This is a genomic window from Neobacillus sp. K501, assembly GCF_053749995.1.
The window spans coordinates 57,076-172,418 of sequence record NZ_JBSLYA010000004.1 but is presented as its reverse complement, the minus strand read 5'-3'; the positions used below and the strand labels follow the sequence as shown (position 1 = coordinate 172,418).

Genomic DNA, 115,343 nt, shown 5'->3' with positions numbered 1-115,343 from the left:
TACATATGGTTTTAAAAAAGGGGATGATCTCCTTCAGGCTACGGCAGAGCTGCTGAAAGAAGCATTTCTTCAAAAAGGTTACTTCTTGGGGCATATTGGCGGCGATGATTTTATTGCGGTTTTAAGTCATTACGACTTTACTTCCATTTGTGAAAAAATGATTGCTGATTTCGATAGGGAAATGAAGGAGTTTTACACCTCCAGCCACTTATCCCAACAATTTGTAATTGCAGAAAATCGGCATGGGGTGAAGGAGAAGATCCCCCTAGTGTCATTGTCGATTGCTATTGTTACCAATCAACAAAAATCCTTTAAAACGGTTGAACAATTGGTTGAATTTGCAGCTGTCGTGAAAAAAAGCTGCAAAATGGTCAGCGGCAGCTGTTGCTTAATCAATACATAGAAAAAATAGATGCTAGTGTATAAACTAGCATCTATTTTTATGCCATTCTTACTTAACAGAGATATAAATATCAACCTGACCGCACGTAGGGTCGATTGCCCGTTCATCATAAAGCTCGAAATCTGTTCGAAAAGCCCGTTCATTCGTTTTTGACCATTCCCATATCTCCTGCCAAGCTTCAACGACAACCTCCTGCACAGGACCTTTTCGGGTTGTAAAAACAATATAATCGGACTCAGGTACTTCAAACTCCTCTAGTTTATCTGGGATTGTTTGCTTTTCCGTTACCTCAGTTCCAATCGCAAATGTATAAGGTCCAGTCTCATCCGATTCATATTCAGTATATAAGGCTAGGATTGTTGCATTCTTCTTGTTGGGTATTAAATCCAAGATCTGATCTTGATAAAAATTCGCCCACAATCCAGGGATACACCCTTCTCCAGTCATTTCAGCATGATTACTGGTTATAGCTGAAGTCCCCAAAAACTGAAATCCATGATGGCGAACTTTCCCTTTGCTTATTAAAGTAGACATATTTACCTCCTAAATAATGATTAATAGGTAAATTCTACTTTCATTTGGAAAAACCTTTAATTTATTTAACAAAAATTAACAATTTATGCTTGGTAACTTTTACCCTACGGGAGGATGTTGCCTGCCGCACGATAAATACTGTACCATTCTTCACGAGTTAGTTGAATTTCACTCGCTTTGATGCAGTCCTTCAAACGAGCGATATTCATTGTCCCGATGACTGGCTGCATTTGGGCTGGATGGCGTAAGATCCAGGCAATCGCGATCGTCGTGTTACTCACCTCATATTTTGCTGCGATTTCATCAATCCTCTGATTTAATTCAGGGAACTTGTCGTTTCCGAGAAATACTCCTTCAAAGAATCCGTACTGGAATGGAGACCATGGCTGAATCGTAATATCGTTCAGTCTGCAAAAATCAAGGACGCTTCCGTCGCGATTAACAGCCGAATCATTTTCCATATTTACATTGATTCCATTCGAGATCATCGTCGCATTCGTGATACTTAATTGCAGCTGGTTGGCCACTAGCGGCTGTTTGACATATTTTTGTAAAAGTTGAATCTGCATTGGATTTTGGTTCGATACACCAAAGTGTCGCACTTTTCCTGATGTTTCAAGAAGATCAAAGGCCTCGGCAACCTCTTCGGGCTCAACTAGTGCATCTGGCCGGTGCAGTAGAAGTACATCTAGATAGTCTGTTTTCAACCGCTGTAGAATTTCATCAACGGAGTTTAAAATATGTTCTTTTGAAAAATCGAACATCCCTTTACGAATGCCGCATTTTGACTGGAGGATGATCTTCTCGCGTATATCATCGTTCATGTGAATGGCGTCGGCAAAAATTTCCTCACAAGTCCCGCCGCCATAAATATCCGCATGGTCGAAGAAGTTTGCCCCTTCATCTAAGGCGGTTTGGACAAAGTGCTCCGCCTCGGCTTTTTCTAAGGAGTTAATTCGCATGCAGCCAACGGCTACAACGGGCACCTCTAACGTGCTGCTTCCAAGTTTCATTGTTCTCACGATCAATAACCTCCTGTTTTTGAAATAGAACCTTACATGGATTATTTTGACATAAGCTTAGGGGACTTGTCACTTAGCAGTGATTAATTAGTCTTTTTTGTGATTTGGAAACATTTTTTATTATGAAAGACTGCAAAAATAGTTGAATTATAGGGAGTCAACCACTATTATTTTTATTATGTCACTCTTTTTTTACTATTGTGATATAAGAGATTTATATTGAAAGGGAAGTGATGACTTGAAAAAATTTGGTCTTGCATGGCAAATTTTAGCGGGATTAATCCTTGGGATTATAGTTGGTGCTGTTTTCTACGGTAATCCTGCTATTGAGACATATTTACAACCAATTGGGACGATTTTTATCCGGTTAATAAAAATGATTGTTATCCCAATTGTTATCTCCAGCTTAATTGTCGGTGTCGCTGGAGTTGGTGATATTAAGAAACTTGGTAAATTAGGCGGTAAAACGATTCTTTATTTTGAAATTATTACGACGATCGCGATTATTATTGGTCTAGCGGCTGCCAATCTATTTCAGCCAGGGACCGGAATCGATATGAACGAACTAAGCAAAAAGGATATTGGCGGCTATGTTGAAACGACGGAACAAGTCGAGAGCCATAGCTTTATGGATACGTTTGTGAACATTGTTCCTGCCAATCTATTTGAATCGCTGATGAAAGGCGATATGCTGGCGATTATTTTCTTCTCTGTCTTCTTTGGTCTTGGCGTCGCAGCGATTGGGGAAAAAGGGAAGCCCGTCCTGGCGTTTTTCCAAGGTACGGCGGAAGCAATGTTCTATGTAACCAACCAAATTATGAAATTTGCTCCATTCGGCGTTTTTGCGCTGATTGGTGTAACCGTTTCTACTTTTGGTGTTTCCTCCTTAATCCCGCTAAGTAAATTGGTAATAACGGTTTATGGAGCGATGGTATTTTTTATTTTAGTAGTTTTAGGACTTACAGCAAAAGCATTCGGAATTAATATTTTCCATATCATTCGAATTCTAAAGGATGAATTAATCCTTGCTTATTCAACAGCCAGCTCTGAAACGGTATTGCCAAAGATTATCGAAAAGATGGAAAAGTTCGGCTGTCCAAAAGCGGTTACGTCTTTCGTAGTCCCTACTGGATATTCATTTAATCTTGATGGTTCTACGCTTTACCAGGCCTTAGCGGCGATCTTTATCGCGCAAATGTATGGAATTGACCTATCAATTGGGGAACAAATATCCTTAATGTTAGTGTTGATGGTGACATCAAAGGGAATCGCCGGTGTACCGGGTGTATCCTTCGTTGTTTTACTTGCGACATTAGGATCAGTAGGAATCCCATTAGAAGGATTAGCATTCATCGCCGGTATTGACCGTATTCTCGATATGGCCCGCACCGTTGTCAACGTTGTCGGAAATTCACTTGCAGCCGTGGTCATGTCAAAATGGGAAAAGCAATATGACGAAAAGAAAGCACAAGCCTATCTCAATGAAGTGATGGGGGCAGAAAAAACCATCCAACAAAAAGCAAGCTAACCCAGGCGAAATGGTGCATATCAATAACAAGAAAAAGCTAGGCTCCGGCCTAGCTTTTTCTATACATACATTCAACTGTCCGCCTGAGGTGGACAGTGTCCACGAGCGGTGACAGGCACCGCAGCAGCACCGCTATAACTTTACAGGTATTGGCTTTCTTTTATCGAAGTGATAGATATATTCAAATCCGCATTGTTTGGCGAGTTCAATGGCATCGTGAAAGCCTGCTCCTACGGTTTCGGCTTTGTGGGAGTCGGAGCCAATGGTGAGGATTTGTCCGCCCAGCTCACGATAGAGTTTTAGGATTTCGCGGGATGGCATGGTTTGGTTAAGACCGGCGTTTCTTAGGCCGGAGGTGTTGATTTCGATGCCGATGTTTCGATCGATGGCTTTTTCAATAATGGACCGGATGATTTCTTGGTGCTCCTCAAATACATAAAAGCCGTATTCTTTATAGGCGTAACGTTTCATTAAGTCGAAATGAGCAAGACAATCGATATCCGCAGCCGACACCATTTTGTAAAGCTCTTCAAAGTATAGTCGATACGCATCTAATTGATGTTCTTTCAAAGAGAGTCTTAATTTTTGGTTGTTCAAATTGTGGATAGAGCCTAAAATAAAATCAAAGTCAATCGGCTTTAGTGCTTTCTCGTATTGATCGATTAAAAGATGGGGTTCACAAAGCTCAATCCCCATTTTAATTGTAAGTTGACCGCTAAATTTCTCCTGACAAGCTTGGATATCCTTCTGATAGTTTGTCAAGTTCATATGCCCATAGGTTGGGGCAAGTGGATTGACAGAAAAATGCTCAGTGAAACAAATCTCCTCCAGACCATTGGCGATCGCCTGGTGACAAACCTCCTCCATAATCGCCATCGAGTCAAAGGAATGATTGGTGTGGTGATGAAAATCCATTAAATACATCGTATAATCCCCCTATCGCCATTTTTTACCTTTTACTATAGTGAATATTCTCCCTTATGTCCAATAGCTTGCTGAGCGCAATTTTGTCAGTATAACCTAACATCATTTGTTCCCAATCACTAACCTAAATGAAAGCGCTTTATAATATGATGATTATAGGAGGTAAAGCAAGGATGATTGAAAAACGGCCTGCCTTTTTGCTGAATTACCTTATAAAAGTAAGAAATACGACGATGAATCAGCTGATGGAAACGACGCAATTAACGAAACGGCAAGTTTCTTACGATCTTGAGAAAATCAATGATTGGTTGAGGGAAAGAGCGCTGCCAGCGATTCCGTATCGAGGCATTCAATATCTTGAAATTCCCGAAGAGGTTGTCGACTATTTTCGAAAACAGCATGCGGTCAGCCCGGAGCGCAATTTTGTGTTAACGGAAGAGGAACGCTTGATATTTATCAATCTTTACCTGTTTATCCGCCAAGAGCCGATCTCCTCCGTCCATTTGACCCAGCTGCTGCAGGTAAGTAAAAATACGGCGATATCTGATGTGAAAAAGGCAAATATGAGAAATCAGCCGTTCTTGGTGGAAATTCGTTATTCGAGGCAAAAAGGCTATCATCTTAGGGGAACGGAGTTTGATAAACGAGCTCTAATTATGCATTACGTAGCACAGCTTGTCCTGTTACCCTACTCTCGAAAACTAACTCAATATTTGTTAAAGGATCGAACGGGCCATCAGGACTTTCAAGTAATCTATCAGACACTTTTACAAATCGAAATCGAGTTTGAGCTGCATTTTGTTGAGGAACGAATCAATCAGTTTGCGTATTTTCTCCTATTCTATTATTACCGCCAGAAGGAAAGGAAGTTTGTCCAGTTTCATTCCGATGAAATGAAGGTGTTAAAAGAAGACCCAATTTGGGAGGTTTCTCAAACCTTAGCGAAACGACTTTTATTTGAAGAAGAAGAAACGGAGCTCTGTTATTTTACGATTCAATTATTAGGGTTGTCATTAGGGAGAAGTACTGTCCACGACACCGGCCGGGACTTACTGTTTAAGCTATGTGAGCAGCTTGTTTTTGATTTTGAATCGAAGGCCTGCATTGCTTTTGAAAAAAAAGACGAAGTCATCCACACCTTGTATCAACATTTTAAACCGGCTTATTTTCGCATGAAATACCGGATTCCCATCAACAATCCTCTTCTTACGCAAATTCAAACAGAACATAATGAGCTCTATACGATTGTCAAAGAACTGCTCCTTCCGATTGGAACGTTATTAAGTATCACGATTCCAGAGGAGGAAATTGGATTCATCACGATTCATTTCGGAGCTTTATCGCAAAAACCAAAACAAGAATTGCCGAAAAAGAAACGTGCCATCGTCGTTTGTCCGAGTGGGATTAGTTCGTCGCTGATGGTGAAACACCAACTGGAGTCGCTGTTCTCAGAAATTACCGTTGAGAAAACCTTATCGCTGCAGGAGTTTCAAAGAGTGAATGTCGGTGAATATGACCTCCTCTTTTCCACAGTTGAGCTGGAGACAACCTTGCCATGCTTTTATGTCAAACCCATCATGTCGCCAATTGAAAAAAATAACCTGGTCACGGAAGTGTATCAGTGCCTGTTTGGGATTCAATATCATGACATCTCAGTAAAAGAGCTGATGCACACGATTGAGCAATTCGCCAATGTCTATGATGATAATGGATTAAAGAAGGCGCTAAGCCAATTCACGTTTCATAAAAAAGCAGATGTCCAGAGGGGGAAACAACCAGTGTTACACGAGCTTTTAAAACAAGAAACTGTTCAAATGGTTGAACAGTTGACCGATTGGGAGGAGGCGATCAAAGTTGCTGCGGGTCCATTGCTGGCAACAGGAGCGATTCAATCCTCCTACATTGAAGCAATGATTGAAAATATTAAAACAATTGGCCCTTATGTAGTGATCGGACCGGAAGTAGCCATTCCTCATGCACGGCCGGAATCCGGAGTCCATCAAGTGGGGATGAGCTTTTTAAAGCTAAGTCAGCCCGTCTATTTTCTCAATGACGAAAAATACCCGGTTCGCTTGTTATTTTGCATTGCTGCGATTGATAACACGACCCATCTGAAGGCGCTGTCGCAATTAACCAAGCTGCTTAGTGATAAAAACAATATCGAGTTACTAAAGAATGCCAATTCAACCGATACCATTGTGAAATTATTTAGAGACTATTCTACAGCCGTTTAAAAATTCTAGGGGGAATGGGAATGAAAATTTTAGCTGTCTGTGGTTCAGGATTAGGAAGCAGCTTCATGTTAGAAATGAATGTTCAGCAAATCCTCTCAGAATTAGGGGTAACTGGAATTGAAGTCGAACACTCTGACCTTAGCTCCGCAACGCCCGATGCTGCCGATCTGTTTATTGCTGCCAAGGACATTGCCGAAGGAATGGGGCATTTGGGTGAGGTCATCGTGATCGACAGCATTATTGATATGGATGGAATCCGTTCAAAACTGAAGGAAGTTCTCGAAAGGAAAGGATTGCTTTAAAAAAGTAAAAGGGGGCAATACCATGGGCGAAAGAATTCTTGAATTGGTAATGGACATTTTAAGTACGCCGGCTGTTTTAGTCTCATTAATCTCCCTCGTGGGTCTACTTGTTTTGAAAAAGCCAGCGAGTGAGGTCATCAAGGGGACAATCAAAACCTTCTTAGGCTTTCTTGTCCTTTCTGCCGGGGCCAATGTCATCGTCGGATCACTCGATCCATTCGGGAAAATGTTTCAGGAGGCGTTTAATGTATCTGGTGTCGTACCGAATAACGAGGCCATTGTAGCGATGGCATTAACAGAGTATGGAAGCGCGACCGCGCTCATCATGTTCTTCGGGATGCTTGCGAATATCTTGATTGCACGGTTTACTCCTTTAAAATATATCTTTTTAACTGGTCATCATACTTTATATATGGCGTGTTTGCTTGCTGTTATCTTACTCGTTTCAGGTTTAGAAGGAGCACCGCTGATTATTGTTGGATCGCTTGCCTTAGGGTTAACCATGGCGTTTTTCCCAGCGATATGTCAGCCGTTTATGAGAAAAATTATCGGGAATGACAATGTTGGCTTTGGTCACTTTTCGAGCTTAGGTTATGTGTTGTCTGGTCTTGTCGGAAAGGCGGTCGGCAAAGGGTCTCGTTCTACGGAAGACATTAAATTTCCTAAAGGGTTAGGTTTCTTACGTGATAGCTCTGTGACCATTGCCTTAACGATGACAGTTCTATATCTCATTGTTGCACTGTTTGCTGGATCCGGTTTCGTTGAAAAAGAGCTTAGTGGTGGCATTCATTATCTTGTATTCTCTCTTATTCAAGCTGTTACCTTTGCAGCCGGTGTATTCATTATCCTTTCCGGTGTTCGTTTAGTCTTAGCAGAAATTGTCCCTGCTTTCAAAGGGATTTCCACAAAAATTGTTCCAGACTCCAAGCCAGCGCTTGACTGTCCAATTGTTTTCCCATATGCGCCAAATGCCGTGTTAATTGGTTTCTTCTGCAGCTTCCTTGGCGGGATTGTTGGGATGGTTATCCTCGGATTTACGGGAGCAGTGATAATTTTGCCGGGAGTCGTTCCACACTTCTTCACCGGGGCAACGGCTGGGGTTTTCGGAAATGCAACCGGTGGTGTCCGCGGTGCGACGCTAGGGTCGTTTGCCAATGGCTTGTTAATTACCTTCCTTCCTGTATTCCTGTTACCGGTTCTTGGCGACTTAGGATTTGCCAGCACGACCTTCTCCGATGCTGACTTTGGTGCGACAGGCATTCTCTTCGGAAATATTGCAAATACGCTAGGATCAACGGGTGTAACGATTACGGTTGTTGGCTTAATTGTGATTGCCATTTTGTGGGGAGCATTCAGAAAAGGCCGCAACAGCTCACATAATGTAGGAGCTTAAATTTCAAAGAAGGATAAAGAGCTCTTGGGAGGTATCAGCCCAAGAGTTCCTTTTTGAAAAAATAAAGGCCTATTGCGTTAAATGAACAGAGGTCTGATGAGGAGGTTTTTTTTCATGAGCATCAATCTGCAAAAATTAGAGACCTTTCGCGATGAGATTCGCTTGAAGACGTTGAAAGAGCTGTACCATCTTGGTTTTGGGCATTATGGCGGCAGTTTATCAATTATTGAAACGCTCGCGGTATTGTATGGGGAAGTGATGAAGGTCGATCCGCAGAACCCAAAATGGAAAGAGAGGGATTACTTTATTTTATCAAAAGGTCATGGCGGACCAGGGCTGTACGCCACCTTGGCGTTAAAAGGCTACTTTCCGGAGGACATTCTTTATACGCTAAATCAAAATGGCACCATCTTGCCATCCCATCCTGATCGGAATTTAACCCCAGGTGTAGATATGACAACCGGTTCTTTAGGCCAGGGAATATCTGCAGCAGTCGGAGTCGCCCTCTCTCATAAATTATCCCATCGAGATAATTACACGTACTGCATGGTTGGTGACGGGGAATTGAATGAAGGCCAGTGCTGGGAAGCAATCCAATTTGCCGCACATCATAAATTACACCGTCTGTTTGTGTTTGTTGACGATAATAAAAAGCAGCTAGACGGTTTGACGAAGGAGATTATCGACCCACTCGATTTTGAAGAGAAATTTCGGGCGTTTGGGTTTTATGCGATGAAGGTGGATGGTCGTTCCTTAACGGAAATTTATGAATCGATTGAAAAAGGGAAATCGCAGACCGTGCAACCAGTGGCAATTATCCTCGACACGGTAAAGGGACAGGGTGTTCCTTATTTAGAAGAAAAGGCAGATAACCATCATATTCGTCCAAGTCAGGCGGATAAGGGAGCGATTCATGCGGCGATTGCCGAATTGGAAATCAAGCTTGGAAAGGCGGTGAGTTCATGATGCAAGCACCCTCTAGAACGTATGAGTTAGACAAAATCGAGATGAGACAGACATATGCCAACACGCTATTAGAGCTCGCGAAGGGAAATCCGCAGGTAATCGGCTTGGAGGCCGATTTAATGAGTGCAATCACTACCAATAAAATCATGAAAGAAATCCCTAACCAATTGATTAACTGCGGAATTATGGAAGCGAATATGATTGGCGTGGCAGCTGGTTTGTCGCTGACAGGCAAAATCCCTTATGTCCATTCCTTTGGTCAATTCGCGACCCGCCGTCCATTTGACCAGCTATTTGTCTCAGGAGCCTACGCCAAAACAAATATAAAAATCATCGGGTCAGATGCAGGTGTAACAGCAGAGTTTAACGGAGGCACCCATATGGTCTTTGAGGATCTTGGTCTTGTCCGGTTAATTCCACAAGTAACGGTTTATGAAGTCAGCGATGCGACGATGTTTCGGTACTTGCTGCGAAAAGTTGAAAACGAGTATGGCATTCATTACTTCCGAACGATCCGGAAAAATGCCGTAAAGCTATACAACGAAGGGGAGGTTTTCGAAACCGGAAAAGGCAAAGTGCTGCGCGAAGGCAGTGATGTAACGATTATCGCAACTGGAATTATGGTTGCGGAGTCTTTAAAAGCGGCAGACATGCTTCAGGAACAAGGTATCGATGCCGCTGTTATCGATATGTTCACGATCAAGCCAATCGATCGCGAGTTAATCGTAAAATATGCGAAAAAAACGAGAGCGGTGGTAACGGCGGAAAACCACAATGTCATTGGCGGGTTAGGCAGTGCGGTAGCCGAGGTACTAAGCGAATATTGCCCAACACCACTTAGAAGAATTGGCGTGAAAGAGCAATTCGGCCAGGTTGGAAAAGTAGACTACTTAAAAGAATTTTACCAGCTTACTCCAAAGGACATCGTCAATAAGGTAATAGAACTGGTGTAATCCTATCAGTACCCAGAGCAAGGGACACTTTCATTACCAGTGAAGGTGTCTTTTTTAAATTCGACTTCCGTTTCATATTTCTCTTGCATCTGGAGATTCTTATAATGAATGATAATCCGAAAACATAAGGTGATGGGATGAATCGATTTACGAAACGGTATTCCGATATAATCTTTAATTTACTTAGTGATAATAAATGGTGGAGTTTAGCGGAGCTATCCGAGAGGACGGGGTACTCCAAGAGTACGATTTGGCGCGATATCGTATTTTTGGAGAGTATCCTCCCTGAGGATTGGAGTGTGGAGAAAAATGAAACCCAAGGTATCCGTCTCCACAAACCAGAGAATGGAACATTGGAAGAGTTATTGGCCCAAATCCGTGAAAAAAATACTTATTTACATACATTACGATTAATTCTTTTAAATGACGGCGTGGATATTTCGCAGATTTCAGCAGAAGTTCATATTAGTCGCTCTGGGGCGTACCGCCACCTCGAAAAATTAGAGGATGTTGTTAACGAAGCTGGTGTTACACTAACATCGAGTCCTTTTAAACTCATTGGAGATGAAAGAAAGATTCGACGATTTATCATGCAATATTTGGATTTTATGTCATTTGAATCGCAGCCTATAAATGAAGAATATGAGGGACCGAAAGTGGAATCCACCTTGGCCGAACTGTCCAAGAAATATTCAATTTCTTTTCGAATTGGTGCATTGCACCGACTTTCGATGGTATTAATGATTTCTAATCTTCGTATTTCAATGGGATATTACGCTGCTTTCCCCAAGGACCTCTTACAAACCTATGAAGGTAGTAAGTTTTTTGAGTTATCTAAAGAAATGGTCCGATTTATGGCCAAGTGCCCTACTAGAGAGATTCAACTACAAGAAATACTCTTCTTTTCAATATATTTGATGAGTGAAGAACGGCCGCTTAATAAATCCGATTCTCTCCAATATATTAAAAAAAGAATGAAAACAAATCGAGGATTTCCGTTCACAACCTTTTTAAATCATCTTTCTGAATATATTGGCTTTAATTTATCAGAAGATGATGTTTTTTTATATTATGTATTTCAAACCTTCAAGAGAATTAATTTCGAAACCGAGTTTGAGACGGAAACAGTAAGGACCTCGATGCTGCAGTATCTTCCTTATTTCCAATCGAATTCGATTTTTCAAACAATCGAAGAGTTGGCAACAGAAGACTTTGCTTCTATCCCTTTAAAAATTAAGAAACTGGATGTTCTAGAAATCTTCTCACTGCTTCAGGCTTCCATCTTGCGTAAGTGGAATCAGTTTAAAATTCAGATTGCTTTAGTGAGCCGAACATATGACGAAAAGGATTATATTCGGGAAGTATTAAAATTCCATTTTGGTAATCAACTGGCTATCTCCACTGTGGACCCATCGGCCTTAGAGTTAATTTACAATTACGAGGAATTTGATTTGATGATTTCCACAGACGTCGGCCATACTGCTGTTATGATCGAGCACATTCCGACGATTAAAGTATCAGCCTTTCCGACTCCTCTAGAGTTAATGGAAATCAAACAATTTATTGAGAATCAATTTTTCCGTCATCTGGGTATTAAGCGGAGTGACATGGCAACCTGGTAAAAAAGGCATCCGAGTCAACGGATGCCTTAAGGTTAGAGATCAACAACAATTTATTAATACAGGGCATTTTTCAGTTGGGTGTCCCATGAGTGAGGGGGGACGAAAGGTTTTCAATTCAAGGTATTCAATAAAGGAATGCATTAAGTCCTCATCAAAGTATTTTCCACTGAACGAATACATTTGCCGGAGTACTTGAATATGTTCCATTGGTGATTGACCCATATAACCATGACGAAGCGAATCATACGTATCGACAATCCGAATCATCCTAGCTAGAAAAGGGATGTCTTCTCCTTTAATACCGTAGAAACCAGTGCCATCCATATTCTCGTGGTGGAAAAGAATGACATCTGAGAACTTAGAAGAAAGAGAAGGGACTTTGGATATCAATAATTCTCCAAATAGAGTATGCTGCTTGTACTCGTTAAACTCTGGTTCCGTTAGTTTGTCTTCTTTATTTAATATTGAAGGATCAATCTTAATTTTTCCGATGTCATGCAGCGCGCCAAGGAGAAATAATTGGTCCGTGTCTTTAAGATTTAAATAATGGCCAAATCCATACAAATCACTTGCTACTTGAAGTGAGTGTAAGAATGTCCGATTACAATGATTGCTCAATTTTGTGAGTAAGCTTAATGTATGCTCATCCATCTCTGACACTCCTTTAATGAGGTGTTTGCTATATTAGAATAGCATTTATGGTTTCAGCCGGAATCTCAGAATTGAAACTCTCAAATCTATTTTTGATGTTTTTGTAGCAACGGAAATTTTGAAATCGTATTTTTGAAATCGTCTATTTCAAAAAAGAAACACCAATTAATGTTTTTTCTATTAGACTAAATTTTGTTTAACTCCCTGATTTCAGGCAAGTTCTTTACAATGAAGTGAAGAACTTGCCTTTTTTTTTACTAGAAGATTTTTGTCGGAATTATTTTTCTAATTTTGATTGCATGCAGAACTTATGTTCGATTATAATAATATTGAGTGCTGGTAATAATGGCGCTAACGTTAAAAGATAGCGAAGGAGACGGGAAAATGATTAAACCTTATTTAATGTTTAACCGAAATTGTGCAGAGGCTTTTAGTATGTATCAAAAGGCTTTTAATGGAGAAATGATTGCCATTCAAAAATATGGTGATATGCCGCCAAGTCCTGAATTTCCTATTGCTGAAGAGGATAAAGACCTTGTTTTACATGCAGAATTGAAATTAACAGCATCTGGACATATTATGGGTTCTGATAGTCAACGGGAATTACAAGAAGGAGAAAAAGTTGTTATCAGTGTCGAGCTTAATGATGAGGAACGTGCCATCAGCGCTTGGAACATCCTGAAAGATGGCGGAAGCGTCTTTATGGACCTTGCCCCAACCTTTTTTGCGAAGCTTCATGGTTCGGTGAAGGACAAATATGGTGTGACCTGGATGTTTACTGTGAACTAGAAACGGTTTTACATTCTCACCTTGAATTTTTTTCAAAAAGCAGGAATATCCTGAGTTTGAAAAGAATAGAAATGTGGACTAGGAACAGGGGGAGAATGAATGGTAACAAAAGACCAATTGGCTGAGATCAAAGCCCTTCAAGAGGTTTGTGAGAAACAAGGCGGATTTCAGTTAAAGTTGAATTTCGATATGCTGGAAAATCGTGCAGAAAATAAGGAAGAAGACTTCTTCCATTATGAGGATGGCAGGCTTGTAGGTTTTCTTGGAAGCTATGGATTTGGGAATAAAGTCGAGCTTTGCGGGATGGTGCACCCAGATTACCGCAAAAGAGGCATTTTTTCTAGCTTGCTGAGAATGGGACTAGAGGAAGCCAGGAAACAAGGAATCAGAACGATCTTGTTAAATGCGCCTACCGGTTCTCAATCAGCAAAGGAGTTTTTGAAAACGATTCCTTGTGCCTTTGAAGTGGCTGAATACCAAATGAAATGGCAGAAAACAGATTTGATCATTGATCCGACGATAACGCTTAGGCCTTCTGTATCAAAAGCAGATTGGGAGGCGGAAATCCAACTCGAAGTCTTGTGCTTTGGTTTTACCGCAAAGGAAGCCGAGGAGTTTAACGAGATGATCCGGGAAACAAGCAATGATCAAAACCTAATCATTGAACTTGATGGGAAAACCGTTGGAAAAATGCGTGTCGCCGAATCAGATGGTGAAGCATGGATTTTTGGATTTGCCGTTTTCCCAGAGCATCAAGGAAAAGGAATTGGTCGAAAAGCATTATCCAAAGTGGTGAAAATGGAAGACCAAAAAGGCTTATCTATCTTCCTCGAGGTAGAAGCACGAAATGCCCATGCACTGGGACTTTATGAATCATGCGGATTTAGAAGCTACCATTCACAGGATTACTATTTATATCAATACTAGAAGAAAATGACGTGGTCTTACACGTTATTTTTTTTACCTATTACCTTAAGAAAATCGACAATATTTTTGCCAGAAATAGCAAGTATATATGTTTATGAAGGCGTTTTTTGCAGGTTTAATCAAACGATTAATTAGTTGAGGTTTGTATTCATCAATCGTTTGATTAAGAACGTAGATGTCCCCATTATGCCAAGCTTTCATGTCTTTAAATGGGAAAAAGTTTGTCGAGCCATGGATTCATTGTACAATGGAGAAAAAGGGAATATTTGAAAGGATCGTTATGGCAAAAAATATCTTAATTGTAGATGATGATTCAAAAATTGTGGAATTGATTGAAATATATTTATCGAATGAAGGATATAATGTGTTCAAGGCATATGATGGGGAAGAAGCTTTAGATTCTGTAGAAAAGCACGAGATCGATTTGATGATTCTTGATGTGATGATGCCCAAGCTTGATGGCCTCGAGGTTTGTAAACAGGTACGGAGAACAAGTCAAATTCCGATTCTCATGCTAAGTGCGAAGGCAGAGGACATGGATAAAATTATTGGGATTATGACGGGTGCCGATGATTATTTGGTTAAGCCGTTTAATCCACTTGAATTGACCGTTAGGGTGAAGGCGTTATTACGGCGTTCAGCCTTTGTTCAAAATGTGGGGCAGCGGGAAAATGGAATTCAAATTGGCCCACTTGTAATTAATAAAGATACGCATTCTGTTAAAATCGAGAATCAAACGATTAAACTCACGATGTTAGAATTTGAAATTCTCTATTTGCTGGCGAGTCAGCGCGGTCGAGTTTTTAGTTCAGAAGAGATTTTTGAGGCAGTATGGAAGGAAGACGGCTACGGTGCCAGCAAAACTGTGATGGTTCATATCAGCAATCTCCGCGACAAGTTAGAAAAGGCCTCGGGTGGAGAGAAGTTCATCCATACGGTTTGGGGAGTGGGGTATAAACTTGAATTATAGTATTCGAAATATCCTTCAGGTTGTTCCGAGATGGAAGCTTGTCCTCTATTTGTTTGCGAGTGTTTTTCTCACGATTGTTTCTACGTATATGGTAACCCAGTCTGTGAGGAATTTTGTTTTTAATTCGGTTACCCTAAGTGGATTGTGGGAAGAGCTGACCAGACTCATTGGAGTATATAAATTTAATCTGTTTATGGTCGATTATGGAGGCCTCCTCTATCTGCTATTAAATGGTGTTATTTTTTTATTCTATTTACTGTTATTCTACTATCACATTCAAAACATGGTTTATCGCCATCAATCTAGTGAAATTGTTGATCAAGTAGGATTCATAGCGGAAGGGAATTTTGACCATCAACTGGAATCCTCCAACATTCCTGAATTTAAGGAACTTGCCAATCATGTGAATGGGATTGTCGCAAAGTTACAGCAGTCACTGGAAGAGGAGCGTTTAGCTGAACAGGCGAAAAAGGACTTAATCACCAATGTCTCACATGACTTGCGGACACCACTAACAAGCATTACTGGCTTTTTAGGGTTGATCGAACAGGATCGTTATAAGGATGAAACCGAGCTTCGCTACTATGTTACATCGGCTGCAGAAAAGGCCAATCGACTCCAGCAATTATTGGATGACTTATTTGAATATACACGTGTTCAAAATCGAGGACTAAAGGTGAAAAAAGCCCCGATTGATCTTGGGGAAATGCTCGCCCAGCTTGCCGTTCAATTTCGACTTGAAATGATCGAAGCGGGAATGGAGTGCCGCGTTTTTATCCCAAAAGAGAAATTGATGGTTGAAGCAGATGGAACGAAGCTGGCAAGAGTGTTTGAAAACCTGATTAGCAACGCCCTAAAATACGGAAGCGAGGGCAAATTTATTGATCTCTATGCGAAAGTGGATGCAGAGAAAATAAAAATTGAGATCATCAATTATGGAAATCCTATCTCCAGCTTAGATTTACCGTTTATTTTTGAACGTTTCTATCGGGTGGAAAAATCAAGAAGTGATAGTGATAAGAGCTCCGGACTGGGGCTAGCGATTGCAAAAGGGATGGTCGAGCTCCACGGCGGAACGATCGGAGTCGAGAGTGACCAGGAGCGGACCGTTTTCACGGTTACATTGCCAAAATTGTAGATCGTTTCTCCTTTTTTGTTTTTAACGTTTAACGAAAGCTGCCTCGGCAAGAGTGCAGTTTTTTTATTTTTTTGTAAAAATTTGAAGGATTTTGTTATTTGATAATAGGAAAATATACCTAAAAAAACAAAAGACAATGGAAAATAGAATTCTAAAGCATTTTTGTCTAATTTTGTTTATTGTATGAAACGACTATTTTGATAAGATTGACCTATTTATCAGGTGGGATTAAATTCATCTATTGGAAAAATATGATAAAAGTGATAAAAAAGGCCTATGGAATATCCATATTTCTTTTCTTATAATGAAAAAGGCTTAAGTAACTGGAAATGATTAGATATTATTCTAGTATTTAGGTAATTTATATTATTAGCTTAAAAGTATGAATAAGGAGAGGATTCTCTTTTATAGACTAGAAAGAAGGCAGAATCGTAATGGCTCTTAAAGAAATCGTTTCTTTTCATGTAGTGTTCGCTATATTTTTTGGGATATTAGGGTATATTTCATTCTCGTTGTTAGCAGACAATAATGTTTTAGAAATAAAAGCTTTAATAAACGATTATGATCATGTAGTCGCTGAGCAGGAAAAGGCAGGGATCATCATGATTTTCCTAAATAATATTTCCTTTTTCTCTATAGTCTGTCTATTACCATTAATTAACATTATATATTTAATCGTTCAATTTTTTAATATAGGTACATATATCTATCAAATACAAGAGTTAGATTTATTACAGCAATTCAATTTGCTCTACAGACACTCCATATTTGAAATAGTAGCGTTAATTATATCAATCTACATAAGTTATTCATTATTACAAATAGCCAATACCTATTTGAAAAGTACGGTTGATGATTTTCCTTATCGGAGAAAGTTTAAAAAAGTAGCAATCGCTTATGTTTTGATTCTGATCTTAACTCTGGTTGGTGCATTATTGGAGGGAAATGTTCGTGTACTCGTTTAATCATGTGGATTTTAAATACTCAGACTATATACTGAAGGATTTCAGTATAGACATCTACGATAAAAAGATAGGGATTATAGGAGAGAATGGAATTGGTAAAACCACATTATTGAAGTTAATGAGTGGACAACTAACACCAGATATTGGCGGTATTTCTATTTTTGGGGAATCCTATTTTGTGAATTTTGATTTAAGCAAATATAAGCAATTCACACCTCAGGATATGTTGGACATGTGTAGGAAATTAAAGTCCTTTCATTGTACTAGAGATGTAGAGTATGTTGCTGCGTTAAATATCCCTTCCTATATGAATGTTCCGATTGGCAAACTATCAAAAGGAACATCAAAGAAAGTAGCACTTTTGTTGGGTTTGTTATCTGTTCATCCTGTTTTATTAATCGATGAGCCATTCGAATCTTTAGATGAAGCTTCGAATGAAAATATTATTCGGTTATTTAAAGAAGAAGAAAAAGGGTTGGTAATCGTTAGTCATGATATCCGTATGCTGGATCAATCCGTGGATACCATATATGAGTTGAAGAATAAGGGATTGAGTATGAGTGATGTTAGATTACTGCTATAGTTTCTGTACCATACTATTAAAACGAAATAGTAGAAATATTGTTAAAGAGATTTTCCTAGGTATCATTGCTTCACTAATACTTATGGTGGCTTATCAAACAGCTGGAATGATTTGGGGAAATTTAATAGTATTGTTCTATTGTTTTATGATTCACATAACTTGCATGGTAGAAAACGAGACCTTCTTTAGTTATCAAGACTTTGAAATATTAAATTTTAAAGGAAATAACGTTCATTTTAAGGTCATCTATTTACTACAAAGAATTCTATTAGATATGTTTGTTGCCAATTTTACTGTGATTGTAAGTGTCTTTACCTATTTACTCATTGCCGCTGATGTTACGAACTCACTTTTTTTTCTAACCATTATTATCATGAGCCATTGTTTAATGCCAAGTTATAATTATTGGGCATATAAAGTGGGTGACCAAGGAGTAATTGCATCTGTACTATTCCTCCTTCTATTTTTAGTTTTAGTGGTTGTTGGAGCTGTTCACAGCATAGACCCGATACGCTGGTTGTTTAGTGGTAGTAGTTATCTATGTTCTTTATTATTTGTTTTGTTCACTACCGTTTATATTCTTGTTCTGGATTTTATTAGTCACCATTATAAAAAAAGGCCAGGATCCATCTTCCATACTAGATTTTTCTTTTCATGGATCAAACCAATGAATGTATTTGTCTTTAAAGACTATGTCCTATTTTATAAACATGTATTGTTTAACCTCGTCATGATCATTACATTATATAGCCTTTTGATCATGGGTACAGAGGAGAGATTACTCCCATTTATGACTGCCTTTATTATCGGTAGTAATAGTATTTTTGCTGTAAAAAAGAAAAAACAATACACTTTGATTTCGGAAGATTCACTTTTTGATGAGTCCATCATAAAAATGGATATCAAAACAATCAGAATCACAAAACTGCAGACCATTCTAAGTGGTTCGATTATCAAAATAATCCTATGCTATGGGATTCTGTTCTACCATGGTTTTCATGAGTGGATGATCTTTTCTTCATTGGCAGTCATCATGATTCTAGGTTCAGTCATCGAGTTTATCTTCGTTTATCGAAATAGACTTTCATCGACCATTATGAATAAAATTTTGGTCTATACAGCAATTGTTTTATTTGGAATATCCTCTTATTTTGATACCCATTATATGCTTCTTTGGACTTATATAATGGTCCTTAGCTTATATTGCTTGGTATTCACCGTTGAGTTATTAAGTAAGGGTTTAGTTCAATCGACTACCAAAAAAGATTATTATTTTGCCAAATCATAAAAAAGGAAAGGAGTGGAGTATATGAAGTCAGTCAAATCCAATCAAAAATTACTCCTTTTTATATTATTAGTAGGACAAGTGATTTTAGGTGTCCTAACAGCAGATAAGGATTTTGTAGCTGTTTTTGAAGGAAATCAAAAATATTTGTGGTTCTTGTTATTAGCAATCTATTATGGCGTTTTATTATTCCTGACCATTTTGTTTGTCTCATTTTTAACCAAATTAAGTTACAAGATTGCTAACAAAGAAAACTATAACCAAACAAAAGTGACGATTACATCTGTGTGGATCTTAATCATAACCTCGTATACACATATACTCGTACTTTACATCAATCATTTCATGTATAGAGGGGCTGAGCTTTTACTATTATTTATTATCCCTGTTATCGGTCTTCTTTTTACCATAATAAAGGATACGAATATTTTAGGGTTTAAAAAAATAATTGCTATTATTCCGCTCATTATTTATTTGGGATTCGATGTTATGACCATTTACGCCGTCATGTAATAAATGACTTTTCCGCTTGTGGTTGAGCAATATTTCATAGTTTGAGAAGGGGAGAAATGACAGAATGGATAGAAAAACAAGAGAGGCATTAGATGCTATTGAGAAAATAAAAGCACCAGGTGATACCATTTATGAGATTTCCCGAAAGGAGAAGAAATCTGCAGGGTTTGTCTTATGGGATATGTTATTCGATAATATCCTATCTACCTCCAATTCACTAATGAAAGACAAGGTCATGTATTTACTTGCTTCTGAAAAAAGTGGAAAAATACTAGAAATTGAACATGGGAAAATAACGAATACGGTAGAGATCCCTAGTTGGACGAGTGAGCAAAAGGATCATTTTAAAAAGGTCATTATTAATAATTACGTATATAAGAAGTTTAGAAAGTTAACGTAAAACATACAGACGAAGGAAGTATGAATATGAAAAGGAAATTCATCAACACAATAGTATTTGCGGTATTATCTGTACTTTGCATTACAGGGTGTTCATCTAATCAGCAAACGGCTGAATCCGAAAATAAATCGAAAAAGGCAAGTGAATTTCCGATTGAATCGATCGAAAAAAATCTTGATCAGAATGAATTTAAAAAAAAATATCCAGACTACCAAATTGAATTTGATAAAGAATCAGGGATGGAATCCATTTCCATCATGAATCACGACCCTAAGGATATTGTCAACCTGCCAAATTACCAAGAACTCATTCAATATGGATATATTAGCTTAGAATCGGATGATATGGTCTATGCCATTGATATATTTATCGATGATACGGGAAGCTTTTACTCAGCTGAATATGATGCGAAAACAAAAGAGTTATTAACGGAAGAAGGAGATTGGACTCCAGAGGGGGATCTAGCGGAGTTTGTAGCGGAAAGATTAGAAATGATGGACTTCGTTTTGCAATAATAAACAAGGGTGGATAAATCTGTGTCGAATTGTAAGAGAAAAGTATATTTACCATTTTTCATCATTATTCTAACTATTGGCATTTTGTCCGCTTGCATAAACAAAGAAGAAGCATCTGTTGTTGAGAAATATCAGCTGAAGGAAGAGGAAATTAAATTTAAAGGTTATTTGTCACCGATACAGACCAAAACGCTTGATCTTGAAGAATCAAAGTTGCTTGTAAAGAACGGCGATCAAGTGGTTGCAGGTGATATGTTAACGAAAATCGATGATAAAACAAAAGCTGAGCTGGATGGATTAGAAAAAAAACAGCAACAAATGGAAGTTGAATTAGGATCCTTCGATAAAAATATATCAGAAATTAAGAAAGGCCATTATTCCATTAGTTCAGATCTATCTACAGAAGTTGAAACTTTAAAGGAATCCATACATTCTCAGGATTACGTGATACAGGAATTAGAGCTAAATCTTCAAGAAATTAAATTCAGCTATGAAACGGAAAAAAGTAATTTTAATAGGAAACTAACTCAAAATAAAACAGATATCAATAGTTTAAATAGCAGGCTTGAAAAACTCAAAGCTTCCTCTCAAGATGCGAATTTGATAGCTGAAGAAGTGACAGGGATCAACAATGAAATCAAGCTCCTTGATCGTGAATGTAAGGAATTAGAGGCCAGTCTTGCAGCATTGGAACAAACCTATAAATACAATGAGAGTAGAACAAGGCAAACCTTGCAAAACACGATTTCAACCAAGGGGTCTTATGAAGAAAAGTATCAAAATATTATCAAAGGGAATAGTAAAGACCCGTCTGTAATGGCAGCCCTTCAACAGTTTGAAGAGGAAAGAAAAGTGATACAAGAAAATCTGGATGAAATCAAAAAAGAAATGGACACCCTTCGGGAAGAATCACAAATCGCGGCACCTTTTGATGGTCAAATAATCGTCACAAATGGAAATGTAGTGATTCAAGGATCAAAATATCACTTCTTATTTGATGCCACCGAAAAACAGCTTGATGAAGTGAAACAACTTGATAGCTTGCAGTTGGAATATAAATCTAAAATCATTGGGAAACTGACATATCATTCCTCCAAATATAATGAGGAAATCTCTGTTAATGGTCAGGTACCTTACTATAGTATGGTTTTTGAGATAGACTCAACATCGGATTATAAACCGATGCGCAACGCAACAGCCTTTATGGTCTATAAGAAAGGAATTACCATACCTGATGAGTATTTAGGAAAAAACAAAGATAACTATTATGTCCTAATCAAAGGGAAGAAAAGGAACGTAAAAGTTGAAAAACTTGATACGCAGTATATTCTCATTGAGGGTGCCAAAAAAGGAGACATACTGGAAAAGGTTGTGAATAGGTAAGTGATTCAATTAAGGGACATATATAAAACCTATATAGGCCGTAATTATGAGGTGAAGGCACTGAATGGCATTGATATCACGATACCAGATTCTCAATATGTTAGTTTAGTTGGAAAAAGTGGTTCTGGAAAATCTTCGTTAATTAAGGTCATCGGCATGTTAGATTTTGATTATGAGGGTGAGTATATCTTTAAACAAAAAAAAGTCGAAAATGACAGCGATCAAATCATTTCGAACTATCGAAAGAAAATCGGCTATGTTTTCCAAGACTTTCAATTAATTAATCGCTATACCGTTCAGAAAAATGTAGAGATTGCCAGTGTCATTAAACTAGGTAAACTGGATTTAGAAGCGGTTGATGACGCTCTTAGAAGAGTTGGAATGGAAGACAAGAAAGACAGTTATCCTGACGAACTAAGCGGTGGGCAAAAACAACGAGTTGCAATAGCAAGAGCGATGGTCTCAAATCCTGATATCATGATTGCAGACGAACCAACTGGGGCAATAGATGAGGAAAATACGAAGGGGATCCTCAGACTCCTTCAAAATATCCACGAAGCATCTAATACGACAATTATAGTAGTTACACATGATAAAGATGTTGCTTTAACAGCTCAACGTATCATTGAGTTAAGAGATGGCAGGGTAGAAAGTGATTTATTTTGTTAAAAATCTAAAAGAAACCTTTCAATATAATAAATTCAGGTCGATCTTAACGGGCCTAGGCGTATTTATCGGAATTGCAGCCGTCATAATTATTCTCACCATTTCTACTAGTTTTTCCAAGAATTTAGTAAATAAATATGCTACTAAAACCACAATCGGTTTGGTCAATAGTGTGGATAGCATTGTGGATTTAGATAAGGTAATGAGTGGTAGTGAGGTAAAGGATAATATTGATCAAGTACGAGATTTGCCTGGAGTTAAGAAGTTTTCTGAGGCGTTCGTTGAAGAAACGGTCGATGTCTATGTGGAGCAGTCTAATGTTTTTAAAGAGAATGTTGTGGTTGAATTTAAAGATATTGAGGTAACGGAGGGAGTCTCTTTTAAGGAGAGGACTGGAAATATCGTCATTGTTCGAAACAATGAAGAATTTGATACAGACTATTCCATTGGTGATTTGATTTACGTTAATAATGAGAGTTATGAAATAATCGGGATCACCGATGAAGTCAGTGAAACAAGTCCAAGCCTATATTTTCCATCGGAGTTAAGGTCGATTATTGAGGTTAACTCCAATTCGATAAGTAGTACATTTGATCTTGTGCTTCAGGAAGGGTTCAAACTGGATCCTATAAGAGACCAGGTATTAACCATCATGAATAGTAATTTGGATGATAATATGAAATTTATTGACTATTCAGAGGAAACAAGCAAGGCAATAAAAGAGACAATAGGGAGTATTTCTATCTTCCTAGTACTGATTGGCACGATTTCATTGGTGGTAGCTGGAATAAATGTGATAAATATTATGTACATATCCGCATTAGAAAAAATGAATGAGGTAGCCATTTATCGAGCGATGGGAATGAGGAAAAAAACAGTTATTAGTTTATTTTTAATGGAAGCGTTAGTAATAGTCGTTGTATTTGCTATACTAGGTTATTTGTTTGGCCTATTAGTAGCGGCTATTATCTTAGCCATTCTGGATATACCTTTCGTGTTCTCTGTATGGCATATGTTCCTTGTGTTATTTATAAGCATGATACTAGGGATTGGAGCAGGAATAAAACCAGCCATTAATGCTGCTAATTCAAGTCCAGCATCCTTATTAAGATAAGCAAGTTTTGTAGATTACTTGAAAGGAGGTGAAAAATATGAAAGCAGGTTATCTTGTAGGTAAATGGGTAAGTAATAAGCTTAAGTCTTGGTCTCAACAAAGTATCATCAACTATCTTGCTGCATCAGTTGGTAAGGCTGCAGCTAAGAAAATTGTAAGTAAAGTAGTACAAGTTGGTGCAACAGCAGCAGCAGCATACATTGCTACATTACTTGGAGCAAGTGGAACGGTAGCTGGTCCAGTTGGAGCAATTATCGGTTTTGCAACGGGTTGGCTCTAAAACTAACGGTTTTGAAAACAGTATAATTAGATGGGACGCTTTGTAGCCGCAAAGCGTCTTATTTTTTTATTTAGAGCCAACCTTATTTTTATCATATCCACTTTGTTGATTTTATTCAACTTTTGAGTGAAAAATACATATAAATTACTAGCTTTTCATTTTATATTTGGGAATTTATTACTCACTACAAATTAATAGAAAAGTAATATTATGCTCCATTAAGTGGAAAGGTCTGTGAGAGTGACCAGGAGCAAACTGTTTTTTTCAAGGTCACCTTGCCAAAATTAAAAAATCTTTAGAAATTCTTTACCTTTTCTTTCACTTACCTAGAGGTCTATTTTGTAAGCTTTAATAGAAGTTCAAGATGGAGGGATATACGGTGAAGAAACGAAAAATCACGATACTATTTTTTATTGCCATTATTTTGATGTTTGCTGTGGTTGAGTTTGATCCTTATTTTTCAATTAAGGAACCAGACGTCAAGGCAAAATCTTATATATTAATTGATGCAGAATCTGAAGAAAGCTTGATTGGAAAAAATGAGGACGTGCCCTATGCTGCAGCCAGTATGACGAAGCTAATGACGGAATACTTGGTGTTGGAAAGGATTAATAATGGAAACTTAGACTGGGATGATGAAGTTGAGGTTTCAGCGCATGCTTACAGTGTGGAGGGGGTCCGAATCAATGTACCCATTGGTGCGAGGTTAACAGTTCGTGATTTGTTCAACGCGATGGTAGTTGCCTCAGCGAATAATGCCGCTGTTAGTCTTGCGGAAGCGGTGGCAGGGAGCGAAGAAGCCTTTACGAACCAAATGAATCAGAAAGCGAAAGAACTGGGATTATCGGATTTAACTCATTTCGTGAATGCTACTGGACTTTCAAATTCAAAAAATGAAGAATCACAAATGACTGCGCGTGATGTTTCAAAATTAGCAGTGAAGCTACTAGAACGATATCCCGAGATTCTCGAAATCACGAAGCTTACTTCCTATCAACTTCAGTATGATGGAATAGTAGTGCAAAGTACGAATCAAATGCTGGATGAAAATAACCCCGCGCTTTGGTTAGAAGGGGTGGATGGCCTAAAGACAGGATTCACCGACCAGGCAGGCTATTGTTTCACGGGGACGGTCGAACAAGATGGAGAAAGGTTTATCTCAGTCGTGATGGGGACAGATGAAACCGATGCAAGATTCATCGAAACAAAGAAATTGTTTTCTTACGGATTGGACAGGCCCTATATCCCTTCTGTTAAATCCGTTGTGAAAGAAGTGGTGGACTGGTATTAGTACCAGTCCTTCTAGCTGTAGTGCGGAAACCTCCAAATTATGTAACCTTTATCAAGTGCCTTATTTGCCGGGATAGGCGGCAATTTGGTTGCACTTGCCAAAAGCGGGGATTTTGAACTGATTACAGACTATGCGATACAATATATGGAGAAGGTACGTGCCGCAAGAAAGTCATTTCAGCACGTAAACTAAAAGGAGGTTAGCTAGATGCCAACAAGTTTAAAGGACACAGTTACGTTACATAACGGAGTGAAAATGCCATGGATGGGTTTAGGAGTTTTTAAAGTTTCCGAAGGGGAAGAAGTGGTTGAATCGGTAAAAGCTGCGATTCGAAATGGTTACATCAGTATTGATACCGCTGCTATTTATCAAAATGAAGAAGGTGTCGGTCAAGGAATTCGAGAATCTGGTGTACCTCGTGAAGAATTGTTTGTGACGAGCAAGGTTTGGAATTCAGATCAAGGATATGAAACCACCTTACAAGCTTTTGAAACGAGTTTAAATAAGCTAGGGCTAGATTATTTGGATCTTTATTTGATTCACTGGCCTGGTGTGGATAAATATAAAGACACTTGGAAGGCGCTTGAAAAATTATACAAAGACGGTCGTGTCCGTGCGATTGGCGTTAGTAACTTCCAAATTCATCATTTAGAAGATTTAATGAGTGACTGCGAGATTAAACCAATGGTTAACCAGGTGGAGTTCCATCCTCATTTAACACAAAAAGTACTTCTTGCGTTTTGTCAAAAAGAAGGTATTCAAATGGAAGCATGGTCACCATTAAAGCAAGGCCAGCTTTTAAACGAACCTGTTCTTGTCGACATTGCGCATAAATATAACAAGTCCGTTGCTCAAGTCATCTTACGCTGGGATCTGCAGCATGAAGTGGTTACGATTCCAAAATCAATCAAAGAACACCGCATCATCGAAAACTCGGATATCTTTGACTTCGAACTAACGCAGGGAGATATGGAAGAAATCGACGCACTTAACCAAGACAGCCGTGCGGGATCACATCCGGATACGATGAGAGTAGGGTTTTAGCGCACACTCTTCCAAATAAAATGTTTTGGCCTGAATTTGGTAACCAGCTCTAGTGTAGTAAAATAAGCGGAGAATTTCCGGTTAAATGCAGAATGGAGCCCGTTTCGGGACAAATAAGGGGAAATTTTCCGGTTAAGCAAAGCAAAATCTTCTATTTTCGAATTTTTTGAGTAAATAGGCGGAATCTCTCCGCCTATTTAAGCCTTTTTTAATAAGTATTAAGAAATAAGCGGAATTCTTCCGTTTATCTATTAGCTCGGGTGCTTATCCTAATCCCCCAACCGATAAGCTTAGATGAGGGAATCCGCAGTTAGCTTATAAAGATCCTTCATGGTGCATTTTTTTTATGACGATCCGCACCCACCACCACAACTTGAGCAGCTGGATCCGCCGCCCGACGAGCAGCTAGAACAATGGGACCCACCGTGGCCCCCGTCTCCATGACCGCCTTTATCGCTGTTATCGTTCGATGCATACCCGCAAAAAACAGCAGTTGAGCAGCCGCTTGTGTATTTGGAGGCATTGGCCGCCGCATATACTTTTGCGTGTGTCCAATAGTCATCAAAATAGTAGTAGGAGCAAAAGACCATGACGAATGACAACTGAGTCATTTCCCCAAAGGTTTCCTGCTTCTTAAACGATCCCTTTTTGTCCATTTTTTCAGCTTCGTGTAATTGCTGCTTCATTTGGATGACCAAATATTCCACAATTTCCTTGTTTTCCTCGGTGACTTTGAAGTATTTTTCCATCAGCCATTCTTTTGTATGGACGTTGAAATCCTTCAATATAGCAGTATCGAGTGGATATCTGAAAAAACTCCCCCATGTTCTCCAGCTGAATTCCGTAACCGTGAACAGTTGGGAAAATACCCAGTCAAAAAAGGCTCGTTCCTGCGGTACCGGTTTTGGATTGGTATTTGGCGTATGGTGGAGCATTTTTCCTAAAAACTGCTCGGAAAAGACCTGGTATTTTTGCGTGAAGAGAATCATCTGATGCCAAATTTCATCTACTTCCTCACTAAACATTGGAGCTTGCTTTAATAAATTGGTTAACAAGAAATACCGCTTCAGCTCAAATAAGCGCCACTCAAATTCATCCGCCGTTACCTTTGGATTTTCTTGGAGAAAACGCTCCTTCACTTGGCTTACAAACTCATCATCTAGGGCTCCATCCAATCTATTAAGCAATGAATCTATTGGTACACCTGGAAGAATCCCGAGACGCGACGGGATATTTTCCTTTGATAACTTCATTTGCTCGTTCTTTTTTGAAAAATAAACAGCACCAACCGTGATTCCACCTAAAATAATTCCGGCTGCTACAATTCCAGTAATCATTCCATCACCCCTTAAATCCTATTGTATAATATTGGATAATTTTTCTAAATAGCTCTTTTAAAAAAAGCTGTGTAATAGCGACATGATAATCCTCTGGTGTTTGTGCTAAAGTAAAAGTAGAGACCATTTAAACAATAATGAGGGATATTAATGTATAGAATCATGATGATTGAGGACGATGAAAAAATTAGACGGATTGTCGCGGATACCTTGAAAAAGTGGCAGTATGATGTCGTGGAAGTGGCTGAGTTTGACCAAGTGCAGACACAGTTTGAAGCGGCTGAGCCCCACCTAGTTTTATTAGACATAAACCTTCCCGTTTTTGATGGCTATTATTGGTGCCAGCAAATCCGCTCCGTTTCCAAGGTACCAATTATTTTCTTATCATCGAGAAATCAGAACATGGATATCATTATGGCCATCAATATGGGCGGGGATGATTTTATCCAGAAGCCGTTTGATTTGGATATTCTTATCGCAAAAATCAGTGCGCTCATCCGCCGGAAATACACCTATCAGGCAGGTGAGACCTTAACGTTCAGCCATCGGGGCCTGAAATTAAATGTGACCAATTCAACGATTGAATATGATGGAAAAAGTACGGAGTTAAGCAGAAATGAATTCATCCTCTTACAATTGATGATGCGGAATATCGGAAAAATTGTTTCGCGCGAGGACTTGATGCAAGCACTATGGAATGAGGATCAGTTCGTTGATGATAATACCTTGACGGTGAATGTGAACCGAATGCGACGGAAAATCACTGGGCTTGGGCTGGATGATTTCATTGTGACCCGAAAAGGAATGGGGTATTTGATCGAATGAGCTTCCTGCGCTTCTTACAATTTGAAAAGTCCTATATTTATTTGTATTTGACTAGTTTCCTTATTTCCGCCGCGGTGTTTTTTATCGATAGCGGCGGGAAGTTTGAATGGGGGACTTTTAGCTATGCTTTTATTCTGTCTTTCCTTGTATTACTCGGATTTATGATCTATCGCTACCAGCAGAATACACGAGTGATCCGACAAATGAAAATGAAGGAGAATTACGATAGCGTATCACTGGAAGGAGATTTTGCCCAACAGTACATCGAGGATCTCCATAACCAGCATATCCGTGAGATGAACATCATTCAAGAACGAAAGAATGAACACTATGATTTTATTGTTTCTTGGTTCCATGAGATCAAAACGCCGATTGCGGTTCTTCGTTTACTGCAGCAAACCGATATGGACTCGGATAGTTTAAGAGAAGAAATTTCGAAGATTGAAAATTACGTTGATCAGGCGCTCTACTACGCCAAACTCGACAGTTTTAATCAGGATTACGATATTCGAAAATGTGACACTATCAAGGTTACAAAGGAGATTGTGAAGTCACATTCGAAAACCTTTTTTTCCAAAAAAATCCGTGTTAACATCGAGGTAGATTCACTAGAGGTTCAAAGTGATCCGAAGTGGCTGCAGTTCATTGTCAATCAGTTGGTGACCAATAGTTTAAAATATACCGAAATTGGTGGAGAGATTACGATTTCAGCTTTAGAAACACCAAAAGAAAAACAGCTGATTGTTCGGGATAGTGGGATCGGCATTAGTCCACAGGACCTGCCGCGGATTTTTAATCGTGGGTTTACAGGGGAGACGGGACGTACGCATGCGAAGTCTACGGGAATGGGGTTATATTTAGCCCAGCAGTTAAGTAATAAATTAGGACATTATATTAGTTGTACGTCGGAAGTGGGGGAGTACACTAAATTTATCATCCACTTCCCAGTAGATATGGATCCATATTTAAAAATACACGATGAGTAGAAGCACTCACCGTGTATTTTTTTCACTGATAATTTTGTAGTAAATGGATGTTGATGATAGGTAAAAGATTAAATACGTTAGTACATACAATCCCATGACGGAAAAAATGATCGTCGTTAGCGAAGGTAAATCTTTTATGATTAGAATGACGGTGTAATATAAAAGAAACCAACTGTGTACCAATCCAAGGATGAGTGGCGGTAAAAAGACGAACAACAATTGCTTGCGAATAATCCTTTTAATTTCTTTATCGTCCACTCCCATTTTTCGCAGAATAGCGAAGTGTTCTCGCACTTCTGTTGCTTCGCGCAGCTGTTTGAAATAAATGACACTTCCTAAAGCAAACAAGGCAATGACGGCAAAAAACGCCACGGAGAACAAAACTAAAGACGACGACTCGGTATCAATGGAATACATATCGATAAAGGCTGAATAATAGGCGCCTTCTGTCTTGCTAACTAGATCGTATATTTTTCTTGAAACGTCATTCGCTGTTTTCGGATCTTCAATCTGGTAAATTTCATACGAAGAAAGGGGATGATTCGCTTTTAAGTCCGCAAAGGCTTCGTCTGAAATCACAAGTACAGAAGGTTGTGGAGCGGTATCTCCACCAGGATTTGTTGGGATACTTAACAACGGATAGCGGATTTTTTCGACAATCCGAAATGTCTGATCTTCTAATACCGTCATCTCAGGCTGTGGGCTTTTATATTTAGTCGGTTCATCAATTCCTCTTGTTAAAACAATGGCTTCTTCCCCATCTACCTCTACTTTTTCACCGACTCCACGTAAATCCACGATTGCATTTAATTGTGACTCAGGGAAAAGGTAAAACTCTTCGGTATAATATTCTGGATAGCTTAATACTATTTTTCGATTTTGAATTTTTTCAGTTTCAATTCCGGTGATGGTTTCATGAGCGATAATCGGATGAGAGTCATTCATAATTTGTTCGATTAGGTTTAGTGTTCGATCATCCTGTGTCGAAAAGGCAAAATGGTTCGGAAATTCCTTTTTAACAACATCTGCTTTTACGGCATAATCAACGGCAATAAATCCAACCGCAAAGATAATAACTGCACTAATCAAGGAATTAAACGTAAAGTTAATCGTATTTCCTCGAATCGAAAAGCGAAGGGAGGAAATCCATAACATTTTGTTCCCTTGAAAGTAATTTTTACTTTGACTCATTCTTTGTAATACCCAACCAGAAAACTGGCGGAAAAATAAATACGTTCCGAGAATCAATGCCACGGTTGTTGCGATTAAGGTTACCTTTTGATGATCTTTCCATAGGTCTGTATTTCCCGAAAGTGTGATCGTGTAATAGGATCCGACAATCAGGATAATCGACAATAGTGCTAAGCCAAAAGAAAATCTAAACGGTTTATCCATTTTTTCTTTTGCATGAAATAATTCAACTAGCTGCACACGACGGACGCTAAGATAGCTTTGAATCGTAATAATCCCAATTAATAGAGCGAATAACAAAATCGTTGAAACAATCGCCTCAAGTGGAAAGGCAAAAGAAATGTCCTCATTGTAGTGCATAAGATTCATTAGTACGGCACCGAAGAATTTCGATAATAACCCGCCGATTAAGATCCCGCTGGATACAGAAATGGCACTTAAGAATAATGTTTCAAAAAAGACCATTGCCGCCACTTGTCTTTCTTTCATCCCGTAAAGTAAATACATACCAAATTCTTTTTTTCGCTGTTTCATGAAAAAGGAGTTCGCGTACAAAATAAAGAACACAATAAACATAAAGACAATCACCGAGGCAATGGAGATAACCATTTTGTAGTTTTCTTTATTTTGAATCGCTTCGACTACGTCCTTGTTAAACGTTAACCCCGAAAAGGTAAAGTAAATGACAACCCCGACAAGCATGGAAATGAAATAGATGGTATACAAGCGGAAGTTCCGCTTCACATTCCTCCAAGATAAATCCAATAAACTCATCGCTTGTCACTTCCTATTGCACTTTGAATCGTTAGGATCCGGTCAAAAAATTCTTTTTCTGATTGTTCTCCTTTAAACATTTCGTTGACGATTTTTCCATCACGCAGGAATACCACGCGCTCACAATAGCTTGCTGCATATGGATCGTGGGTAATCATTAGTACAGTAGTGTTAAATGTTTGATTCAGTTGTTGCATTTGTTCAAGCAGCTGGGTAGCGGACCGGGAATCCAGTGCACCCGTCGGTTCATCGGCAAAGACAATCGCTGGATTGGTAATAATCGCCCGCGCTGCAGCTGTCCGTTGCTTTTGGCCGCCGGAAATTTCAGACGGATATTGATGTAAAATGGATTCGATATTTAATGATTCAATTATTTTCGCTAACCGCTGCTCCATTTCCGCGACAGGCGTTTTTTGCAGGGAGAGCGGCAACAGGATATTTTCTTTCACTGTTAAGGTATCAAGTAAATTGTAATCTTGAAAAATAAAGCCCATTCGTTTTTGGCGGAATTCCCGTAAGGCTTTCTTTTTCAAATCGAGGAGTGATTGTCCCTCGATCCAGACTTCTCCGCCGTTAAAGGAATCAATGGTGGAGAGGGTATTCATTAAGGTGGTTTTCCCTGAGCCAGACGGTCCCATAATGGCGGTGAATTCCCCTTTTTCAATCGATAAATCAATATTTTTTAACACTTGTGTTTTTCCGTAAGCTTTCGATAGGTTCTTTGTTTGAATTATTTTCGTCATTGTTTCGTCCTCCTTCACCACCATACTATACCGACTAATGTGCCCTCGAACCATCGAACTAACAACATCTAAAGTGACATTTTTGTCATGTTGGGTGAAGAATAGCAAAGTTTGTCTATATTGAGTAATATCAGGTAAAGAGAATAATAGTGGAATTTTTGTCGATATATGATAAAAAAGGATAAAAAATGTAAAAATATAATTCTAAATTCCTAGCAAAATGTTATAATTATTTTTGTTTTAAAAGAAAATATTACAATTTTTATAGGAGGATATCATGCAAAAGTGGAAGAAGTTTCATATACTGGTCGTTACGGTACTGTTACTGGCATTACTGGGCCCTGTAGCAAAGCTGGACCAGGTTTCAGCGGATGTGGGTAGAATTAATCTCTCGGAAGTTGAACATCATAATTTTGGTCAAATGTCTTTAAAATGGGATGCTTATGTTGAGATTGGAAAAGAATTTGACAGATTTGAAATCATCCAAAATGGTGAAATCCTTGTTGTCGAAAACCTTACCCCGGTCCGTTCAAAGGAGCAAGGGGATGGTCTTTATAAATTCGTAGAGTATGAGTTCATAGGTATTTCGCCAGAAGCTGAAGAAGGTTCAGTGATTACCTATCAAGTAAATGGATGGAGTAATAATGAGCTAATTCACACCTCTAACGTGGTTACCGTTACAATGCCAGGTATGGATGGCCCTGATGAACCGGAAGATATTAATGAAGACTTATACTTGGGTCTGGATAAGGCAACGGATGAGTCTATTACAATATATTTCTCTTATGTTGGCTCACAGGCAGTAGATCACTACAAAGTTTTGGTTGATGGTGATGAAGTTGGAGAAGAGGATGAAGAGGGCTTGTTCCGGATTGTAAACTTATTACCTAAAACTGATTATGAAATAACTGTAATTGCGGAAGATGTAAATGGTCAAACTATTCTTGAAACTACAGAGGTTTTTTCCACTTTAAATGCGCCAACAGGGGCTATGGTTAAATTCCCTGATAAAATTCTTGAAGCAGCGATTAAAGAACAATTGGGATTAGAACGAGATTTACTAGAAAGTGATTTAGAGCAAATAGTGTCACTTGATCTTTATGAAAAGGGAATTTCAGATTTAACTGGTATTGAGAAATTGGTTAATTTAGAATGGTTAGAACTTAGTTATAATCAAATTGTGGATTTAACCCCACTTACTCAATTATCAAAGCTGGACGCCTTAGATTTAACAGGTAATCCTATCACAGATGGTAGGCCTCTAGGTCAAATTTCATCTTTAACCTCTTTAGATTTAGGATCTGTAAAAATAAAGGACTTTTCTTTTTTAAAAAATTTACAAAAATTAGATAGTCTCCGATTAGATGATAATCAGTTAGAGAATATCGAGTTTTTATCGGGAATGGAAAATTTAGTAGGCTTAACTCTGTATGATAACAATATTTCAGATTTGAACACGATATTGTCGTTATCAAACTTAGAATTTTTAGAGTTGAAAAATAACCCTATTGTAGATCTTGCCGGTATTGAAGGGTTACAGAAATTGATGATTCTCGACTTACGGTTAACACAAATAACAAATATTTCTGCTGTGGAACAACTTGCTCATCTAAATTATTTAGTACTGGGTAACATGCCAAAGTTAGATTTATCTGAGTATTCACCAGCAAGAAATACGATTCAAAAGTTAGAAGAGAAGGGTGTTCAAGTATACTTTAATGACCCAGCGAAGGAAGTAAAAAATTTACTTCATGTGAATCAAGTGTCTACAGATTCTATTAGTGTTTCTTGGGACAATTACGAGAATTACGATGCCCAGATGGTTTCAATCAACGACGATTATTATGAGCTTGAAGGTAAAGAGAGTTTTGAGTTTACTCACTTAAAACCGAATACAAATTATTTCTTAACGCTTGAATTAGTTAACGATTCGGATGATAACATTTATAGCACAGTTCAAGTCCGTACACTACCAGTTGAAACCGGTGAGCCAGAACACCCATCTACAGGGGATGGAGAAGGTAATACAGAACAGCCGGGAACAGGGAATGGCGGCAGTGAGAAGCCTGGAACTGGAAATAATCAAGGTACTGAGCAACCTCAGCAAAATAACGGTTCGGATGGGCAAAACAATAATTCTGGTGGTAACGCAGGACAAGTAACGAAAGATGTTACGGTTGTTGTCCCTACTGTAAAAGGAAACCAAGCAGCTGTTTCAACTACTGAAGTAGTGAAAGTAGTAACCGGCGGAACATTTATGGTTAACCTTGGAAAAGAAATAAAAGAAGAAATAGACGTTGTCCTGACCAAAGAGCAGATTCAAAAGCTTAAAGAAAAGGGAGCAGCACTTGCTGTGAAAAATGAAGCGGTTTCCCTTCATATTCCAATTAGTATTTTTGCAGATGAAACCACAAGTGTGACATTGAAGAAGCTTCCAACAGTAACAAATGCTGTTAGTGATGTCTATGATTTTACGATTACACAAGGTAACAAGGTTGTCAGCCAATTTAGCCAGCCGATTACATTAACCTTCAATGTAAACCTAGATGGAGTGAAAGATCCTTCGAAATTAAAAGTATTTTATTACAATGAAAAAACAGGGAAATGGGAAAATATTGGTGGAACTTTTGCTAATGGTGTAGTAACCGCAGAAACCAGCCATTTTAGTACGTATACTGTTTTTGAATCAAATGAATCGAATGTTTCCACTCAGGGAACTGGTTCTGTTGTAACGAAGAGTGAGGGTGAAAATCTTCCAAATACAGCAACTTCCATGTTCAACTATTTAGCAATTGGAATGATTCTCCTTTTAATAGGAACAAGCCTATTGTTAGTTAATAGAAGAAAACAAGCGTAAAAAAACCGTCGGAGAAATCCGACGGTTTTCTTTTGAACAGCAGTCTGAGGCACCTGCTTATTTTAGTAAATCATGAAATAAGCCTTCTAATTCTTCTACGGTTGCCATGCCGTTTGCAAATACGCGGCCATCTGGTTTCAACCTAATTTCTAAGCGATTTGGTTTGCTCATTAACTCCTCCTTCAAGTGGAGATAGCGGTCGGTTAAAAAGTGATAACGCTGATTGGCTGACCCGACCCATGGCCGGCTGAGGTCTCGCTGTTCCTTGATAAAAGGGCCATCAATCAGCAGATCCGTTACATTTAATAAGTCATTCCAGTCCTTGCGATTTGCCTTGCGAATATCTTCGAGCAAATATCCTGAAAAGGTCATCACCGACAGGCCTTTCTCCTTTAAACGAGCCCCTAATTTAGCCAAGGATGCAGCTTGCTCAAAAGGCTCGCCGCCTAAAAAGGTAATCCCTTCTACCTTAGGTCCTTCAATGATCCGCTGAACCAATTCCGAAACGGTCACATCGTAACCACCCTTGGTGGACCATGTAAAGGGAACGGCACAGCCGGAGCAGCGAATCGGACATCCTTGAACTTGGATACAGACCCTTTCACCTGGACCCTCCACTCGGGTAAAGGGAATAAATTGATGTAATCGTAGCTTCATTAAAAATCAACCATCCGTCCGGACCATGCTTGCGGCTGATCTTCCTTAGGGACTGTGACCACTACAAGTGGACGAATTCTTTCGACGATATGTGGTTTCAAACCCAAGGGTTGAGAAAAATCTTCTAAGGAGCGGAAGCCACCCCTGTTTGCACGTTCTTTTATCGCTTTCTTTGCCAAAATTGCCCCAACCCCTGGAAGCTCGGCCAGTTCCAGCTCTGAAGCATGATTGAGGTCAAGCGGAACAGAATTCACCATTTGAACGGGATTGCTATCAACCATTTTACGGCTTGGTTGTGGTACAGGAATCTGCTGTCCGTTCATTTGTGATGATGCTGTTTCCTGTTTTAATCTCACACCATATTCAGATTCAATCTTTCCCCTTAATCTCCGTTCTTCTTCAGGTTTTGCTAGTTCAACTGCCTCCAAGCGAAGCAGGTACTCTTTACGAATTCGGAAGGCATGGATTATCGAGGAAATCCATCCTACCATCAGGGCTAATCCAATTGGTATTTCACCTACATAGAACAGTTCATCAAAAATGATAAAGAGAATAAATGGAAAGGAATAAAGTGCTCCATACATTTTCCACTTTTTATATTTTGCTTTATGGCCAATCACAAAGAAAGCTACCCAATTTAACACAATGGTAAAGGTGAATAGAATCCATAAGGAATTCTTAACCTCCCAAAAAGTCTTCTTATTCATATTTCCAATCCTCCTAAAGTGGTTCATTCATAGGTGGCATTATTTCTCGATATTGAGTGTGATCACAATCGAGTTATCGTCTAACACTTCTTCTGATTCAATCGATAAATTTTTATCGGCAGCCCGTTGTTTCAGTTTTTCATAAACAATGGATTGAACACAGCGCTTATACTCATCATCCACATCAGATAAATACAGAAAGATTTCGTGTAGGTTTAGTGGATTTTTCATTTCAAGGGTAAAAGGTGCATCGTCATACTGACGGAAGGTTAGCTTTGTCCCTTGAACGGTACAAGTAATCGTACCATCGTCCCCTTGAATCGGATTGACTCCAAACTCTTTTAACGTGCGGGTTAAAATTTGTCCATCCCGGAAGTTGGTAGGGAAGGATTGGATGGATTCACTAGTAAGTTGTTCTTCTACTTGGTGAATATCGCCGATGAAGATTTTTCGCTGCGATTTTTCTTCAATATCGTTCATAAACTGCTCGAGAACCGATGGTGAATCTGATTTTGCAAAAATAGCGTGCCATTTTCCATCGACCTGTTCCCAATAGAAGAACTGCTTTCCACCATCTAAATGAGTCTTAATACTACCACCCGTTTTTTCGGCATCATAACCTGCTCTTCGTAAGGTTTTCACAAGGTCTAGTTCGTTCGTAAAGTTGGTTGCTACCTTCACTTGCATGGAATCTGCCCAGTCATGAAATTTGTCGTTGCCCATTACAGCTCTTAATGTAAGGGCAATGGGAATGAGGGCTAATGACACAGACATGCTAAAATTCCCCCTTTGCTTTCTGGTTTAGTTTGTTTAATTCGGAGAGTTCGAGTTCTTCCGATTCAAAATATTCCGGGGTATATTCCGAGTCAATCGTTTCTGCCTCTAGTAATTCTTCCAGGATCGAAATATAATCGGTGCATTTTTTTCCTTTTATACCTAAAACCTCTGCTTGAATTTGACCATCCTGGAAAATTTGGATTTTCAATTGTTTTGACACCTAAATACACCATCCTCTGTTTTAAGGCTCTTTTCTGTAAAATTGTTGCTTATCATAAAAGAAGGCATCTGATGACCGTCAAGCAAGGAAACCGAAGCTAGAGGTCATCAGAGAGACGATCTGATTCCCATCAAGCAAGGAAACCGAAGCTAGCGGCCATCAGAGAGACGATCTGATTCCCATCAAGCAAGGAAACCGAAGCTAGCGGTCATCAGAGAGACGATCTGATTCCCGTCAAGCCAAGAAAACCAAGCTAGCGGTCATCAGAGAGACGATCTGATTCCCATCAAGCAAGGAAACCGAAGCTAGCGGTCATCAGAGAGACGATCTGATTCCCGTCAAGCAAGGAAACCGAAGCTAGAGGTCATCAGAGAGACGATCTGATTCCCATCAAGCAAGGAAACCGAAGCTAGCGGTCATCAGAGAGACGATCTGATTCCCATCAAGCAAAGAAAACCAAGCTAGTGGTCATCAGAGAATGCATCTGATTCCCATCAAGCAAGGAAACCGAAGCTAGCGGTCATCAGAGAGATGATCTGATTCCCATCAAGCAAGGAAAACCAAGCTAGTGGTCATCAGAGAATGCATCTGATTCCCTCTAAACAAGAAAACTCATAAATAAGGGCATCAGTGCTTGAGTGCATGTGCAAATTAATTTGCTATCTCTAATTCGAAAGATTCGAAACAACTAAGGTCCTTCGGAGACAATAAAAGCAACAGTGATTGCAAAAGCCGTCACTCTAAAAGTCTACCGCTCTACCACCCCGTGATTTCCGGACATCCTCGTCATCCTTGGTTAGTGACATTTTCTCGACTGCCTGTTCATTCTTGTATTCCACCCGATCTTCTTTTGGAGTGGCCGCCACCGCACGAACATTTGCCCAGGCTCGAATGGCCTGGATTTGTTCTGCTTGGGTCACAGAAAGGGGGACGGTATTACGAATGGCCCTCTCAAAATCAGCGAATTCAATGCTCCGGTCCTCCGAAAAGGCCTCAAATAACGCCGAAATCACCACTTGCTCCACTTCGGCTCCTACAAATCCCTCTGTTAATTGGGCAAGTGCTTCCAATACTTCGTCCGTCGCTTCAAACTTTCCGATCACATCAGCGTCCGTTAATCGTTTCTGAATATGGACCCGGAAGATATCCAACCGTTCATTCATCGTAGGCAGGTCAACGAAGAAGATTTCATCGAAACGGCCTTTCCTCAGCAATTCCGCTGGAAGGGAATGGATATTATTGGCTGTTGCCACCACGAATACAGGCTTCGTTTTCTCTTGCATCCATGTCAAAAAAGTTCCAAAAATCCGGCTTGACGTTCCGCTATCTCCTCCAGAGGAAATCCCGCTGAACCCTTTTTCAATTTCATCAATCCACAGAATCGACGGTGAAATGGCTTCAACCGTTTGAATCGCTTTTCGCATATTTTCTTCACTGCTGCCAACAATCCCGCTAAAAATTTTTCCCATATCTAGGCGAAGCAGGGGGAGTTGCCACATCGCACTAATCGATTTGGCAATCAAGCTTTTTCCGCAGCCAGGGACACCGGTGATGAGAACTCCCTTCGGTGAAGGTAATCCATATTTCTGTGCTGAATCCAGCCAGGATTTATCCCGTTTCTTTAGCCAGCGCTTTAGGTTTTCGAGTCCGCCAACATCCTCCATTTTCAGATCACTTTTTATGAATTCGAGAATACCGGATTTTTTGATGATCTGCCGCTTTTCTTCCATAATAATCTCAACATCATTTACATCTAATCGGCCGTCCTCGACCATGGCTCGAGCAAAAGCATTCTCCGCTTCATGGAGGGTCAACCCTAATGCCGCTTTTACCAGTCGTTCTTTTTCATCCTCTTTCAAATCAATGACAATCCGCCCGCTGCGTTGGTTGGCATGTATCATCTCATCTAAAACGGACTTAATTTCGGAAAAAGATGGGAGGTCAAAGTCGACAATGGTCACATCCTTTTGCAAATCGTCTGGCAGGACGAGGCTTGGGCTGACAAAGATTACATTTTTCGGGCTTGGGCTTTGCTTCAATAAGGGTAAGAGATCCCGAACTTTGCGAATGAGCTGATTATCTCCAGGCCGTCCATTTACCCCAAAGTACACATGGAAGTCTTTCAAGATAAAGATGGCTGGTTCATCGTATTTTTCAATAAACTCGAGTGCTTTTAAAGGAGCCTTCGAGTCCTCTTTGCCTTTTTGCCCATTCTCGGACAATCCAGTTGTTACACTCCAGGTAAAAACCTTCCGAGGGGTCTTGATTAGGCTTTCATCCGTGACAACCGAGCGAATCACAGAAACTGCCCGCTCCTCTTCCCATGTTGCCATATATAAATAGGGGAAACGTGCTTTTAATAGATTAGAAAGATAGATTTTAAAATGAGAATTGGTTTGTTCCGACATTCCTATTGATCTCCTTTATCCCGCATTAACGGGTAGTAAATCCCCACTGAAAACTTGAGGAATAACCAAAGTGTATAGATGGGGGATAACTGCTCGTAAATGCCCGATTGGTTCAACTAACAATCATTGGGGGATGAAAAAAACCCCCAATGATTGAAGTTTCACCTTAAATAAATTCTAAGAATTTCCTTTTATCATACACCGAAATGGGTTAAGACAAAGAAACTACTAAGATAAAAATTACAAAATAAGACAAAAGTCCTATGAACAATGCCGTGTTTTTCGACTTGGATACAGTCAAAATTTCCTGTTTTTTGTCAATAATTATCAAAAAGAAGGAGATTTCTAGATTTTGTGATAAAATTTTATTGGTAAAAAAATTCCAAGATAAAGAACAGAATGAATACAGTTATTTCATAAGCTTCAAATGGGATGGAACAAGGGGAAGTTAAACAAATGATCGTAAATTTAATTAGTAAAACGAGGATCCACTCGATTACTTTACCTGAAAAAATTAGAGGGCAATATTGGCTCTATGATTCTACAAATACAAAAAAGCTTATTGGGATTGAAGGAATCAATGAAGAGTGGATTCTAAAGTCCAATAAGGATGTTAAGGTTGTTGACAGCTCGGGCAAACCCATTCGAAATACGGTGTTAAGCCCGTTAAGTATTTATAACTTGGCGATGGAAGGTCAAGAGGGTAAATCAATCGTCTTTATCGAGCCGAGTACGGATGACCGCCAGATATTTACGAAATATTTGGTTAATCAAGATATCGATATCTCAATTGGGAGAACTGAGCAAAATGATGTCGTACTAGCCAATCGATTTGTATCGGCCTCACATGCAAAGCTTTCATTCCGGAACGGTCAATGGAGCATTGTCGATCAGAATAGTACGAATGGAACCTTTATTGCAGGAGAGAGAGTGACCAGTAGGAAATTAAAAAATGGCGACATGATTTACATCATGGGATACAAAGTGATTGTTGGTAGCTGTTTCGTGGCTTTTAATAATCCCGATGGAACCCTATCCCTACGCACGAATGCTTTAAAGCCTTTTATTAATCAACCAGTCGAATCTCCAGATGAAGAGGAGGAGTATGAAGCTCCTGCCCCTGAATATTTTTATCGCTCACCGCGATTTAAGAGGGATATAGAAAAGGCAGAAATAAAAATTGACTCCCCACCGCCGAATGCGATTGGGGAAGAGATGCCGCTAATGCTAGTGCTTGGTCCTTCTGTGACGATGGGAATGGCCTCGATGGCAACGGGGATATTTGCGGTTAATAATGCGATGGCAACGGGCGATTTTTCCAGAGCAATGCCTTCGATTGTCATGTCCTGCAGCATGCTCTTAGGAACGATTCTTTGGCCGATCTTGTCCAAGAAATATGATATGAGACGCAGACGTAAAAAGGAAAAGATTCGTCAAGAGAAATATAAAAAATACCTAGATAAAATCGCGGTCCTTTTTAGTGAGGAAGCGGAGAAGCAGGAAGAAATTCTCCGAGAAAATCATGTTCCCATGGAGAATTTGATTCAGCGAATTGAAAAGGTCGAACGAAATCTATGGGAACGCGGCCCGGGGCAAAATGATTTTCTTAAATTAAGGGTCGGAACAGGCAACGGTCTTTTAGCTGCTGATATTAGCTACTCTGAAAAAAAATTCTCGATTGATGATGACAATCTAGAGGAAGAGTTGTACACACTCATTGAGTCTCCGAAAGTATTAAAAGATATTCCAATCACGTTATCACTCTTTGAAAATTACATATCCGGTGTCATTGGTGACCGCAAACAAACGATTGAATTTGCCAAAGGATTAATTTTTCAAATTGCCGCTTTATATAGTTACGATGAGGTCCGAATGATCTTTGTGTATGATGTCGAAGAGGAGGAGCATTTTGGTTTTACCAAGTGGCTACCCCATGTTTGGAGCAATGACCGTAAGTTTCGTTATATTGCAACCAATCCGAATGAAGTAAAGGAAGTTTCAGCTTTCGCTGAACAAGAATTAACGGTCCGTCTCGCTAATCAAGGGAATGAAATCGATGACGTGAAGCCTTATTATATTGTGTTTGCCTTGAGTAAACAGCTGTCGATGAGGGCGGAGATGTTAAAGCAGATTTATTCGAAGAAAAAGAATATGGAAATCAGTGTTATCACTTTTTATGATGAACTGAAAAATCTCCCTAAAGAGTGTACGATGGTCGTCGAACTGGATGAAAAAAGCGGCCGGCTTTTTGATAAAAACGATATTACGGGTAAATCAACAGATTTTATCCCGGATATTTACTTAAATGCTGATCCTTATGAGTTAAGTGTCAAGTTGGCCAATGTGACAATTGATACTTCTGCAAATTCCTTTCTTTTACCGAATATGGTCACTTTCCTAGAGTTATTTGGGGTAGGGAAGGTGGAGCATTTAAATGCACTCACAAGGTGGCAGGACAATGATCCAACGAAATCATTGGAAGCGGCCGTTGGTGTCGATACAATGGGCGAATTATTTAAATTGGATCTGCATGAGAAATTTCATGGCCCCCATGGATTGGTAGCGGGTATGACTGGTTCAGGTAAGAGTGAGTTTATCATTTCCTATATCCTATCATTGGCCGTAAATTACCATCCCAATGAGGTTGCCTTTATTTTAATCGATTATAAAGGCGGCGGAATGGCGAAGTCTTTTGAAAAACTGCCGCATACAGCTGGGATTATTACCAATTTAGATGGTGCAGCGATTAAAAGATCACTCGTTTCGATTGAAAGTGAATTGAAACGCAGACAGGCAATGTTTGCAGAGGCAAGTAAAGCTGTAGGAGAGAGCAATATTGATATTTATAAATATCAAAAGCTTTATCGTGAGGGTGTTGTCAACGAACCGCTCCAGCATTTATTCATCATTTCGGATGAGTTCGCAGAGCTAAAAACGCAGCAACCGGAGTTTATGACCCAGCTTGTTAGTGCCGCCAGGATAGGTCGAAGCCTTGGAATCCACTTGATTTTAGCGACACAAAAACCAAGTGGTGTGGTCGATGATCAGATTTGGAGTAATAGTAAATTTAGGGTCAGCCTGAAGGTTCAAGAACGAGCCGACAGTATGGACATGCTGAAACGACCGGACGCGGCTGAGCTGACAGATACAGGCCGCTTCTACCTTCAAGTCGGTTACAACGAATTATTTGAAATGGGGCAGTCAGCTTGGGCAGGGGCGCCTTATTATCCATCTGATAAGGTCGTTGTTGAAAAAGACAATAGTGTGGTCGTGATCGATCGCAATGGCCGTCCGATTAAACAAGCGAAATTGGATAATAAGAAAACGCTGTTTACCAATCCTAAAAAGCAAATGGATGTTATTACGGACTATTTAAGAAATATTGCGGCTGAAGAACAAATTAAAATTAGGCCGCTTTGGCTGGAGCCGATTCCTGCCATGATTCTATTAGATGATGTGAAGAAGAAATACAAGATAGGTAAAGAGAATCCATTGGTCTTGAATCCGGTAATTGGTGAGTATGATGACCCGGTAAGACAGCAGCAATGCATCCTTCGCCTGCCACTGACAGAAGAAGGCAATACGATCGTCTATGGGGTGGCTGGAAGTGGCAAGACAACGTTCTTAAATACGATGGTCTATTCCTTGATGCAGGAGCACACACCTGATGAGGTAAATATCTATCTACTAGATTTTGCCTCGGAAACATTAAAGGCCTTTGCCAAATCCCCACATGTGGGCGATGTCATCCTTTCCTATGAAGGAGAGAAAATCAGCAATCTATTTAAGATGCTGCAAATGGAAGTGGAATTCCGCAAGAAGCTATTTGCTGATTATGGGGGCGATTATGCTTCCTATCTCAAGGCTACAGGTGAAAAACTGCCGTCAATTGTTGTGGCGATTAATAACTTTGCGGCCTTTACTGAAATATACGAAGAAAAAGAAGCGGCCGTATCCTACCTTTCACGTGAAGGAACAAAGTATGGAATCTACTTTGTCTTAACGGCTCTTGGAACCAGTGGGGTTCGATTCCGTTTACTGCAAAACTTCAAGCAATTGTTAACTTTACAGCTAAATGATGAGACCGATTATGCGACTGTGGTTGGTAAAACAGATGGATTATACCCATCCAAATTCAAAGGCAGAGGTCTTGTGAAGAAGGACGCGGTCTATGAATTCCAGATTGCCCAAATCACCGCTAATTCGGTACCATTCCAGTTTATCCAACAGGAATCCCAGAAGCTTCAAAATGCTTGGAAAGGGAATATGGCCAAGAAGATTCCGATCTTACCAGAGCGGGTAGATAGCGAATTCTTGACAGAATATGTTCGCGGCAAAGGAAGCCTAACCGTTCCAATCGGGGTAGAGAAGAACACGCTGAATGTTCACTATTATCCATTTGGCCGCTCCTATCTCAATATGATTTTATCTGCTTCAACAGAGCACCAAGCCTTAACCTATGACTTATCAAGGTTTATGGCGGAAAAAGGTGGATTAGATGTCACGTTAATCGATGGCCAGCAAGCCTTTATCGATAGAACGAATGATGGGCTTACTTATTGTTCAACCATTAAAGACTTTGAAAATGTTGTCGCCGCACTGTTTGACCTGGTGCTTTATCGAAATAATACCTATAAAGAGGCGCTTGAAAAGGGGATGGACGTGGAGCACTTTGACCATAAAGTCATTGTCATTCATTCTATCGCTGCCTTAAAAAATGCTCTATCAAAAGAAGGGGCGGAAAAGCTTGGCTTACTTCTCGAAAAGGGCGAGACTAAGTATAATCTGACATTCATCATTGCGGAGCAATCTAAGAATCTATCAGGAATTACTTTTGAGAAATGGTATAAACACCATATCAATCCGAGTGAGGGCATTTGGGTTGGCGGCGGCATCATGGAGCAATTTAACCTGAAGGCGACAAAACCAAGCGCGGAAATGCGCGAGGATATGACAGCTGAATTTGGCTTCTCCTTACAAAATGGCAAAGGGGTAAAAGTCAAGCTCTTAAACGATAGAGTGGAGAAGGGGGATATCGATGAATAAAGTACTTGTTGAAATTTTCCTTCCCGCTGCGGGTAAAAGCTTTGATGTTTACCTTCCATTAGAAAGTCAAATGAGTGAAGTAGTCGTGCTGGTCTCCGCTCTATTAAGCGATTTATCCGATGGCAAATACAAAGCCAACGACAATGCTGTGTTGTGTGATGCAGCAACAGGAATTATTTACAATATTAACATGGCGATTGCAGAACTGGGCATCACGCACGGTTCTAAGCTCATGCTGATATAAATTAATACAAATCGAAAGGGGAAAAGGAACATGGGAAAACGTATTAAAGTTACTCCACAAGATCTTGAAACAGCTTCAAAGAAGCTTGCTGAGTTATCCGAGTCTTACACAAGCATTTACACACAACTTATGCAGGCTGCAAGCACAATGGGAGAAGCATGGGAAGGGGAAGACAACCTTGCCTTTGTTGACCAAATCAATGGCTTCAACGATGACTTGAAAAGCATGGCTGACAAGCTATTAACAGCAAGCCAAACACTTGAAACACAAAGAGCTAATTATGCATCGATTCAAGATAGCAACACCGTTCAGGTAAGAAAACTAACAAACTAATTATTTGAAAGGAGTGGGAGAAATGGCTGGACATATTAAAGTAAGTACTGCTCAAGTTGGTGATATTGCCACACAAATCGAGGGATTAAATACTAGATTGGCAGAAGAGTTAAAAAATAGCCAAAAAACAATTCAAAATTTATCTAACGTTTGGGAAGGGGAAGCATCCCAGGCAACGGTTGGAGCTTATGATAGCTTCGCAGCAAAATACTTCCAAAACTATCAAGACATTCTAGATAACTATGTAAAATTTCTACGAATGAATGTTGACCAAGGCTACTTCGAAACAGAAACGGCCAATACAAACTTAGCTGACGCATTTAAATAAAAATTAAAATCTAAAGGCGATGGATACCCGTCGTCTTTAGTCACATTCTGAAAACAACTCTCATGGAGGGTGTAAATAGATATTCCCAATTGGCTCTGAGGAAAGAAGGGATAACTTTGCTGAAAAATATATTAAAAAAGGTGAGTGGGGTTGTAATGGCGCTATCCATTTTCAGTTTAATCGGCTGTAGTGAAATTGATAAGCAACAGGCAGCTGATGTCGAAAAAATATTAAAGGAAAAATATGACCAAGAATTTAAAGCGACCCATATTGGTGAGCGCTATGGAACAGCGAGTAATGATACGGTAACGACTTATTTACACCCTTCTGATAAGGAAAATGTTGTTTTTAGTGCCGTAATGAATAAAGATGAAGAGTTGGTTTCCGACAGCTATATCCCGCGTCTTATCAGTGATCAATTAAATCAAATTTTAAAAGAGGAACTAGCCTCGAAAGGAATTGAAAGTGATACGTACACTTTCGTTATGAATAATGAAAAATCTAGTTTCACAGAGACTAACCCGGATATCTCTTTAAATGATTATGTGACCAACTATAAACCAGAATATTTTTCCGGCCATATGATTGTGAAGGAAACACCTGACTTAACACCAGAACTTTTTGAATCTGCGTTAAGGGCTGTATATGAAGCAGGCTTAAATACCGATTACCAAGTAGGTATCCGGGTTATCTCTGCAGATGAGTATGAGGAATGCCTAGAAAAATTCAAAGTACTACCAGAAGTTTCTAGTTCATGGTTTCGTGATTACAACGTAGTAGAAGAGATTGACGCTGTAGTGGATGCAAATGGGTTTAATTATGCTAAAGCAGGCGTTGCTGAGGACGGTGAGTAATATTGGCAGCAGATAAGAGCTCTTTAACAGACCAAGACCTAAAATTTGCCACGGATATCGCATATCTAGATCTAGAAGTCCTAAAAGACAATGGTCGTAAACAAATTCCCGGTTCCACCGGTGCAGGAAACAATCAGGGGAATACGGTTGGAGATCTTTTGAAAATACAGCCAGAAGGACGAGGAGACGCAAAGTCCTATGATCATCTTGTTGCTGGAAAAGATACGAAAGGTGACCAGAGTATCAGCTTAAGTGCTGATAAAATCAATAATCTCCCCGATCACGCATTGGATTGGAAAATAGCTCATACGTTTGATCGAAATAACCCTGGACAATCCGGCTTTTATGGTGTCGTTATTGAAACCGATAAAGGGTTAATTGTATCTTTCCGCGGAAGCGAAGCACCCAATGAATTACAAAATATCCATCAAGATTGGATTAATGCTGACCTTGCGCTTCTAGAAGGCAGAGTGACAGATCAGCAGCAAGATGCAAATGCATTTTTAAGAGAATTGAAGGAAATGGGCTACTTTGAAAAATACGATAATATTACCTTTGCGGGGCATTCTTTAGGGGGGAATCTTGCAGAGCATTCCACCTTCTATGCTGCAGAACTGGGAGTCATTGACAGGATCGACAGAACCATCAGTTATGATGGACCTGGATTTACTCAAGAATATATAGAGAAATATAAAGAATATATTGAGATGGCCACAGGCACCGTCGACATGGATCATGTGGAGCAATCTTTAGTTGGCGGATTGATGCAGCGTGTAGATGGGATTAATTACTTTTTTTCTGAATTAATCGGGAAAGGCGCTGTCCAGCACGGTACGGAGAATGTCAAATTTAATCCTGACGGCAGCATTGTCACCACTGACCAACCATCAGCCCTATCAACGGCACTATCAAAATACATTACTTCTCCATTTACTCAGGGAATGGATCGCCTTGTCAGTCCAGAGGCTGCAGCCTTATTCACTACGGCCTTGGTCGCAATTACCGGAGCAGGATGGGCGCTAAAAGATGCTCTATTTAAAGACGGAAAGTTAACTACAGCTGGGAAAACAGTAGTGGCAACGATAGCAGGTGGTTTAGCAGGGATTGCCATCGCCTTAGGTCCAGTAGGAACGGCAGTAGCAGCCGTTGCCGTAACCGCTGCCCTCGTAAAATTAGTTATTGGTGTCGTTATCGTGGCGGCCGTCTTTGTAGCGGCGGTGATTGCCTATGACTTTATCATGGACCAAATTGAAGCATTTGTGGATTATATGATTAATGATTTTATTCCGAAAGCACTTGACTTCGTGACGGAAACGGTTGGGAAATTCGTGAACTGGTCGAAGGAAAGACTGGCGGAATTCGGGAATATGCTCAAGAATGGCTACAAAGCATTTATGGACGGTTTAAGTCATCTTTTCGGAGCGGGTCCGAAGGTCGCTGCAACTCCTCATATTAGAATTGATACTTACAAGCTGCGCCAATACGCAGAGCGTCTAGAAAGCCTAAAAGCACGTATTTCTTCTGTTGATTCTGACTTGAATATCCTATATTTAACAGAGGGCTTTCTGGATATTATCAATTTAGCGATTGCGGAAAATTTACCAACAAAGGGCCAGATGAATAAAGTCATCAACTATCTTCAGGATACAGCTGCGGAGTTTGAAGCAGCAGAAAAACGAATTATGAGCATTTAGGATAAGTGGTCGTCTCGTCCTTAGTCTTAATTCAAAATAATTCTTCTATGGTAAAAATAATCTAAATCGGCTATGGAAGAGAGTAGGAAAAATATGTTTAAGAAATTTCTTATAAAAGTGAGTGTGCCTGTTATCGCCATTTCGATTTTAAGTTTGCTAGGCTGTAGTGATATAGAAACGCGGAAGGCAGAAGATGTCGAAAAATTGCTGAAGGAAAAATATAAGAAAGAATTCAAAGTAACCCATATAGGCGGCGGTAATGGAACAGAGGCTAAAGAAACCGAAACTACTACTTATGGGCATCCCTTTGATAATGAGAGTTTAGTCATCAAAGCTGTTGTGGATAAAAATGGAGAGCTGGTAGCTGATAACTATATTCCACGTTTAATAAGTGATTCATTAAATCAAGTTTTAAAGAAAGAACTAGAATCTGCAGGGATTGAGGGTGAGTCAAACACTCTAGTGATGGATGCGGATAGTTTTTCAGAATCTAACACGGAAATTTCATTAGAAGAGTTTGTGAAAACTTACAAACCAGAATATTTTTCAGCTGATATGATTGTGAAGGAAACGACTAATGTAACTGCTGAATCATTTGAAAAGGCATTACAGGCTGTTTATAAGGCTGGTTTAAATACAACTTTCCAGGTTAATATTCATGTTATTTCAAAGGAGGATTACCAAGCCTGTTTAAAAAAATTCAAAGAGCTATCTGAAATATCAAATAGTATGTATGTGGATTATGAAGTACTAGATGAGATGAAATTATATATCGATTCTGAAGGTTTTCATATTCATCAGGGTAGTAAGGTTGATGATTAGCGTTGTGAAATAAAAAAGAATTTATTGACCAACAGCGGAAATTTGATGTCATAGGGAACTAGGTCAGCAGAAAAACGAATTATGAGCATTTAGATGAGGTGAGGAGAAAATGGGGTTAGGCACGATCAAATCTGAATTAAGCAGCATTATACGAGAGCTTGAAAGTATTAAATCCGGACTCGCATCTGGGTTTGAGGGCATCGGCAGCGAAAGAGCCGCCAATAAGATTGGTGATTTTATTGATGAGTGCGAGCGTGCGAGGAGAGCATTAGGCAGGGTCAATCCTTCCAATCTCTCCGAAGCATTTTTAAGCAAAAAGGAAAAAAGCTGATTTAAGGGGGTAAGAAGATGTCAAATCAAATTCAAGTCGATACAAATAAGGTAGTGGCGGCGGCTGATCGGATAGGCGAATTAAACCAGGATATAGATCACGAGTTTGAAAGACTTGAAAAGGCGATTCAACGTTTAAATGGTAGATGGAACAGCCGCGCCTCTCATGTGGTGATTGGCAAATTCTATTCTGTTCAGAACAATTTTAAAGATAGCCGGTTTAAGGTGATGCAGGACTATACGAACTTCCTAAAACAGCAGGTGTCAGACGGCTACAATGTGACGGAAACGGGGAATACAAGCCTAGCAGATGCTTTCAAATAGGGAGGGATGGAAATGAGTTCGTTCATCGATGTCGATTATAGAGAGTTTGAGAAAGCGGCAGATGCGGTGGAAGATTATGTCGCAAAGCAAAAACAAAAGATGAAGCAGGCAAATCAAGAGGTAACAAAGCTTGGTGCAAGCTGGCAGGGCAAAGACTTTCAACAGTTTCAATCAAAGTGGAACGAGCTTGATGATGGTTCGTCCACAGCAGGTGCCTTGCAAAAGACGCTTGAGGATTATGCTGATACATTAAGATATGTAGGAGATCAATATAAAAACGCACAGAAGAAGGCACTTGATTGGGTTAATAGTTTATAAGAAATCGTTTGGAACGTAAAAATATTCATAAAAAATCTAGGTTTACCCATTAAAGGCGATGGTCCGCCGTCGCCTTATGACGATTGAAAAGAACCCCATGTGGTTAATATATAGAATACTATTTTTTAAGACCTTTATGCGTCATTAAAAAATACAGAAACGAAAGAAGCAATTTTGCGAAATTTGGAGAATGATGATGCAAAAAATGGTAACTTTTATCCTTATGATTTTCTTAGCTTTAGGAGTAAGCGGCTGTTCCATTTTCGGTCCCGATCGTGACGACATCGCGAAAAAACTCTTGAAGGAAAAATACAATGAGGATTTTGATATTCTTAGCTCGGGTGAAGGGCATGGCATCCTGCCTTATGATACGTTTAAGGTCGTCGCTGCCCCGAAGAGTAATCATAACTTATTATTTGAAGCTAAGGTTGAACAAGAAGGCGCCTATATGATTGATGAATATGTTGAGGCGCTAGTGGAAGACGAAATTAAACAAATTGTCAGCGGTAAAATCAGTGAGCTGACGGATGGATTTTTTATGAAAGTCTATGTCGCTTATGGCGGTACAAAAATTAAAAGTAAAGAGTCTGTTACCATAGAGAAATTCAGGAATATAAGTCCAGATACACCCCTTGTAATTACCTTGCTATTGGATAAAAACAAGATGGCAGCAATTAATGCTGAAACAGAATATCGCGTGCTGCAGGAATTATTTTTGGAAGAGCTCCCATATAATGCGGCAACGGAAATTTACTATACGGACGGGGATATCCTGAAAAAGGCAGAGGATTATTTTAAGGAAAATGCAGAGACTTACAGTAATTTTGACGAATTGATCGAAGGATATAAGGATAATGGCTTTGGTGTTAATGTAGGTCAAATAAATGTATCATTAGATCAATTTAAACAGCAAAGACAGGTGCAGTAACAATGCCGTAAAAGAAGGTTTTAATAAAGAAAGGCGAGGAATTATGGGGAAATTTAATCGAGTTTTTATATTTTCTATTGCAATTATTTCGTTAATAGGAGTGAGCGGCTGTATGCATATCTTTTCAAGTACTCCCAATCGGGCTGAAATTGCGAAAAAACTCTTGAAAGAAAAGTACAATGAAGAGTTTGATATTTTTGCATCGGGTGAAGGGTATGGCACCTTAAAGAATAACACATTTAAGGTAATCGCTGCGCCAGAGGGGAATAAAACTTTATTGTTTGAAGCTAAGGTTGAAAAAGAGGGAGCTTGGATGACTGACCAGTACGTCGAGGCGCTGGTGGAAGACGAAGTCAAACAAATTACTAGCAGTAAAATTAGTGAGCTGACGGATGAGTTTTTCATAAAAGTCTATGCCGCTTATGGCGGTACAGAAATAAATGATAAAAAGTCTGTTTCTCTAGAGAAATTTAGAAGTATCAGTCCAGACACACCACTGGTGATTACCTTGCTATTGGATAAAAACAAAATGGCTTCTATAGCTGCAGAAACAGAATATCAAGTGTTGCAGGAATTATTTACGGAACAGATTCCCTACAATGCCTCCATGGAGATTTACTATACGGACGGGGCTGTCCTACAAGAGGCGGAGGAATATTTCAAGAAAAATGCTGAGACCTATTATGGTTTTGATAAAAAACTTGAAGGTTACAAAAGACATGGTCTTGGTGTCAATGCGGGCCAATTAAATGTAACATTAGAACAATTTAAAGAGCGAAGACAGGTACAGTAACGATGGCATATTCTGATCAGGATCTTTTTACCGTGTCTCAGCTTGCATATTATGAAATTAGTGAAAAGGATATTAATGATTTGAAGGATAGAGGATTAGAACCCACTCTGGGCAATCTTCTTAAGAATGAAATAGAATTAAGTAACGACCTGAAAAAGGACCTGGAAAATGCTAAGAAAACAAAAGATCCTATTGTGATTAACAAGGCTCAAGGAGATCTGGATTTATATAATCAACTTACTGATCCTGACTCAAAATACAGTAATTGGAAGGTTGTCAATGTCAGAGATTACAATGATGAAACCGGGTTCTACGGCCTTTTGATTGAAACAAGCCCCAATAATGCAATTGTTGGCTTTAGAGGCAGTGAATCCAAGGGTAATCAGTTTGAAAAAGATTGGGCAAATACTGATTTTAAGATGTTAAACGAAGGCGTTGGTGTGGAACAGCAGAAAAATGCCGCTGATTATATGGAGTTTATCAATGACAAATATCAGTATGACGAATATGCCACGGCGGGCCACTCTCTCGGAGGCAACTTATCGTTCTTTGCGGCGATTACCGCCCCCTCGGAAATGAGGGCGAAAATTATCCGTTCCTTGAACGGGGATGGTCCTGGGTTCGCTCCTGAATTTCTGAACAATCCTCTTTATGCCGAGGGAATCCGCGATATGGCGGGGAAAATGGATCACTATCAGTGGTCCTTGATAGGTGCGATTTTAAATCCGGTTCCAGGTTCCAATTATATGTCGATAAAAACAAAGGATGTTGTGGATGGCGACTATGGGCTGAGCGCCTTGATGGGTAAACATAGTATGACGTTTGCTGAACTTGACGAGTATGGACGTGTCATTAAAGGTGAAATGGACGAGTTCGCTAAGAGTATCGGCCGTTTGACTCGGGAGATGGATGAACTGCCGGCAGGAGTCGGACACGTGCTGACAGGGATTGTGGAAGGGATTATGTCAATGTCCGATGGTCAAAAGAAACTGTTGGCAGGGGCGGTCATCGTCAACGTCGGAATGTTTTTTGCCACACATCCAGTTATATTTGCTACGACTGTGATCGTAGGGGTAACGTTTGCTGTAATCGGTTGGATTAACCCGGAGTTTTTTGGCGAAGTTTTAATACCTTTTATCGTTGATGCTCTTGCCTATACAGCCGATACGGCGCAAAGAGTAATTGAAGGTGTAAAAGCTATCATTACTGATGTGCTCGAGGGTGCAGAAGTAGCCAGTGAGGTCATCAATAAAATCATCGAGGGTGTTGCTGCCGGCTACAAAGCATTTTTGGAAGGCTTAAGTCATCTCTTCGGAGCAGGTCCGAAAGTGGCAGCCACCCCGCATATTAAAGTCGACACCTACAAACTGCACCATTTCGCTGAGCGCCTGGAAAGTGTAAAAGCACGTATTTTTTCCGTTGATTCTGACTTAAATTTACTTTATTTAACAGAGGGTCTCCTGGATATTATCAATCTAGCGATTGCAGAGAATTTACCATCGAAAGGTCAGATAAATAAAGTCATCAACTATCTGCAGGATACGGCTAGAGAGTTTGAGGCAGCAGAGAAAAGAATAATGAGTATTTAGGAAGAAGCTTATAGTTGAAGGGCGAATTATAATGAGAAGAGTTAAGATTTCAGTATGGACTTTATTAGCCATAATTTTTTTATTGGTAGCGAGTGGCTGTATGAAGAAGTCTGAGAGTTACCAAGAGGACATATTGAGTTATTTAGAGGCGAAATATAACGAAAGATTTGTAGTTGAGAGCATGAAGAAAGAAATAGGGATGGGAACTGAAGATAATATTTTCTCCTGAAGATATAAAAGGAAATTATTATGATAATTATGAGTATCCAGATGATTATTTTGCAAATCTAGACACTTGTACATCAAGTGCCATCCTAACGATTGAAAATGGTATTGCCATAGAGTCAAACCAGGATATTTTAACAATGTTAGAAGAGTAGGGTAGGAAAAGTTTCAAACATTCAAATGAGCAATGATCGTTTCCATTAACAGAGCAAATAATGATAAAGCAGGTGATAATGATGGGGAAAGCAACAGTCGAATTTAAGAAAAATAAATATGATGTGGTCAATAAGTTAGTCAACCCTGAGGCGATCAATGAACGTGAATTAAACGCGATTGCAGGGGGATTAATGGACAGTTTAATTCCTGTTACGACAGAGATGAATAAAAAAGGTGTCGTTTTAAAAAGCTCCATTATCGACAGGATGTCACTCAGAACTTATTTTAACAGTGTTGTCAGTAAGAAGATGTTTTTCGACGTGATTCTTCAAATGATCGCGGTTGTGAAGGAATGCGAAAGGAATTCCCTGAATGTCGGCAATCTTATGCTTGACCGTGACTACATATTTCTTGATCCCAGGACAAAACATGTGAAATGTATTTTCTGGCCGATCGTGAACAATCAAAACCCACGCGGGATTGCTGAGTTTTTCCATGAACTTCCCTTCCATGTCGTTTTTTCGAAACACGAAGATCATGGGTATATGCGAACTTATTTACAATATTTCCGAAAGCTTACCCCGTTTTCCATTAATAGCTTTGAAAAATTAATTCTTGAAATCACCGGTAAAACAGTAGATACCAAGTTCCATATTCCAACGGGGTCTGCGGAGATGCGAGGGGAGAACACTTCTTCTAAAGAGTTCAAAACGAATACTGGTAATATCTCTTATAACCCATTTCAAAACCAGGGCAATACGAATGATCCAAAATCCAAGGTTTGTTCCACCTGCAAAAAGGTATCAGAGGAATGGGCTAGGTATTGCTCAAACTGCGGGACCCCATTGAATATTGTTGACCCATTGCCAGGAGAGGTCTTAGACATTTCACAAGTGTTAGGGCTATCCGAAACACAAAGCTTTAGTGAAACGACGGTACTCGGTGCAGCGGAAGTAGGAGGCACAACCGTACTGGGTGCTGCTGTGATAGATGAATTGGCCTTCCCATACTTAATTAGGGAAAAGACGGAGGAGAAAATCAGCGTAAATAAGCCCTCGTTTAGAATTGGCAAAGAGAACAGCTATTGTGATTATTTCGTTTCCGATAATAACGCGATTAGCCGCAGCCATGCAGATATCATTACAAGGGATCAACGATACTACATTATTGATCATAACTCGACCAATAAAACCTACGTGGATGGTCGGGTAATCCAAGTGAAAAAAGAGATTGAGATATTCTCAGGCACAAAAATAAGACTAGCAAATGAAGACTTTGTCTTTTACATCTAAGTAAGGAAGGTGCTGAAATGGAAGTTATAACGGCAGCCTATACTGATAAAGGAATTCAGAAAGCAACCAATCAAGACAGCCTGTGTATAAAAATCGCTGAAACATCTGTTGGAAAGGTCGTTTTAGCCGTCATTTGTGATGGAATGGGTGGACTTTCCAAGGGAGAAGTCGCTAGTGCCAGTGTGATCCATGCCTTTTCAAGATGGTTTGATCAAGAGCTTCCTGTACTGCTTGCGAAAAACAACTACAACGATATCCAGTATCGCTGGGAGCGGATCATTAAAGAGCAAAACCAGCGAATAGCTGAGTACGGAAAGAGTGTAAGAATGCAGCTTGGTACAACCTGGACAGCACTGCTTTTAATTGATACCAAGTTTATGCTGATTGGTCATGTCGGTGATTCAAGAGTCTATCGAATTGGTCAAGAGCTAGAGATTATGACAGATGATCAAACCGTTGTTGGTAGAGAAGTCAGAAGGGGTACCATGACGCCAGAACAGGCAAGGGTCGATCCAAGGCGCAATGTTCTCCTGCAGTGTATCGGTGCATCCAAGCTGGTGGAGCCACAATTTATCCCCGGAACACCCGAGCCTGGTGAAGTGTATATGCTTTGTTCAGATGGGTTTCGTCATCGAATTACCGAGGAAGAAATCTATACTGCCTTTTTACCCCAGAAGCTAGTGAATGAAACCGTGTTGGAACAAAAAGCAAAAGAATTGGTGGAACTTAATAAGCAAAGACAGGAAACGGACAATATTTCTGTTTTGCTTGTTAAAATTCTGTAAGGATGGGGATCAAGGGTTGGCAGCGATTGGATCTGTTATAGAAGGAAAATATGAAATACTGAAGCTGGTTGGGCGGGGCGGAATGTCCAAAGTTTATCTTGCGATGGACAAGCGTCTTAACAAGCAGTGGGCAGTGAAAGAGATTGAAAAAAGAGCAAGAGATAAGAATAATGAAGTCATTATTCAGAGTGCGATTGCCGAAGCCAATATGATTAAAAGGCTTGACCACCCGTCCTTGCCGCGGATTGTGGACATCATCGACCATACGGATGTTATTTATGTCATTATGGACTATATCGAAGGCGAGCCGCTAAGTAAAATTTTAGAGGAGTACGGAGCACAGCCACAGGATATTGTGATTGAGTGGGCCAAGCAGCTCTGTGAAGTACTTGATTACTTACATACCTGTAATCCATCGATTATTTACCGTGATATGAAGCCGGCAAATGTGATGCTGAAACCCGATGGCAATATTAAACTAATAGACTTTGGGATTGCTAGAGAATACAAGGAACAGAATCTGGCAGACACGGTCAGTCTCGGGACAAAAGGGTACGCCGCGCCGGAACAGTTCGGAGGGAAAGGACAGACCGATCCACGAACGGATGTCTACTGTCTAGGAGTTACACTTTATCATTTAGTGACAGGACATAATCCTTGTGAGCCGCCTTATGAGCTCTACCCGATACGCCATTGGAATCCTGGCCTTTCGGGAGGATTGGAAAGAATCATTCAAAAATGTACTCAGCTTAATCCGGAAGATCGATATCAGTCTTGTGCCGAGCTATTATATGCACTGAACCATTATGAGGAAGTGGATGACCTCTATCGGGAAAAACAAAAAAGGAAGCTGCGCCAATTTGTGATGGTTACCGGAGCGGCACTTGTCTGCTTAATCAGTGGGATTTTTAGTCAAGTGATGAAAATCCAAACGAATAATGCCGATTATAACAGTCATATCCAAATGGCTGAGAAAGCTTCCACAGATGCCAATAAAGTTAGCTATTATTTGCAGGCCATTGATATTAAGCCTACCGAGACAGAAGCTTATTTAGGATTAATCGATGCGTTTAAAAGTGATGCCGCTTTTTCAGTTGAGGAAGAAGAAAAATTCAAGAAGAAAATAAATGGGAATCTGATAGACTTCCGAGAAAATCCTAAATATGCAGACCTTGCCTTTGAAGTCGGGAAAATCTATTGGTATTACTATGATTATGGTAAATCTGAGAATAGTGACAACCAAATCACAAGAATGAAAAGCTCGATTCAATGGTTTGAAGATGCCGTTTCCTATGGCAGTAAAGAAAGTGATTATTTTGAGATGGCTACGATTTATCGAGATATCGGCAAGTTCCATCAGGAAATTACCCTTCACATAGAAGAAGCATCTGATAAGGGAAAATACCGTCCTTATTGGGATAATATCAAGGGTCTGATTAAAATAATAGACAAGAATCCCGATGAGAGTGAAATGGTGAAGCTTGAACTCTATAAACTAACGATGTATTCGATTGAAACGTATGCGAGGAAGTTTAAATTAGATGGCATAAAGGAAAATGATATCCGTGAGATTACGGAAACCGTCAAGAAAAGTACGAAACAGGTAGAGGTTACTGCTGAGAAAACTGAAAACATAAAAAAGGATGTCATCAACCGCTTCGAATTAACTGCTCAAGCGATTGATCATGCTTATCGAAACGAATAGGGGGGATTTGAATGGATGCAACCACTTGGCAGACGATTTCTATTGTTGCTTATTCCCTTGCAGGAGTACTTGTTGCTACGGCTATCTTCCTTTATTTTAAGCTGAACATCCGAGCGATTATCGGAGATTTGACGGGGAGAACAGCAGCAAGACAAATACAAGAAATCCGGGAACAAAATCAACTTACGGGCCATAAGCTTCATCAACCCAATTTGTTCAATATACAACGTGGATCCTTGACAGAGCCTGTCGAGTCACGTCGTGGGAAAACGGGAACTTCAGAGGCATTTGCTCATCAATCAAAACTATTTGATAGGGTGGGTCAAACCAAAACGACGTCCCAGACAAACGTGGTGGAAAGCTTTCTGACAGAAGTGAATCAAGCCTCAGCAAGCATTCCACCAATTGGTGAAGAGACTGTCATCCTAGCAGAGGCCACCACATTGTTATTTGCTAATGAGGTTCCGTCTGCTGCCACGGAAGTACTGGCGGATGAAACAGAAGTGTTACTTACGAATGAAACTGAGGTACTGGAAGATGGTACCGAGGTTCTCACAGAGGATGAGGGGACAACCGTGTTATATCCAACCGTTGAATTAGAACCTGAGGAGGTAACCGAAATTCAAGTGGTTGAATTTAAGATCGTAAAGGACATCAAGGTCACACATACGAATGAAGTAATTTAAGAGAGATCAAGGGGAGAGAGAAATGCATAGGAAGAGAAAATCGAATGTGACACGGATAATAGCTGTTGTTCTTGCAATTATGCTTGTTGCTTATAACTTTCCTGCTGGAGCGCTCTTGCCGGTATTTGCCGAGGGGGAGGCACAGGATGTGTTCACTTTGCAGATACTGGAAGGGGTTAATCCAGTAGAGGTTAACGTTCATAACATGGATAATGCAATTGATGTAACTAGATCCACTGATGAAAATGGTGTGGTTCAGTTTCCGGAATTAACGGATACAAATTTCGGAGAAAACAATGAATTTGAATTTACGGTTGGGGAAGCAAGACCCTTTAAGATTCTATTAAGTGAAGGAACAACCGATCACTATACGTATAATGTGAATACGGAAGAGCTTAAAAAGGTAGTGGTTAAAGAAAATTATCAGGTTACCGTCAATAAAACGGGTGAAGGGCTAGTTATAATAAATGGCCATGATTACACAGCTCCTGTTCCATTTGAAGAAGGCACTAGGGTTGAGGTCGAAATAACTCCAGCTGCTAATTACGAGATTAAAGCAGTGAAAATCGGTGAAGAGACAAAAACGCTAACAGAAAGTGAGAAGGTAGGATATAAAGCTACGATTGATTCCCTTTCTGATAATACGAACATCGATATTGAATTCGCGTTAAAAACCTATACGATAACGTTTGATAGCTATCAAAACGGTGAAGTTAGGGATCAGGGGAATCAACTAATTGACACTAAAGGTGGAACGGTCCAAGTTCAGCATGGTTCAGACTCCTCTTTCACCGTAAAACCAACAACAGGGCATCATATCGAAGGTATTGTGATTGATGGCAAGCCATTTGACTTTGAACCGGATCAAGATGGCAATTATACGTATACCTTTACCGAGGTTGACCAAAATCATTATGTCAAAGTGACCTTCCAAATCAATACTTATGCAGTTTCTGCCTCAGTAATAGGTGGTGGCGGCGAAGTCGAACTCGATAAAGAAACAGTTGATTATAATGGTAATGCCGTTGTGACCATTAATCCATATGGGAAATTTCGATTAGACAGCTTAACCATTAATGGGACAATTGTTCCTAATGATAAAATTGTTGAAAATAAAGATGATGATAATCTTTCTTACACCGTTGAAAGTATCACCGCAGATACTACCATCGAAGTAAAATTTGCTAGTATACCATTTTTAGAGGGAACTTGGTCCCAGTACGTGTCGATTTCACCTGAACCGGTTCAGACAATGGAAGATGGGAATTTCCGGATCTATTCAAAGGATGCCGATGTAAGGATCAAGCCGATTGCCCCATTTACTCATTTAGACATTGATCCCTCTAATACTTTTTGGCAGTGGAATAAGGAGTATAAGATCTCAGAATCCACCTCTATTGAAAGATTACTAGTTAAGACAAAGGGATTTTTCTTTGAGAAAAATGAAGGAGAAGTTAAACTTACTAGTCCCTTAAAGCTAGTATTTGATACCCAAAGCCCGATAGTAGATGAGCCGCAATTAACGGGTGAAAATAAAAAAAATGTGGATGACGCAGTATGGTATAGCGGATTGGTAACAGTTTCGGGTGTCATTAAAAATGGAACACAGAACTTTGATACTGTTGATTACGCCACTGACATTGATAAAGTCTATTACAGTGAAGGCACTTCCTACGCGGATCGTATAGAGGCAGATTTTGATCCAGTAACGAACAGATATAGCTTCAAGACAGAGGATAAGGATTACCAGGGAGTATACAGTATTTGGGCTGTTGATAAAGCAGGTAATCTATCGGAAGTTAAGCAAGTAAACATCAACATCGATAAAACTGTACCAACTCTCGAGAATGGAGAAGCGGTAACCTTTGTTCAAAAGAATACGAGCCAATTTGCGAGTGTCTTAAATTTCCTTACTTTTGGTACTTTCTTTAACAAAGAAATTGAAGTTACCGTAAAGGTAAAGGATGACGCTTCTGGTATTCAAGGACTTACTTTGAAAACAAATGATGAGAAAGTGGTTCCAGAAATGGTCGCTGATAGCTTTGAAAAAGATGGACTAACAGCGAAAGCAACGTTCCGATTAGACGTCGAAAAATTCAAGGGCACTTTTCATGTAGACGTTACCGACAATGTTAAAAACAATAAGGTCTATCTTGTTACAAAGGACAATTCAAATATGAAGGCCGACAACAGCGGCGTCACTTTGATTGAGAAAAACCCCCCTTCAGCGAAAATTACGGTTCAACCGAAGGAAAATGTTGCATCCAATGGAGACGAGTATAACGGAGATGTAGCCTTTGATATTGCCGTTCAAGATGGTGCTACTCTGGATGAGGATGAATCTGGGGTCAATTCCGTCAGCATTTATGTGAACGACAACCTTTACAAGGAATACGATTTTTCAGCAACAAAAGAAAATCGCCCGGCTATTGCTTCCGTTAAAACGGATGATCTCGAAAAAAATATTGATGGAAAATATCATGTTTCTGTTAATGTCATCGATAATGCGGGAAACACGAATACAGTAGAAAAAACAATCTATATTGATAAAACAAGTCCAAAAATTATAGATTTTACTTTTTCAACAATCGCTGATAATGGGCAATATGAGAAAGTAGAAGAAAACGTTAGTTTAAGAGATTCTGTTGAATTAACCGATTACGGATACTTTTTCAATAAGCATACACAAGTAACGGTTACAGCGGAGGACCCTAAGGTAGATTACGAGTACACCAGCCAGGTTAAATCGATGACGGTTTACTTAAAAGATTATGAGAATGGGAAATACTTTGCTGTTCTGGCAGATGGCAGCTTGAAGGAAATCTCAGAGGCAGAGGTTGAGGGGATTGCACCCGTTTCGACAACAGATGAACTTACATTCAACGTTCCTGAGGCGTTTAAAGGGCAAATTTTTGCCAAGGCAACGGATCATGTTCAAAACACAGGTGCATATGAAACACCTGATGGTACCGTGATTGAGAATGAAAAACAGCATGCTAAGGAATCCCATATTCAATTTGAAAAAGAAAAGACAACGAATCGTGATGGGCAACAGTTAGAGCTTTTTTCCCATAATGTGGATGTAAAGTTAACAGTGACGGATACGTATTCGGGTCTTAGTGAAATTGAGTGGTCTGTTATCGCACCGTATGATACTGCGAACAATCAAAGCGGTAAGCTTAAGATCAATAACGATCAATCGTTTACGGCAGATAGTCAAACAGAAGGATGGGGGATAACGAAGACCGATAAGAATCTGATTACGGAAGTGGTGAAAACCATTCCGGTTACCCAAAATAGCAATAACATTGTAATCAAGGTAAAGGTTACGGACCGAGCAGGTAATACGTCTGAGGATGAAATTTCCTTTAGCATCGACAAGACGGCTCCGACCATTCAGGTTTCTTATGATAATAATTCAGCAGATGCAGAAAATGCAGATTATTACAAGGCGGATCGGACAGCAACCATTGAGGTTACAGAACGTAATTTCAAGGCTGAGGATGTCATCCATCAGATTACCAATACAGATGGTACGATTCCAAACGTAGTTGGCTGGACAACCAAGGCAAATCCGCAAGATCCTGATAAAACCACTCATACCGCAACAGTGAAGTACACAGCGGACGGAGATTATACCTTTGATATCCAGTATAAGGATAGTGCTGGGAATGCGGCGCCATTATTCGCCCAGCAAACCTTTACCATTGATAAAACCATTCCGGTCATCAAGGTAGCGTATGATAATAATCAAGCCACCAATGGGAACTACTTTAAAGCGGGAAGATCGGCGACGATTTCGGTTACCGAGCATAACTTTGATCCAAGACGAATTAGGGTGACAGGCACCGCAGCAGAAGGCGGCCAACCAATGGCGTTCCCGCAAGTAAGCGGTTGGACTGCAAATGGTGATGTTCACACGGCAACGATTCGCTATGCAGCCGATGGTGAGTACAGTTTTGACATTGATTTTATGGATATGGCAGGAAATATTTCGGCCGATTATAAAATGGAAGAATTCATCGTTGACCAAACGGCTCCTGAATTGACGATTTCAGGTGTTCAAGATCAGTCAGCTAATAACGGGGATGTTGCCCCGGTTATTACCTATTCTGACAGAAATTTTAATAAAGAGGCGGCCAGTATTCGCTTAACAGGTGCGAATCATGGGGAAGCAAAACTGAATGGTCAGTATTCTGAAGTCGCGAACGGCCAAGTATTCATGTTTAACAATTTTGAAAAGACGAAGGAAAATGATGATCTTTACACATTGACGGCTAAGCTTACAGACTACGCTGGAAATGAAACGACACAAACGATTCGTTTTTCCGTCAATCGCTTTGGTTCGGTCTATGCCTTTGATGATTCTTTGAAAAATCTCGATGGTAAGTATGTTAAGGACGAAATCGATGTCATCTTGACCGAAACCAATGTTGACAGCTTGAAACCTGAAACCGTGAAAGTGAAGTTGACCAAGAACGGTACTCCTAGTGACTTGGTGGAAGGTAAGGATTATTCGGTTACGGAAACTGGCGGTGAAGGCCAGTGGAGTCAGTATGAATATGTGATTAAGAAGGAATTGTTTGCTGGTGACGGCAGATACAATGTTGCTCTTTTCTCAGAGGATGCAGCAGGAAATATTAATGAAACGATCGACGAAACGAAAAAAGCGGAAATCTCTTTTGGTATCGACAAGACTGCTCCAGTGATTGTTCCGATTGATATTGAGAATGGGGAGCAATATCCGTTAGAAACGAAGTCTGCCGCTGTTTCGATTAAAGACAATCTTGTTCTCGATGAAACAGAATTCTTCGTAAATGGTAAAAAGGTCGAGCACAAGGCGGAGGGTGAGAACTTCACTTTTGAAATTCAGAGTGATAACGCGAAGCAGGATGTTAAGATTGTCGCCATTGATGCAGCAGGTAACCGATTAACGAAAGAGGTAAGTGATTTGCTTGTATCAACCAATCCAATCGTGCGCTGGTATAACAATACTCCTTTGTTTGCCGGCTCTCTTGGTGGAGTGGGGGCTGTTATTATCTCAATCTCATCATTCCTCCTATACCGTCATCGAATGAGAAGAGTAATTGTTGAAAAAGAAGTTGTAGGAGGTTAAAACATCTATGTTGGAAAGCTCATCTTTAATGATAATATTCATGATTGCTAGTTTATTGCTTAACCTCGTTACAATGATTGTTATGATTATGATATATAAAAAAGTGAAGCCAAGCTCGAACGCAAAAGCAGTAAATACTTCAGCGGGAGCGACACATTCAGTTGCTGGAGTGGTTTTTTGCCGTCAGTGTGGTGATTCATACGATTCCACTCTGCTTGCCTGCCCGAGTTGCAAGGCTGCGAGGTAATCATCAAGGGAGAAGTGCTATGCCGCACTTCTCCCTTTTTATATGTTTAGTAGACCCAGCCGAAACCGAAAGTCATATCCTTCTGGAGTGACCGTAACAAAGGAAAAGTTGCATCTTCGGTCAGAGAAAGCTGTCTTGAGTGACCGTAACAAAGGAAAAGTTGGGTCTTCGGTCAGAGCAAGAGATCTTGGGTGACAGCAATTCAAAATTCCTGTACTGCAATGAATCAGATAGTATAAACTAAACGGATAAACTCCCTCATCCCCTTAGAGATTTGCTCCTCATTAGCAAAGGAATAGCTTAGCCTGAGCCAGGAGGAAGGCTCCTTCAATGGATCGCAGATTTGTCCGGGTACGAAGGAGATCGCATTCTCCAAACTGGCTGCCAATATTTCTTCCGTTGATCTCTCTTGAGGCAATTGGACCCAAAGGTTCAGTCCGCCATTCGGACTGGTCCAATGCCAATCAGTAACCGCAAGTTCTTTTTCCATGATTTCCTTTCGTATTTGTAAGGCAATACGCAATTTTTCAATATGCTGCTGCAGTCTTGTTGAAGAGAAGAAATGTAGGAAGACCTTTTGATTCAGAAGGGGTGAACCGTTATCCGCTAAGGACTTTACAGCCAGCAGTGATTTGATCATCGGTGATTGACACACCAAAGCGGCTACTCTTAGGCCAGGTGAGATATATTTACAAAAGCTTCTGATATAAATAACGAATCCGGCTGTATCATAGGTGTAAATCGGTGGTGGTGACGGACCCTCAAAATAGATGTCATGGTAGGCATCGTCTTCAACGAGCAAACAATGATACTGCTCCGCTAATTGAACTAAAAGCTTTCTCTGTGAAGCAGGAACCGTATAACCTGTTGGATTATGGAAAGTTGGATTTAGATAAAAGAGACGAGGCTTATGCTTTTTCATGAGGAATTCAACCTGCTCCAAATCGTATCCTTCCTGATGAATGTCAACCGTGACAATATTTGCTCCCTGGGCTTTAAAGGTATCAATTGCGGCGCTGTAACTTGGTCGTTCCAACAAAATTGTGTCTCTTGGCTTCAGAAAAGCTTGGGCAATGAGGTGAATGGCTTGCTGTGAACCTGTCGTAATGATTAGCTGCTCTGCCGATGTGTCTGTTTTATACTGCTGATTAAAATAGTGAGCGAGTTTTCCCCTTAATTCTTCATCGCCTTGAACCGTTGCATAGGTGGATAAGACTTTTGGATAGAGGTCAAACACGTTTTTTACATAGTCGGAAAAAAAGCGGTTAGGCAGCAGATTCGGGTCAATCAATGCTTGTGAAAAATTATAAGTAACGGTAGCCTGATGGATTTCCGATAAATGATTTTTTTGGACATACGCTGAAATGATTGGGTTATCCATGTTTTCAAATGGAGCGTGTCCGATTGGTTGTACATAGTAGCCGGATTTATCTTTGACATAGAGCTTATTATCTTGTTTTAGCTGCTGATAGGCTTTTAATACGGTTAAGCGATGAACCTTCATTTCAGCGGCTAATTGCCGGATCGATGGAAGCTTCTCCTCTTCCTTCCACTCCTGGCGTTCGATTCGGTGTAAAACATAATCATAAACTTGTTTAAATAAGTAATCAGCCATTTCCTTCACCTCAATCTAGATTTTACCATTTCCCCCACCTCATCTGGTCTATTTTTAATCATCTGTTCTACCCCCCTTCTTCTATAATGTAGAAAAAGGGGGAATTTTCCATGGTATGGCTCGGTTATATGTTTATGTGTTTAATTTTTGGAACAACCTTTCTCGCAATAAAAATTGGAGTAGATACAGGAGTGGCGCCGTTTTTTTCTGCAGGAATCCGATTTTTCCTGGCTGGATTGATTCTATATTTGTTTATGGTGCTGCGAAAGAAAGCCACGTTTGGTTTATTTTTTCAAAAAGAAATGCTGATTACTGGAATCGGCTTAACGTTTGGTACATTTGCGACGCTGTATTGGGCAGAACAGTATGTGACCTCTGGAACTGCCGCCGTCTTATCAGCAACAGGGCCGATGATAGTTTTATTGTTACAAACATTCATTTTGAAAATGAAAGTTAACCGTCTATCCTTTATTGGCTGTTTTGTTGGGCTGATTGGTGTCTTTCTGCTCATTCTACCAAGCTTCACTTTTGCCATAAATCGATATTGGCTGCTGGGTTGTCTATTGATTGTGATTGGTGAAGTTTTTTACGCATCTGGAGCTATTTATTCAAAACATGTGATTGGCAAATATGCTACAACTTCCCCCATCGCGCTAAATGCTGCCCAAATGATGCATGGGGGGATTTTGTTACTACTGCTCTCTCTTTTTACAGAAAAAGTTGAGTTTACTAACCTTGCAAGTCCAGCGGCTATTGGATCCCTGTTGTATTTAATCATCTTTGGCTCGATGATGGGACACACGCTATTTTATTGGCTTGTTTCCAGGACCAATCCTGTTTTTCCGTCGACTTGGCTTTTCATTTCTCCCGTTATAGCCGTCTTTCTGGGAGTAGTGTTTTATCGGGAACATCTCAATTTGGTGAGCGGGATAGGCGTTTTGACCATTATGATTGGGACGGTATTGGTCCAGATTAAGGTCCCTGTCACCCGCAAAATGAAAAAGGATAAATGGTTATTCCAGAAAAATGTGTAAATGTACCAGACTGTTTGTCCAACCCATTTGTTCTCTTCTTAATAAACTATAAATGAGGCTGATAGTTTATTAGAGAGGAGAGTGGAATATGAAAGGGAAAGGTAACAAAAAAAATCATGATAAGCACAAACATCACGATAGCCAAAAATGTGATCAGAAAGACCATGATCGTAAGGACAAATGTGAGTGTAAAGACCAACATGATAAGTCTGATTCAAAAGACATGAGTCATCAACAAAATAAATGTTGCGAAAAGAAAAAACAAGATAATAAATCCGATGATCAAGACATGAAATATGAAAAAGACAAGTCAGATTCTTACGAAAAGAAAAATCACCGTGACAAGTATGATCATGACGACATGAAAGATCATGGTAGGAAATTTGACCATGACAACAAGTTCGACTATGGAGACAAGTATGATCACCGTGACAAGTTCGACTATGGCGACAAGTATGATCATCGAGACAAGTATGATCACCGTGACAAGTTTGACCATGAAGATAAGCATGATCGTTGTGACAAGTGTGACCATGACGATAAACATGATCATAAAGACAAGTGTGACCATGACGATAAACATGATCATAAAGACAAATGTGAGCATGGCAATAAGCATGATCGTTGTGACAAATGTAATCATAAACGTGATCCATGGGATTTTGTTTACAGACGCAAAAGCTGGTAATCCCAAAAAGGGGCGGGTTCTAATCGAAACCGTCCTCTTTTTATTGGTTTCATTTCCCCCTTGGAAATGAGTTGAGTACTAATAGAGTAAGACGAAAATCAAGAAAGGGGAAAAAACATGGGAACCTTACATGAGGAGGAAAAGGGTGGGAACCAACAAGCGAGAATCCTTCAGGACGAAGGGGATACATTTCCTGGGAGAACCTACAGAGAAGTGGTCCTAGAGCCAGCGTATAATGAAGCGAAACAGCATTTATTGGGCCAAATGATGGCGATTCATCAAGCTCACCTCATCATGCTGACGGAACAAGGCATCCTTTCACAACAAGACAGCAAACAGATTGCCGAAGCAATTAGGAGCATTGATTTACAGGTAATTCGCAGTACCCCCTATTCGGGTCAGGTGGAGGATTTGTTTTTCCAGGTGGAAAAGGAATTGCTTGAAAAAGCAGGGGATATTGCCGGGAATTTGCATATTGCACGGAGCCGCAATGATATGTGTATAACCATGTTTCGAATGGCCCTACGTGAAAAAATGCAATCGACATTAGCCGAGATCTTATTTTTACAGGAGCAATTATTGGAGTTTGCCGATAAGCATGTGGAAACGCTCATGATCGGCTACACCCACACCCAGCAAGCACAGCCAACTACTTTAGCCCATTACATCATGGCGGTAGTTGATTCCATATCACGAGATGTTGAGCGGTTAAAGGCTGCCTATCGTCGTTGTAATCAATCTCCGATGGGCGCTGCTGCCTTTACGACATCCGGGTTTAACATTAATCGCGAAAGAATGAGTGAATTGCTCGGCTTTGATGGAATGGTTGAGAATTCCTATGATGCGATTGCCGGGGCGGATTATATGGCTGAGGTAATGACTTCAACTCAGATTACCGCCATTTCTCTTGGGCGGTTTGTCCAAGATTTATTGCTGTGGAGTACCCAGGAGTTTGGGGTGCTGCGGGTTGCCGAGCCTTACGTGCAAATAAGCTCGATCATGCCGCAAAAACGAAACCCTGTGTCTCTTGAGCATTTACGCTCATTATTATCGAGTTGTGTCGGCAACACCCAGACCGTGCTGACGATGATTCACAATACACCCTTTGGGGATATTGTCGATACCGAGGATGATATGCAGCCCTATGCATGGAGAAGCTTAGAGTTGCTCGGTAAATTATCAAGATTGCTGGGGTGTGTGATAGTAACCGCAGAGGTAAATACCGAGAAGCTGCGAGAACGGGGTGAAGCTAGCTTTGCGACGATTACAGAGCTAGCGGATACGTTAGTGCGAACCGATAAACTTTCCTTCCACACCGCTCATCAAATTGCAAGTTTAGTTGTGAAGAACGCCATGGTTAAAGGGATTTCAGCTCAGGCAGTCACCTTGACTCTTGTCAATGAAGCAGCTAATTCAGTCATCGGAAAACCGTTATCGCTAAATAAGGAAATATTGCGCCAGGCGCTGGATCCAGATTATTTTGTCCAGGTTCGTTCGCTTCCAGGGGGCCCGAACCCAGATGAGGTCCGGAGAATGATTTTAGGCCGAAGACAGAAGCACGCGGAGAATCGGAAATGGCTAAAAGGTGCCTGTCACCACCCAATGGTTGTCGATTTCTGGGGAAATAATTGATAATTTTTTGTAAAATAATCAGAATTATTGAAAAATATCACAGACATGAATACGAATTGGTTTTAAAATAGATAGAAATCCAAAAAAGGAGACGTGATTCAATGAAAAGAAAGGATTTACCAATAGTGTATTCATGTTCTGGATGTTCCTCAGCGGCACAAACGGCTAATATGATTGCAATCAAAATGGACCGGGAAAATATTGCTGAAATGTCGTGTATTGCTGGTGTTGGTGGGGATGTGAAGCCGCTTGTGAGAACAGCGAAATCGGGTCGGGACATTATTGCGATCGATGGCTGTCCCTTGGCCTGTTGTAAAAGCTCTTTAGCGAGGCATGATGTTCAACCGAAACATCATTACGTATTATCAGATTTCGATGTCCCAAAAATCAATGGAGAGGATCCTGATCCTGACCTTTTTAGGAGGACGTACCTACAAATTTTGGATGTAACTAAATCATAAGAGAAGCTCTATTTAGTGTTATTTTTCGAAGCAATCAGTACGTTCAACGTTCCGTCAAAACATTTCTAACATCTTGTGAACTTATTACTATACCTATGTTAACAAATAGATAAATCTAATATAGTGAGAGTATAAAGAACAAGTAAATGATGAAAGGCGGAACGCTTTATGTTTAATCATTTTTTAAGAGAAAATAAGATCTCTGCAGCTATTTTAACCGTTATTCGTTTATATCTTGGATATGCTTGGTTCACAGCAGGTTTTCATAAAATCACAGGAGGCTTCGACGCATCTGGATTCTTAAAAGGTGCAGTTGCTAACCCTGTAAAAGGTCCAGACGGCAATATGGTTTACGGATGGTACGTGAGCTTCCTAGAAAACTTTGCAATCCCAAATGCTGATGTGTTTAACTTTGTGATTCCTTGGGGTGAAACACTAGTAGGTTTAGGATTAATGTTAGGCTGCTTAACAACAGCGGCGATGTTCTTCGGTTTAGTGATGAACTTCAGCTTCTTCTTAGCAGGAACTGTATCTCATAACCCAACTGACATCTTCTTAGGCTTCATCATCTTGGCTGCTGGTTACAACGCTGGCCGCTACGGCTTAGACCGCTGGGTGGTACCATTCATCCGCAAAACAACAAAGATGAAAGATACAACAAAAGTAACTGCGTAATAAGAACAGCAATAAAAAAATGAATGCGGATATTCTCCGCATTCATTTTTTTATGATTAACGTAATGTTTTTAATGCTCCGCTCCACTGGTTCACTTCGTCAAGCATAGCATTCATATTTGTTAAATGTAATTCTGCTGGTTTAAAGACTGAACCGTTTTCGAAATCTGTAAATAATGATAATGTCGGATGAGTACGAACGTCCGCAACCTTTAATTCACCTAAAATTCCACGTAAGTGTTCAGCTGCGCGGGCGCCGCCAGTGGAACCGTAGCTGACGATCCCTGCTGCTTTATTGTTCCAAGCTTCACGAGCTAAATCAAGCGCATTTTTTAAAGCTCCTGTAATACTGTGATTGTATTCTTGAACGATGAACACAAATCCATCTAAGCTAGCTAATTTTTCATTCCATTTCGCGATTCCTGGTGCATCCTCGCCTAAGAATGGTAAATTGAAATCTGCGATATCGACGATTTCATAATCAGCGTCTCCGCGCTTGTCAGCAATTCCCTTTACCCATTCTCCTACTTGTGGACTTACACGGCCTTGGCGTGTACTTCCTAAAATAATCCCGATCTTTAATTTAGAATTTGTCATTGTTTCTTCCTCCTTTTTTGATTGACCAAATAATCTATCGATGAAACCCATTTCTGCACCACCTATGTTTATTTACATTTCACTTGATTTGAATTAAAATATTTGCAATTAATATATTTTTAATTCGAGATAATTGTATTTCAGATAAATATTTTTGTCAAGAAAATGAGCACAATAAAAAATGGAGGGATAAAAAAATATGGAGAAATTTCATGATCAACCCAATGTGTATGTTAGTGAAGTAAGTATTAAAGTAAAAAATCTAGAAAATGCGCTGAATTTTTATCAACATATTATTGGTTTTCAAGTATTGGAAAAAACCGCAGAGAAAGCCATTTTAACGACTGACGGGAAAACATCCTTATTAACATTAGAGCAGCCGGAGGATGTAATTTCAAAACCAGACAGGACAGCTGGTTTGTATCATTTTGCGATTCTTTTGCCAACTCGCGCTGATTTATCGGTATTTTTACGGCATTTGCTGGAGACGGGGTATCCGCTCGGGGCGGCTGATCATTATGTCAGTGAAGCATTGTATCTGAACGATCCAGACGGGAATGGAATCGAGGTATACCGTGACCGCCCATCCAATGAGTGGACGTGGAAGAATGGCTTAGTGGATATGGCGACAGAGGAGCTTGATGGAAAGGGGATACTGGCGGAAAGTGATGCACCATGGACCGGGCTGCCGGAAGAAACATTGATGGGGCATATTCACCTGCATGTCAATGACTTGAAAAAAGCAGAAGAATTTTACACGAAAGGACTTGGATTTCAGGTCGTAAGCTACTATCCGCAAGCGGCTTTTCTTTCCACTGGAGGCTACCATCATCATATCGCCATCAATATGTGGCAGGGAGCAGGGGCGCAGACTCCGCCAAGAAATAGTGTTGGTTTAGATTGGTATTCGCTTGTGTATCCTAACGCGGCAGCCCGTGAAAATGCAGTCCAACAACTGCAGCAAATAGGGGCAGAAGTAAGAGAAGAAGCAGGATTTTATGTAACGGCTGATCCTGCTGGTAATCAAATAAGGTTTTAAGATGAAAAGAAAAAGGCTGACTTAAAAGTCAGCCCAGGTGACGGGAGGTGCTTCCTTCCGTCTTATATATTTTATGCATAAAGAAGGACAAGTGTTACACCTTTCCCCTTATTTGTATCTTCTTTGAGCTTGTTCATATTTCTTCTCGTGCATGCTGTCGACATATTCATCAGATAGTTCTCCCATGTGAATTAATGCTTCCGCTTCGTTAATAAACATCATCGTTTCGAAAAACTCGGCTGGTACGGAAAAGTTGAACAGTTGTTCACCGGCTGCGCTATAGACACTGGCGTACACATGGTTTGGAGCTTCTTTCATTTCCAGCAGTTCGTCTAGAGTTACATCCTTCTGATTAACGGCAAACTTCACTTTGATTTGATAAAGAGAATTGGTTTCCTCAAAAATCTGGACTAATTCCTCTAATTCCCTTTCGGTCAACTGTGAAAGTTCATCTACGTAGAGAAATTTTTCTAAGCGGTTATCAATGGCAGTCATTTGATCCAGTTGATTTTTATTATCTTCCTCCACTTGAATTAAGTAGTTAAAGAAAATATTAAGTTCCTCATTAGTAATACCGATGGCAGCCAAATCACTTTCCACTTCAGCCAAAAACTCATTATGGTTTACATAAAAGCCAACGGAGGCATCTAAATCCTCGATAAATTTATAGTAGACCAAGGAATCTCCGTAGGTATCCAGTTGTTCCTCAAGTTCTTCTTTCGACAGATTATATTTTGTTAATAGCCCCTGAAGATTTTCAGTATTGATGGGAGTCCCGATGACTTCTCGTAGATCTTCCACCGTATTAAAATCTTCCAAAGGAATCTCATAGTAGGCCATATAATCTAATAATTCCTCAATGGTCCATCCAATTTCAGTTAAATAGCTGTTTAATTCATTTTCAGGAGGAGCAGCATTCGCCACGGGGACAGAAAACAGGAATGGGAAAGATAACAGGCATACCAACATGGCTTTGACATAGACCATTTGGGGACCTCCTTTAAAAAGTTATGTACTAGTAATTTTCCCTATTGGGAAACAATTAGGAATGGAAATAATTACAGAATCGCTGATGAATATAGAACCGTTGCATAAACAAGCTTCCAGGTAGAAAAATAATAAAAATGTTCCGAATGGGGATAACAACGATGAAAAGTATATGGTTAACTATGATGATCACCTTGATCATAAGTTTGGCGCCTAATTACGCAAACGCTCAGGATCCTGAAAATATTTATATCGTAAAACCTGGGGATACATTAACGATGATCGCTGCCAAGTTTGATACAAGAGAGGAAGAATTAATCGCCACAAATGGTTTACAATCTCATTCACTAAAGGAAGGGCAAAAATTGTGGGTTCCATTCCTCTATGAAGTGGTTTCGGATGATTCGATTCAAAGGTTGGCAACCCTCTTTCATACTACCTTCGAAGCAATAAAATCAACTAATGGACTAACAGAAGATAGCCTTCAAGTCGGGCAAATTTTAAAAATAGCTCCAAAAAGAATGATGATGCAAGGTCAGTATATTCTGATGACGCGAGAGGAATTTAAGGATTGGCTTTTTCACCAACAGTTCTCAAGGAAAATCAGTATCATTCAAGAGCACCATACATGGATGCCGTCCTATGAGCACTTTCATGGTTCCAATCATTTCGCGATGTTAACAAGTATGGAAAATTTTCATAAGAAGCGTTGGGGTTGGCAGAATATAGCGCAAAACATTACGACATTTCCGGACGGAAAAGTGGCCGTTTGCCGGCCATTTGATATCGCACCTGAAGGCTCCATTGGGGCACAGGCGAATTCGGTTGGGATTGCGATTGAAAATGTGGGGAATTTTGATATCGGACATGATACTATGACAGAACAGCAAAAGGAAACGATTATTTATATCGCTGCCTTGCTGAGTTTAAAATTTGGATTAACACCCTCAATTGACACGATAACGTATCATCATTGGTGGAATGTAAAGACGGGGGAAAGAGTGTTGGATAATGCTCCCTCTTATAATGTGAAAACTTGTCCTGGTACTGGATTTTTCGGGGGCAACTCCACCACTAGTGCCACCAACCATTTCTATCCCTTAGTCCTGAGGAAAATGCAAGAAATTCAGGCAAAAGATCGGTACACACCTTAATTTCGGCAGGTGTGTACCGTTCACCATCACTATTTGTAATTCCTTTCAATGATAAAATGGGCTAGGTCGCCGCGAAAGATGGTTTTGGAATATTCGATAATGGTTTCGTCATTTAAATAGGCAAGGGTATCGAGTGAAAAGCATGGGTCATTTATTTTGATCGCAAGCTTTTCTGCTGATGCTTGATCAGCGATAAACAACTCCAGTGTTTCGACTGTTTTGCTCACCTTTATCTGATATTTGGTTTCTAAAAGCTCATACAGTGAATGCTCGCAGCCTTGTTTATTTAATCCTGGGGTCTTATACCAAGGCAAATAGGCAATTTCATACTGAATCGGCTCCTCATTGACATAGCGAACTCTTTCCAATACATTTACCGGATCGCCTTCTGCGATCTTTAAAACCTCACTAAGGTACTCGTCGGCTGGAATGACCTCAAGGTTAACCACTTTAATCGCAGGTTTTTTCCCCTGCATCGTGATTTGCTCAGCAAAACGCTCAACCGTTGAGGTCAATGTTTGTTTTACCTTATGGGCTGAAACAAATGTCCCACTGCCCCGTTTACGGTATACATAGCCTTCAGTCGTTAACTGCTGCAAAGCAGTCCTGACCGTTGTCCGACTAACTCCATATTTTTCGCAAAATTCTGCCTCCGTCGGCAGCTGTTCGTCTGGCTTATACTCTCCGGTATTAATTAATTCTATAATCGCATCCTTCACCTGCTGATGAAGAGCGTTACTATCTTTTACCTCATCCATCGATACAACCTCCCTGATAGATTAAGATTAGCAGAAATCCTCCTTGAATTGTACTTCAAAAATACAATTTTAAAAATTTGTAATAACAAATATAAAAATGTGTTGAAAAAATCATCATTTGTTATTACAATTAATTACAACACTAATGTGATTTTTCAGAAATATCCTAAATGAATAATCAGGAGGTGAAACAACCTACACGTTGAATCAGGTTGTTTAATGCAATTATTTATTATTTTTGTAACCGTTTTCATCTAGTAAAGGGGGAAGTTTAAATGAATATTTTATTATGCTGCTCGGCGGGTATGTCTACAAGTCTATTAGTTTCTAAAATGGAAAAAAGTGCGCAAGCTCAAGGTATTGATTGTAAAATCTGGGCGGTTGGCTCAACAGAGGTTCAGGAGCAGCTTGAACAGGAAAATGTGGATGTCCTGCTTCTTGGTCCACAAGTTCGCTTCTTGCTGTCCCAGCTAAAATCATTCGGAGAAAAAAAGGGAATCCCAGTAGAGTCGATTAACCCTATGCATTATGGCCTATGTAACGGTGAGGAAGTATTAAAGCAAGCAATCATGCTGAAAAAAGGGGAATAGGGACATGATGAATTTTATCGATAAATATATTATGCCATTCGCTAATAAGCTCGGTAACCAAAGACATTTGCTTGCGATACGTGATGCCTTGGTCGGGATGATTGCGATTACGATGGTTGGTTCATTAGCCGTGTTATTAAATAACTTAGGCTCGGTCCCTGGAATTGGGAAGCCTTATGAGAAAATGATGATCGCCGTGTTTGGGGAAACGTGGAATACACTTGGCGGTGATATATGGTGGGGAACACTCGCGTTTATGACCATTTTCGCTGTATTTGGGATCTCTTATAAGCTTGCTAGATCCTATGGGGATGACGGCTTTGAAGCGATGCTGGTTGCTGCTGCCTGTTTCTTTGTCTTAATCCCGCAAATCGGGAATGTTTCCATCACTCCTGAGGGCGGGGAAGCCGTAACAGGTGGAGCTTGGGGCTTTATCAGCTGGAATTATTTTAGCGCAACGGCCTTATTTACTGGGATTGTGGTTGCGATCATCGCTACGGAAATTTTTGTCCGCTTAGCAAAAGTAAAGTATCTCATTATAAAATTACCAGATGGAGTCCCGCCAGCTGTTGCCCGTTCATTTGCGAAACTTCTTCCGGGTATGGCTACAATCTTTACTATTGGTTTGTTTGGTCTCATTTTACGTAAATTCATCAGCGATGGCGCTTACTTGAATGACTGGTTAAATAAAGTGTTAGTGACCCCACTGACAGGTGCAGTCGATTCCTTGCCATTTGCGATGTTGATAGTTTTCCTTGTTCATGGCTTCTGGATGCTCGGGCTTCATGGTCCTAATATTCTTGGTGGAATTACCACTCCTTTATTTACGAAGCTTGGGCAAGAAAACGTGAATATGTATGCTCAAGGCGTGAAGGATTTAGGTGAATATAATATTCTTTCCGGTCCATTTTTAGATGCCTTTGTCTATCTTGGCGGATCTGGGGCAACATTAGGGTTAATTGTGGCGATGTTTATTGCTGGGCGCAAACGAAATAAGCAATTATTGGCATTAGGTACACCTCCTGGAATCTTCCAAATTAACGAACCGATTCTGTTCGGATTACCAATCGTGTTAAACCCAATCTGGTTTATTCCGTTTATTCTGGGACCAATTTTAATGACGGTTACTGCCTATTTATCTGTTAGTCTAGGACTTGTTCACCCGGTTGTCGCTGATATTCCTTGGGTTACTCCGGCGATTCTTGGCGGGCTGCTTGCGACTGGAGGACATGTTTCCGGTGCTGTGTTAGCAGCTGTTAACTTAGGGATTTCAATCGTCGTTTATCTGCCATTTGTCTATGTTCAAGGCAGAATGGATGCGAAAAGACAACAAGATGTAGCTGATACAAAATCGCTAGATATGTAAAATACCTGCCCTGACATTTATTTTTAAAAGTGTTCAGGGCCTTAATAACGAGAGGTGCAGAACTATGACAACTGGTTTGAAAATTGTAACTATCGGTGGAGGCTCGAGCTACACACCGGAACTGATTGAAGGATTTATAAAGTATTTTCCTGAACTGCCGGTTCGTGAAATTTGGCTCGTCGACGTCGAAGCAGGAAAAGAAAAGCTTGAAATCGTGGGAAACCTTGCGAAAAGAATGGTGGAAAAGGCGGGTGTCCCGATTGAAATCCACTTGACGCTAGACCGAAGAAAGGCGTTGGAAAATGCCGATTACGTTACCACGCAGTTCCGCGTAGGCTTGCTTGATGCCAGGGCAAAAGATGAAGGCATCCCTTTGAAGCATGGGGTTCTCGGCCAGGAAACAAATGGACCAGGCGGCTTGTTAAAAGCGCTTCGGACCATCCCAGTTATTCTTGATATATGCCGTGAGATGGAGGAATTATGTCCGGAAGCATGGCTGATTAATTTTACCAATCCAGCCGGTATGGTGACCGAAGCGGTACTCCGCCATAGCAAGATTAAAAAGGTCGTGGGCTTGTGCAATGTTCCGATTGGAATGGAAATGGGTGTAGCAAAACTATTAAATGTAGACCATAGCCGTGTCCGCATTGATTTTGCCGGCCTAAACCATATGGTATATGGCTTGGATGTATTTGTTGATGGCGCTTCTGTTAAGGCGGAAGTGATTTCACTTATCACTGATCCAGAGAAAAGCATTACGATGCAAAATATCCATGCGATGGGCTGGGAGCCCGAATTTCTCCAGGCCTTAAATGTATTCCCTTGTCCATATCATAACTATTATTATAAGTCTGGCGACATGCTGGAAAAAGAATTGAAAAACTATCAAGCGGGCGGTACACGTGCCGAGGTTGTGAAAAAGCTGGAAGAGGAATTGTTCGAATTATATCAAGATCGTAATCTAGCAATCAAACCGCCACAGTTAGAACAACGCGGCGGCGCTTACTATAGTGATGCAGCAGTTAGGCTGATTCATTCAATGTATACCGATAAACGCGATATTCAGCCTGTGAATACCATGAATCGGGGAGCGATCACAGGTTTACCTTTCGATTCAGCGGTAGAAGTAAGCTGCCTGATTACAAAGGATGGACCAAAGCCAATTGTCATGGGAGAACTCCCTGTTGCAGTGAGAGGTCTCGTTCAGCAGATTAAGTCTTTCGAGCAGGTTGCGATTGAGGCCGCAGTTACAGGTGATTATGCAACGGCATTACTGGCGATGACGATCAATCCTCTTGTCCCTAGTGACCGCGTAGCAAAGCTGATTCTCGACGAAATGCTGGAGGCACATAAAGATTATCTTCCACAATTTTTTGGAGAAAAATATGATTACGTTAATCATTAATGCCGATGATTTTGGACTAAGCCACGGGGTCAATCACGGCATTATCGACAGCCATTTATACGGAATCGTGAACTCAACGACGATGATGATGAATATGTCAGGAACCGATCACGCGATTGAATTGGCGAAAAAGCACCCTAGCTTAAGGGTCGGAATTCACCTCGTTCTGACATGTGGTAAGCCGTTACTTGAAGATGTTCCATCATTAGTTGATGAAAAGGGGAACTTTAAGAAATTATCCGATTTAAAGGATATTTCTTTAACTGAACTGGAAAGAGAATGGATGGCACAGATTGATCGATTTATCGCCTCTGGTTTGAAGCCAACGCATTTAGATAGCCACCACCATGTTCATACGATGGAAGAACTTTTACCAGTTGTTCAGAAATTAGCTTACCTGTATGACCTGCCGGTTCGAATCAACGGCACAAAAAAATTAGAGGGTGTAGCAGCATTCTCTGACCTTTGTCTATTAGATTTTTATGGTGATGGAGTGACGGAAGACTATTTTGAGGGCTTGATGGAAAGATTAAAAGAGGGCACAACTGTCGAAATCATGTGCCATCCTGCTTACTTGGATAATACCCTTTTAAACATCTCATCCTATACCCATACAAGATTAAAAGAACTCGATATATTAAAAAAAGCGCCTGTTATCGCCGTAAATTTAATGGAGTAAGAGTTAATCACCGTTCACCCAGTGGACGGTGATATTTCCCTCTTTAAGTAAATTTCCCCATTTAGAGGTAAATATTTAATCACGATAAGGGAACTGGGTTAACATTAGCACCATTTGCGCTTAAAACAGGCATAATGAGATCATACTGATCGGTTAACTGGGGAAGGAACCTAGTTTTTTAAGAATAGAGAGTGACCCCAATCAGTCCAGAAAGGGCAATCACGTAGATGGGATTCCATCGAAGTTTTAATAAGCTAAATAAGGATAGGATAAAAATGACCAATAAGCTGATGGGACGAAAAGAGCTATCAAAGGAAACATTTGATTGAGCAAAACCTATGGCTGCAAAGATGATTAAACTAGTAACAAGCGGCTTTAATCCATAAAATATGGATTCTACTAATTTATTATGATGCAATTTTATAAAAACGGCTGCAACTGATAAGACCAAGATTATAGAGGGCAGCAACATGGAAACAGCAGAAACAATAGCACCGCTTATTCCAGCTGCCCTATAGCCTACGAGAATCGCGCTGTTAACAGCAATTGACCCTGGGGACATTCCGGCAATTGCAACCAAATTAGCTAACTGTTCGGAGGGCATCCAGCCATATTTTGTAATTGTTGCATCAATAATGGGCATCATCGCATATCCTCCGCCGAAGGAGACAAACCCCATAAAAAAGAATGTGTGGAAAAGTTCCCATAGTACCATGCTTACCGCTCCTTGTTTTTAGATTCCTGCCCCCATAAAATAATCAGGGTTATCCGAAGAATCATTTTTCCGCTTTTGTTTAAAGCCCAATTTCTTTTTTAAATGAACAACAACTACCCCTGATAAACCACCAAGCAAAATCGCTGCAATTGGATGGATGAAGAACAGCACCGGAACTCCGGCTAACATTATGAAGAAAGTGGCTCTGTCCACAATGGCGGTTTTGGCCATTTGGAGCGCTGCATAGACAATGATGGCTACAATGGTGACCCTAATGGATACAAAGGCCGCTTCAATCTTGGGGTTATCATGAATGAATGAGTAATAGATTCCTAGCAAGAGAACTAAGATAAAAGTGGGAAGTGAAACACCTAGCAAGGCGGCGATTGCACCTTTTACTCCGCTAATTCTATGGCCAATAAACGTGGCTGAGTTAACCGCTACTGCTCCTGGTACCGACTGCGATAAAGCAAATACATCAGCAATATCCTCGCTGTCCAGCCATTTTCTTTTTTCTGCAATTTCTCTTTCAATCAAAGGAATCATGGCGAAACCGCCTCCGAATGTGACAGGACTGATTTTGAAAAAAGTCCAAAAAATTTGAAACAGTGTTTTCCAATTTTCTCGCATTGGTGTTCCCTCCTTCTGGAGATTGTGTATCTATTTACTACGTTATCAGACGGGGCTCATTCGGTAAATTGCAATAAATTTATAGGCTATAACCAATACGTATGGCCCGTAATCAATACGTAAAACCTGTCGGATATGCTACTATTGTGAAAAAGGATGTGTGTTGGAGGTTGTTTTTTCTTGAACATAGAGAGTCTGCAAATGTTTTGTTTAGTCGTTGATGAAGGGAGTATCAGTCAAGCTGCAAGATTGAGTTATGTCTCTCAGCCGGCAGTAACAAGGCAAATTCATCAACTGGAAAACTTTTACGGAGCTTTATTATTTGACCGCACGGATGGCAAAATGAAGGTAACCGAAGCTGGAAAAATGTTATACCCTTTTGCTAAATCGATTGTTCATGATTTTCACCGTTCCAAGGATAGCATCAAGCAGGCGATGGGGGAGTATCATACAAACCTTCATGTCGGTGCAACCTTTACGATTGGAGAGTATTTATTGCCAAGCCTGTTAGGACAGTTTAAAAAACAAACGCCTGACATAAAAGTGACCTTGACCATTAAAAATACTCCGGGAATTTTGGAGGATTTGTCCAATGATATCATCGACATGGCCTTGGTTGAGGGTCTTGTGGAGAATGGAGGATTTATCGTCGAGAAGTTTGCCGATGACGAACTTATTCTTGTTTGTGCTCCAGACCATGATTGGGGAGACAAGATTCAGATTGATGAGCTTTACAATGAGCGGATGATCTGGCGGGAATCTGGATCAGGAACACGGATGATTGTGGAGAATAAGTTAAGTGAATATGGATCATTAGAAAAAATGGAAAGCTATATGGAATTAGGCAGCACCCAAGCCATCAAAAGCGCCGTTGAAGCAGGTCTAGGAATCAGTATTCTTCCAAGACTTACAGTGAATCGAGAACTTAATTTGGGGTTGTTGCGACATGTGGAAATAGAAGGAGTAACCATCCTTAGAAACCTATGGCTCGTAAAAAAACAACAACGCTTCAATAAAATCGGTGTATCTGAGTTCTTGCAATTCATCCAAATTAAAGACTGAAATTGGGGCTAATTAATTATTTTCAACATAGGTGAACGAATACAAAAGTATATGAAGTAAGTAAGAAAGGTACCTGGAAAATTAGAGTGAAGAAAAAATCAGTTTAGAAGGGTTTGGAAAAGGGTCTGTAGAATTATTTTTACAGGTCTTTTTTCCTATTCTTTTTTCTATCTCCATAGGAAAATGAACGATAAAAGGATATGATAGAGGAAAAGATTAATAGAAGGAAGTGTTTAGATGTCATCATTATCTGGGGGGTTGATTATGATTTCAGAGGTACTTCACAAGCTTCCGCCCTCTGAAGCAAAATTGGCTGCATATATTATAGAGAATCCATCTGACGCCATTAATTGTACCGCAAGCGAGCTAGGTGAGAAGAGCTCAACAAGTGGTTCTGCTGTGATCCGGCTGTGCAAGTCTTTAGGATTAAAAGGGTATCAGGAATTAAAGTTAAGAGTTGCTGGGGACCTGCAAAAGGCAAATGAAAGTGAAGGATACCGCGACATACGCCCGATGGAGAAGGTAGAAAATGTGATCGGGAAAATGACCAATAATAGTATTCAAGCTCTTCGTGAGACGAGTGAAATTTTACTAAAGGATGAGCTGACTAAAGCAGTTGAGGCGATATCGAATGCGGGAAATATTCATTTCTTTGGAATCGGTGCTTCTCATATCATTGCGCAAGATGCCCAGCAAAAATTCTTACGGATTCATAAAAATGCTACTGCCTTTTCAGATTTTCATATAGCAGCTGTGCTGGTAGCCAATGTCCAGCCAGGAGATGTTGTCGTTGGAATTTCCTTCTCAGGAGAATCAGTAGAAGTTGTAAAAATCCTTGAACTAGCCAAAAAGAATGGCGCTACGACGATTAGTTTAACTAGTTTTGGTTCTTCTTCCGTCTCAGATCGTGCTGAAATTAAGCTCTATACTACAACTTCGAAGGAAGCATTACTACGAAGTGCTGCTACATCATCAAGGCTAGCTCAGTTACATGTGATTGATATCTTATTTATGTGTGTCACTTCCCAAAACTTTGATACAGCCGTCAAATATATTGATCAAACACGTGAAGCAATTAGTTTTATCAAGGATAAATTAGCTAAGAGACAGTTTGTGAATAAGTAATAATATATTTTTTATTATTTTCTAAGAAAGGCTAGGTTTATGTGGAACTTAGCCTATTCTGGTACTTATTTATATAATACGGCCTCACAAACATTTCGATCTTCCCGTATCAGCTCGTGTTTCGGCAAATCTTGTTTAATAACTCTCATAAATGAATCATAGACAATATTATTTTTTAACAACAAACTACCATATACAGCAATCTTAATTGGAGAATGTAGAGGAGATGAAATCGCTAATGCTCTTTTTACTAGCTGAGCTAATTTTTCCCCAGCCTCCCGTAATATGGATTCAGCTGATTCACAATTCTTTAGTGCCATTTGATAGACAAGCTCTGATATTTTAGCAAATTCTTGCCTTGATGAAGAATAAACAAAGCTTTTAATATCACTTATGGACTGGCCTTTTATCGAGTTTAGAATTGCTTGTGTTAATACGTCGATGCGATTATTTATTTCCAATTGGAACATCACATATTGCAAGGCCTTTTTACTTATCCAATAGCCGCTTCCCTCATCGCCTAATAAGTACCCCCAACCACCAACCCGGCATTCTTCGCCATTAAATCGACCTAAAGCAATTGAACCCGTACCTGCAATTATTAAAATGCCGTCATTTCCTCGTAAAAGAGCCGTATGAGCAAGCTGTGCGTCATCAATTACAGTAAGCTTGCAATGGATTGTTTGTGAAAGGTTATCAATTATTTGTTGACAAATCTCTTTTGAATGGGCACCTGAGGCTCCTAAGAGAATCCGTTCAGGTTGATTCCCGTCCATCTGTTCAATACTTAGTTGTATCGATTTTTGAACCTGCTCTAAACTTTCTTGAAAATGGACAGAGAAATTAGCAGGTCCAGTCTGGACGGAAAGGAGGGCTTTTCCCGTAGCAGGATCAAAAGAGGTGGCCTTTGTTTTCGTTCCTCCCCCATCTATTCCAATCATATATGCCAAGTTCAGTTCACCACCGTCATGAATTTATTTGTTTTTAATATTTTTCCTAATAAAATTTATCGCTTCTCTAGTTTCATCGATATGGTGTAGGGTTTTCTCGTATTGCTTGGAGGCAACACACATAAAAAGAATATCAATGACATGCAATTGGCCGATCCGGGAAGATGTCGCTCCGCTTCGGAATACTGCTTCACCGGTGCTTGAAGAATATAGTCGGATATTGGCTTGCTCTGAAACGAAAGAAGGTCCGTATTTTGTCAGACTTATCGTTTGTGCTCCTTTTCGGTTCGCCAGTTCTAAAATTTTTGCGACTTCAAACGTTTTGCCAGAATAAGAAATACCAAATACGACATCATCTTTATGAGCATTAGCTACGATGGTAGCAGCCATGTGGATATCTGTGAAGGCTGTTGCCGGTTTATCAATCCTTAGAAATTTTTGTTGTGCATCTTGGACAATAAGACCAGAGGCACCAACACCAAAAAAATGGATAGTAGGTGCCTTTTCCAAAACTGTGACGGCTCTCGATAATTCTTCTGTGCTTAGTAGCTCAATTGTTTCTTTTATCGTTTGAATGCTGTTGTTTGTCATTTTTTCAATTATGGCAAAAGGAGATTCCTCTGGTTCGATATCCCGAAATCCTTGAACGTTAGTCTTTTGTAAGTCGCCGGCTATTCGTAACTTAAGGTCTTGAAATCCTTTTAAATCCAACGATTTACATAGCCGAATGACAGCTGCGCCACTGGTGAAACTTCTTTTCCCAATTTCCTGTGCGGTTAGTGAAATGGCCTCTTGCGGGTTCTCTAAAATGTATATAGCAATTTTTTTTTCGGAGGGAGGCAAGTCCGGAAGCATTTCTGAAAGCCTAGCTAATCCGCCAGTCATAAAAGACATATTCCATCACTTCTTTCTTTTGGGTAACCCATACCGCAATTTATTTGTGTTGAATGGTTGTTAAAGCTTCATAAATGCCAGTAACGACTGTACTGTATTTTCCAGTTTGGAATGCATCCCCGGAAAATGTATTTGGAGCGTTAATTGGACTTACTACTGGAGAATGCTTTTTATTGGTCAATAATGCGATAGCTAGATTTTGTTCGAAATCAATGATGGTTAATGTTCCTGTCCAGCCTGAATGTCCGACTGCGGATTCACTTGCATAAGGGCCAAACATCCAGATCATGCTGGAATGACCGTTTCTTCTCCAACCAAGCCCATACGTTGGATTTGTTTCAGCTGGACGGATGAAAGTATGAATGGTTTGCTGATCAAATACTTTCACTTTCCCATAGCCGCCCCCGTTTAACATCAGCTGCAATAATACAGCCAAATCGTCTGTGTTAGAGAAAAGCCCGGCATGCCCAGAAACACCATCCATCGAATAGAATGCTTTTTCATCATGTACTTCTCCTTGCAGTGTGTGTTTTCGAAGATGGGGGAAATCAATTACTCCGTCACGAGAATTACCTATTAGTTCCGTTGCAGCAAAATCCGTTGGTTTAAAACCTTTTTGAAGGGGATTAAACATGGTGTTCTTGAGGCCAAGTGGTTTGTATATGTGATTTTCAACATAATCATCAAGTGATTGTCCGGTCACTTTTTCAACCATATAACCTAATAACATATAATCGACATCGCTATATAGATTCATTGTGCCCGGTTCATGCTGAAGTGGTGTTTTGGATAACATTTGCAGTGTTTTTTTCCGTTCTTGCGAAAAAAGATCACCGGCTGCGGCAGGATGATGGTATTGCAGATCAGCTGGAAAGCCCGCATTGTGATGCAGTAAATCGATAATCCGCAACTGATCCTTTCCTATCATCTTCGCTCCTGGCTGATCAATAAAATCAGGGATATATTTTTGTACCAGAGCATTTAGCCCTATTTTTCCTTCGTAGACAAGCTTTTGTAACGCATAATTAGTTGCATACATTTTGGTGTTGGACGCCAGGTCAAACATGGTACTAGTCCTCATTTTTTCAGGATGACTAATGGGGATGGGACCGTGATACCTTTTCGAATACCCAAATGCTTTGTTTTTTACTATTTTTCTATCTTTGATAATTAGTAGAACAGCACCGGGAAATCCATTGTCGACATCTTGCTGTATCCACTCATCAACCTGTTTCAGTTTTTCAGAAGAAAATCCAACCTCTTCAGGATGTTTTGCCTTGCTCAATACCGGGAAGCTATCTCTATATTGGCCTTGCAACATTACATCATCCCCAATTTGAAAGATAAAATGAAAATTCATGATTAAAGCGTTTTAATTGAAAGAAAATTACAAATATTATTATAAATTTGAGTTTCGTAGTTTGTAAAGGGTAAACTTTGCGTTTAGATACTTATAAGAGACAGTGGAAGAAAGATGGGGATAATTGTTGAAAAAAAATCTATTGATTAAAAAATTCTGAATGTTATAATAATTTTGTGAAACAATATTTCAAACAAACCATAGGAAAGGAGAAATATTATGTTAGAATCCCTAACGACCGAAAAATATAATCAGCAGACCGTTCACCTCGATACTATGAGCACACAGGAAATCTTAAGTATCATGAATGAAGAAGACGCCAGTGTTCCTAAGGCTATCCGTGGCCAAATTCCCCAGATTGAAAAACTAGTGAAACGCGTCATCACATCTTTTCAAGACGGTGGAAGATTGATCTACGTCGGTGCAGGCACGAGCGGCCGTCTTGGTATTCTAGATGCGGCAGAATGTCCTCCAACCTTCAGTACCACACCTGAGATGGTCCAGGGATTAATTGCAGGCGGTACCAGTGCGATTCAAGCAGCAGTCGAAGGTGCAGAGGATAATGAAGGATTAGGCAAAGAGGATTTGCAGGCGCTTTCTATTACATCTAAAGATACCGTAATCGGGATTGCCGCAAGCGGTCGTACACCCTATGTGGTTGGCGCGCTGAAATACGCCAAAGAAAGCGGTGCATCTACAGGCAGTATTTCTTGTAATAAAGACGCTGTCATCAGTCAATATTCCGACGTTGCAATCGAAGTCGTAACGGGTTCAGAGGTGTTAACAGGCTCAACAAGGCTAAAAGCAGGAACTGCTCAAAAATTAGTATTGAACATGGTATCGACGGCATCGATGATTGGAATCGGAAAGGTATACAAAAATTTCATGGTGGATATGAAGCCAACAAACTCAAAGCTTATTGAACGTGGCAAACGCATCATTATGGATGCTACCGACGCCGATTACGAAATGGCATCCCGTACACTCGAGGAAGCGGGCAACCATGTTAAAGTAGCGATTTTGATGATTCTGGCGAACTGTGATGCAGCAACGGCAAAAGAAAAATTAGCCCAACATGGCGGATGGATTCAAAAAATCATACATACGAATTAAAACAGACATCTCAGGCCGTTTATTAGTTGTAAATCAAATCTAACACTATTCTGACGAGGTGAAAAAAGGAGGACATGAGATGAAAAAGAGTTTGAAAACATTAGCGTTATCAGCAGTTGCGGGTGCATTGATTCTTTCTGGATGTTCAGGCAAAACTGAAGAAAAAACATCCGGAAATAGTGAGGGTTCAAAGCAAGAAGAAGTGACGCTTACCATGGGAAGCTGGCGTACTGAAGATACAGAAGCGTACAAAGCCGTCATTTCTGAGTTTAACAAAGAATATCCGAACATCCATATTGAATTCAAGCCTTCAAAAAACACAGAATATAACACCCTTCTGAATACGGCGTTACAAAGCGGAGAAGGTCCAGACTTGATTCACCTGCGTCCATATGGAAGCGGTATTTCGCTTGGTGATGAAGGATATTTAGAGCCGTTAAACGATCTGAAAGGGATTGATACGTTTGACAAAGAGTTATTACAGGCGTCACAAAACAAAGACGGAAAACAATACGGTGTTCCGCTCAATATCTCCACCACGCAAATTTTCTACAATAAAGCTATTTTCAAGAAGTATGACTTAGAAGTGCCAAAAACATGGGATGATTTCATAAAAGTGTCTGACACATTGAAATCGGAGAAAGTTACACCGATTGCTTATGGGACAAAAGAATCCTGGTTATTATCCTTGCTTCATGGTATGGTTGGCCCCGCTCATTTTGGTGGACAGGCAACCATCGATGACCTTTTAAGCGGCAAAAAACAATTGGATGATCCGTCCATCGTAAAGAGCTTTGAAGAAATGAAAAAATTAGACAAATACTTTCCTGAAAACTCACAAGGTTTAGGGATGGATGATATCCGCACCCTGTTTGCTACAGAGCAAGCGGCAATGCTACCAATGGGTAGCTGGGAAATACAAACCATCCGAAACTTAAATCCAGATCTTGACTTTGGTTTCTTCCCTATCCCATCCGCAACAGGCGGGAAACCGACGATCACTCGCTGGGTGGATGGCAGTTACGCATTGAATGCAAAATCCAAGCATAAAGAAGAAGCGAAGAAATTCTTAGAATTTATGACAACGGGAGATTTTGGAAACAAGTTCGCAAAGGAGTTTAAGATGATTTCTGCCGTCCCAGGTGCATCCTCTGATGATGAGTTGGTGGGCTCCTTAACAAAAGCAGCAACTGGCGACACAGTGCCGTACTTCTGGCTGGTACATTTTGCACTAGGTACACCTTCGACAAAAGGAACAGTGGAAACAGAATTGCAAGGCATGTACCTTGGAGAAACAAAGGCAGCTGATGTAGCAGCAACAGTAAAAGCGAGTGCTGATACATGGTTTAAGCCACAGAACTAGGTGAGCCTTATGACAAACCCTGAAAAAGTAATCATTGATACGAAACCCATCTTGATGGAGAAGAAAAAGAGGGGGAACAGGTGGATTCTTCACCTGTTTCCTCTTCCAGCATTACTTGTGTATGGTTTATTTGTGGTATACCCACTTTTTGCGGCATTAAGCTACAGTTTCTATTCCTGGCAAGGGTTTACTAAGGGTGCCTTTATCGGATTGGAAAACTTCCGGAAATTATTTGTGACCGAGCCATTCAGTGGTTTGTTCTGGAATGCACTACAGCATAATATTTTATATTTTGTCATTGAAATGATTGTCCAAAACGGCATCGCGTTTTTGCTTGCCTATGCGTTATATAAACGTATTCGCGGGACAGAATTTTTTAAAATTGCTTTTTTCCTACCTAGACTATTATCGGTTATTGTAGTTGGTTTCTTATGGAAACTGATACTTAATCCCAATTTCGGGGCACTGAACAAGCTTTTGGATTCGCTTGGGCTTTCATCCTGGAAGCATGCCTGGCTTGGTGAGCCAGAAACGGCTCTCATCTCGATTATTTTAGTTAACTGCTGGTTCGGCATCGGGTTTGCAACACTGATATTCTTGGCTGGATTACAAAATATCCCTGCAGAACTTGTGGAAGCTGCTAAATTAGATGGTGCGACAGGATGGACCTTATTACGGAAAATTATCGTACCACTCGTGATGCCGAGTATTACCATCATGACCGTACTCACGTTTATTCAATCTTTTGAAGCGTTTGAGCTTGTGTATGCCATGCAAGGTTCCATGGGTGAACCATATTATTCGACTGATACACTGGCAGTGTATTTTTACCGTTTGGCTTTTGGAAGCGGCTCTAGTGCGGACAGCTCAGCACTTGGACTTGGTTCTGCACTCGCGGTGGTACTGTTTACCATGATCGCCATTATTACATCGATATTAATGAAATTTATGCGTCGTTTTGAAGTCGAACAATAGGAGGAGGTTTGGAGTGAAAGCATCATGGTCATCCCGTGTAACATGGTACGGGGCTGCCGTCATATTCGCCATATTAGCCCTGTATCCGTTGTTGTTAATGATTTTTAGTTCTTTCAAAACAACCATTGAAATCTTCCAACATCCGTTAGCGTTGCCATCCGAATGGAGTTTGGATACATACAAGAAATTATTAGAACAAATACCATTTGGATCCTATTTTGCGAACAGCATAATCGTGAGCGTGGCGAGTGTATTGCTCGTGATATTATTTGGCTCGATGGCTTCTTATTATATTGCACGTTTTTCCTTCAAATGGAATGGAGCGCTTTTGTTCATCTTCCTCATCGGGATGATGATCCCTATCAAGCTTGGAATTGTCCCATTGTATATGTTAATGAAGAATTTAGGGTTGACGAATAACTTACTTTCTTTAGTTTGTATGTACACCGCGACTGGGCTCCCCTTAGCAGTTCTTATATTAACAAGTTTCTTTAAAACACTGCCTAATGAACTCGAAGAAGCCGCGCGTATAGACGGAGCCACAGATCTAAGGATCCTCTGGAGCATCATTTTTCCGTTAATGCGTCCAGTCTTGGGTACTGTAATGATAGTAAACTTTATTGGCGCCTGGAACGATTTTTTCTTCCCGCTCATCTTCATCACCGATGATGCCAAGAAAACCATTCCGATTGGAATGTTATCGTTGTTTGGAGAACATTCTGCGGATTGGAGCACCTTGTTTGCTGGACTCACCCTGTCGTCTCTGCCGATGATTATCCTTTTCTTCTTCGCGTCAAAGCAATTCATGGAGGGACTAACGGCAGGTGCGGTCAAGTAAATTCTTTTAGGGAGTTCAAAAGATGAGGCAGCGTTGAGAGTACCGAGCATGAAAAACCCAAGTGACTATGACACTTGGGTTTTAATATTCTCTTTATACCACAGTTCGTTTTCTGAATGATTATTGCCAGTTTGTATGAAAGACTCCTGTCATATCCGTTCGTTTATAGGTATGGGCACCAAAATAATCACGTTGTGCTTGAAGTAGGCTGGCGTTGGAATGGCCTGTACGATAACTATCGTAATAGGTTAGGGCGGAACTTAAGCATGGGAACGCCAATCCAGACATCATTCCCTCACAAACGACTTTTCGCAATCCAACTTGATATTTTTTAAGCTTTTCGGCAAAGTAAGGAGCGATTAATAAATTAGCCAAATTCGGCTTTTCTTGATAGGTTTCCGCTATATCGTTTAAAAAATCTGCTCGAATGATACAGCCGCCGCGGAAAATAAGAGCGATCTCTTTTAAAGGCAGATCCCAACCATACACTTCTGAAGACATTTTATATTGGGTAAAACCTTGGGCATATGCACAAACTTTCCCCATAAATAATGCCTGTCTCATGTTCTCAATCCAAATTTCCTTATTGAAAGTGATCGGATCTACTTCTGGGCCGGATAAGATATTTTCTGCTACTACTCTTTCTTCTTTTAAAGCAGATATATAACGAGCGAATAAGGACTCAGTGATAATAGAGGAAGGAATCCCATTATCGATTGCTTGCAGGCTAGTCCATTTCCCTGTTCCTTTTTGTCCGGTCTTATCAAGGATGACATCGATTAGAGGTAAGCCAGTTTTTTCGTCCTTTTTACGTAAAATTTCTGCGGTAATTTCGATTAAATAACTTTTCAGTTCACCTTGATTCCATGTCTCAAAAATATCCGCAATTTCTTCAACGGATAGGCCTAATTTTTTCCTTAGGAACGAATAGGACTCCGCGATTAATTGCATATCAGCATATTCAATTCCGTTATGTACCATTTTTACAAAATGCCCTGCTCCTTTTGGTCCAATATAGGTACAGCAAGGGTCATCTCCCACTTGTGCGGCAATTTTTGTTAGGATTGGAGCCACTTTTTCATAGACGTCTTGATCGCCGCCAGGCATGATGGAAGGTCCTGTTAATGCCCCGACTTCTCCACCTGAAATCCCAATTCCTAAATAGCCGATTCCTCTAGCTTTTAGTTCGTCGTATCTGAGTGCGGTATCTTCATAGTGCGAGTTGCCGCCGTCCATTATGACATCACCATCTTCAAGAAAAGGGATTAAAGAATGAATCACCGAATCAATAGCTTTGCCCGCGGTAACCATGACAAAGATTTTCCTCGGAGTTTCTAAGGACTGTACAAAATCTTGAACTTCATAGAAAGGAGTAATCGACTGACCAGCAAGCTTATCAACAAGTTGATCCGTTAAATCCCTTGTGTAATTATAAACGGCGACCTGTTCACCGTTATTTGCCATGTTTAGGGCGATATTGCTGCCCATTACTCCTAAACCAATAACACCAATTGTATTCATCATGTTTCTTGCTCCTTTTTCAAATGAATAGGCAGTAAAACCACTCGGGTTTTACTGCCTGGAAAGATTTAAACAAATAAACTTAGTAGAAGAATAAATCCTAATCCAGCTACTGAAATAATCGTCTCCAATAATGTCCAGGTAGCAAATGTTTCCTTCATGCTTAATCCAAAGTATTCTTTAAACATCCAGAAACCAGCATCATTGACGTGAGAAGCTATTAAACTACCAGCACCCGTTGCAAGTACAACTAAAGCAAGGTTAACATCTGTTTGTCCTAGCAATGGAATCACTAAGCCAGCTGTTGTTAAAGCAGCAACAGTCGCAGATCCAAGAGAAATACGTAAGATAGCCGCGATAATCCATGCAAGTAAGATAGGTGATAAAGACGTTCCTTTGAATAACTCAGCTACATAGTCACCTACGCCGCCATTAATTAATACTTGTTTGAAGGCTCCGCCTCCTCCAATGATTAACAGCATCATTCCAATATGGGTAATGGCTGTAGTACAAGATTCCATCACAGCTTTGATTGGAATCTTTCTTGCTAATCCCATCGTATAGACTGCCACTAATAAAGAAATCAACATGGATGTACCAGCATCACCAATAAATCGAATTGCTGCTAAGAAACTATTATCTTCAAATCCTAGTGTCTTTTGAAGCAAAGTAATAATCGTCGCGATTGACATTAAAATGACTGGTAGTAAAGCGGTAAAAACACTGATTCCAAATCCAGGTGTGTCTTCAAGTTTAAACGTTTTCTGTTCGCCTAAAGATGCAATGCTACCAGATTTTGTGAAAGAATCAGGTACAAGCTTTTTAGCTATTTTCGTAAATACAGGTCCAGCTAAAATAACGGTTGGGATGGCAATGATAAAGCCATAAAGTAATACTTCACCAATGTTTGCACCATATTCACCAGCAATAACGGTTGGTCCCGGGTGTGGCGGTAAGAAACCATGTGTTACAGATAAAGCCGCTGTCATCGGAATACCGAGATACAGGATCGAAACCTTTAATTGTCTTGAAATCGCAAAGACGATTGGAATTAATAAAACTAGACCTACTTCAAAAAATAGAGCAACACCAATAATAAAGGAAGCGGCTACGACTGCCCATTGAATATTTTTTTCACCAAATTTGTTCACGAGGGTCATGGCAATTCGCTGCGCGCCACCGGAATCGGCGATCAATTTACCTAACATCGCTCCAAGTCCAAAGATTAACGCTAAGTGACCAAGTGTCCCGCCTAAACCGGCTTCAATGGTTTTGACAATTTCCTCTAATGGCATTCCAAGTGCTAAAGCAACGCCGAAAGATACAATGATTAATGAAATAAAGGTGTTTAATTTAAAGCCCATGATTAAAATTAATAATGCTACAATTCCAATGGCTACAATAACTAATGGCATTGTTATTACCTCCTGATATTTATATTAGTGTTTTATTAAGCTTCTTTGATAGTTTGCAATCCGTATATAGTCGTCTTCTAAGACTCTTGATAGATTAATAAAAATCGGTAGTAATTGTCTGTATTCTTTTGTTGCCTCTTCTTTTGGTGTATGTTTGAAGGTACTGCCAACCATTTCCGAAACAATCTCAAAGGAATCAATTTTTCCGGTAGCATATAACCCTAAGATGCATGCTCCCAAACAGGAACTTTCGTAGCTTTCGGGAACCACTACTTCAGATGCGAAAATATCAGACATCATTTGCCGCCAAACATCTGATCTTGCAAATCCGCCCGTTGCTTGAATGCGTGTTACCGGTCCATCCATGCATTCCGTTAAGGCTAAGAATACAGTGTATAGATTGTAAATGACTCCTTCTAAGGCTGCTCGAATCATATGTTCCTTTTTATGTGATAAGGTTAAGCCGAAAAAGGATCCGCGTACATCAGGATTCCATAATGGCGCTCGTTCACCTGCAAGATAGGGATGGAACAATAATCCATCTGCTCCAGGTCTAACACGTTCCGCAATTTTGGTTAATACCTCGTATGGATCAATTCCTAATCTTTTTGCTGTTTCAACTTCAGATGAGGCAAATTCATCGCGAATCCAACGAAGGACCATCCCGCCATTGTTTACCGGTCCGCCAATGACCCAATGCTTTTCCGTTAGGGCGTAACAAAAGATTCTTCCTTTTTCGTCTGTTTGCGGCGTATCAATAATGGTTCGAATCGCACCGCTTGTCCCAATGGTGACCGCAATCTCACCTTTATTAATGGCATTTACCCCTAAATTGGAAAGGACTCCATCACTGGCACCAATAACAAATGGGGTTTGTGGATCGATTCCAATCTGTTTGGCTAACTCTGGATTACAGTTGTTGAATATCTGGGTTGTTGGTACAAGCTCAGATAAATGTTCAGGACCGACTCCAGCAATATTTAATGCTTCTTCATCCCATTCCAAAGTTTTGAGATTCATCAACCCCATGGCGGAAGCGATGGAATGATCAACAACATATTGATCAAAGAACTTTTTAAAAATAAATTCCTTAATTCCGATATACTTTTTCGTTTTGACAGCGATTTCAGGACGTTCATTCACGATCCAAGTGATTTTGCTTAATGGTGACATCGGATGAATCGGTGTCCCTGTTCGTTTATAAACCTCATGGCCATTCATTTCATCTTTTATTTTATGTGTCCATGCCTCACTGCGATTATCAGCCCAAGTGATACAAGGTGTAAGCGGCTGATCATTTTCATCCATCGCAATGACACTATGCATCGCACTGCTAAAAGAAATAAAGGCTGGTATTTTATCTGGATGATGCTTTGTTATATTCGTAATCGCTTGCAAAACAGCTCGAAAGATCTCTTCAGGATCCTGTTCAGCAGTCGAAATATCAGGAGTATATAGAGGATACCCAATATTTTCTGTTTGGATGACTTCGCCTTTTTCTGTAAATAAAACCGCTTTAGTACTTGTTGTCCCGATGTCTATACCTAACATGCTGCTAGTCATTTTCTGGCACTACTCCTTTTGATAGCATTTGTTGTGAACTCCAGAGGTCCTCTACTTTCCCTTGAACATCATCAAAGTTTTCATGTAAAGACTTAACCATGAGGTCTCGTTTTTTTGTTTTGATTGCTTCAATATAAAGTTGGTGGTTACTTACAATGCGTGAAAAGTCCTCATACTTTTCCTCGAAACGGGCACGCATTGATAAGAGGATGAAGCTTTCCATTACCGGTTTTAAATTGGTCCATATCATCAAAATATAGGAATGATCAATGGATCGAATAATCGATTCATGGAATAAAACATCTTGGTAGGAAAACTCATCGGCATCTCGATATTTTATCGCAATCTTCATCATTTCTAGTATTTTACTAAGCTCCATTACCAATTCATTTACGTCCATTTTTACTAATCGCTCAAAGACAAATGTTTCGATGAGGAGACGTACATCATAGATTTCTTCTATTTCTTTTTCCGATAAACCAAGGACAACGGCACCCATTCTTTCTAAGCGAATGATATTTTCGGATGCAAGAGTTTTTAATGCTTCACGAATAGGTGATCGGCTCACACCAAAATCGGCTGCTAATTTATTTTCAGATAGGATGGCACCGCTTTCAATCGTGCCGGAAATAATACGCATTCTAAGTTCAGATGTCACGCGATCACCAGCGGAGGCTTTTGAAAGCCATTTTAAAGGATAAAGATATTCCTTTGATTCTGCCATATATTCACCTTCTTTATTAATCAAGTATACTTGTATACAAGTATTATAACTGAGAATTTCAATTTTGCAAACGCTTTTATTAAAAACTAACTATCGAACCTATTAATTTAATATAGATATTAATATAGTTTTAGTGTCATATTCATTAAAGGGGGATTTTAAAATGGGAAGAGGGGAATCTTGATGATTTTGAATAATTTTCAATCGACTTTAGAATATGCGATAGGATTGGATAAGGAAGATTCACTTAAGCATTTTCGAGATGAGTTTTATTTGAAGCCAGGATCTATTTATATGGATGGAAACTCATTGGGGTTGCTTTCAAAAAGGGCGGAAAGAACTGTATTTGAATCTATAAATGATTGGAAAGAACACGGGATTGACGGATGGACGCGAGGGAAGAATCCATGGTTTTTTATGGCGGAGGAACTCGGAAAGAAGCTTGCACCATTAGTCGGAGGTTCTCCGGAGGAAGTGATTGTCACTGGTTCTACAACGGTTAATTTGCATCAGCTTGTATCAACTTTTTATAAGCCAGAGGGGAACCGTACGAAAATTTTAGCAGATGAATTAACGTTTCCATCGGATATTTATGCGATGCAAAGCCAGTTAAAGCTACATGGCTATGATCCGGATCAACATCTAATCAGAGTGAAAAGCCGCAATGGCCGCTTTCTAGAAGAGGAGGATATTATTGCCTCGATGACGGATGAGGTAGCATTAATTGTCTTACCAACTGTACTTTATCGGAGCGGTCAAATTTTGACATCCAACGATTAGCGAAGGCCGCGCATGAAAGAGGGATATTAATCGGTTTCGACGCTTGCCATTCGGTTGGAGCGATTCCGCATTCTTTCAATGTATGGGATATTGATTTTGCCTTTTGGTGCAATTATAAACATTTAAACGGCGGACCTGGCGGCGTGGGTGGCCTATTTGTGAATCGCAGGCATTTTGGCAAAATGCCCGGACTAGCAGGTTGGTTTAGTTCTGCGAAAGAGAAACAATTCGATATGGAGCATACCTTAATACCAGCACCATCAGCGGGAGCGTTCCAGATTGGGACTCCACATGTACTTAGCATGGCACCGTTAATCGGTTCATTAGAAATTTTTACAGAGGCTGGTATTGAAAATATTCGTGATAAATCTCTCAGAATTAATCAGTATTTAATCGATTTGATCGAACATGAACTAGCAGATTTCGGATTTTTCATAGGGACGCCAAGAGAGGATGCCCGCCGCGGTGGTCACGTGAGCCTAGAACATAGTGAGGCAGCCAGGATTTGTAAGGCTTTGAAGGAAAACGGAATTATCCCAGACTTCCGTGCACCCAACATAATCCGCCTAGCACCTGTCGCCTTATATACCTCCTATGAAGAAGTATGGAAAGTCGTCCAAACCCTAAAAACCATCATGACCGAAAAACTGTACGAGAAATATAAAAATGAGCGTGAAGTAGTCGCTTGACGAGCGGTGACAACGAACGAGCGGTGCCTGTCACCGCTCGTGGACACTGTACACCTCAGGCGGACAGTCATTAAAAGAAACTGAAAAAAGACCGCCATCCACCTTGACTATTGGTATGGCGATCTTCTATTTTCCCTCTTTATTACGCTTCAACCTTTGCAAAAAACTGTGGCAAATGTTCTTTATGTGCCTCTAACATTTCATCAAGAATTTGTTTGGCCACCTTATCTGATGGAACAAGAGGGTTGATGGTCATTGCAAGTAAAGCCGTGTTGTAGTCACCGGTAACCGCTGCTTCCGCTGCGACTCGCTCAAATGATTTGATTTGCTGGACAAGTCCCCGTACGGCCACTGGAAGATCACCAACCGAAAGCGGCTTTGGACCGTCTTTTGTAATTACGCAGTTTACTTCCACTGCAGAATCCGCTGGAATGCTGGCAATTGCCCCGTTATTGCGAGTGTTAACAGGCTGAATATCCCGTCTATCATTGTAAATAGAGTTGATCAGACTGCAGGCAGCATCGCTATAGTAAGCACCGCCACGTTTTTCAAGCTGTGGCGGCTTAATATCCAGGTTTTCGTCCTTATAGAGTTCAAACAACTCAGATTCTAATTTCTGCACAACTTCAGCACGGGTACCTTCAGTAGCTGCTTTTTCCAATTCTTCATGGAGCATTTCGTCCGTTTTATAATAATAGCGGTGATAAGGACAAGGGACTACACCTAACCCACGGATAAAATCAGGCTCCCAGGAAAGCCCGATAATGTTGCGCATTGTCACGGCATTATCTGGATTGGCCATCGCTTCGATGACTTGATCTTGAACGCTGACGCCGTCCAAGAAAGTATCCAGTCCATAGACCATGTGATTAAGACCTGCGAAGTTCACCTGAACACGTTCAGGTTCAACATTTAGTGATTTCGCAATCCCCATTCTCATTCCAATCGGCACATTACATAAGCCGACTACTTTTTTAATATTGCTGTAGCGTAACACGGCTTCCGTAACCATTCCGGCAGGGTTCGTAAAGTTTACTAGCCAAGCCTCAGGACAAAGCTCCTCGATATCTTTGCAAATATCAAGAATAACCGGAATCGTTCTAAGCCCCTTGAATAATCCGCCTGGTCCGTTAGTTTCCTGGCCAATGACATTGTACTTTAACGGAATTCTTTCATCCTTTGCCCTTGCTTCTAAAAGTCCAACACGGAATTGTGTGGTAACAAAGTCTGCACCTTTTAAAGCTTCTCTTCGATCCAATGTTAAATGAATCTTGATCGGAAGTCCTGCTTTAGCGACCATCCGTTTTGCCAGGTTTCCGACGATTTCCAATTTTTCTTTTCCTGCTTCAATATCAACTAACCAAAGTTCTCTGACTGGAAGTTCATGATAACGCTTGATAAAACCTTCGACTAACTCCGGAGTATAACTTGATCCTCCGCCAATTGTTACGATTTTTACGCCATTTGCCATTTGTGAAAACCTCCAAGAATGAATTTTTTCTACTCTTGAGTTCATTCTATTGGTTCAGATGTGTCGGGTAAATAACTTGGGAATATTTAGGTTTTTATACCGTTGAAAGGAACTTGTTACAGATGAGTAACACTGTGTTTTTTATGGTATGATAGCATTGATAAGGGGGCTAATCATGTTTTCTGGTGAGGTTATTGCATCATTTAATGAATTAGAAACTTCGTTATACGATTATATTTGTAAAAATAGCGAGAAAGTGATTTATATGCGAATTCGTGATTTAGCAGATGAAACCCATGTCTCTACTTCAACGATTCTTCGCTTTTGCCGAAAATTAAATTGTGAGGGGTTCTCAGAATTCAAGGTAAAATTAAAGCTATATTTGGATGAGAATGCGGAAAGTAAGATAAAAAGCAGTCAGTATGCACTCACCGAATTTGTCGAGCGGACATTGAAGGGGAATCTGGAAGCTGTCATTCGAGAGGCGGCTTCATTGATTGTGAAATCTGATAACCTTATCTTTATTGGTACTGGCAGTTCGGGGATATTAGCGGAATATGGTGCCCGTTATTTTTCCAGTTTAGGGAAGTTTTCGATGTATGTGAAGGATCCTTATATCCCGATCCATGCAAATTATCTTCACAATAGCACAACGATTGCTTTATCGGTTACAGGGGAAAATCAATTCACCATTTCCCATCTTAATCAGCTCAAACAAAAAGGCAGTAATATCATTAGCATCACGAATAACAAACATTGCACCATCGCAAGAATGGCGGACATGAATATTTCCTATTACGTAACGGAAGAATGGTATAAAAAGTCCAACATTACCACGCAAATACCTGTTGTATATATTTTAGAAGAGACTGCTCGGGAAGTGCAGAAACTCTCAAGTACAGCTAATAGAGAGGATTGAAAAAATTGTATAATGTGAAGATCATCGAAGATCAAAAATTTCAGGTTTACATGTTAGAGGATACGGAAACAAACTCCTGGATAAAAGTAGCTCCAGAGCGCGGCGGAATTATTTTTTCATATGGTGTTGAAGGAGAAGAGTTATTCTACCTTAATGAAGCAACATTTTATGATACAGCGAAAAACATTCGTGGGGGAAATCCGATTCTTTTCCCGATGGCGGGGCAACTGACGGGTGGAGCCTATGAGTGGGAAGGGAAAACGTACACGATGAAGAATCATGGATTAGCCCGCGATGCATCTTGGGAAGTGATCGATCGTGATACGAACAACCGAGCCTCTCTAACCCTAAAGCTAACAAGTAATGATCAGACAAAAGTGTCGTATCCGTTTGACTTTGAGGTTGTCTTTACCTATGTTCTAGAGAAAGGCAGGCTGACGATTCAGCAAGAGTATCATAATAAGGGCACTAAGCCGATGCCGATTTATCCAGGTTTTCACCCTTATTTTAAAATAAACGAAAAGAATCTTTCTTATGATACCGATGCCTCAAAATACTATGACTATAACGATGGTGAAGTGAAAGAGTTTGCAGGTACGATTGATTTAACGCATTTAAAAGAATCGGTTGTTTTTCTCGATGCCAAGCAAACGAGCATTTCTTTTCCAATAGGGGAAAAACAAATCAAGTTGGAGTACGGAAAAGAATTTAAGTACATTGTCTTATGGACGGAAAGCGGAAAGGAATTCATTTGTGTCGAACCGTGGATGGCGTTAACGGATGAATTCAATCGGAAAGATGAGCTTGTGATGATAGAAGGGGAGGATAGCCTTAAAACGTTTTTCAGTATTCAATTAGAAGAATAGAATAATTACATAAAAAGACATCGGGCGAACCCGATGTCTTTAACTATTAGCTTATTTTCGGATCCAAACGGCACCAGCAGAATTGTCTTTTGCTTCGCCAATGACTTGGAACTTCAATGGATATTGTGATGGAACTTTTACGCCAGCATCGTCGATAACATCATTAATATACGTCTTGCTAGAATCAAATGTTGTTACACCTGGTAGTCCTTTATAATCATAGATTCCACGTGATGGGGAATCGATATACCATGAAGGAGCTTTGTCTAATGAGAACGCAGCATCAGCTACTTGGTAGCGAACACTTTGGTTAGTTGATGGTTGTCCATTAAGTGTACCAATAATGGCTTCAGGGTGAGAGTCAACTACGCTTAGGAAGCCTTCACCAGGGTGAACACCAGTCCAGTTATCGGTAAATGTATCGTCACCATACCAAACTACTAAACCAGTATTATATTTTACGCCGCGAGAGAATTGTAATGCTGTATCAGAACCAGCATAGTTTCTCCACTCTAGGTAGTAATAATGTGGTTTATTGATCCAACCGTCAGATACTTCGAAACCGTCTAATGCTACTTTTGCTTCGCCTTCCGCATCATCAGAGAAAGCAACTTGTCCATCAACTGTTAATTGAAGGTTATCAAGTGCGAAACCATTAGGTGCAAGACCGCCATCTGTTACATATTCAAATACTAGTTTTACTTTCTTGCCAGCAAATTGAGCTAAATCTAGAGATTTGTCTTCCCATTTGCCTTGAGATGTTTCCATACCGTCTGCAGTGTTTTCATCACCAATCACATCCAGTTCAACGGCTTTGCCGTCTTCTGTTACAGCATTTACATATAGGTAATCATAATCAGTTTCTACTTCATACCATTGTTTGTAATCAAATGTAGCAGAGGTTGCTCCTGTCAGATCAAACACTGGTGTTTCTAATACAGTATGAAGGTCATCGCCTTTTGTGCTGTAGTAGTACTTAGCACCATATCCTGGTTGAATTCCAGGAACCTTTTTGTTAGGTAGGTTTACTTTGACAATACCAGGGTTCTTTGATTTCGTAACACTCTGGTCGATAACCGTTGCTATACCATTTTTATCAATATCTTCATAGTTTACTTCGGTAATATTTGCCCAGTTACCGCCCATTGTCTTTTGGAAGAACTCTTTGTTTTGTGGTGAGAAGCTTGGTGCTTCTGTACCAGCAATATTACCGTTCCAGCTGCCTCCACTCATGATGGACCATGAGGCAACTGTATCACCGTGTCCAGTATACTGAGTGTCATACTCATCTGGAAGACCTAAGTCATGACCAAATTCGTGAGCAAATACGCCAACTGCACCATCTTCAGGTTCAATTGTGTAATCGTAAGCAGCCATTTTTCCGCCCCAATAATCTACGGAAGCAGTAGTGTTTGCTACTGGATAAACACCGTTTAGTGTCCAGCGGTGTGACCAGATAGCATCGTCACCAAGTTCTCCGCCGCCGGCTTCTTGTCCAACACCAGCATGAAGAACCATCAAGTGGTCAACTAAACCATCAGGCTCATTTTGATCTCCATCGCCATCAAGGTCATAAAGATCGAATTCATCATATTCAGCCAAATTAATTCCTGACGCAACTGCAGCATTAAGTGCATCCTTTACAAGACCACGTGGACCTTTTGTTCCAGGAGCATTATCGTTGCCGCCTGCAGGATTATCGCTTCCGTAATCTTTATAATTTCCAGGAACAGTCAGCCAATCAGAAACAGTCCCATCCACTGTGTAGCTTCCACCAGATTGCTCTTCGTAGTACTGTTTGAATGTTTTAACCGTATCGCCATTAAATAGCTCAAATTCTTCATTACCAAACAGCATTTTTTCGTAATGCTCTTTGTTGAAATCATCTGCGTACATATAGCCTGGTTCTTGTTCGATATTGTTATGCTTAAAGTCAGCGTATTCTACAAGTAATACAAGGACTTTGTCTTCGCGAACATCTCCGTTATACGGTGCTTGTTTCGCAGAATCTACTTTTACAGCACCGTTTGGCTTACCTTTTTTATAGTTTCCGTGACCTTTTTCAAGTTGTTTGGCAAGCTTGTCCTTTTGTTTTGTGACGAAATCCTTAGCTTTTTGATCCATTTGCTGTTGTTCTTTTGTAAGTACTTTGTCTGCTGCTTTACCTGGTTTTTCCCCTTGCTTCTTTTCGATATAAGCTTTTACTGCTTTTGTGACATCTGCCTTACTAGCATTCTTCGAAATTAGTCCTCTTTCCTGCAATGCTTTTGCTAGTCTGTCCTGATCGACAATGTTCAAGTCAATCGGTGCAGACTCTGTCGCATAAGCTGCTTTTGCGGATACAGGTGATCCCTTAGTCCCAGCAAAAGAGCCTGCAAACAATGTTGTCGCTACTAGGGTAGTAGCCGCAATGCTAGAAAACACTTTTAAGCCGCTGTTCTTTTTCACTCGTTTAACCCCCTAATTAACCTAATTTTCTTTCTATTCAAAATAGTGCATTTCAAATATATAATTCCGAAAGATTATAGTAAATATTCTAAATTTACTATTTTATCAGATAATTAGTCGTTGAATTCTGGTACTTTTTACCCATTTCATAGATTAGTTGTAAGGATTTGTAAATGTAGAAGATTGCTAAAATGGAGATTAAGTTCTAAAATAATAAAAAAGCGGAAAGAACACAGTTAAAATGTCCTTTACGCTTTTCGCACTAGTCTGTCATAAACTTGTATCGCAGGATGGCTGCGAGTCCGGCGCCATGCTTGAATTCGCCGCTTTGAATAAGTGTCTTTAATTCCTGCATGGATAAAGTATGTAACTCAATTTGTTCGCTATTTTCCAACTTCTGCTGGGAAGCTATTAACCCTGCCGCCGCAAAAAGATAGATTTCCTCGGTTGTCGAACCAGGGGATGGATAAAAACTTCCTAATTCGAGCCAATGCTCTGCTACATATCCTGTTTCTTCCTCTAACTCTTTCTTAGCGGCTTCAATTGGTGGCAGTTCCTCCGAGTCCAGCATCCCCGCTGGAAGCTCCCATTCCCAGCTTTTGAGGGCATGTCGATATTGCTTTAAACAAATTACCTTTCCATCGTTTGTGATAGGGAGAACACAAACACCTTTTGAAAAATCTAAATAGGAAAAACTTTTACTATCTCCGTTTGGCAAAGACACTTCATCCAAGATAATCTGAAAACGATCAACTTTCTGTGTTGTAGAATGATTTATTTTCCATACCATATTTGACACCCCGCTGTTATGATTTCACTTTGAATCTGAGAACTGTTTTTCTTTTTTCAGGAACTGTTTTTCGAGGATCTGAAATATAAATTTCTCGATGTTGCTTTTCTGACCGTTGTAACCCCTTTTCCTTGCAAAACTCTTCCATAGCAAAGAAGGTTTGCGGTTCGTCATCATAGCTTCCGATATGCATACATTGTACACATAATCCCTCATTGATTTCTTCTAATAAGACTTCTTCATATAACCCGCCTGCAGTTTTTTTTAGGACAAGTGCCTTTGCATCAGACAACAAATCCTCTGTGACAAACTCCGGCTGACGAATCATTAGGGTATAGACGAAGTGATTTTTATCCAAATAATCGAGTTGTCGTCCTTCTTCATCTAAATCCCAATATCCTTCTAAAGGAAAAACGGTATATTCAAAATAACCTTCAGGTGTAATTCCTTTTTTCGGCATCATTCGAATCGTGTAGGAAAGCTTATATAAAGCCTCGACCCGTTCGGTGAATGCCTCTCCATTTGGATTTCCCGTGCCCTTTATCGTGAAGAACTTCATCTTTTGCACATCTAGTAATGTGGGGGATGTTTTAGGGAGATAGAGAGACTTATCCTGTTTCTTCCATTCGTATTTCATATGTCAACGCTCCAATCACAATATGGTTAGCTGTTATATATATAAGTATATGTAGAATTAAAAAACGTCAATAGAAATCCGCCTTTTTACAAACAATATTTGCCATTCTTCCTTTATAATAGTGACAAACGAGGAATTCTGGGGGTGTGTTTATGGATGGTCAATCGTTAAGCCAGGCATTGGTGAGGCTTTCTGGAGCTGATTTGCGGAAGGTCTATGCTTTATTATGTAAAACCAATCTTTTGCATTGGATTACAACCAAAACAAAGGATCTACTCTCTTCGAAAGAATCGAAACATTTTACCAAGCATTTGGAGGAAGAAGCGGAAAAGCTGCAGGGGAGAACGGATGAAGATATTCGGCTATCATTATTTCTAGAATTAACGAAAATGGCAAAATTAAAAGGCACCCGCTATGAATCGCAAAAGGAAATTGAAGATAAATGCCAGGAGATCGTTGACTGGGCTTTTATTCAATTTCAAAAAAGGGACAAGGATTTTCTATCGTTTTACGAAGAGAAACAGTGTACAAAACTAGAAGCGATGATTAACTGGCAAATTAAGCAGATTTTTAAAGAAAAGCAAACGAAGCTATCTGAGAAGGAAATATTCGAATTTGTTAACAATCTTCCTATTGATCGGCACCTGATGGTTAATCACCAAAATACTTCACTAAAAAAGCAATTGATGCCGATTGTGTTCATGCTTATTGTAATACCGTATTTTACAGATTCAGTATTAGCGCACTACGACCTAGACTTAATCGCAAATGAGTGGAGTTCAAGATTGAAGGATTACGAGAAGCTCCTTGATGAACTAAAAAGCATTGAAAGCGAGCAGGAAGTTATGAATGGAAAAATTCGCAATCTCGAACAGGAGCTGAAATTGAAGGAAAGGGAAAAAAGCAAGCGAGAGAACTCGATAGCGAGTCTGAAAGGAAATATTAAAATCCAATTCATTAAGGATAAAAATCGTCCTTATTTTAAGCTACTTTCAGATGATTTGGATATGTATCGAAAAGAAATTATTCTTCTAGAACGGAAAATGGTAAAGGAGAAAGGTAATATATCTGGTTTTTTAGGCTCGTTAAAAATCTCGCTTAAAACAAAAAATTACCAAACAGAGATTACTAGTCTGAGGAGGAAAATGGACTCGATCCATGATGAGATGGTCGATAAGATTATCCAGGGGAAGGTCGTTTATGCTCAAGATTATGTCATTCAAATTGGCGAGCTTCATTCAGAAGTAAATGAATTTCGTCGAGAGATTTCCTCCTTGCAACTTCAACTGTCTCGACAGTCTCAGAATTTATCTGATTTGAAAACAACAGAACATTCCATTCGAAAAAAAATAAAAGATACAGAGGCAGAGACGTACGGTTTGGAACATTTAGTTTTGGGATAATATGTAATTTTATGGGCTATTCTAGATTCTTTCGTAGAAAGATATACTAGTAAGGAGATTAACACGGAGGGGGTCATCATCATGAAACGTTTAGCGGTATTTTGTGGATCCAGTTTTGGCGCTTCCGAGGCTTATCGGCAGGGTGCGATTCAATTAGGAAAAGAATTAGCAAAACGGAGTATCACGCTTGTATACGGCGGTTCGAGTAATGGGCTGATGGGGGCAGTGGCGGATACGGTTCTGAGTGAGGGCGGACGGGCAATCGGTGTGTTACCTAAATTTTTGGAGGCTCGTGAAATCTCTCATAAAGGATTAACAGAGCTGCACACCGTAGAAACCATGCATGAGCGAAAAGCGAAAATGATGGATTTAGCCGATGGATTTATCGTATTGCCGGGCGGGACAGGGACGCTAGAAGAGTTTTTTGAAGTGTTCACCTGGGGGCAAATTGGTTTGCATCAAAAGCCGTGCGGCCTGCTCAATATTCAGCATTATTATGACCCGCTCATTCACTTATTTGAGCATATGATTGATCAGCAATTTTTACAAGAGAAATTCCGTTCGATGGCCATCATTGAAGAGCAGCCTGATCAATTAATTGAGCAATTTTTAAATTATACCCCTCCGACAATAAAAAGTTTTAACTAGCAGATACCCTGTTTGGAACCCTAAACAGGGTTTTTTTATCTTGATGAAAGAGGATGCAATTGTTCACCGACATTCATGTTGGTAACTATTCAATAATGTTGGTAACTAAACATTATTGAGTGCCACTTTACATTAGAGTTGGTAAATAGCGAGTTGTAATGTTTAAAAAATAATAAATCGGTAAGAATCATAGACGACTACAAATAAATGCTAGTTTTTAATAAAGGTCAAAATGTTTGGTGGTGTCCTTATATGAGTAATTCATTAATTCAGATAAAAAAATAACGAAACACCACAGCCCCCAGGGAAACCCCTGGGGGTTTCTTTGTGGTCCCCAAGAAAATATGAAGAAATTAGTTATATTGTTATTTTGGAAGAATGCAAAAAGTTATTTAATCAAATCATAGGATAGGATGGAGGAGAGAAAATGTGGAATTTTCCATTTTAATATATACTGACTAGTCTAAAAATCGAATTAAAATTTGATAAATTTGTTACATTTTCTTCATAATTATTCCATATTCTCGAAAAATACGTTGTTTTTTTACATAAATTTCTATAATCTTACATTAATAGGTTTGTTTCACTCTGTTTATTAACTGAACTAATAAAACTGATAGTACAATTTTTTACTATTATACTGTGAAAATTTCGAATCGAGGAAACACTATAATTCAATATGAATAACCTGTTGTTATTTTTCAAATAGGTAAGTACTTTTCTTGTTTTTAAATACAATAGGTAAAATTATTGGAATATTTGCATCCATTTGTAAGGGGGGTGAGCTTATAAAAAAATTCCTATTCTTGTTAATTCCAATTTTAGTATTAATTACTGTATTATTTATTTATTTTGATGATGGGAAACAAATGGAGGATGTAAATTTAGGTTATGCAGTAGATTTTGAATCTCAAAGTATGGAAGAATTTGAGGGACCATTAGACCTAGAGAAAGAAATTTTGGTTGAAGTAAATTATCAATATCCAAAAGATAACAAAAATGCAGAAAACATATCGAGAAAGTTGGTTGTAAGGAGCAAGGAAAATAAGGAAGTAGTATTTGAGAAGAAATGGGAAGAGGATGCTGAAACAACTGGGTATGACTTTCCACTAGATACTACTAAATTCACTAAGGGCAAATACAATGTTGAACTTTACAAAAATAATAAGCTGATAAAAGAAAAAACGTTTGAATTTAATTGATTATAAAGGAGAAAACAACAAAGTATGAAAAAGTTTAAGAGTTTACTAATTTTAATCTCATTTGTAACATTATTCTTTAGTAATGTAGCTAATGCTGAATCACCGGATACGGGCACTTTAACAGGAAGTGTAACAAGTATTATTACCTTAAACAAAGAACAAGTTGAACCAACGAAAGAAATGTATGAAGAAAATATTGACGAGGCAGTAACAGAAGAATTACCAGAAGAACTTGAAATTGCAGATGAAGAAGGAAATGAAACAGAAATAAAGGAAATCCAACAGCTGATGGATGGAATTAATGAAAACGGGAGTGAAATCCTATTTGTTGATGAGACTAATGAATCAAAAATTGAAACACAACTACCCGATCTAAACGTAAAGATTGATGAATTTGAAGTTTCCACAGATGAAAATGGTAATTTTCAAATCCCTGGAATACCTACAGGAACCTATAATCTGTATGTAACTTTTGAAGACAGTATCATTACAACACAAGTAGTAGAAATAAAAAATGGCGAAAATCAATTTGACATTGAGTTGAATTTATCTGGAAAAGCGTTTTTTGAGGGATCTCAAATTATGTCTGAAAAAATGATGACTTCAGATGAGGTTGGAGAAGCATCAACAACTTACTATTCTACTAAGCCGATTGGAAGCACGGTAGGAAGTGGTATGGGAACAATGAAAATCATAGCAGGTAATAATATTGTTGGTTGTAATAAAGCAGCAAATTCACTTTCTGACTCAAGTAAGTTCCCATTGAATAGTTCTGATTGCGCAGTTGCAATAGCTCGTGGAACTTCATATGCAGGAAATCCAACAGTATTCTTTTACTGGAAAAAGAACTACGTATGCTACATTGAGTCTATTCAAAGTGCACTTGATAAAATGGGTGAAAATTCAGGATCAAATGTCTACTGTAATGGTAAGAAAAAAAGTGACGGTCATTACAATTGTTCATGGTTTAGAGATCATTCAGAAAGACTTCATACTCATTAAAAGGGGTTGAAAGAGGTACTTTGATAAGTACCTCTTTATAAATGGAACTAGAATGATGAATAAAAGACTTATAGTAATTCTATTAATTGCTCTATCTTTGTCAAGTTTAGTTATTTATTCAAAAAATAGTATAACATCTAAAAGGTTTTCTCAAAAAACGAATTTGATGCTAAACAGTAAAACATATGACCTACTTGTCAAAGAAAAAGGTATTGTCTTAACTCCCGAGATCATTAAAAAGATGGTAGGTTTAGAGGAAAATTATCAATTAATGAACCAAGCTAGTGAAAAGGTTAAACCTGTTGCAGTAGCAGTTTTAGACTCAGGTGTATATCCTCATGAGGATCTAACTATACCCTTAAATAAAATAATTGCTTTTAAAGATTTTGTTAATAATTATGCTGAGCCCTATGACGATTATGGACATGGTACTTTTATATCAGGTCTCATTGCAGGGGAAGGTCCTAACTACAAAGGAATTTTTCCTAAGGCGAACATAGTTGGGGTGAAAGTGCTAAATAACGTCGGAGAAGGTTCTCTTTTTAATACAATTAATGGAATTAATTGGGTGATACAAAATAAAGAAAAATATAACATAAAAGTTATTAATATATCCTATGGTTTTGATAAATTAAGTTCTAATGCCATAGATGCTTTAGAAAGTGCAATAACTAAAGCAGACGAAGCAGGGTTAGTAATTGTTAGTTCAGTTGGTAATAAGGATGTAAAAGATGCTATGAAATTAAACGATCGGCCGATATATCCTTCAGCATTTGATAGAGTTATTTCTGTTGGGGCCATGGATTATGTGACAAATAGCTCTGTTTTTTCATCCTATTCTTATAAGATAGCACCTTATACAATTACTTTTAAGAATAAAATGATGGCACTCAAACCTGACTTTATTCTTCCAGGGACAAAAATCCTCTCTTTAAGCTCGGATAGTGAATATCTACCTAGTTACGATTTAGATTTAAATAATAAATATAAAGTTGAAAGTGGATCTTCACTGTCAGCTGCTATCCTATCTGGAGTAATAGCTAAATTGTTTGAGCAGTTCCCTAGTAAAAGTAATATAGAAATTAAAGCGATAGTTTTGAGAAACAGAGATCCCATTATTAATTATTATATTGCTAAACAGAAACAGTATTTGAACCTCGAAGAAGGAATAGGTGAATAGATTGAAAAAGCCCATTTTAATTTTTATACTTTTAATTATTTTTCTAGTTGGGTGTAATGATAATAGTAAAACAGCTTTTGCATTGAAGGGACAGGACATTGAAGCTTCACATAAATATATAAATGGAGAGTTAGAGGGAACCATAAAAATTCCTAGTCAATACGAAAAGGATGGATTCCAAATTAAAACGGATTTATATATGGCAGAAGAAAAGGAAGAAATAAAAGACATCAAATTAGAAAGTTATGAAAATAAGTATATTTTTAAAAGTAAACTTCCATCTGAAGGGAGATGGAATATACAATACACCATCAAGTATAAGGAACAAACCCTTATAAAGAACTATACCGATGTTTTTGGTGAAAAGAAGATTGATCTTGATGAAATAGAGTACTTAAAAATTGTGACGGAACCTGAAACAATTACTCCAAATGAAGAGGTAAATTTCCTAGTGTCACTATTAAATGAAGATGGTGGAATAATTAAAAATAGTGAAGTTATTCTCCAGCTGGAAAAAGATGATATTGAATTTATAGATTCTCTACAAATGGAAGAAAATGATAAAGGTATATATGAAGTAAAGACAAAATTACCTGAAAACGGAATATATAAAATGACTATCCATATTAACTATATTAAAGGTCACAAAATGGAGTCAATGGAATTAATTGTTGGAAAAAATGAAGAGAAAGAGTCATAGAATTACTAAAATATATCTAATTAATTAAAACATACTATCGGATAAAAAGTTTTGAACACCTAGCTAGGTGGAGGAAGTGAAAAAACTAAACGAACGGGTGCTTATGGTTTATTAGACTGTAATAATAAAAATTAAAATGAATCTAAAATTAAAATATGGTTACCAACATTATTCGAACTATATTTACTAGGGTTTAAAATTGGTTACCAACTTAAAAGTATATTAAAAGTATATACGGAAACCCGTTAATCCTTGATGTTAACGGTTTTTCTAGTTACTAACATTAATGTCGGTAACCACAATCATCGAAAGAATATAGTATTTTAGATGAGAGCTAAAAAATGGATTGGAGAAGATAAACAGATGTCAACTTTACCAAACTGCCCGAAGTGTAACTCGGAGTATACATACGAGGATGGAAGCCTGTTGATTTGTCCGGAATGCGGCCATGAATGGACTCTAGTGGCTGATTCGACGAGTGAGGAAAGCAAAGTTTATAAAGATGCAAATGGAAATATCTTAAATGATGGTGATACCGTATCGGTTATTAAAGACTTGAAGGTAAAAGGCAGTTCCTCTGTGTTAAAAATGGGAACGAAAGTAAAGAATATTCGCTTGGTTGAAGGCGACCATGATATTGATTGCAAAATCGACGGCTTCGGAGCAATGAAACTGAAATCAGAATTTGTTAAGAAAATATAAACAAAAAAGCTTGAGGATCTTCTCGTCTCCTCAAGCTTTATTTCATATTAGAACGCGCCTGACCCTCCTCCTCCACCTGTTCCCCCGCTGCTAGAGCTTGAGCCGCTGCTGTTACTAGAGATGGAAGTTGTTTCGTTTGCAGAATGAAAGCTAGAATTAGCGTATGAACTTGCATAGATAATCGTGTAGGCTGTTGTATTCTCTTGATATGGAGTAAACGCCTCCACCAGCTCATCGTTCTTCTTCCTTACGGTTTTATCACTGACTCCAAGACCGTAAATATAAGCACGCATGCGGTCATCTTCGGACCATTGTTCCCACTCTTCTTGTGGAATTTCACGAAAACGTTTCTTAAACTCTTTCCATTCGAAAGCCATTCGTGTACCTTCCAATGTCTTTGGCCGGTAGGCGATGGCGTAAATGATCACGGTTATAAACAAAAGCAGTACAGCAAAAAAAGCCCCAAGTAGTTCGTAAATTAAGAAAAGGATACCAAACGGAAGTAAGATTATACTAGAAAGACCAAGAAGTAAGCGGAATTTTGTTTTCTTTTCATAGAATTGATGACTATCAAATTCCTCTTTTACCGCCTGTCTCCATTCAACTTGGAATTTTTGGTAATTTGAGTGGTTCTTCTTAAACTTGGTAAAGGTGGATAAATCGGCAAAGTTAAACCGATTTCCCTTACCAATTTTTCCAAACAGCCATTTCATCAATACATTTTCATGCTTCAATGGGCTAGTTCGACCTGTGCGCTGGTAGTCATCATCAGAAGTTTTACTCACATATCCCTGGCGAATTAAATCGAGAAAGGCAGCAGCCATAGCCTGTGGCGGCAGGTATTTATGATTTGAAAAATGAATCGTTGCCGGCAAACTCATGATTTGTTTTGGTAAGGTAAGGAATTCCAGGCCGCCTTCACGGAGGAGATCTGCACGTTTTATCCTTGCCTTCAGCCAATTACCCATCATTAACAAAAGTAGAATGCTTGAGAATGCTGGTATTCCAATCGCAGCAATCGTTGACAATCTTTCCTTTGCGGCCGCATCGGCTTCTGCTTGCGCGAGGAGTTCATTTTCTGCCTCAATAATCTCCGCCTTCATCATTTTATCTGAAGTTTGCGTGGCTGCTGGGAATAGCTCCCTATTATACGCCACACGAATATCCCCGTTCGTACCGCTTGGAACCTCTCCTAGCTGAAAACGTACGCTTCCGTCTTCCTGTATCTTTTCAGTATGGAAGGCTTCGTCATATCCAAAAGCAATGACATCTTCTGATGGATCAGGCGGATGAATCGTAATCGAAAGATTTTCATAGGTTGATTCATTTCTGCTATCAAAAAACGGCCAATAAAATTGAGCTACATCCTTGTAGATCTCGATGCCATTTTCGATTAAATAATGAAGGGTTACCGTAATGGATTCATCTTCACCTTTTCGATGAATCTTATAAAGGCCGTCTTCTTCTTCGACTCTTAAGGAATTCCTATTTTCATCAGCCGAAAACTCTGTGATGCCGGCTCCTTCTTTGGGGATCACTTCACGGGTGATGCCATTGAAATCCCCCTCAAACTCATATGTATGCGTTTCTTCCACTTTAACCGTTCCGTCCGTTTGCAGAAAGGCGTCTATCTTTACTTTAGTAATTGAAAACTCCACTGCCAAACTTTGCTGTGGGAAAATGAATAACAAAGCAACCATAATAAAACTAGTCAGCCATTTCTTCAAATCAGTCACCTCTTTTCTTAGAGGTAATACGAAAAAATGGGTGAACAGGTTTCAACTAATATATTATTATTTTGTTCTTAATCACGTACATTTTTTGTCCGTATCAGTCGAAAGAGGGTATGGGTTGTCATTTAATGACTGAATTTTTGGATAACTATTGCATACGGTGTAATATTAATATTGGTAAAATATTAGGTAGGTAGGTTTGTCCAAAATGGAAGATTACTATTAACAAAATAACAGAGAATTGGATAAATGAGGGATGATGTTATGGAAAGATTAATAGTTTCGCAAAATAATAAATTCGCACAATATCAATCGATTCAAGCTGCCATTAATGCTGCTAGCCCAGGGGCGATCATCTGCATTGATCCTGGCATATATTACGAAAAACTATTCGTTAATAAGAACATTGAGTTAGTAGGAAATGGTACACCTGAACAAATCATTGTAGAAAGTCAGAGAGAAGCATGTGTATTTGTCGATTCAAGCGCTGCAAAGCTTACCAATATCACGTTTAAAGGAACAGGGGAAGCAAATCAATTTGGCGCTCAGCTGCATAAAGGAGAAATCTTTGTTAAAAACTGTGTTTTTTCGTCGAGCGGTACGGGTGTTTATATTGCTGATGCGACAAGTCCTGCGGTGTTTGAGAAATGTTTGTTTCATCACAGCAAATGGGGACTAGCTGTCGGCAACGGGGTTAACTGTAAACTTATGGATAGTACGATAACCGCAAACTCTGAAGGGGGAATTAAGGCGGGAGTCGATTCCAATCCGTTATTTCAACAGACAAAAATTACTCATAATCGCTTAGGGGCATTTTTTGCCGAGAAAGCCAATGGCACGCTCGACCAATGTCAGTTTTCTCGAAATCAAATAGGTGTGCAGATTACCCATTATTCGGCACCGATTTTCAATGGCTGCCGTTTTGATCGTAATGAACTCCATATTGATCTTAACCATAAAGGAATCGGGATTATTCATAACTGCCGGATCTCAGGTGGGGATGTTGGAATTAGAGCCAGGAATCAAGGACATGCGAATATTACCGAAACGACAATGGAAGCGATGAAAAAGCAGAATGTGTGGCTAGCTGGTAGCACGATTCAGGTGAAAGATAGCAGGCTCAAGCAAGCTCCTGTTGGCGTTTATGTAAAAAATGCCCTGCAAAGCCGGATTGAAAATACCACCTTTACCAAGCATGGTGAGGCAGGAATTATGCTGGAAGATGAAAACGATGTGCAAATCAAAGACTGTCAAATTATCGAAGCGGATTGCGGTGTCTGTTTCCAAAAGCAGGCAACTGGTGAGTTGGCAGGTACACTGATTGAAGCTAGTGCGATTTCGGGAATCGCCATTATTGATGGCAGTAATCCGAAAATTAGCGATTGTACGGTGAAAAATGGGCAGCGGATGGGGTTATTAGTGTGGAGTGGAAAAGGTAAAGTCACGAATTGTCATTTTATTAATAATACCCTTGAACATGTCTATGAAGAAGGAGAAAATCAGCTCCAGCTCCAAAACTGTTCTTATCAGGACAACGATGTGGAAAGCGAAGAGTTTATTCAGTCAGAGAAACCACCTGGCAACGAGGAGACAATGGAGTCGGTATTAGCCGAGCTGCATTCATATATTGGCTTAGACAAGATAAAGAACCGGGTAGCGGACCTTATTGATTTTGATACGTATTCCAAAGAACGAACTGCGGCTGGTGTTGCTTCTGTACCGATCCTACGTCATCATAGCATATTCTTAGGGAAGCCAGGGACGGGAAAAACAACTGTGGCCAGACTAATGGGCAAGATTTTTTATCATCTTGGTCTGTTAAAAAAGGGACATATCGTGGAAGTAGATCGCTCAGCTTTAGTGGGTGAGTATGTCGGTCAGACGACAAGGAAAACCAATAAGGCGATCGATAAGGCAAAGGGCGGGGTACTGTTTATTGATGAAGCCTATACGTTGATTAAGCTAGGTTCAGCCAATGATTTCGGCAAAGAAGCTCTCGAGCTCATTTTGAAAAGAATGGAAGACGAACAGTCGTTTATTGTGATAGCAGCTGGTTATCAGGAAGAAATGCAAACCTTTATCGAAGCAAACCCGGGATTAAAGGATCGATTTAAAAACCAGTTTTATTTCGATGATTTTACCCCTGATCAGCTCTTGCAAATATTTGAAAAAATGCTGGTGGAGGAAGAGTACGCAACCACCTATCCGAAGGAAAGCATTTTACAGGAATTTACCGATTTATACCGAAAAAGGGACCGAACCTTTGGGAATGCTCGAATGGTTCGAACGTTTTTTGAAGAGGTCAAAATGAATCATGCAAAGCGCTGTGTCCGTCTTGATTCAAATGAAAGAACCTTTAAGGCTCTAACGACGATTACAGACGATGATATTGAACCACTACTCCAGAAAAATAACTTGCAGCAAACGGTTCAAATACCAGTCAATGAGGACCGGTTAACAGGGCTGGTTGGGCAGCTTCAGTCGCTGATCGGTTTAGAAAAAGTCAAGCGAGAAGTGAGGGATATCATTAAACTCGTAAAATATTATAAGGAAGAAGGACTTGATTACACGGGTAAGTTCATCCCACATAGTGTTTTTTTAGGAAATCCGGGGACAGGAAAAACAACGGTTGCCCGGTTGTTGAGCCAAATCTATGAGGCCCTCGGGATTCTTCCAGTTGGTGACCTAATAGAGACATCGCGCGAGGATTTGGTTGCCGGTTACGTCGGGCAAACCGCGATAAAAACGACGGAGGTTGTGAACCTGTCGATAGGAAGTACGCTGTTTATTGATGAGGCCTATTCATTATCCAAAAAGGAACAGCCAGCAGATTTTGGTCAAGAAGCAATTGATACGATTCTCAAACGGATGGAGGACGACCGCGGAAAGTTCGTGCTGATAGCGGCTGGATATACAGAGGAAATGGTTGGTTTTCTCAGGTCCAATCCTGGGCTTAACTCACGGTTTGGACAAGTGATCCTGTTTGAGGATTATACTCCGGAGGAGTTACTTAAAATTGCAGAAAGTATCGCTAGCAAAGCAGATTTTTGTATCGATGAACCGGTGTTAATGGATCTACTTGGTTACTTTGAAGAGCAATATCGAAAAAGAGACCGCTATTTTAGTAATGCTAGATTTGTCAGGAATATCATTGAAACGACGATAAAAAATGCCACGCTTCGTATCGCTGACATGCCAAAAGAGCTCCGAGGCAGCAAGAATGTGATTGAACGTATCGACTTACCTTTTAGTAAAAATTTCGTTTAAGGGAAGGGGGGAAATCGTGTGCTATTTATCTATGATACGGTTCTCGAACAAATCAAAAAAGATATCGGCAGCGATCGTCCGGAACGGGGAGGAGCGCTGTTAGGTGAACCAGGGAATGAGATTGTCAGCAAATTTATTTTTGACCCGACGGCGCAAACAACTGCTTCTAGCTATTCTCCTTCCCGCAGATTGAATCAGTTGGTAAAAGAGACCGAAGTGAGTGAAGGGCTTGAGTATAAAGGAATTATTCATTCCCACCCAGGGAAATTCGATCAGCCTTCGGGCCA

General features: G+C 39.8%; 104 protein-coding genes and 1 pseudogene (2 of these 105 only partly in view). 74 read left to right on the top strand and 31 right to left on the bottom strand.

Going from position 1 to position 115,343, the window contains the following annotated elements; translation table 11 throughout:
* On the top strand, positions 1–403 hold the final stretch of the coding sequence (locus ACWM35_RS11565; protein WP_454818492.1) for a GGDEF domain-containing protein. The gene continues 536 nt to the left of window position 1, outside the view; only the last 403 of its 939 coding nucleotides appear in the window; its start codon lies beyond the left edge, outside the window; its stop codon occupies positions 401–403.
* Between the two features lie 48 nt (positions 404–451).
* Here the strand turns inward: ACWM35_RS11565 and ACWM35_RS11560 are convergent, their stop codons facing one another.
* Positions 452–937 (bottom strand): GyrI-like domain-containing protein, encoded by a 486-nt coding sequence (locus ACWM35_RS11560; RefSeq protein ID WP_454818490.1) that lies wholly within the window; start codon positions 935–937, stop codon positions 452–454.
* A gap of 104 nt (positions 938–1,041) precedes the next feature.
* Positions 1,042–1,959, bottom strand: a complete 918-nt coding sequence (locus tag ACWM35_RS11555) for an aldo/keto reductase (protein ID WP_454818488.1) — start codon at positions 1,957–1,959, stop codon at positions 1,042–1,044.
* Positions 1,960–2,197: 238 nt separating this feature from the next.
* On the opposite strand from ACWM35_RS11555, the gene gltP reads away from it, so the two are divergent.
* Positions 2,198–3,487 carry a glutamate/aspartate:proton symporter GltP gene (gene gltP, locus ACWM35_RS11550; protein WP_454818486.1) on the top strand — a complete coding sequence of 430 codons (1,290 nt, stop codon included), beginning with the start codon at positions 2,198–2,200 and terminating at the stop codon, positions 3,485–3,487.
* Positions 3,488–3,619: 132 nt separating this feature from the next.
* Here the strand turns inward: gltP and ACWM35_RS11545 are convergent, their stop codons facing one another.
* Positions 3,620–4,411: a histidinol-phosphatase HisJ family protein gene (locus ACWM35_RS11545; protein ID WP_454818484.1), complete on the bottom strand. Its 792-nt coding sequence runs from the start codon at positions 4,409–4,411 to the stop codon at positions 3,620–3,622.
* A gap of 173 nt (positions 4,412–4,584) precedes the next feature.
* Between ACWM35_RS11545 and ACWM35_RS11540 the strand changes: the two genes are divergently transcribed.
* The 6 genes from ACWM35_RS11540 to ACWM35_RS11515 all read left to right on the top strand — a co-directional run bounded on the left by ACWM35_RS11540 (position 4,585) and on the right by ACWM35_RS11515 (position 11,881).
* Positions 4,585–6,645, top strand: a complete 2,061-nt coding sequence (locus ACWM35_RS11540; RefSeq protein WP_454818482.1) for a BglG family transcription antiterminator — start codon at positions 4,585–4,587, stop codon at positions 6,643–6,645.
* Positions 6,646–6,665: 20 nt separating this feature from the next.
* Positions 6,666–6,947, top strand: coding sequence for a PTS sugar transporter subunit IIB (locus ACWM35_RS11535; protein ID WP_454818480.1), 282 nt, complete (start codon positions 6,666–6,668; stop codon positions 6,945–6,947).
* A 22-nt stretch (positions 6,948–6,969) separates the two neighbouring features.
* A complete protein-coding gene (locus ACWM35_RS11530; RefSeq protein ID WP_454818478.1) occupies positions 6,970–8,340 on the top strand; it encodes a PTS ascorbate transporter subunit IIC in 1,371 nt (456 codons plus the stop codon).
* 114 nt (positions 8,341–8,454) lie between these two features.
* Complete coding sequence (locus ACWM35_RS11525) at positions 8,455–9,306, top strand: transketolase (RefSeq protein ID WP_454818476.1); 852 nt, start codon at positions 8,455–8,457, stop codon at positions 9,304–9,306.
* Positions 9,303–10,259: a transketolase family protein gene (locus ACWM35_RS11520; RefSeq protein ID WP_454818474.1), complete on the top strand. Its 957-nt coding sequence runs from the start codon at positions 9,303–9,305 to the stop codon at positions 10,257–10,259. The genes ACWM35_RS11525 and ACWM35_RS11520 overlap by 4 nt, the downstream gene beginning before the upstream one ends.
* A gap of 137 nt (positions 10,260–10,396) precedes the next feature.
* A complete protein-coding gene (locus ACWM35_RS11515) occupies positions 10,397–11,881 on the top strand; it encodes a helix-turn-helix domain-containing protein (protein ID WP_454818472.1) in 1,485 nt (494 codons plus the stop codon).
* 39 nt (positions 11,882–11,920) lie between these two features.
* Here ACWM35_RS11515 and ACWM35_RS11510 read toward each other — a convergent pair whose 3' ends face one another.
* Entirely contained in the window at positions 11,921–12,532 is a 612-nt protein-coding gene (locus tag ACWM35_RS11510; RefSeq protein WP_454818470.1) for an HD-GYP domain-containing protein, read from the bottom strand.
* A gap of 384 nt (positions 12,533–12,916) precedes the next feature.
* Here ACWM35_RS11510 and ACWM35_RS11505 point away from each other — a divergent pair, with 384 nt between their 5' ends.
* The 16 genes from ACWM35_RS11505 (at position 12,917) to ACWM35_RS11430 (ending at position 26,395) form a co-directional block, all read left to right on the top strand.
* The gene (locus ACWM35_RS11505; RefSeq protein ID WP_454818468.1) at positions 12,917–13,321 is read left to right on the top strand and encodes a VOC family protein; all 405 of its coding nucleotides are present in this window, start codon (positions 12,917–12,919) and stop codon (positions 13,319–13,321) included.
* Positions 13,322–13,420: 99 nt separating this feature from the next.
* Entirely contained in the window at positions 13,421–14,248 is an 828-nt protein-coding gene (locus tag ACWM35_RS11500; protein ID WP_454818466.1) for a GNAT family N-acetyltransferase, read from the top strand.
* A 280-nt stretch (positions 14,249–14,528) separates the two neighbouring features.
* Entirely contained in the window at positions 14,529–15,218 is a 690-nt protein-coding gene (locus ACWM35_RS11495) for a response regulator transcription factor (RefSeq protein WP_454818464.1), read from the top strand.
* Between the two features lies 1 nt (position 15,219).
* Positions 15,220–16,356: a sensor histidine kinase gene (locus tag ACWM35_RS11490; protein WP_454818939.1), complete on the top strand. Its 1,137-nt coding sequence runs from the start codon at positions 15,220–15,222 to the stop codon at positions 16,354–16,356.
* 434 nt (positions 16,357–16,790) lie between these two features.
* Positions 16,791–17,321 carry a stage II sporulation protein M gene (locus ACWM35_RS11485; protein ID WP_454818462.1) on the top strand — a complete coding sequence of 177 codons (531 nt, stop codon included), beginning with the start codon at positions 16,791–16,793 and terminating at the stop codon, positions 17,319–17,321.
* A complete protein-coding gene (locus ACWM35_RS11480) occupies positions 17,308–17,904 on the top strand; it encodes an ATP-binding cassette domain-containing protein (protein ID WP_454818460.1) in 597 nt (198 codons plus the stop codon). Before ACWM35_RS11485 ends, ACWM35_RS11480 begins: the two co-directional genes overlap by 14 nt.
* Positions 17,882–19,192 (top strand): hypothetical protein, encoded by a 1,311-nt coding sequence (locus ACWM35_RS11475; RefSeq protein WP_454818458.1) that lies wholly within the window; start codon positions 17,882–17,884, stop codon positions 19,190–19,192. Before ACWM35_RS11480 ends, ACWM35_RS11475 begins: the two co-directional genes overlap by 23 nt.
* A gap of 21 nt (positions 19,193–19,213) precedes the next feature.
* Positions 19,214–19,702 (top strand): hypothetical protein, encoded by a 489-nt coding sequence (locus tag ACWM35_RS11470; RefSeq protein ID WP_454818456.1) that lies wholly within the window; start codon positions 19,214–19,216, stop codon positions 19,700–19,702.
* Between the two features lie 64 nt (positions 19,703–19,766).
* Positions 19,767–20,102, top strand: coding sequence for a hypothetical protein (locus tag ACWM35_RS11465; protein WP_454818454.1), 336 nt, complete (start codon positions 19,767–19,769; stop codon positions 20,100–20,102).
* A 26-nt stretch (positions 20,103–20,128) separates the two neighbouring features.
* Positions 20,129–20,617, top strand: coding sequence for a hypothetical protein (locus tag ACWM35_RS11460; RefSeq protein WP_454818452.1), 489 nt, complete (start codon positions 20,129–20,131; stop codon positions 20,615–20,617).
* A gap of 21 nt (positions 20,618–20,638) precedes the next feature.
* Positions 20,639–22,000, top strand: a complete 1,362-nt coding sequence (locus ACWM35_RS11455) for a hypothetical protein (protein ID WP_454818450.1) — start codon at positions 20,639–20,641, stop codon at positions 21,998–22,000.
* Positions 22,001–22,669, top strand: coding sequence for an ABC transporter ATP-binding protein (locus ACWM35_RS11450; protein ID WP_454818448.1), 669 nt, complete (start codon positions 22,001–22,003; stop codon positions 22,667–22,669).
* Entirely contained in the window at positions 22,653–23,780 is a 1,128-nt protein-coding gene (locus ACWM35_RS11445; protein ID WP_454818446.1) for an ABC transporter permease, read from the top strand. Before ACWM35_RS11450 ends, ACWM35_RS11445 begins: the two co-directional genes overlap by 17 nt.
* Before the next feature lie 37 nt (positions 23,781–23,817).
* Entirely contained in the window at positions 23,818–24,060 is a 243-nt protein-coding gene (locus ACWM35_RS11440; protein ID WP_454818444.1) for a hypothetical protein, read from the top strand.
* A gap of 379 nt (positions 24,061–24,439) precedes the next feature.
* Positions 24,440–25,351 carry a D-alanyl-D-alanine carboxypeptidase family protein gene (locus ACWM35_RS11435; protein WP_454818442.1) on the top strand — a complete coding sequence of 304 codons (912 nt, stop codon included), beginning with the start codon at positions 24,440–24,442 and terminating at the stop codon, positions 25,349–25,351.
* Between the two features lie 207 nt (positions 25,352–25,558).
* Positions 25,559–26,395: an aldo/keto reductase gene (locus ACWM35_RS11430; RefSeq protein WP_454818440.1), complete on the top strand. Its 837-nt coding sequence runs from the start codon at positions 25,559–25,561 to the stop codon at positions 26,393–26,395.
* A gap of 344 nt (positions 26,396–26,739) precedes the next feature.
* Here ACWM35_RS11430 and ACWM35_RS11425 read toward each other — a convergent pair whose 3' ends face one another.
* A complete protein-coding gene (locus ACWM35_RS11425) occupies positions 26,740–27,732 on the bottom strand; it encodes a hypothetical protein (RefSeq protein WP_454818438.1) in 993 nt (330 codons plus the stop codon).
* 150 nt (positions 27,733–27,882) lie between these two features.
* Here ACWM35_RS11425 and ACWM35_RS11420 point away from each other — a divergent pair, with 150 nt between their 5' ends.
* Both ACWM35_RS11420 and ACWM35_RS11415 read left to right on the top strand, forming a co-directional pair.
* Positions 27,883–28,557, top strand: coding sequence for a response regulator transcription factor (locus ACWM35_RS11420; protein ID WP_454818436.1), 675 nt, complete (start codon positions 27,883–27,885; stop codon positions 28,555–28,557).
* Positions 28,554–29,543 carry a sensor histidine kinase gene (locus ACWM35_RS11415; protein ID WP_454818434.1) on the top strand — a complete coding sequence of 330 codons (990 nt, stop codon included), beginning with the start codon at positions 28,554–28,556 and terminating at the stop codon, positions 29,541–29,543. The genes ACWM35_RS11420 and ACWM35_RS11415 overlap by 4 nt, the downstream gene beginning before the upstream one ends.
* Positions 29,544–29,549: 6 nt before the next feature.
* Here ACWM35_RS11415 and ACWM35_RS11410 read toward each other — a convergent pair whose 3' ends face one another.
* A complete protein-coding gene (locus ACWM35_RS11410; RefSeq protein WP_454818432.1) occupies positions 29,550–31,508 on the bottom strand; it encodes an FtsX-like permease family protein in 1,959 nt (652 codons plus the stop codon).
* Positions 31,505–32,251, bottom strand: coding sequence for an ABC transporter ATP-binding protein (locus ACWM35_RS11405; RefSeq protein ID WP_454818430.1), 747 nt, complete (start codon positions 32,249–32,251; stop codon positions 31,505–31,507). The genes ACWM35_RS11410 and ACWM35_RS11405 overlap by 4 nt, the downstream gene beginning before the upstream one ends.
* 277 nt (positions 32,252–32,528) lie before the next feature.
* Between ACWM35_RS11405 and ACWM35_RS11400 the strand changes: the two genes are divergently transcribed.
* Entirely contained in the window at positions 32,529–35,108 is a 2,580-nt protein-coding gene (locus ACWM35_RS11400) for a leucine-rich repeat domain-containing protein (RefSeq protein ID WP_454818428.1), read from the top strand.
* Between the two features lie 57 nt (positions 35,109–35,165).
* Here ACWM35_RS11400 and ACWM35_RS11395 read toward each other — a convergent pair whose 3' ends face one another.
* The 5 genes from ACWM35_RS11395 to ACWM35_RS11375 all read right to left on the bottom strand — a co-directional run bounded on the left by ACWM35_RS11395 (position 35,166) and on the right by ACWM35_RS11375 (position 39,877).
* Positions 35,166–35,765 (bottom strand): 4Fe-4S single cluster domain-containing protein, encoded by a 600-nt coding sequence (locus tag ACWM35_RS11395; protein ID WP_454818426.1) that lies wholly within the window; start codon positions 35,763–35,765, stop codon positions 35,166–35,168.
* Positions 35,765–36,472, bottom strand: coding sequence for a ComEA family DNA-binding protein (locus ACWM35_RS11390; RefSeq protein ID WP_454818424.1), 708 nt, complete (start codon positions 36,470–36,472; stop codon positions 35,765–35,767). Before ACWM35_RS11390 ends, ACWM35_RS11395 begins: the two co-directional genes overlap by 1 nt.
* Positions 36,473–36,511: 39 nt before the next feature.
* Positions 36,512–37,246, bottom strand: coding sequence for a hypothetical protein (locus tag ACWM35_RS11385; protein ID WP_454818422.1), 735 nt, complete (start codon positions 37,244–37,246; stop codon positions 36,512–36,514).
* 1 nt (position 37,247) lies between these two features.
* Entirely contained in the window at positions 37,248–37,457 is a 210-nt protein-coding gene (locus ACWM35_RS11380) for a DUF2997 domain-containing protein (RefSeq protein ID WP_454818420.1), read from the bottom strand.
* Between the two features lie 752 nt (positions 37,458–38,209).
* On the bottom strand, positions 38,210–39,877 hold the full coding sequence (locus tag ACWM35_RS11375) for an AAA family ATPase (RefSeq protein WP_454818418.1): 1,668 nt from the start codon (positions 39,875–39,877) through the stop codon (positions 38,210–38,212).
* Positions 39,878–40,333: 456 nt separating this feature from the next.
* Between ACWM35_RS11375 and essC the strand changes: the two genes are divergently transcribed.
* The 19 genes from essC to ACWM35_RS11280 all read left to right on the top strand — a co-directional run bounded on the left by essC (position 40,334) and on the right by ACWM35_RS11280 (position 63,445).
* Complete coding sequence (gene essC, locus ACWM35_RS11370; protein WP_454818416.1) at positions 40,334–44,923, top strand: type VII secretion protein EssC; 4,590 nt, start codon at positions 40,334–40,336, stop codon at positions 44,921–44,923.
* A complete protein-coding gene (locus ACWM35_RS11365) occupies positions 44,916–45,167 on the top strand; it encodes a methyltransferase (RefSeq protein WP_454818414.1) in 252 nt (83 codons plus the stop codon). Before essC ends, ACWM35_RS11365 begins: the two co-directional genes overlap by 8 nt.
* Before the next feature lie 30 nt (positions 45,168–45,197).
* A complete protein-coding gene (locus ACWM35_RS11360) occupies positions 45,198–45,500 on the top strand; it encodes a WXG100 family type VII secretion target (RefSeq protein ID WP_454818412.1) in 303 nt (100 codons plus the stop codon).
* Between the two features lie 22 nt (positions 45,501–45,522).
* The gene (locus tag ACWM35_RS11355; protein ID WP_454818410.1) at positions 45,523–45,828 is read left to right on the top strand and encodes a WXG100 family type VII secretion target; all 306 of its coding nucleotides are present in this window, start codon (positions 45,523–45,525) and stop codon (positions 45,826–45,828) included.
* Between the two features lie 116 nt (positions 45,829–45,944).
* Positions 45,945–46,682 carry a hypothetical protein gene (locus tag ACWM35_RS11350; RefSeq protein WP_454818408.1) on the top strand — a complete coding sequence of 246 codons (738 nt, stop codon included), beginning with the start codon at positions 45,945–45,947 and terminating at the stop codon, positions 46,680–46,682.
* 2 nt (positions 46,683–46,684) lie between these two features.
* Positions 46,685–48,376 (top strand): Mbeg1-like protein, encoded by a 1,692-nt coding sequence (locus tag ACWM35_RS11345; RefSeq protein WP_454818406.1) that lies wholly within the window; start codon positions 46,685–46,687, stop codon positions 48,374–48,376.
* 93 nt (positions 48,377–48,469) lie between these two features.
* The gene (locus ACWM35_RS11340; RefSeq protein ID WP_454818404.1) at positions 48,470–49,198 is read left to right on the top strand and encodes a hypothetical protein; all 729 of its coding nucleotides are present in this window, start codon (positions 48,470–48,472) and stop codon (positions 49,196–49,198) included.
* A 109-nt stretch (positions 49,199–49,307) separates the two neighbouring features.
* Positions 49,308–49,529, top strand: a complete 222-nt coding sequence (locus ACWM35_RS11335) for a hypothetical protein (RefSeq protein ID WP_454818402.1) — start codon at positions 49,308–49,310, stop codon at positions 49,527–49,529.
* A gap of 17 nt (positions 49,530–49,546) precedes the next feature.
* Positions 49,547–49,852, top strand: coding sequence for a hypothetical protein (locus ACWM35_RS11330; RefSeq protein ID WP_454818400.1), 306 nt, complete (start codon positions 49,547–49,549; stop codon positions 49,850–49,852).
* A gap of 12 nt (positions 49,853–49,864) precedes the next feature.
* Positions 49,865–50,170, top strand: a complete 306-nt coding sequence (locus ACWM35_RS11325; RefSeq protein WP_454818398.1) for a WXG100 family type VII secretion target — start codon at positions 49,865–49,867, stop codon at positions 50,168–50,170.
* Between the two features lie 196 nt (positions 50,171–50,366).
* Positions 50,367–51,098: a DUF5037 domain-containing protein gene (locus ACWM35_RS11320; RefSeq protein ID WP_454818396.1), complete on the top strand. Its 732-nt coding sequence runs from the start codon at positions 50,367–50,369 to the stop codon at positions 51,096–51,098.
* Positions 51,099–51,210: 112 nt separating this feature from the next.
* A complete protein-coding gene (locus ACWM35_RS11315) occupies positions 51,211–51,891 on the top strand; it encodes a hypothetical protein (protein ID WP_454818394.1) in 681 nt (226 codons plus the stop codon).
* 2 nt (positions 51,892–51,893) lie between these two features.
* Positions 51,894–53,480, top strand: coding sequence for an Mbeg1-like protein (locus ACWM35_RS11310; RefSeq protein ID WP_454818392.1), 1,587 nt, complete (start codon positions 51,894–51,896; stop codon positions 53,478–53,480).
* A 31-nt stretch (positions 53,481–53,511) separates the two neighbouring features.
* Positions 53,512–53,709, top strand: a complete 198-nt coding sequence (locus ACWM35_RS11305; protein WP_454818390.1) for a hypothetical protein — start codon at positions 53,512–53,514, stop codon at positions 53,707–53,709.
* Between the two features lie 232 nt (positions 53,710–53,941).
* Positions 53,942–55,153: an FHA domain-containing protein gene (locus tag ACWM35_RS11300; protein ID WP_454818388.1), complete on the top strand. Its 1,212-nt coding sequence runs from the start codon at positions 53,942–53,944 to the stop codon at positions 55,151–55,153.
* Positions 55,154–55,170: 17 nt separating this feature from the next.
* On the top strand, positions 55,171–55,938 hold the full coding sequence (locus ACWM35_RS11295; RefSeq protein ID WP_454818386.1) for a PP2C family protein-serine/threonine phosphatase: 768 nt from the start codon (positions 55,171–55,173) through the stop codon (positions 55,936–55,938).
* Positions 55,939–55,954: 16 nt separating this feature from the next.
* Positions 55,955–57,643, top strand: coding sequence for a serine/threonine protein kinase (locus tag ACWM35_RS11290; protein ID WP_454818384.1), 1,689 nt, complete (start codon positions 55,955–55,957; stop codon positions 57,641–57,643).
* Positions 57,644–57,654: 11 nt separating this feature from the next.
* Positions 57,655–58,329, top strand: a complete 675-nt coding sequence (locus tag ACWM35_RS11285; RefSeq protein ID WP_454818382.1) for a hypothetical protein — start codon at positions 57,655–57,657, stop codon at positions 58,327–58,329.
* Positions 58,330–58,351: 22 nt separating this feature from the next.
* Positions 58,352–63,445: an Ig-like domain-containing protein gene (locus ACWM35_RS11280; RefSeq protein WP_454818380.1), complete on the top strand. Its 5,094-nt coding sequence runs from the start codon at positions 58,352–58,354 to the stop codon at positions 63,443–63,445.
* Between the two features lie 473 nt (positions 63,446–63,918).
* Here the strand turns inward: ACWM35_RS11280 and ACWM35_RS11275 are convergent, their stop codons facing one another.
* Complete coding sequence (locus ACWM35_RS11275; protein ID WP_454818378.1) at positions 63,919–65,307, bottom strand: aminotransferase-like domain-containing protein; 1,389 nt, start codon at positions 65,305–65,307, stop codon at positions 63,919–63,921.
* Positions 65,308–65,417: 110 nt separating this feature from the next.
* Between ACWM35_RS11275 and ACWM35_RS11270 the strand changes: the two genes are divergently transcribed.
* Positions 65,418–66,341 (top strand): DMT family transporter, encoded by a 924-nt coding sequence (locus ACWM35_RS11270; protein WP_454818376.1) that lies wholly within the window; start codon positions 65,418–65,420, stop codon positions 66,339–66,341.
* Between the two features lie 310 nt (positions 66,342–66,651).
* Here the strand turns inward: ACWM35_RS11270 and ACWM35_RS11265 are convergent, their stop codons facing one another.
* Positions 66,652–66,984: a hypothetical protein gene (locus ACWM35_RS11265; RefSeq protein ID WP_454818374.1), complete on the bottom strand. Its 333-nt coding sequence runs from the start codon at positions 66,982–66,984 to the stop codon at positions 66,652–66,654.
* Between the two features lie 162 nt (positions 66,985–67,146).
* Here ACWM35_RS11265 and argH point away from each other — a divergent pair, with 162 nt between their 5' ends.
* From argH to ACWM35_RS11250, 3 genes are all read left to right on the top strand, one after another.
* The gene (gene argH / locus ACWM35_RS11260; RefSeq protein ID WP_454818372.1) at positions 67,147–68,661 is read left to right on the top strand and encodes an argininosuccinate lyase; all 1,515 of its coding nucleotides are present in this window, start codon (positions 67,147–67,149) and stop codon (positions 68,659–68,661) included.
* 101 nt (positions 68,662–68,762) lie between these two features.
* Complete coding sequence (locus tag ACWM35_RS11255; protein WP_454818370.1) at positions 68,763–69,122, top strand: putative zinc-binding protein; 360 nt, start codon at positions 68,763–68,765, stop codon at positions 69,120–69,122.
* Positions 69,123–69,290: 168 nt separating this feature from the next.
* Entirely contained in the window at positions 69,291–69,797 is a 507-nt protein-coding gene (locus ACWM35_RS11250; RefSeq protein WP_454818368.1) for a DoxX family membrane protein, read from the top strand.
* A 56-nt stretch (positions 69,798–69,853) separates the two neighbouring features.
* Here the strand turns inward: ACWM35_RS11250 and ACWM35_RS11245 are convergent, their stop codons facing one another.
* Positions 69,854–70,444, bottom strand: a complete 591-nt coding sequence (locus tag ACWM35_RS11245) for an NADPH-dependent FMN reductase (RefSeq protein ID WP_454818366.1) — start codon at positions 70,442–70,444, stop codon at positions 69,854–69,856.
* A 148-nt stretch (positions 70,445–70,592) separates the two neighbouring features.
* Between ACWM35_RS11245 and ACWM35_RS11240 the strand changes: the two genes are divergently transcribed.
* A complete protein-coding gene (locus tag ACWM35_RS11240) occupies positions 70,593–71,432 on the top strand; it encodes a VOC family protein (protein WP_454818364.1) in 840 nt (279 codons plus the stop codon).
* A 108-nt stretch (positions 71,433–71,540) separates the two neighbouring features.
* Here ACWM35_RS11240 and ACWM35_RS11235 read toward each other — a convergent pair whose 3' ends face one another.
* On the bottom strand, positions 71,541–72,419 hold the full coding sequence (locus tag ACWM35_RS11235) for a processed acidic surface protein (RefSeq protein WP_454818362.1): 879 nt from the start codon (positions 72,417–72,419) through the stop codon (positions 71,541–71,543).
* 161 nt (positions 72,420–72,580) lie between these two features.
* Here ACWM35_RS11235 and ACWM35_RS11230 point away from each other — a divergent pair, with 161 nt between their 5' ends.
* The gene (locus ACWM35_RS11230) at positions 72,581–73,573 is read left to right on the top strand and encodes a LysM peptidoglycan-binding domain-containing protein (RefSeq protein ID WP_454818360.1); all 993 of its coding nucleotides are present in this window, start codon (positions 72,581–72,583) and stop codon (positions 73,571–73,573) included.
* Between the two features lie 29 nt (positions 73,574–73,602).
* On the opposite strand, the gene ACWM35_RS11225 is transcribed toward ACWM35_RS11230, so the two are convergent.
* Entirely contained in the window at positions 73,603–74,331 is a 729-nt protein-coding gene (locus ACWM35_RS11225) for a GntR family transcriptional regulator (RefSeq protein WP_454818358.1), read from the bottom strand.
* A 275-nt stretch (positions 74,332–74,606) separates the two neighbouring features.
* Between ACWM35_RS11225 and ACWM35_RS11220 the strand changes: the two genes are divergently transcribed.
* The 4 genes from ACWM35_RS11220 to chbG all read left to right on the top strand — a co-directional run bounded on the left by ACWM35_RS11220 (position 74,607) and on the right by chbG (position 78,371).
* Positions 74,607–74,921: a PTS sugar transporter subunit IIB gene (locus ACWM35_RS11220; RefSeq protein WP_454818356.1), complete on the top strand. Its 315-nt coding sequence runs from the start codon at positions 74,607–74,609 to the stop codon at positions 74,919–74,921.
* Between the two features lie 4 nt (positions 74,922–74,925).
* Positions 74,926–76,287 carry a PTS sugar transporter subunit IIC gene (locus ACWM35_RS11215; RefSeq protein ID WP_454818354.1) on the top strand — a complete coding sequence of 454 codons (1,362 nt, stop codon included), beginning with the start codon at positions 74,926–74,928 and terminating at the stop codon, positions 76,285–76,287.
* A gap of 64 nt (positions 76,288–76,351) precedes the next feature.
* Positions 76,352–77,692 carry a 6-phospho-beta-glucosidase gene (locus ACWM35_RS11210; RefSeq protein WP_454818352.1) on the top strand — a complete coding sequence of 447 codons (1,341 nt, stop codon included), beginning with the start codon at positions 76,352–76,354 and terminating at the stop codon, positions 77,690–77,692.
* Positions 77,673–78,371: a chitin disaccharide deacetylase gene (gene chbG, locus ACWM35_RS11205; RefSeq protein WP_454818350.1), complete on the top strand. Its 699-nt coding sequence runs from the start codon at positions 77,673–77,675 to the stop codon at positions 78,369–78,371. Before ACWM35_RS11210 ends, chbG begins: the two co-directional genes overlap by 20 nt.
* Before the next feature lie 178 nt (positions 78,372–78,549).
* Here chbG and ACWM35_RS11200 read toward each other — a convergent pair whose 3' ends face one another.
* Both ACWM35_RS11200 and ACWM35_RS11195 read right to left on the bottom strand, forming a co-directional pair.
* Positions 78,550–79,086, bottom strand: a complete 537-nt coding sequence (locus ACWM35_RS11200) for a chromate transporter (RefSeq protein ID WP_454818346.1) — start codon at positions 79,084–79,086, stop codon at positions 78,550–78,552.
* 18 nt (positions 79,087–79,104) lie between these two features.
* Entirely contained in the window at positions 79,105–79,716 is a 612-nt protein-coding gene (locus ACWM35_RS11195) for a chromate transporter (protein WP_454818344.1), read from the bottom strand.
* Positions 79,717–79,896: 180 nt separating this feature from the next.
* Between ACWM35_RS11195 and ACWM35_RS11190 the strand changes: the two genes are divergently transcribed.
* Together ACWM35_RS11190 and ACWM35_RS11185 are read left to right on the top strand one after the other, a co-directional pair.
* Positions 79,897–80,778, top strand: coding sequence for a LysR family transcriptional regulator (locus ACWM35_RS11190; RefSeq protein ID WP_454818342.1), 882 nt, complete (start codon positions 79,897–79,899; stop codon positions 80,776–80,778).
* A 264-nt stretch (positions 80,779–81,042) separates the two neighbouring features.
* Positions 81,043–81,903 carry a MurR/RpiR family transcriptional regulator gene (locus tag ACWM35_RS11185; RefSeq protein WP_454818340.1) on the top strand — a complete coding sequence of 287 codons (861 nt, stop codon included), beginning with the start codon at positions 81,043–81,045 and terminating at the stop codon, positions 81,901–81,903.
* Between the two features lie 65 nt (positions 81,904–81,968).
* On the opposite strand, the gene ACWM35_RS11180 is transcribed toward ACWM35_RS11185, so the two are convergent.
* From ACWM35_RS11180 to pbp4b, 3 genes are read right to left on the bottom strand one after another with little or no spacing between them, the layout of a single operon-like run.
* Positions 81,969–82,844 (bottom strand): N-acetylglucosamine kinase, encoded by an 876-nt coding sequence (locus ACWM35_RS11180; RefSeq protein WP_454818937.1) that lies wholly within the window; start codon positions 82,842–82,844, stop codon positions 81,969–81,971.
* Positions 82,845–82,877: 33 nt separating this feature from the next.
* Positions 82,878–83,747 (bottom strand): MurR/RpiR family transcriptional regulator, encoded by an 870-nt coding sequence (locus ACWM35_RS11175; protein ID WP_454818338.1) that lies wholly within the window; start codon positions 83,745–83,747, stop codon positions 82,878–82,880.
* 40 nt (positions 83,748–83,787) lie between these two features.
* On the bottom strand, positions 83,788–85,068 hold the full coding sequence (gene pbp4b, locus ACWM35_RS11170; RefSeq protein ID WP_454818336.1) for a penicillin binding protein PBP4B: 1,281 nt from the start codon (positions 85,066–85,068) through the stop codon (positions 83,788–83,790).
* A gap of 258 nt (positions 85,069–85,326) precedes the next feature.
* Between pbp4b and murQ the strand changes: the two genes are divergently transcribed.
* From murQ to ACWM35_RS11150, 4 genes are all read left to right on the top strand, one after another.
* Positions 85,327–86,220, top strand: coding sequence for an N-acetylmuramic acid 6-phosphate etherase (murQ, locus tag ACWM35_RS11165; protein ID WP_454818334.1), 894 nt, complete (start codon positions 85,327–85,329; stop codon positions 86,218–86,220).
* Positions 86,221–86,299: 79 nt separating this feature from the next.
* A complete protein-coding gene (locus ACWM35_RS11160) occupies positions 86,300–87,583 on the top strand; it encodes an ABC transporter substrate-binding protein (RefSeq protein WP_454818332.1) in 1,284 nt (427 codons plus the stop codon).
* A 9-nt stretch (positions 87,584–87,592) separates the two neighbouring features.
* Positions 87,593–88,558: a carbohydrate ABC transporter permease gene (locus ACWM35_RS11155; RefSeq protein ID WP_454818330.1), complete on the top strand. Its 966-nt coding sequence runs from the start codon at positions 87,593–87,595 to the stop codon at positions 88,556–88,558.
* Positions 88,559–88,571: 13 nt separating this feature from the next.
* Positions 88,572–89,396 carry a carbohydrate ABC transporter permease gene (locus ACWM35_RS11150; protein ID WP_454818328.1) on the top strand — a complete coding sequence of 275 codons (825 nt, stop codon included), beginning with the start codon at positions 88,572–88,574 and terminating at the stop codon, positions 89,394–89,396.
* A 120-nt stretch (positions 89,397–89,516) separates the two neighbouring features.
* Here the strand turns inward: ACWM35_RS11150 and gnd are convergent, their stop codons facing one another.
* The 4 genes from gnd to ACWM35_RS11130 form a co-directional block, all read right to left on the bottom strand.
* Positions 89,517–90,920, bottom strand: a complete 1,404-nt coding sequence (gene gnd / locus ACWM35_RS11145; RefSeq protein ID WP_454818326.1) for a decarboxylating NADP(+)-dependent phosphogluconate dehydrogenase — start codon at positions 90,918–90,920, stop codon at positions 89,517–89,519.
* A gap of 65 nt (positions 90,921–90,985) precedes the next feature.
* The gene (locus ACWM35_RS11140) at positions 90,986–92,332 is read right to left on the bottom strand and encodes a GntP family permease (protein ID WP_454818324.1); all 1,347 of its coding nucleotides are present in this window, start codon (positions 92,330–92,332) and stop codon (positions 90,986–90,988) included.
* 24 nt (positions 92,333–92,356) lie between these two features.
* Entirely contained in the window at positions 92,357–93,895 is a 1,539-nt protein-coding gene (gene gntK, locus ACWM35_RS11135) for a gluconokinase (RefSeq protein ID WP_454818322.1), read from the bottom strand.
* Positions 93,888–94,619 carry a GntR family transcriptional regulator gene (locus tag ACWM35_RS11130; protein ID WP_454818320.1) on the bottom strand — a complete coding sequence of 244 codons (732 nt, stop codon included), beginning with the start codon at positions 94,617–94,619 and terminating at the stop codon, positions 93,888–93,890. The genes gntK and ACWM35_RS11130 overlap by 8 nt, the downstream gene beginning before the upstream one ends.
* A 183-nt stretch (positions 94,620–94,802) precedes the next feature.
* Between ACWM35_RS11130 and kynU the strand changes: the two are divergent.
* Positions 94,803–96,088: pseudogene (gene kynU / locus ACWM35_RS11125) on the top strand (kynureninase).
* Between the two features lie 142 nt (positions 96,089–96,230).
* Here the strand turns inward: kynU and ACWM35_RS11120 are convergent.
* Positions 96,231–97,559, bottom strand: a complete 1,329-nt coding sequence (locus ACWM35_RS11120) for a 6-phospho-beta-glucosidase (RefSeq protein ID WP_454818318.1) — start codon at positions 97,557–97,559, stop codon at positions 96,231–96,233.
* Between the two features lie 175 nt (positions 97,560–97,734).
* Here ACWM35_RS11120 and ACWM35_RS11115 point away from each other — a divergent pair, with 175 nt between their 5' ends.
* The gene (locus ACWM35_RS11115; protein ID WP_454818316.1) at positions 97,735–98,478 is read left to right on the top strand and encodes a MurR/RpiR family transcriptional regulator; all 744 of its coding nucleotides are present in this window, start codon (positions 97,735–97,737) and stop codon (positions 98,476–98,478) included.
* 14 nt (positions 98,479–98,492) lie between these two features.
* The gene (locus ACWM35_RS11110; RefSeq protein WP_454818935.1) at positions 98,493–99,344 is read left to right on the top strand and encodes an aldose epimerase family protein; all 852 of its coding nucleotides are present in this window, start codon (positions 98,493–98,495) and stop codon (positions 99,342–99,344) included.
* Positions 99,345–99,395: 51 nt separating this feature from the next.
* Here the strand turns inward: ACWM35_RS11110 and ACWM35_RS11105 are convergent, their stop codons facing one another.
* The 3 genes from ACWM35_RS11105 to ACWM35_RS11095 form a co-directional block, all read right to left on the bottom strand.
* The gene (locus tag ACWM35_RS11105; protein ID WP_454818314.1) at positions 99,396–101,792 is read right to left on the bottom strand and encodes an immune inhibitor A domain-containing protein; all 2,397 of its coding nucleotides are present in this window, start codon (positions 101,790–101,792) and stop codon (positions 99,396–99,398) included.
* Positions 101,793–102,054: 262 nt separating this feature from the next.
* Positions 102,055–102,582, bottom strand: coding sequence for an NUDIX hydrolase (locus tag ACWM35_RS11100; RefSeq protein ID WP_454818312.1), 528 nt, complete (start codon positions 102,580–102,582; stop codon positions 102,055–102,057).
* Positions 102,583–102,598: 16 nt separating this feature from the next.
* On the bottom strand, positions 102,599–103,219 hold the full coding sequence (locus ACWM35_RS11095; RefSeq protein WP_454818310.1) for a GyrI-like domain-containing protein: 621 nt from the start codon (positions 103,217–103,219) through the stop codon (positions 102,599–102,601).
* A gap of 152 nt (positions 103,220–103,371) precedes the next feature.
* Between ACWM35_RS11095 and ACWM35_RS11090 the strand changes: the two genes are divergently transcribed.
* From ACWM35_RS11090 to ACWM35_RS11060, 7 genes are all read left to right on the top strand, one after another.
* The gene (locus tag ACWM35_RS11090) at positions 103,372–104,622 is read left to right on the top strand and encodes a hypothetical protein (RefSeq protein ID WP_454818308.1); all 1,251 of its coding nucleotides are present in this window, start codon (positions 103,372–103,374) and stop codon (positions 104,620–104,622) included.
* Between the two features lie 81 nt (positions 104,623–104,703).
* Positions 104,704–105,270, top strand: a complete 567-nt coding sequence (locus ACWM35_RS11085; protein ID WP_454818306.1) for an LOG family protein — start codon at positions 104,704–104,706, stop codon at positions 105,268–105,270.
* Positions 105,271–105,992: 722 nt separating this feature from the next.
* Positions 105,993–106,472: a hypothetical protein gene (locus tag ACWM35_RS11080; protein ID WP_454818304.1), complete on the top strand. Its 480-nt coding sequence runs from the start codon at positions 105,993–105,995 to the stop codon at positions 106,470–106,472.
* Positions 106,473–106,496: 24 nt separating this feature from the next.
* On the top strand, positions 106,497–107,474 hold the full coding sequence (locus tag ACWM35_RS11075) for a hypothetical protein (protein ID WP_454818302.1): 978 nt from the start codon (positions 106,497–106,499) through the stop codon (positions 107,472–107,474).
* Between the two features lie 55 nt (positions 107,475–107,529).
* Positions 107,530–108,654 carry a S8 family serine peptidase gene (locus ACWM35_RS11070; RefSeq protein WP_454818300.1) on the top strand — a complete coding sequence of 375 codons (1,125 nt, stop codon included), beginning with the start codon at positions 107,530–107,532 and terminating at the stop codon, positions 108,652–108,654.
* A 1-nt stretch (position 108,655) separates the two neighbouring features.
* On the top strand, positions 108,656–109,354 hold the full coding sequence (locus tag ACWM35_RS11065; RefSeq protein WP_454818298.1) for a hypothetical protein: 699 nt from the start codon (positions 108,656–108,658) through the stop codon (positions 109,352–109,354).
* 363 nt (positions 109,355–109,717) lie between these two features.
* On the top strand, positions 109,718–110,056 hold the full coding sequence (locus ACWM35_RS11060; RefSeq protein ID WP_454818296.1) for a zinc ribbon domain-containing protein YjdM: 339 nt from the start codon (positions 109,718–109,720) through the stop codon (positions 110,054–110,056).
* A gap of 47 nt (positions 110,057–110,103) precedes the next feature.
* On the opposite strand, the gene ACWM35_RS11055 is transcribed toward ACWM35_RS11060, so the two are convergent.
* A complete protein-coding gene (locus ACWM35_RS11055; RefSeq protein WP_454818294.1) occupies positions 110,104–111,783 on the bottom strand; it encodes a DUF2207 domain-containing protein in 1,680 nt (559 codons plus the stop codon).
* A gap of 270 nt (positions 111,784–112,053) precedes the next feature.
* Between ACWM35_RS11055 and ACWM35_RS11050 the strand changes: the two genes are divergently transcribed.
* Together ACWM35_RS11050 and ACWM35_RS11045 are read left to right on the top strand one after the other, a co-directional pair.
* Entirely contained in the window at positions 112,054–115,056 is a 3,003-nt protein-coding gene (locus ACWM35_RS11050; RefSeq protein ID WP_454818292.1) for a right-handed parallel beta-helix repeat-containing protein, read from the top strand.
* A gap of 18 nt (positions 115,057–115,074) precedes the next feature.
* On the top strand, positions 115,075–115,343 hold the start of the coding sequence (locus ACWM35_RS11045) for a Mov34/MPN/PAD-1 family protein (RefSeq protein ID WP_454818290.1). The gene runs 838 nt beyond the window's last position; only the first 269 of its 1,107 coding nucleotides appear in the window; it begins with the start codon at positions 115,075–115,077; its stop codon lies off the right edge, out of view.

Bases quoted from the DNA above. Each gene is read 5' to 3' on its own strand.
- ACWM35_RS11315 (WP_454818394.1), top strand. From the start codon at position 51,211: ATGCATATCTTTTCAAGTACTCCCAATCGGGCTGAAATTGCGAAAAAA.
- ACWM35_RS11255 (WP_454818370.1), top strand. From the start codon at position 68,763: ATGAAAAGAAAGGATTTACCAATAGTGTATTCATGTTCTGGATGTTCC.
- ACWM35_RS11430 (WP_454818440.1), top strand. From the start codon at position 25,559: ATGCCAACAAGTTTAAAGGACACAGTTACGTTACATAACGGAGTGAAA.
- ACWM35_RS11365 (WP_454818414.1), top strand. From the start codon at position 44,916: ATGAATAAAGTACTTGTTGAAATTTTCCTTCCCGCTGCGGGTAAAAGC.
- ACWM35_RS11325 (WP_454818398.1), top strand. From the start codon at position 49,865: ATGAGTTCGTTCATCGATGTCGATTATAGAGAGTTTGAGAAAGCGGCA.
- ACWM35_RS11305 (WP_454818390.1), top strand. From the start codon at position 53,512: ATGAGAAGAGTTAAGATTTCAGTATGGACTTTATTAGCCATAATTTTT.
- ACWM35_RS11530 (WP_454818478.1), top strand. From the start codon at position 6,970: ATGGGCGAAAGAATTCTTGAATTGGTAATGGACATTTTAAGTACGCCG.
- ACWM35_RS11385 (WP_454818422.1), bottom strand. From the start codon at position 37,246: ATGTCTGTGTCATTAGCCCTCATTCCCATTGCCCTTACATTAAGAGCT.
- ACWM35_RS11140 (WP_454818324.1), bottom strand. From the start codon at position 92,332: ATGCCATTAGTTATTGTAGCCATTGGAATTGTAGCATTATTAATTTTA.
- ACWM35_RS11160 (WP_454818332.1), top strand. From the start codon at position 86,300: ATGAAAAAGAGTTTGAAAACATTAGCGTTATCAGCAGTTGCGGGTGCA.
- ACWM35_RS11120 (WP_454818318.1), bottom strand. From the start codon at position 97,559: ATGGCAAATGGCGTAAAAATCGTAACAATTGGCGGAGGATCAAGTTAT.
- ACWM35_RS11460 (WP_454818452.1), top strand. From the start codon at position 20,129: ATGAAAAGGAAATTCATCAACACAATAGTATTTGCGGTATTATCTGTA.
- ACWM35_RS11485 (WP_454818462.1), top strand. From the start codon at position 16,791: ATGGCTCTTAAAGAAATCGTTTCTTTTCATGTAGTGTTCGCTATATTT.
- argH (WP_454818372.1), top strand. From the start codon at position 67,147: ATGGGAACCTTACATGAGGAGGAAAAGGGTGGGAACCAACAAGCGAGA.
- ACWM35_RS11520 (WP_454818474.1), top strand. From the start codon at position 9,303: ATGATGCAAGCACCCTCTAGAACGTATGAGTTAGACAAAATCGAGATG.
- ACWM35_RS11050 (WP_454818292.1), top strand. From the start codon at position 112,054: ATGGAAAGATTAATAGTTTCGCAAAATAATAAATTCGCACAATATCAA.
- ACWM35_RS11545 (WP_454818484.1), bottom strand. From the start codon at position 4,411: ATGTATTTAATGGATTTTCATCACCACACCAATCATTCCTTTGACTCG.
- ACWM35_RS11115 (WP_454818316.1), top strand. From the start codon at position 97,735: ATGTTTTCTGGTGAGGTTATTGCATCATTTAATGAATTAGAAACTTCG.
- ACWM35_RS11280 (WP_454818380.1), top strand. From the start codon at position 58,352: ATGCATAGGAAGAGAAAATCGAATGTGACACGGATAATAGCTGTTGTT.
- ACWM35_RS11265 (WP_454818374.1), bottom strand. From the start codon at position 66,984: ATGATTACATTTGTCACAACGATCATGCTTATTGCCATGCTCACATTT.
- ACWM35_RS11495 (WP_454818464.1), top strand. From the start codon at position 14,529: ATGGCAAAAAATATCTTAATTGTAGATGATGATTCAAAAATTGTGGAA.
- ACWM35_RS11470 (WP_454818456.1), top strand. From the start codon at position 19,214: ATGAAGTCAGTCAAATCCAATCAAAAATTACTCCTTTTTATATTATTA.
- ACWM35_RS11270 (WP_454818376.1), top strand. From the start codon at position 65,418: ATGGTATGGCTCGGTTATATGTTTATGTGTTTAATTTTTGGAACAACC.
- ACWM35_RS11220 (WP_454818356.1), top strand. From the start codon at position 74,607: ATGAATATTTTATTATGCTGCTCGGCGGGTATGTCTACAAGTCTATTA.
- ACWM35_RS11130 (WP_454818320.1), bottom strand. From the start codon at position 94,619: ATGGCAGAATCAAAGGAATATCTTTATCCTTTAAAATGGCTTTCAAAA.
- essC (WP_454818416.1), top strand. From the start codon at position 40,334: ATGATCGTAAATTTAATTAGTAAAACGAGGATCCACTCGATTACTTTA.
- ACWM35_RS11415 (WP_454818434.1), top strand. From the start codon at position 28,554: ATGAGCTTCCTGCGCTTCTTACAATTTGAAAAGTCCTATATTTATTTG.
- ACWM35_RS11075 (WP_454818302.1), top strand. From the start codon at position 106,497: ATGAAAAAGTTTAAGAGTTTACTAATTTTAATCTCATTTGTAACATTA.
- ACWM35_RS11390 (WP_454818424.1), bottom strand. From the start codon at position 36,472: ATGAATAAGAAGACTTTTTGGGAGGTTAAGAATTCCTTATGGATTCTA.
- ACWM35_RS11275 (WP_454818378.1), bottom strand. From the start codon at position 65,307: ATGGCTGATTACTTATTTAAACAAGTTTATGATTATGTTTTACACCGA.
- ACWM35_RS11405 (WP_454818430.1), bottom strand. From the start codon at position 32,251: ATGACGAAAATAATTCAAACAAAGAACCTATCGAAAGCTTACGGAAAA.
- ACWM35_RS11515 (WP_454818472.1), top strand. From the start codon at position 10,397: ATGAATCGATTTACGAAACGGTATTCCGATATAATCTTTAATTTACTT.
- ACWM35_RS11320 (WP_454818396.1), top strand. From the start codon at position 50,367: ATGCAAAAAATGGTAACTTTTATCCTTATGATTTTCTTAGCTTTAGGA.
- ACWM35_RS11100 (WP_454818312.1), bottom strand. From the start codon at position 102,582: ATGGTATGGAAAATAAATCATTCTACAACACAGAAAGTTGATCGTTTT.
- ACWM35_RS11180 (WP_454818937.1), bottom strand. From the start codon at position 82,844: ATGATTGGAATAGATGGGGGAGGAACGAAAACAAAGGCCACCTCTTTT.
- ACWM35_RS11560 (WP_454818490.1), bottom strand. From the start codon at position 937: ATGTCTACTTTAATAAGCAAAGGGAAAGTTCGCCATCATGGATTTCAG.
- ACWM35_RS11185 (WP_454818340.1), top strand. From the start codon at position 81,043: ATGATTTCAGAGGTACTTCACAAGCTTCCGCCCTCTGAAGCAAAATTG.
- ACWM35_RS11195 (WP_454818344.1), bottom strand. From the start codon at position 79,716: ATGCGAGAAAATTGGAAAACACTGTTTCAAATTTTTTGGACTTTTTTC.
- ACWM35_RS11505 (WP_454818468.1), top strand. From the start codon at position 12,917: ATGATTAAACCTTATTTAATGTTTAACCGAAATTGTGCAGAGGCTTTT.
- ACWM35_RS11330 (WP_454818400.1), top strand. From the start codon at position 49,547: ATGTCAAATCAAATTCAAGTCGATACAAATAAGGTAGTGGCGGCGGCT.
- ACWM35_RS11225 (WP_454818358.1), bottom strand. From the start codon at position 74,331: ATGGATGAGGTAAAAGATAGTAACGCTCTTCATCAGCAGGTGAAGGAT.
- ACWM35_RS11395 (WP_454818426.1), bottom strand. From the start codon at position 35,765: ATGAAGCTACGATTACATCAATTTATTCCCTTTACCCGAGTGGAGGGT.
- ACWM35_RS11375 (WP_454818418.1), bottom strand. From the start codon at position 39,877: ATGTCGGAACAAACCAATTCTCATTTTAAAATCTATCTTTCTAATCTA.
- gnd (WP_454818326.1), bottom strand. From the start codon at position 90,920: ATGATGAATACAATTGGTGTTATTGGTTTAGGAGTAATGGGCAGCAAT.
- ACWM35_RS11250 (WP_454818368.1), top strand. From the start codon at position 69,291: ATGTTTAATCATTTTTTAAGAGAAAATAAGATCTCTGCAGCTATTTTA.
- ACWM35_RS11095 (WP_454818310.1), bottom strand. From the start codon at position 103,219: ATGAAATACGAATGGAAGAAACAGGATAAGTCTCTCTATCTCCCTAAA.
- ACWM35_RS11090 (WP_454818308.1), top strand. From the start codon at position 103,372: ATGGATGGTCAATCGTTAAGCCAGGCATTGGTGAGGCTTTCTGGAGCT.
- gntK (WP_454818322.1), bottom strand. From the start codon at position 93,895: ATGACTAGCAGCATGTTAGGTATAGACATCGGGACAACAAGTACTAAA.
- ACWM35_RS11340 (WP_454818404.1), top strand. From the start codon at position 48,470: ATGTTTAAGAAATTTCTTATAAAAGTGAGTGTGCCTGTTATCGCCATT.
- ACWM35_RS11200 (WP_454818346.1), bottom strand. From the start codon at position 79,086: ATGGTACTATGGGAACTTTTCCACACATTCTTTTTTATGGGGTTTGTC.
- ACWM35_RS11240 (WP_454818364.1), top strand. From the start codon at position 70,593: ATGGAGAAATTTCATGATCAACCCAATGTGTATGTTAGTGAAGTAAGT.
- ACWM35_RS11465 (WP_454818454.1), top strand. From the start codon at position 19,767: ATGGATAGAAAAACAAGAGAGGCATTAGATGCTATTGAGAAAATAAAA.
- ACWM35_RS11425 (WP_454818438.1), bottom strand. From the start codon at position 27,732: ATGATTACTGGAATTGTAGCAGCCGGAATTATTTTAGGTGGAATCACG.
- ACWM35_RS11245 (WP_454818366.1), bottom strand. From the start codon at position 70,444: ATGGGTTTCATCGATAGATTATTTGGTCAATCAAAAAAGGAGGAAGAA.
- ACWM35_RS11155 (WP_454818330.1), top strand. From the start codon at position 87,593: ATGACAAACCCTGAAAAAGTAATCATTGATACGAAACCCATCTTGATG.
- ACWM35_RS11175 (WP_454818338.1), bottom strand. From the start codon at position 83,747: ATGTCTTTTATGACTGGCGGATTAGCTAGGCTTTCAGAAATGCTTCCG.
- ACWM35_RS11410 (WP_454818432.1), bottom strand. From the start codon at position 31,508: ATGAGTTTATTGGATTTATCTTGGAGGAATGTGAAGCGGAACTTCCGC.
- ACWM35_RS11060 (WP_454818296.1), top strand. From the start codon at position 109,718: ATGTCAACTTTACCAAACTGCCCGAAGTGTAACTCGGAGTATACATAC.
- ACWM35_RS11070 (WP_454818300.1), top strand. From the start codon at position 107,530: ATGAATAAAAGACTTATAGTAATTCTATTAATTGCTCTATCTTTGTCA.
- ACWM35_RS11540 (WP_454818482.1), top strand. From the start codon at position 4,585: ATGATTGAAAAACGGCCTGCCTTTTTGCTGAATTACCTTATAAAAGTA.
- murQ (WP_454818334.1), top strand. From the start codon at position 85,327: ATGTTAGAATCCCTAACGACCGAAAAATATAATCAGCAGACCGTTCAC.
- ACWM35_RS11210 (WP_454818352.1), top strand. From the start codon at position 76,352: ATGACAACTGGTTTGAAAATTGTAACTATCGGTGGAGGCTCGAGCTAC.
- ACWM35_RS11525 (WP_454818476.1), top strand. From the start codon at position 8,455: ATGAGCATCAATCTGCAAAAATTAGAGACCTTTCGCGATGAGATTCGC.
- ACWM35_RS11440 (WP_454818444.1), top strand. From the start codon at position 23,818: ATGAAAGCAGGTTATCTTGTAGGTAAATGGGTAAGTAATAAGCTTAAG.
- pbp4b (WP_454818336.1), bottom strand. From the start codon at position 85,068: ATGTTGCAAGGCCAATATAGAGATAGCTTCCCGGTATTGAGCAAGGCA.
- chbG (WP_454818350.1), top strand. From the start codon at position 77,673: ATGATTACGTTAATCATTAATGCCGATGATTTTGGACTAAGCCACGGG.
- ACWM35_RS11230 (WP_454818360.1), top strand. From the start codon at position 72,581: ATGAAAAGTATATGGTTAACTATGATGATCACCTTGATCATAAGTTTG.
- ACWM35_RS11335 (WP_454818402.1), top strand. From the start codon at position 49,308: ATGGGGTTAGGCACGATCAAATCTGAATTAAGCAGCATTATACGAGAG.
- ACWM35_RS11510 (WP_454818470.1), bottom strand. From the start codon at position 12,532: ATGGATGAGCATACATTAAGCTTACTCACAAAATTGAGCAATCATTGT.
- ACWM35_RS11500 (WP_454818466.1), top strand. From the start codon at position 13,421: ATGGTAACAAAAGACCAATTGGCTGAGATCAAAGCCCTTCAAGAGGTT.
- ACWM35_RS11285 (WP_454818382.1), top strand. From the start codon at position 57,655: ATGGATGCAACCACTTGGCAGACGATTTCTATTGTTGCTTATTCCCTT.
- ACWM35_RS11420 (WP_454818436.1), top strand. From the start codon at position 27,883: ATGTATAGAATCATGATGATTGAGGACGATGAAAAAATTAGACGGATT.
- ACWM35_RS11085 (WP_454818306.1), top strand. From the start codon at position 104,704: ATGAAACGTTTAGCGGTATTTTGTGGATCCAGTTTTGGCGCTTCCGAG.
- ACWM35_RS11235 (WP_454818362.1), bottom strand. From the start codon at position 72,419: ATGGTCTATGTCAAAGCCATGTTGGTATGCCTGTTATCTTTCCCATTC.
- ACWM35_RS11355 (WP_454818410.1), top strand. From the start codon at position 45,523: ATGGCTGGACATATTAAAGTAAGTACTGCTCAAGTTGGTGATATTGCC.
- ACWM35_RS11310 (WP_454818392.1), top strand. From the start codon at position 51,894: ATGGCATATTCTGATCAGGATCTTTTTACCGTGTCTCAGCTTGCATAT.
- ACWM35_RS11535 (WP_454818480.1), top strand. From the start codon at position 6,666: ATGAAAATTTTAGCTGTCTGTGGTTCAGGATTAGGAAGCAGCTTCATG.
- ACWM35_RS11360 (WP_454818412.1), top strand. From the start codon at position 45,198: ATGGGAAAACGTATTAAAGTTACTCCACAAGATCTTGAAACAGCTTCA.
- ACWM35_RS11400 (WP_454818428.1), top strand. From the start codon at position 32,529: ATGCAAAAGTGGAAGAAGTTTCATATACTGGTCGTTACGGTACTGTTA.
- ACWM35_RS11215 (WP_454818354.1), top strand. From the start codon at position 74,926: ATGATGAATTTTATCGATAAATATATTATGCCATTCGCTAATAAGCTC.
- ACWM35_RS11300 (WP_454818388.1), top strand. From the start codon at position 53,942: ATGGGGAAAGCAACAGTCGAATTTAAGAAAAATAAATATGATGTGGTC.
- ACWM35_RS11295 (WP_454818386.1), top strand. From the start codon at position 55,171: ATGGAAGTTATAACGGCAGCCTATACTGATAAAGGAATTCAGAAAGCA.